Source organism: Enterococcus sp. C63 (genome assembly GCF_040887215.1).
Classification (GTDB): Bacteria; Bacillota; Bacilli; order Lactobacillales; family Enterococcaceae; genus Enterococcus_B; species Enterococcus_B hirae.
In genome coordinates this window covers 288,356-403,698 of record NZ_JBFOFI010000002.1, presented here as the reverse complement: position 1 = coordinate 403,698, position 115,343 = coordinate 288,356, and the positions used below count along the sequence as shown (strand labels likewise).

The 115,343-nt window shown below is 36.9% G+C and carries 112 protein-coding genes, 1 tRNA gene, 2 pseudogenes and 1 other annotated feature (2 of these 116 running past the window's edge); of the genes and pseudogenes, 30 read left to right on the top strand and 85 right to left on the bottom strand.

The annotated features are described in order from the left end of the window. Positions 1–68, top strand: partial view of a magnesium transporter CorA family protein gene (locus AB3H90_RS04505; RefSeq protein WP_010719786.1) — the 3' end only. Its footprint begins 889 nt before the window's first position; only the last 68 of its 957 coding nucleotides appear in the window; the start codon falls outside the window, past its left edge; it ends in the stop codon at positions 66–68. Positions 69–137: 69 nt separating this feature from the next. Then, complete coding sequence (locus AB3H90_RS04500) at positions 138–254, top strand: DUF4044 domain-containing protein (protein ID WP_010719787.1); 117 nt, start codon at positions 138–140, stop codon at positions 252–254. A gap of 222 nt (positions 255–476) precedes the next feature. Here AB3H90_RS04500 and recN read toward each other — a convergent pair whose 3' ends face one another. The 21 genes from recN to rplU form a co-directional block, all read right to left on the bottom strand. Then, a complete protein-coding gene (recN, locus tag AB3H90_RS04495; protein ID WP_010719788.1) occupies positions 477–2,156 on the bottom strand; it encodes a DNA repair protein RecN in 1,680 nt (559 codons plus the stop codon). Between the two features lie 17 nt (positions 2,157–2,173). Then, positions 2,174–2,623: an arginine repressor gene (gene argR, locus AB3H90_RS04490; protein ID WP_010719789.1), complete on the bottom strand. Its 450-nt coding sequence runs from the start codon at positions 2,621–2,623 to the stop codon at positions 2,174–2,176. Positions 2,624–2,722: 99 nt separating this feature from the next. Continuing rightward, positions 2,723–3,541 (bottom strand): TlyA family RNA methyltransferase, encoded by an 819-nt coding sequence (locus tag AB3H90_RS04485; protein WP_010738204.1) that lies wholly within the window; start codon positions 3,539–3,541, stop codon positions 2,723–2,725. A gap of 14 nt (positions 3,542–3,555) precedes the next feature. After that, the gene (locus AB3H90_RS04480; protein WP_368016267.1) at positions 3,556–4,440 is read right to left on the bottom strand and encodes a polyprenyl synthetase family protein; all 885 of its coding nucleotides are present in this window, start codon (positions 4,438–4,440) and stop codon (positions 3,556–3,558) included. Further along, positions 4,440–4,664, bottom strand: a complete 225-nt coding sequence (locus AB3H90_RS04475) for an exodeoxyribonuclease VII small subunit (protein WP_010719792.1) — start codon at positions 4,662–4,664, stop codon at positions 4,440–4,442. Before AB3H90_RS04475 ends, AB3H90_RS04480 begins: the two co-directional genes overlap by 1 nt. Positions 4,665–4,669: 5 nt before the next feature. Beyond that, on the bottom strand, positions 4,670–6,010 hold the full coding sequence (gene xseA, locus AB3H90_RS04470; protein WP_034698802.1) for an exodeoxyribonuclease VII large subunit: 1,341 nt from the start codon (positions 6,008–6,010) through the stop codon (positions 4,670–4,672). Next, complete coding sequence (locus AB3H90_RS04465; protein WP_063626747.1) at positions 6,011–6,856, bottom strand: bifunctional methylenetetrahydrofolate dehydrogenase/methenyltetrahydrofolate cyclohydrolase; 846 nt, start codon at positions 6,854–6,856, stop codon at positions 6,011–6,013. Between the two features lie 94 nt (positions 6,857–6,950). Next, the gene (gene nusB, locus AB3H90_RS04460) at positions 6,951–7,400 is read right to left on the bottom strand and encodes a transcription antitermination factor NusB (protein WP_010719795.1); all 450 of its coding nucleotides are present in this window, start codon (positions 7,398–7,400) and stop codon (positions 6,951–6,953) included. Then, positions 7,393–7,818 carry an Asp23/Gls24 family envelope stress response protein gene (locus tag AB3H90_RS04455; protein WP_010719796.1) on the bottom strand — a complete coding sequence of 142 codons (426 nt, stop codon included), beginning with the start codon at positions 7,816–7,818 and terminating at the stop codon, positions 7,393–7,395. The genes nusB and AB3H90_RS04455 overlap by 8 nt, the downstream gene beginning before the upstream one ends. Before the next feature lie 235 nt (positions 7,819–8,053). Next, on the bottom strand, positions 8,054–9,118 hold the full coding sequence (locus AB3H90_RS04450; RefSeq protein WP_010719797.1) for a Xaa-Pro peptidase family protein: 1,065 nt from the start codon (positions 9,116–9,118) through the stop codon (positions 8,054–8,056). Positions 9,119–9,307: 189 nt separating this feature from the next. After that, positions 9,308–9,553: a GlsB/YeaQ/YmgE family stress response membrane protein gene (locus tag AB3H90_RS04445; protein ID WP_010719798.1), complete on the bottom strand. Its 246-nt coding sequence runs from the start codon at positions 9,551–9,553 to the stop codon at positions 9,308–9,310. A gap of 172 nt (positions 9,554–9,725) precedes the next feature. Next, positions 9,726–10,100 carry a DUF956 family protein gene (locus tag AB3H90_RS04440; RefSeq protein WP_010719799.1) on the bottom strand — a complete coding sequence of 125 codons (375 nt, stop codon included), beginning with the start codon at positions 10,098–10,100 and terminating at the stop codon, positions 9,726–9,728. A 116-nt stretch (positions 10,101–10,216) separates the two neighbouring features. After that, complete coding sequence (locus AB3H90_RS04435; RefSeq protein ID WP_010738207.1) at positions 10,217–11,131, bottom strand: PTS system mannose/fructose/sorbose family transporter subunit IID; 915 nt, start codon at positions 11,129–11,131, stop codon at positions 10,217–10,219. 21 nt (positions 11,132–11,152) lie between these two features. Continuing rightward, positions 11,153–11,956: a PTS mannose/fructose/sorbose transporter subunit IIC gene (locus AB3H90_RS04430; RefSeq protein WP_010719801.1), complete on the bottom strand. Its 804-nt coding sequence runs from the start codon at positions 11,954–11,956 to the stop codon at positions 11,153–11,155. 32 nt (positions 11,957–11,988) lie between these two features. After that, positions 11,989–12,978 carry a mannose/fructose/sorbose PTS transporter subunit IIA gene (locus tag AB3H90_RS04425; protein WP_010719802.1) on the bottom strand — a complete coding sequence of 330 codons (990 nt, stop codon included), beginning with the start codon at positions 12,976–12,978 and terminating at the stop codon, positions 11,989–11,991. A gap of 98 nt (positions 12,979–13,076) precedes the next feature. After that, on the bottom strand, positions 13,077–13,568 hold the full coding sequence (locus AB3H90_RS04420; protein ID WP_010719803.1) for a mannose/fructose/sorbose PTS transporter subunit IIB: 492 nt from the start codon (positions 13,566–13,568) through the stop codon (positions 13,077–13,079). 208 nt (positions 13,569–13,776) lie between these two features. Continuing rightward, on the bottom strand, positions 13,777–16,590 hold the full coding sequence (locus tag AB3H90_RS04415) for a sigma 54-interacting transcriptional regulator (protein WP_368016266.1): 2,814 nt from the start codon (positions 16,588–16,590) through the stop codon (positions 13,777–13,779). A 440-nt stretch (positions 16,591–17,030) separates the two neighbouring features. After that, complete coding sequence (locus tag AB3H90_RS04410; RefSeq protein ID WP_368016265.1) at positions 17,031–18,140, bottom strand: acyltransferase family protein; 1,110 nt, start codon at positions 18,138–18,140, stop codon at positions 17,031–17,033. Between the two features lie 304 nt (positions 18,141–18,444). Beyond that, positions 18,445–18,738, bottom strand: coding sequence for a 50S ribosomal protein L27 (rpmA, locus tag AB3H90_RS04405; RefSeq protein WP_010719806.1), 294 nt, complete (start codon positions 18,736–18,738; stop codon positions 18,445–18,447). A gap of 12 nt (positions 18,739–18,750) precedes the next feature. Then, complete coding sequence (locus tag AB3H90_RS04400) at positions 18,751–19,095, bottom strand: ribosomal-processing cysteine protease Prp (protein ID WP_010719807.1); 345 nt, start codon at positions 19,093–19,095, stop codon at positions 18,751–18,753. Positions 19,096–19,123: 28 nt separating this feature from the next. Further along, positions 19,124–19,432: a 50S ribosomal protein L21 gene (rplU, locus tag AB3H90_RS04395; RefSeq protein WP_010719808.1), complete on the bottom strand. Its 309-nt coding sequence runs from the start codon at positions 19,430–19,432 to the stop codon at positions 19,124–19,126. A 19-nt stretch (positions 19,433–19,451) separates the two neighbouring features. Beyond that, positions 19,452–19,527 (bottom strand) — a sequence feature (ribosomal protein L21 leader region). A gap of 141 nt (positions 19,528–19,668) precedes the next feature. Here rplU and AB3H90_RS04390 point away from each other — a divergent pair. Further along, positions 19,669–20,322, top strand: coding sequence for a uracil-DNA glycosylase (locus AB3H90_RS04390; protein WP_368016264.1), 654 nt, complete (start codon positions 19,669–19,671; stop codon positions 20,320–20,322). A 144-nt stretch (positions 20,323–20,466) separates the two neighbouring features. On the opposite strand, the gene AB3H90_RS04385 is transcribed toward AB3H90_RS04390, so the two are convergent. From AB3H90_RS04385 to AB3H90_RS04365, 5 genes are all read right to left on the bottom strand, one after another. Further along, a complete protein-coding gene (locus AB3H90_RS04385; RefSeq protein ID WP_034698791.1) occupies positions 20,467–22,086 on the bottom strand; it encodes a SulP family inorganic anion transporter in 1,620 nt (539 codons plus the stop codon). Between the two features lie 132 nt (positions 22,087–22,218). Continuing rightward, complete coding sequence (locus AB3H90_RS04380; protein WP_063626739.1) at positions 22,219–22,578, bottom strand: DUF1304 domain-containing protein; 360 nt, start codon at positions 22,576–22,578, stop codon at positions 22,219–22,221. Positions 22,579–22,976: 398 nt separating this feature from the next. Beyond that, a tRNA-Arg gene (locus AB3H90_RS04375) sits at positions 22,977–23,050 on the bottom strand. A 159-nt stretch (positions 23,051–23,209) separates the two neighbouring features. Then, positions 23,210–23,896 (bottom strand): O-methyltransferase, encoded by a 687-nt coding sequence (locus AB3H90_RS04370; protein WP_034698785.1) that lies wholly within the window; start codon positions 23,894–23,896, stop codon positions 23,210–23,212. Positions 23,897–23,966: 70 nt separating this feature from the next. Then, positions 23,967–24,506 (bottom strand): signal peptidase I, encoded by a 540-nt coding sequence (locus AB3H90_RS04365; RefSeq protein WP_368016263.1) that lies wholly within the window; start codon positions 24,504–24,506, stop codon positions 23,967–23,969. Positions 24,507–24,723: 217 nt separating this feature from the next. Between AB3H90_RS04365 and AB3H90_RS04360 the strand changes: the two genes are divergently transcribed. Next, on the top strand, positions 24,724–26,574 hold the full coding sequence (locus tag AB3H90_RS04360) for a GHKL domain-containing protein (protein ID WP_368016262.1): 1,851 nt from the start codon (positions 24,724–24,726) through the stop codon (positions 26,572–26,574). Between the two features lie 145 nt (positions 26,575–26,719). On the opposite strand, the gene AB3H90_RS04355 is transcribed toward AB3H90_RS04360, so the two are convergent. The 11 genes from AB3H90_RS04355 to AB3H90_RS04305 form a co-directional block, all read right to left on the bottom strand. Continuing rightward, positions 26,720–27,724, bottom strand: coding sequence for a lipoate--protein ligase (locus AB3H90_RS04355; protein WP_010719815.1), 1,005 nt, complete (start codon positions 27,722–27,724; stop codon positions 26,720–26,722). Between the two features lie 10 nt (positions 27,725–27,734). Then, positions 27,735–28,475 (bottom strand): MBL fold metallo-hydrolase, encoded by a 741-nt coding sequence (locus tag AB3H90_RS04350; protein ID WP_231480085.1) that lies wholly within the window; start codon positions 28,473–28,475, stop codon positions 27,735–27,737. A 65-nt stretch (positions 28,476–28,540) separates the two neighbouring features. Then, positions 28,541–29,338: a DUF975 family protein gene (locus AB3H90_RS04345; RefSeq protein WP_010719817.1), complete on the bottom strand. Its 798-nt coding sequence runs from the start codon at positions 29,336–29,338 to the stop codon at positions 28,541–28,543. Beyond that, positions 29,338–30,420, bottom strand: a complete 1,083-nt coding sequence (locus AB3H90_RS04340; RefSeq protein ID WP_010719818.1) for a M42 family metallopeptidase — start codon at positions 30,418–30,420, stop codon at positions 29,338–29,340. Before AB3H90_RS04340 ends, AB3H90_RS04345 begins: the two co-directional genes overlap by 1 nt. A 238-nt stretch (positions 30,421–30,658) precedes the next feature. Further along, positions 30,659–31,930, bottom strand: coding sequence for a D-alanyl-lipoteichoic acid biosynthesis protein DltD (gene dltD / locus AB3H90_RS04335; RefSeq protein WP_368016261.1), 1,272 nt, complete (start codon positions 31,928–31,930; stop codon positions 30,659–30,661). A 2-nt stretch (positions 31,931–31,932) separates the two neighbouring features. Further along, positions 31,933–32,166 carry a D-alanine--poly(phosphoribitol) ligase subunit DltC gene (gene dltC, locus AB3H90_RS04330; protein WP_010719820.1) on the bottom strand — a complete coding sequence of 78 codons (234 nt, stop codon included), beginning with the start codon at positions 32,164–32,166 and terminating at the stop codon, positions 31,933–31,935. Positions 32,167–32,235: 69 nt separating this feature from the next. Next, on the bottom strand, positions 32,236–33,441 hold the full coding sequence (dltB, locus tag AB3H90_RS04325) for a D-alanyl-lipoteichoic acid biosynthesis protein DltB (protein WP_010719821.1): 1,206 nt from the start codon (positions 33,439–33,441) through the stop codon (positions 32,236–32,238). Further along, the gene (gene dltA, locus AB3H90_RS04320) at positions 33,438–34,955 is read right to left on the bottom strand and encodes a D-alanine--poly(phosphoribitol) ligase subunit DltA (RefSeq protein ID WP_368016260.1); all 1,518 of its coding nucleotides are present in this window, start codon (positions 34,953–34,955) and stop codon (positions 33,438–33,440) included. The genes dltB and dltA overlap by 4 nt, the downstream gene beginning before the upstream one ends. 10 nt (positions 34,956–34,965) lie before the next feature. Continuing rightward, positions 34,966–35,115: a teichoic acid D-Ala incorporation-associated protein DltX gene (locus AB3H90_RS04315; RefSeq protein ID WP_014834217.1), complete on the bottom strand. Its 150-nt coding sequence runs from the start codon at positions 35,113–35,115 to the stop codon at positions 34,966–34,968. Positions 35,116–35,404: 289 nt separating this feature from the next. Then, on the bottom strand, positions 35,405–37,468 hold the full coding sequence (locus tag AB3H90_RS04310) for an ABC transporter permease (protein WP_096709314.1): 2,064 nt from the start codon (positions 37,466–37,468) through the stop codon (positions 35,405–35,407). Continuing rightward, positions 37,458–38,225: an ABC transporter ATP-binding protein gene (locus AB3H90_RS04305; protein WP_034698771.1), complete on the bottom strand. Its 768-nt coding sequence runs from the start codon at positions 38,223–38,225 to the stop codon at positions 37,458–37,460. Before AB3H90_RS04305 ends, AB3H90_RS04310 begins: the two co-directional genes overlap by 11 nt. A 369-nt stretch (positions 38,226–38,594) precedes the next feature. Here AB3H90_RS04305 and nrdD point away from each other — a divergent pair, with 369 nt between their 5' ends. After that, positions 38,595–40,784 carry an anaerobic ribonucleoside-triphosphate reductase gene (nrdD, locus tag AB3H90_RS04300; RefSeq protein ID WP_010719825.1) on the top strand — a complete coding sequence of 730 codons (2,190 nt, stop codon included), beginning with the start codon at positions 38,595–38,597 and terminating at the stop codon, positions 40,782–40,784. 246 nt (positions 40,785–41,030) lie between these two features. Continuing rightward, positions 41,031–41,633 carry an anaerobic ribonucleoside-triphosphate reductase activating protein gene (gene nrdG / locus AB3H90_RS04295; RefSeq protein WP_010719826.1) on the top strand — a complete coding sequence of 201 codons (603 nt, stop codon included), beginning with the start codon at positions 41,031–41,033 and terminating at the stop codon, positions 41,631–41,633. A gap of 73 nt (positions 41,634–41,706) precedes the next feature. Here the strand turns inward: nrdG and dinB are convergent, their stop codons facing one another. Continuing rightward, a complete protein-coding gene (dinB, locus tag AB3H90_RS04290) occupies positions 41,707–42,813 on the bottom strand; it encodes a DNA polymerase IV (RefSeq protein WP_368016259.1) in 1,107 nt (368 codons plus the stop codon). A gap of 194 nt (positions 42,814–43,007) precedes the next feature. Continuing rightward, positions 43,008–43,664, bottom strand: coding sequence for a redox-sensing transcriptional repressor Rex (locus AB3H90_RS04285; RefSeq protein ID WP_010719828.1), 657 nt, complete (start codon positions 43,662–43,664; stop codon positions 43,008–43,010). A 222-nt stretch (positions 43,665–43,886) separates the two neighbouring features. On the opposite strand from AB3H90_RS04285, the gene AB3H90_RS04280 reads away from it, so the two are divergent. After that, positions 43,887–45,824: an ABC-F family ATP-binding cassette domain-containing protein gene (locus AB3H90_RS04280; protein WP_034698765.1), complete on the top strand. Its 1,938-nt coding sequence runs from the start codon at positions 43,887–43,889 to the stop codon at positions 45,822–45,824. A gap of 118 nt (positions 45,825–45,942) precedes the next feature. On the opposite strand, the gene AB3H90_RS04275 is transcribed toward AB3H90_RS04280, so the two are convergent. The 3 genes from AB3H90_RS04275 to AB3H90_RS04265 form a co-directional block, all read right to left on the bottom strand. Next, positions 45,943–46,710 carry a hypothetical protein gene (locus AB3H90_RS04275; protein ID WP_368016258.1) on the bottom strand — a complete coding sequence of 256 codons (768 nt, stop codon included), beginning with the start codon at positions 46,708–46,710 and terminating at the stop codon, positions 45,943–45,945. Between the two features lie 554 nt (positions 46,711–47,264). Further along, the gene (locus AB3H90_RS04270; protein WP_010738281.1) at positions 47,265–47,924 is read right to left on the bottom strand and encodes an ABC transporter ATP-binding protein; all 660 of its coding nucleotides are present in this window, start codon (positions 47,922–47,924) and stop codon (positions 47,265–47,267) included. A gap of 18 nt (positions 47,925–47,942) precedes the next feature. Then, positions 47,943–49,445, bottom strand: a complete 1,503-nt coding sequence (locus tag AB3H90_RS04265; RefSeq protein WP_368016257.1) for an ABC transporter permease — start codon at positions 49,443–49,445, stop codon at positions 47,943–47,945. A 141-nt stretch (positions 49,446–49,586) separates the two neighbouring features. Here AB3H90_RS04265 and AB3H90_RS04260 point away from each other — a divergent pair, with 141 nt between their 5' ends. Together AB3H90_RS04260 and AB3H90_RS04255 are read left to right on the top strand one after the other, a co-directional pair. Then, positions 49,587–50,261 (top strand): response regulator transcription factor, encoded by a 675-nt coding sequence (locus tag AB3H90_RS04260; RefSeq protein ID WP_096709316.1) that lies wholly within the window; start codon positions 49,587–49,589, stop codon positions 50,259–50,261. Between the two features lie 4 nt (positions 50,262–50,265). After that, a complete protein-coding gene (locus AB3H90_RS04255) occupies positions 50,266–51,582 on the top strand; it encodes a sensor histidine kinase (RefSeq protein ID WP_368016256.1) in 1,317 nt (438 codons plus the stop codon). A gap of 373 nt (positions 51,583–51,955) precedes the next feature. Here AB3H90_RS04255 and AB3H90_RS04250 read toward each other — a convergent pair whose 3' ends face one another. Further along, on the bottom strand, positions 51,956–53,752 hold the full coding sequence (locus AB3H90_RS04250; RefSeq protein ID WP_368016255.1) for an ABC transporter ATP-binding protein: 1,797 nt from the start codon (positions 53,750–53,752) through the stop codon (positions 51,956–51,958). Continuing rightward, positions 53,752–54,384 (bottom strand): MarR family winged helix-turn-helix transcriptional regulator, encoded by a 633-nt coding sequence (locus AB3H90_RS04245; RefSeq protein ID WP_368016254.1) that lies wholly within the window; start codon positions 54,382–54,384, stop codon positions 53,752–53,754. The genes AB3H90_RS04250 and AB3H90_RS04245 overlap by 1 nt, the downstream gene beginning before the upstream one ends. Positions 54,385–54,754: 370 nt before the next feature. Here AB3H90_RS04245 and AB3H90_RS04240 point away from each other — a divergent pair, with 370 nt between their 5' ends. The 3 genes from AB3H90_RS04240 to AB3H90_RS04230 all read left to right on the top strand — a co-directional run bounded on the left by AB3H90_RS04240 (position 54,755) and on the right by AB3H90_RS04230 (position 55,964). Then, positions 54,755–54,859, top strand: coding sequence for a putative holin-like toxin (locus tag AB3H90_RS04240; RefSeq protein WP_014834224.1), 105 nt, complete (start codon positions 54,755–54,757; stop codon positions 54,857–54,859). 306 nt (positions 54,860–55,165) lie between these two features. Further along, positions 55,166–55,270 carry a putative holin-like toxin gene (locus tag AB3H90_RS04235; protein ID WP_368016252.1) on the top strand — a complete coding sequence of 35 codons (105 nt, stop codon included), beginning with the start codon at positions 55,166–55,168 and terminating at the stop codon, positions 55,268–55,270. Positions 55,271–55,706: 436 nt separating this feature from the next. Further along, the gene (locus tag AB3H90_RS04230; RefSeq protein WP_010738287.1) at positions 55,707–55,964 is read left to right on the top strand and encodes a hypothetical protein; all 258 of its coding nucleotides are present in this window, start codon (positions 55,707–55,709) and stop codon (positions 55,962–55,964) included. Positions 55,965–56,042: 78 nt separating this feature from the next. On the opposite strand, the gene AB3H90_RS04225 is transcribed toward AB3H90_RS04230, so the two are convergent. The 7 genes from AB3H90_RS04225 to AB3H90_RS04195 form a co-directional block, all read right to left on the bottom strand. Further along, positions 56,043–56,318 (bottom strand): hypothetical protein, encoded by a 276-nt coding sequence (locus AB3H90_RS04225; RefSeq protein WP_368016251.1) that lies wholly within the window; start codon positions 56,316–56,318, stop codon positions 56,043–56,045. Next, positions 56,315–56,665, bottom strand: a complete 351-nt coding sequence (locus AB3H90_RS04220) for a type II toxin-antitoxin system RelE/ParE family toxin (RefSeq protein WP_010738289.1) — start codon at positions 56,663–56,665, stop codon at positions 56,315–56,317. The genes AB3H90_RS04225 and AB3H90_RS04220 overlap by 4 nt, the downstream gene beginning before the upstream one ends. Positions 56,666–57,063: 398 nt before the next feature. Further along, a complete protein-coding gene (locus tag AB3H90_RS04215; protein ID WP_010719840.1) occupies positions 57,064–58,143 on the bottom strand; it encodes a PotD/PotF family extracellular solute-binding protein in 1,080 nt (359 codons plus the stop codon). Next, positions 58,140–58,967 (bottom strand): ABC transporter permease, encoded by an 828-nt coding sequence (locus AB3H90_RS04210; protein ID WP_010719841.1) that lies wholly within the window; start codon positions 58,965–58,967, stop codon positions 58,140–58,142. The genes AB3H90_RS04215 and AB3H90_RS04210 overlap by 4 nt, the downstream gene beginning before the upstream one ends. Beyond that, complete coding sequence (locus AB3H90_RS04205; RefSeq protein WP_010719842.1) at positions 58,967–59,773, bottom strand: ABC transporter permease; 807 nt, start codon at positions 59,771–59,773, stop codon at positions 58,967–58,969. Before AB3H90_RS04205 ends, AB3H90_RS04210 begins: the two co-directional genes overlap by 1 nt. Positions 59,774–59,786: 13 nt before the next feature. Beyond that, positions 59,787–60,872, bottom strand: coding sequence for an ABC transporter ATP-binding protein (locus AB3H90_RS04200; RefSeq protein WP_010719843.1), 1,086 nt, complete (start codon positions 60,870–60,872; stop codon positions 59,787–59,789). A gap of 17 nt (positions 60,873–60,889) precedes the next feature. Beyond that, the gene (locus tag AB3H90_RS04195; RefSeq protein WP_010719844.1) at positions 60,890–61,432 is read right to left on the bottom strand and encodes a helix-turn-helix domain-containing protein; all 543 of its coding nucleotides are present in this window, start codon (positions 61,430–61,432) and stop codon (positions 60,890–60,892) included. A gap of 240 nt (positions 61,433–61,672) precedes the next feature. Here AB3H90_RS04195 and AB3H90_RS04190 point away from each other — a divergent pair, with 240 nt between their 5' ends. The 6 genes from AB3H90_RS04190 (at position 61,673) to AB3H90_RS04165 (ending at position 66,968) form a co-directional block, all read left to right on the top strand. Next, positions 61,673–62,662 carry an acryloyl-CoA reductase gene (locus tag AB3H90_RS04190; RefSeq protein ID WP_368016250.1) on the top strand — a complete coding sequence of 330 codons (990 nt, stop codon included), beginning with the start codon at positions 61,673–61,675 and terminating at the stop codon, positions 62,660–62,662. Continuing rightward, on the top strand, positions 62,659–63,405 hold the full coding sequence (locus AB3H90_RS04185; protein WP_161637781.1) for a phosphopantothenate--cysteine ligase: 747 nt from the start codon (positions 62,659–62,661) through the stop codon (positions 63,403–63,405). The genes AB3H90_RS04190 and AB3H90_RS04185 overlap by 4 nt, the downstream gene beginning before the upstream one ends. Before the next feature lie 85 nt (positions 63,406–63,490). Then, on the top strand, positions 63,491–64,042 hold the full coding sequence (gene coaC, locus AB3H90_RS04180) for a phosphopantothenoylcysteine decarboxylase (RefSeq protein ID WP_368016248.1): 552 nt from the start codon (positions 63,491–63,493) through the stop codon (positions 64,040–64,042). A 16-nt stretch (positions 64,043–64,058) separates the two neighbouring features. Further along, positions 64,059–64,691 carry an ECF transporter S component gene (locus AB3H90_RS04175; RefSeq protein ID WP_010719848.1) on the top strand — a complete coding sequence of 211 codons (633 nt, stop codon included), beginning with the start codon at positions 64,059–64,061 and terminating at the stop codon, positions 64,689–64,691. Positions 64,692–65,333: 642 nt separating this feature from the next. Continuing rightward, complete coding sequence (locus tag AB3H90_RS04170; protein ID WP_368016247.1) at positions 65,334–65,981, top strand: NAD(P)H-binding protein; 648 nt, start codon at positions 65,334–65,336, stop codon at positions 65,979–65,981. A 3-nt stretch (positions 65,982–65,984) separates the two neighbouring features. Further along, the gene (locus tag AB3H90_RS04165; protein ID WP_010738295.1) at positions 65,985–66,968 is read left to right on the top strand and encodes an NAD(P)H-quinone oxidoreductase; all 984 of its coding nucleotides are present in this window, start codon (positions 65,985–65,987) and stop codon (positions 66,966–66,968) included. 101 nt (positions 66,969–67,069) lie between these two features. Here AB3H90_RS04165 and AB3H90_RS04160 read toward each other — a convergent pair whose 3' ends face one another. Both AB3H90_RS04160 and AB3H90_RS04155 read right to left on the bottom strand, forming a co-directional pair. After that, entirely contained in the window at positions 67,070–67,603 is a 534-nt protein-coding gene (locus AB3H90_RS04160; protein WP_368016246.1) for an isoprenylcysteine carboxyl methyltransferase family protein, read from the bottom strand. A gap of 211 nt (positions 67,604–67,814) precedes the next feature. After that, positions 67,815–69,326: a flavocytochrome c gene (locus AB3H90_RS04155; protein ID WP_368016245.1), complete on the bottom strand. Its 1,512-nt coding sequence runs from the start codon at positions 69,324–69,326 to the stop codon at positions 67,815–67,817. A gap of 237 nt (positions 69,327–69,563) precedes the next feature. On the opposite strand from AB3H90_RS04155, the gene AB3H90_RS04150 reads away from it, so the two are divergent. Then, entirely contained in the window at positions 69,564–70,403 is an 840-nt protein-coding gene (locus AB3H90_RS04150) for a hypothetical protein (protein WP_081127862.1), read from the top strand. A 220-nt stretch (positions 70,404–70,623) separates the two neighbouring features. Here AB3H90_RS04150 and AB3H90_RS04145 read toward each other — a convergent pair whose 3' ends face one another. From AB3H90_RS04145 to AB3H90_RS04130, 4 genes are all read right to left on the bottom strand, one after another. Continuing rightward, a complete protein-coding gene (locus AB3H90_RS04145; RefSeq protein WP_010738298.1) occupies positions 70,624–70,929 on the bottom strand; it encodes a bacteriocin immunity protein in 306 nt (101 codons plus the stop codon). Positions 70,930–71,210: 281 nt separating this feature from the next. Further along, positions 71,211–71,795, bottom strand: a complete 585-nt coding sequence (locus tag AB3H90_RS04140) for an N-acetyltransferase (protein WP_010719856.1) — start codon at positions 71,793–71,795, stop codon at positions 71,211–71,213. A 107-nt stretch (positions 71,796–71,902) separates the two neighbouring features. Then, the gene (murB, locus tag AB3H90_RS04135) at positions 71,903–72,823 is read right to left on the bottom strand and encodes a UDP-N-acetylmuramate dehydrogenase (RefSeq protein ID WP_010719857.1); all 921 of its coding nucleotides are present in this window, start codon (positions 72,821–72,823) and stop codon (positions 71,903–71,905) included. 71 nt (positions 72,824–72,894) lie between these two features. Then, positions 72,895–73,815, bottom strand: a complete 921-nt coding sequence (locus AB3H90_RS04130) for a Gfo/Idh/MocA family protein (protein WP_368016244.1) — start codon at positions 73,813–73,815, stop codon at positions 72,895–72,897. A gap of 114 nt (positions 73,816–73,929) precedes the next feature. Here AB3H90_RS04130 and AB3H90_RS04125 point away from each other — a divergent pair, with 114 nt between their 5' ends. The 3 genes from AB3H90_RS04125 (at position 73,930) to AB3H90_RS04115 (ending at position 76,701) form a co-directional block, all read left to right on the top strand. After that, complete coding sequence (locus AB3H90_RS04125; RefSeq protein ID WP_010738301.1) at positions 73,930–74,682, top strand: exodeoxyribonuclease III; 753 nt, start codon at positions 73,930–73,932, stop codon at positions 74,680–74,682. Between the two features lie 191 nt (positions 74,683–74,873). Continuing rightward, the gene (locus tag AB3H90_RS04120) at positions 74,874–75,407 is read left to right on the top strand and encodes a 3'-5' exonuclease (RefSeq protein WP_010719861.1); all 534 of its coding nucleotides are present in this window, start codon (positions 74,874–74,876) and stop codon (positions 75,405–75,407) included. A 208-nt stretch (positions 75,408–75,615) separates the two neighbouring features. Then, complete coding sequence (locus AB3H90_RS04115) at positions 75,616–76,701, top strand: hypothetical protein (RefSeq protein WP_368016243.1); 1,086 nt, start codon at positions 75,616–75,618, stop codon at positions 76,699–76,701. A gap of 97 nt (positions 76,702–76,798) precedes the next feature. On the opposite strand, the gene AB3H90_RS04110 is transcribed toward AB3H90_RS04115, so the two are convergent. From AB3H90_RS04110 to AB3H90_RS04095, 4 genes are all read right to left on the bottom strand, one after another. Further along, complete coding sequence (locus AB3H90_RS04110; RefSeq protein WP_368016242.1) at positions 76,799–77,323, bottom strand: N-acetyltransferase family protein; 525 nt, start codon at positions 77,321–77,323, stop codon at positions 76,799–76,801. Next, a complete protein-coding gene (gene tsaE, locus AB3H90_RS04105; protein ID WP_010738304.1) occupies positions 77,316–77,789 on the bottom strand; it encodes a tRNA (adenosine(37)-N6)-threonylcarbamoyltransferase complex ATPase subunit type 1 TsaE in 474 nt (157 codons plus the stop codon). Before tsaE ends, AB3H90_RS04110 begins: the two co-directional genes overlap by 8 nt. 403 nt (positions 77,790–78,192) lie before the next feature. Beyond that, positions 78,193–79,173 carry a phosphate acetyltransferase gene (pta, locus tag AB3H90_RS04100; RefSeq protein WP_010719866.1) on the bottom strand — a complete coding sequence of 327 codons (981 nt, stop codon included), beginning with the start codon at positions 79,171–79,173 and terminating at the stop codon, positions 78,193–78,195. A 152-nt stretch (positions 79,174–79,325) separates the two neighbouring features. Beyond that, positions 79,326–80,006, bottom strand: a complete 681-nt coding sequence (locus AB3H90_RS04095) for a uracil-DNA glycosylase (RefSeq protein ID WP_368016241.1) — start codon at positions 80,004–80,006, stop codon at positions 79,326–79,328. A gap of 124 nt (positions 80,007–80,130) precedes the next feature. Here AB3H90_RS04095 and AB3H90_RS04090 point away from each other — a divergent pair, with 124 nt between their 5' ends. Continuing rightward, positions 80,131–81,000, top strand: a complete 870-nt coding sequence (locus tag AB3H90_RS04090; RefSeq protein WP_368016240.1) for a Cof-type HAD-IIB family hydrolase — start codon at positions 80,131–80,133, stop codon at positions 80,998–81,000. Between the two features lie 23 nt (positions 81,001–81,023). Then, a complete protein-coding gene (locus AB3H90_RS04085; protein WP_368016239.1) occupies positions 81,024–81,539 on the top strand; it encodes an LURP-one-related/scramblase family protein in 516 nt (171 codons plus the stop codon). Between the two features lie 165 nt (positions 81,540–81,704). Here AB3H90_RS04085 and AB3H90_RS04080 read toward each other — a convergent pair whose 3' ends face one another. The 5 genes from AB3H90_RS04080 to AB3H90_RS04060 form a co-directional block, all read right to left on the bottom strand. After that, the gene (locus tag AB3H90_RS04080) at positions 81,705–83,807 is read right to left on the bottom strand and encodes a collagen-binding domain-containing protein (RefSeq protein ID WP_368016238.1); all 2,103 of its coding nucleotides are present in this window, start codon (positions 83,805–83,807) and stop codon (positions 81,705–81,707) included. Positions 83,808–84,092: 285 nt separating this feature from the next. After that, positions 84,093–84,656: a GNAT family N-acetyltransferase gene (locus tag AB3H90_RS04075; protein ID WP_010719873.1), complete on the bottom strand. Its 564-nt coding sequence runs from the start codon at positions 84,654–84,656 to the stop codon at positions 84,093–84,095. 52 nt (positions 84,657–84,708) lie between these two features. Then, positions 84,709–84,888, bottom strand: a complete 180-nt coding sequence (locus tag AB3H90_RS04070) for a hypothetical protein (protein WP_010738307.1) — start codon at positions 84,886–84,888, stop codon at positions 84,709–84,711. Positions 84,889–84,965: 77 nt separating this feature from the next. Continuing rightward, complete coding sequence (locus tag AB3H90_RS04065; RefSeq protein WP_368016236.1) at positions 84,966–85,484, bottom strand: hypothetical protein; 519 nt, start codon at positions 85,482–85,484, stop codon at positions 84,966–84,968. Positions 85,485–85,576: 92 nt separating this feature from the next. Next, positions 85,577–85,957, bottom strand: coding sequence for a VOC family protein (locus tag AB3H90_RS04060; RefSeq protein ID WP_010719876.1), 381 nt, complete (start codon positions 85,955–85,957; stop codon positions 85,577–85,579). A gap of 285 nt (positions 85,958–86,242) precedes the next feature. Between AB3H90_RS04060 and pnuC the strand changes: the two genes are divergently transcribed. Beyond that, on the top strand, positions 86,243–87,001 hold the full coding sequence (pnuC, locus tag AB3H90_RS04055) for a nicotinamide riboside transporter PnuC (protein ID WP_010738309.1): 759 nt from the start codon (positions 86,243–86,245) through the stop codon (positions 86,999–87,001). 153 nt (positions 87,002–87,154) lie between these two features. Here the strand turns inward: pnuC and AB3H90_RS04050 are convergent, their stop codons facing one another. The 4 genes and pseudogenes from AB3H90_RS04050 to AB3H90_RS04035 all read right to left on the bottom strand — a co-directional run bounded on the left by AB3H90_RS04050 (position 87,155) and on the right by AB3H90_RS04035 (position 90,872). Beyond that, positions 87,155–88,450: a hypothetical protein gene (locus AB3H90_RS04050; RefSeq protein ID WP_368016235.1), complete on the bottom strand. Its 1,296-nt coding sequence runs from the start codon at positions 88,448–88,450 to the stop codon at positions 87,155–87,157. A 90-nt stretch (positions 88,451–88,540) separates the two neighbouring features. Further along, positions 88,541–89,185 (bottom strand): pyroglutamyl-peptidase I, encoded by a 645-nt coding sequence (gene pcp, locus AB3H90_RS04045; RefSeq protein WP_010738311.1) that lies wholly within the window; start codon positions 89,183–89,185, stop codon positions 88,541–88,543. A 55-nt stretch (positions 89,186–89,240) separates the two neighbouring features. Further along, positions 89,241–90,184 (bottom strand): annotated as a pseudogene (locus AB3H90_RS04040) (DUF979 domain-containing protein). A gap of 1 nt (position 90,185) precedes the next feature. Then, positions 90,186–90,872 carry a DUF969 domain-containing protein gene (locus AB3H90_RS04035; RefSeq protein WP_010719881.1) on the bottom strand — a complete coding sequence of 229 codons (687 nt, stop codon included), beginning with the start codon at positions 90,870–90,872 and terminating at the stop codon, positions 90,186–90,188. 460 nt (positions 90,873–91,332) lie between these two features. Here AB3H90_RS04035 and AB3H90_RS04030 point away from each other — a divergent pair, with 460 nt between their 5' ends. Continuing rightward, positions 91,333–91,653 carry a multidrug efflux SMR transporter gene (locus AB3H90_RS04030; RefSeq protein ID WP_010719882.1) on the top strand — a complete coding sequence of 107 codons (321 nt, stop codon included), beginning with the start codon at positions 91,333–91,335 and terminating at the stop codon, positions 91,651–91,653. Positions 91,654–91,815: 162 nt separating this feature from the next. On the opposite strand, the gene AB3H90_RS04025 is transcribed toward AB3H90_RS04030, so the two are convergent. Then, the gene (locus AB3H90_RS04025) at positions 91,816–93,240 is read right to left on the bottom strand and encodes a basic amino acid/polyamine antiporter (protein WP_368016234.1); all 1,425 of its coding nucleotides are present in this window, start codon (positions 93,238–93,240) and stop codon (positions 91,816–91,818) included. A 208-nt stretch (positions 93,241–93,448) separates the two neighbouring features. Between AB3H90_RS04025 and nrdI the strand changes: the two genes are divergently transcribed. Together nrdI and AB3H90_RS04015 are read left to right on the top strand one after the other, a co-directional pair. Then, the gene (gene nrdI / locus AB3H90_RS04020; protein WP_010719884.1) at positions 93,449–93,898 is read left to right on the top strand and encodes a class Ib ribonucleoside-diphosphate reductase assembly flavoprotein NrdI; all 450 of its coding nucleotides are present in this window, start codon (positions 93,449–93,451) and stop codon (positions 93,896–93,898) included. 628 nt (positions 93,899–94,526) lie between these two features. Next, a complete protein-coding gene (locus AB3H90_RS04015; RefSeq protein ID WP_368016233.1) occupies positions 94,527–94,928 on the top strand; it encodes a hypothetical protein in 402 nt (133 codons plus the stop codon). A 295-nt stretch (positions 94,929–95,223) separates the two neighbouring features. On the opposite strand, the gene AB3H90_RS04010 is transcribed toward AB3H90_RS04015, so the two are convergent. The 12 genes and pseudogenes from AB3H90_RS04010 to AB3H90_RS03955 all read right to left on the bottom strand — a co-directional run bounded on the left by AB3H90_RS04010 (position 95,224) and on the right by AB3H90_RS03955 (position 110,933). Continuing rightward, a complete protein-coding gene (locus AB3H90_RS04010) occupies positions 95,224–97,212 on the bottom strand; it encodes a glucose PTS transporter subunit IIA (RefSeq protein ID WP_368016232.1) in 1,989 nt (662 codons plus the stop codon). Between the two features lie 13 nt (positions 97,213–97,225). Continuing rightward, complete coding sequence (murQ, locus tag AB3H90_RS04005) at positions 97,226–98,122, bottom strand: N-acetylmuramic acid 6-phosphate etherase (protein WP_010738315.1); 897 nt, start codon at positions 98,120–98,122, stop codon at positions 97,226–97,228. Continuing rightward, entirely contained in the window at positions 98,109–99,185 is a 1,077-nt protein-coding gene (locus tag AB3H90_RS04000) for a DUF871 domain-containing protein (protein ID WP_010719888.1), read from the bottom strand. Before AB3H90_RS04000 ends, murQ begins: the two co-directional genes overlap by 14 nt. A 440-nt stretch (positions 99,186–99,625) precedes the next feature. After that, positions 99,626–100,183 (bottom strand): histidine phosphatase family protein, encoded by a 558-nt coding sequence (locus AB3H90_RS03995; RefSeq protein WP_368016231.1) that lies wholly within the window; start codon positions 100,181–100,183, stop codon positions 99,626–99,628. 86 nt (positions 100,184–100,269) lie between these two features. Beyond that, positions 100,270–101,766 carry an Lsa family ABC-F type ribosomal protection protein gene (locus tag AB3H90_RS03990; protein WP_368016230.1) on the bottom strand — a complete coding sequence of 499 codons (1,497 nt, stop codon included), beginning with the start codon at positions 101,764–101,766 and terminating at the stop codon, positions 100,270–100,272. 349 nt (positions 101,767–102,115) lie between these two features. Further along, complete coding sequence (locus AB3H90_RS03985; RefSeq protein WP_368016229.1) at positions 102,116–103,237, bottom strand: glycerate kinase; 1,122 nt, start codon at positions 103,235–103,237, stop codon at positions 102,116–102,118. Positions 103,238–103,450: 213 nt separating this feature from the next. Continuing rightward, positions 103,451–104,898: pseudogene (locus AB3H90_RS03980) on the bottom strand (hypothetical protein). 262 nt (positions 104,899–105,160) lie between these two features. Next, the gene (gene glsA, locus AB3H90_RS03975; protein ID WP_034699759.1) at positions 105,161–106,087 is read right to left on the bottom strand and encodes a glutaminase A; all 927 of its coding nucleotides are present in this window, start codon (positions 106,085–106,087) and stop codon (positions 105,161–105,163) included. A gap of 22 nt (positions 106,088–106,109) precedes the next feature. Next, positions 106,110–107,540, bottom strand: coding sequence for an amino acid permease (locus tag AB3H90_RS03970; protein ID WP_010719895.1), 1,431 nt, complete (start codon positions 107,538–107,540; stop codon positions 106,110–106,112). Positions 107,541–107,569: 29 nt separating this feature from the next. Continuing rightward, positions 107,570–108,778, bottom strand: coding sequence for an ammonium transporter (locus AB3H90_RS03965; protein ID WP_228196990.1), 1,209 nt, complete (start codon positions 108,776–108,778; stop codon positions 107,570–107,572). A 403-nt stretch (positions 108,779–109,181) separates the two neighbouring features. Then, a complete protein-coding gene (locus AB3H90_RS03960; RefSeq protein ID WP_053765862.1) occupies positions 109,182–109,775 on the bottom strand; it encodes a YitT family protein in 594 nt (197 codons plus the stop codon). A gap of 270 nt (positions 109,776–110,045) precedes the next feature. After that, positions 110,046–110,933 carry an oligosaccharide biosynthesis protein Alg14 gene (locus tag AB3H90_RS03955; protein ID WP_368016228.1) on the bottom strand — a complete coding sequence of 296 codons (888 nt, stop codon included), beginning with the start codon at positions 110,931–110,933 and terminating at the stop codon, positions 110,046–110,048. A gap of 348 nt (positions 110,934–111,281) precedes the next feature. On the opposite strand from AB3H90_RS03955, the gene AB3H90_RS03950 reads away from it, so the two are divergent. Both AB3H90_RS03950 and AB3H90_RS03945 read left to right on the top strand, forming a co-directional pair. Further along, complete coding sequence (locus tag AB3H90_RS03950) at positions 111,282–112,619, top strand: amino acid permease (protein ID WP_010719900.1); 1,338 nt, start codon at positions 111,282–111,284, stop codon at positions 112,617–112,619. Between the two features lie 131 nt (positions 112,620–112,750). Continuing rightward, a complete protein-coding gene (locus AB3H90_RS03945) occupies positions 112,751–113,194 on the top strand; it encodes a DUF305 domain-containing protein (RefSeq protein ID WP_368016227.1) in 444 nt (147 codons plus the stop codon). A 71-nt stretch (positions 113,195–113,265) separates the two neighbouring features. Here the strand turns inward: AB3H90_RS03945 and nhaC are convergent, their stop codons facing one another. Together nhaC and AB3H90_RS03935 are read right to left on the bottom strand one after the other, a co-directional pair. Further along, complete coding sequence (nhaC, locus tag AB3H90_RS03940) at positions 113,266–114,678, bottom strand: Na+/H+ antiporter NhaC (protein ID WP_088774922.1); 1,413 nt, start codon at positions 114,676–114,678, stop codon at positions 113,266–113,268. Positions 114,679–115,050: 372 nt separating this feature from the next. Beyond that, positions 115,051–115,343 carry the final stretch of a M20 family metallopeptidase gene (locus AB3H90_RS03935; RefSeq protein WP_368016226.1) on the bottom strand. It continues 943 nt past the right edge of the window, so the window shows 293 of its 1,236 coding nt (coding positions 944–1,236); its start codon lies beyond the right edge, outside the window; its stop codon occupies positions 115,051–115,053.

Here is a 115,343-nt window from a genome sequence, read left to right as displayed (position 1 = left end):
TTATTCTACTGATGATTTTTATCAGTATCGCTACTGCTTATTATTTAAAAAAGGGAAAGTTTTTGTAACCGTCCCCTTGTGAAGAAAAGTAAAAGGAGTTAAACTAAAGACAACTAAAAAATTTCGAGGTAAAAATTATGCGCGAGAATAAACAAACAAGTACTTTTTCAAAAATCACTAAATTCGTTGTTTGGACCATGTTGATTTTAACGATTGGTTCAGTTGTCTTGACTGCAGTTATGAGTGTCATGTAAGAATGGCTTAAAAACCAATAAGTCCCGCACTTCCTAAAAAGAAGTGCGGGACTTGTTTTTTACCCTGCTAGGAAAGAATGTTCGCTTGCTAATGGTTCGTTTTTTATAAGAAAGCCAAGTGTCGTTTTAGTTGCTGCCATACAAGTAGCATCTCTGAGTCAAATAACTGTTCATTCTAAGATATCCTCTTCTCTTAGACTGCTCAGGCTTCTACCTATTTTTCTATTTACTTGCTAAGCGTAATAATTCTTTGGCATGCTCGACTGTTAGTGGGGTAATTTCACTTCCTGCTAACATTCGGGCAATTTCGGTCTCTCGTTGTGTGGGTTGTAGTTCGGTAACCGATGTTTGGGTACGTCCATCAATGACTTCTTTTTGAATATAGTATTGAAAATCGGCAACTGCAGCGACTTGCGGTAGATGGGTGATACACAAAACTTGTGAGTGACATGAGATCTGTGAGATCTTATCTGCAATCGCTTGGGCAACTCGGCCGCTTACTCCTGTATCCACTTCATCAAAAATGATACTAGTCACACCTTGTTCTGAAGAAAAAATAGTTTTTAACGCCAACAACATACGTGATAGTTCCCCACCCGAGGCAACTTTTACTAATGGCTTCAATGGTTCTCCAGGATTTGTGGTTATGTAAAATTCCACTTGGTCCAATCCATTAGCATCTAATTGTCCATTTTTTTCAGATGAAAAACGGACTTCAAACTCCGTGTTTTCCATATATAGACTTTTTAATTCCGTTAAGATTGATTTTTCTAGTTCTTTAGCGATTTTTTTTCTTGTTTTATGCAGTGCTAATGCTTGTTCTTGCAAGAACGTTTCTTTTTTAGTTAATTCCAGTTGCATTTTTTCTAGTTGACCTTCTGAGAAATCAGAAGAATCCAGTTCTTTAGTGATTTCTTCGTAATAATCAAGGATTGCTTCCACTGACTCCCCATATTTGCGTTTCAACTGACGAATCAATTCAAGCCGTTGATTGACTTCTTCTAATCGGTTTTCATCCAATTCCAGCAGATCGATTTGGCGACTCATGTCACCAATGGCATCTTGAAGTAAATAATAAGCACTTTGAACATTCTCAACGATTGCTTCATATTCATTATCTAGATGAGCAATGCTTTGTAGTTCAGAAACAGCTAAACCAACGTTATCCACACTACTGGGTTCTCCCGCACTCAATGCACTATAACCACTAGCAAAACTATCCACGATCTTTTGATAATTGCTTAATTTTTCTCTTTCCTCGCTTAACTGTTCCTCTTCGCCAACTTGTAAATCAGCTGCTGCGATTTCTTCTTGTTGAAAATGAAGCATGTCGATCCGTTGAACAAATGATTTTTCATTTTGTTGGACTTTCCGCATTTTTCGTTCGAGCTCACGATAGATAGCATACTCTTTTTGATATTTTTTCTTTTGTTGTTGAAAAGTACGATCACCAAAACGATCCAATAAATTTAAATGGGCTTCTGGTTGTAATAGCTCCTGGTGTTCATTTTGTCCTTGAATATCAACTAGATAACTTCCGATCCTTCTAAGGTTTGCCAGCGTAACAATATGTCCATTGACTCGGCAGACATTTTTACCCGTTAATGCCATATCACGACGAACAATCAAGTTATCACCATCTGATTCGATGCCCAGTTCTTCCATCAATTCAGTAAATCCTTCTTGACTTGGCCATTCAAACAACCCTTCTAAGATACACTTATCGGCTCCTTGTCGAATATAATCACTGGAGCCTCTACCACCAGCCAGTAATCCAAGGGCATCAATGATAATCGATTTACCTGCCCCGGTCTCGCCAGTTAGAGCTGTCATTCCTTTATGGAAAGACAAATGCAATTCCGGAATAATCGCAAAATTAGTAATACTGATCTCTTGTAACAAGGCAACCACTCCTCAACTCAAAGGTAATGTAAAAAATCCATTTTCAATGCAACTGCATCTTCTTCTGTTCGTGTGATCATCAACACATTATCGTCATCATTAATGATGGAAAACAATTCTTTTTTATATCGTTTATCAATTAAATTAGCCGCAGCAGAAGCGTTGCCTGGTAAAGTTTTTAAAATGACAAATTTTTCCATTTGATCAACAGCCACAAATGCATCTTTCAATAACTTTTCTAATTTCGTACTAACGTCTTCAGTAGTTTCTGCAGGAAGACTATAGCGATAACCTCCATCAGCTGCAGGAACTTTGATGAGTTTGAGTTCTTTGATATCTCTGGAAATCGTTGCCTGCGTCACTGAAATCCCTTTGTTTTTCAGGATCTCCACAAATTCTTCTTGTTTTCTGATATCATTTTCATTTAGTAGCCGGGTAATCAAACGATGCCGATCTTTTTTTCGCATACGTTCTTCGCTCCTTTACGTATTCTTCCTTACTATGATAGCTTATTTCAAACGCTTAATAAAGAAGAATCCGCTGTCTTCTTTATTGCTTGCCCGTCATTATTTGTGGTTAAACTGGTTGTGGGCTTCTTGGACGATCTTTTCAGGTGCCACATCTGGAGATAACGTTCCTTGATCAGAAACTTTTTTCAAATGGGCTAAAAATTCAATGTTCCCCTCTCCACCGGTTATTGGCGAATAACTTAAATCTAATACATCATACCCATGCATCGCAGCAAAGTGTAAAATATCCTCAATCACTTGTACATGTGTTTGAGGGTCACGAACGATCCCATTCTTGCCAACTGCTTCTTTCCCCGCTTCAAATTGTGGTTTGATCAAAGCAATCACTTCGCCACCGTCAACTAAAATTTCGTGTAATGGCACTAACATCAAACGTAAAGAAATGAATGATACATCGATGACGGCAATCTCTGGGGTTCCTTCTTGAAAATCTTCTGGTTTGGCATAACGAAAATTCGCTCTTTCCATTACTACAACTCGTTCATCTTGTCTGATTTTCCAAGCTAATTGATTATACCCAACATCCAGAGCATAACTCATTTTTGCACCATTTTGTAAAGCCGCATCGGTAAAACCACCCGTTGATGCTCCAATATCCAATAATATTTTACCTTCTACAGATAAATCAAAGACCTTTAGCGCCTTTTCTAATTTCAATCCTCCACGAGAAACATAAGGTAATTTTTTGCCTTTGATCTGTAATTCACTACTTACAGGGATTTTTTCCCCTGGCTTATCGAAACGTTCATTTTTTTCGTTATAGATCAAACCAGCCATAACTGAACGTTTGGCTTGCTCTCTCGTTTCAAACAAGCCTTGTTTGACTGCTAAAACGTCTACGCGTTCTTTTTCCATTTTTTTCTCCATTTCTATACACTGAATTGCTGAACTAATTGACGTAAAAGTTGTCCATCGAATGAATATACCGTTTGTTCTAACTGATCAATCATTCGATTCGCCGCATCAATCTCATTTTCAAGTGCGCTTTTTGTTTCTTCGATACCTAATAAACCTGGATAAGTCGTTTTTTCCATTTTAGCATCTTTACCAGCTGTTTTACCTAATACTTCAGTCGTGCTAACCACATCGAGCAGATCATCACGAATTTGAAAAGCAAGGCCTAGATGACTGGCTAATTTTTGTAGGCTAGCTAAAACTTCCTCCGATTGGTTTGCTAAAACTCCTCCCGCTAATAAAGCGTAGTGCATCAAGCGACCAGTTTTTCTTTCGTGGATAAACATTAATTCCTCTAATGTTAATTGTTTTGTTTCTCCCTCGATATCCGCTGCTTGACCAGCAACCATCCCTTGGGTTCCCGCATTGATTGCTAATTGTTGCAGCAGTAAAAGTTTTGGTGAGTTTGCTAAATGAGCCATACTGATTAGTTGAAAGGCACCTGTCAATAACCCATCTCCTGCTAAAATAGCCAGTGCTTCCCCGTAGACTTTATGGTTTGTTGGTTTCCCGCGGCGTAGATCATCATTGTCCATTGCCGGAAGATCATCGTGAATCAACGAATACGTGTGGATCATTTCCAAAGCAGCTGCTACTTGATAAGTTGTTGTATTGATCGATTCGCCAAACGCAGCTACTGTACTAAGTAAAAGCAAAGGACGAATCCGTTTGCCTCCAGCACGAATGGAATAAAGCATACTTTCTTTCAACTGTTCATCAGAAGTGTAGTCATTTAGAAAAGAAACAATTTCTTCTTCTACAGAAGATAGATGGATCGTTGAAAAATCAGCCAACTTCATTATGCTTCCTCATTTCCTTCAAAAGTAACTTCTTCATTTGCCTCTGACATCATTTTCGTCAAGGTTTTTTCAGCTTTAGTTAAAGTATCTTGGCAATGCTTACTTAATTCCATTCCTCGTTTAAAAGCATCTAAAGCAGATTCTAAAGGTACATCACCTTGTTCTAATTCCATGACAATTTTTTCTAATTCTTGTAATGATTCCTCAAATGTCGGATTTTCCATATTGATCATTCTCCTTCTTCTACTTCTTGTACCGTAGCATTCACTTGTCCGTCTTGGTAATGGATCGTGATCGTATCCTCAGGCTTCATCTCTGTCACACTTTTCACGACACGACCTTCGATTGTTGTGTAATTGTATCCTCGCCCCATGATTTTCAACGGACTAAGCAAATCTAATGATTGAATCGCTTGTTGGAAACGTTGCTGCTGGCTCTGCATATATTGTTCCATTTTTTCAGCTAACCGCTTCTCTAAGTAGTCTGTTTCTTGCTTGGCAGATTTCACTCGATAAGTCGGTGCAACTTGTGCCAACTGATGGTTCAAACGAACCGTTTGTTTTTCTTTCAAATGATAAATTTGTTGTGTCGCTTGGAACAAGCGCTGTTTGAACTGATCAAGCTTAATTGTTTGTCCTTCATACAAACGTTCCGGTTGACGGAAAACATATGATTGTTTTGCTCGTTCAAAACGTTCTTGTTTGCGTTGAATTTGACGCAAAAAGGCCTGTTCAAGCCTTGCTTGCCGTTCTTTCAGCTTCAACAATACTTCAGATAAAACAGGAACAGCTAATTCAGCTGCCGCCGTCGGTGTGGCTGCTCGTACATCTGCTGCTAAATCAGCAATAGTAGTATCCGTCTCATGCCCAACTGAAGAAATCACAGGTGTTCGTGCCTCAAAAATGGCACGTGCTACTCTTTCTTCATTAAATGGCCACAAGTCTTCAATCGATCCGCCGCCACGTCCAATGATCATCGTGTCGAAATCTCCCAGTTCTTCAACACGACGGATATTTTCAACGATATTGTCAGCTGCTTGATTTCCTTGCACCACCGTTGGGAATAGGACGAGTTGGGCGATGGGGTAACGCCTTTTGACAGTTGTGATGATATCTCGGATAACTGCACCGCTTGGACTGGTCAAAACTGCAATTCTTTTTGGAAAACGTGGAAGAGCTTGCTTATGTTCCGGCTTAAAAAGACCTTCTTTTCGCAATTTTTCTTTTCGTTCTTCTAATTCTTGATATAGCGCTCCTACACCATCAGGTTCCATGTGTTCGACGTAAATCTGATAAGAACCAGAAGCTTCATAAAGAGAAATCCGTCCGACAACTAATACTTTCATCCCTTCTTTAGGTTGAAAACGTAATTTTTGAAATGCACCTTTGAACATGATTGCTGAGATTTTCGCATGGTCATCTTTTAAACTAAAATATTGATGTGCATTTGCTCTCAAACGAAAATTCGAGATTTCACCTGTTAAATAGACCCTTTCAAGATAAGGGTCTACATCAAATTTCCTTTTTAAATACTTGGTTAATGTGGTTACTGTTAAATATTCTTGTGTCATCTACTCACCTGCTTCAGCAGCCAGCACGGTTTGATACATCAGCATCGTAATCGTCATAGGTCCTACTCCTTTAGGCACTGGAGTGATATAGCTTGCTAAAGGTTCTACTTCATCAAATTTTACATCACCGATCAATTTCCCATGCTCATCACGATTCATACCAACATCGATCACCACTGCGCCTGGTTTGATAAATTCCTTAGTAACAAAATGGCCTCGCCCAATCGCTACGACTAAAATATCAGCTTCTTTTGCAAGTTCAGCAAGGTTAGCCGTTTTTGAATGAGCAATCGTTACTGTAGCATCTGCCATCAATAATAATTGTGCCATTGGTTTCCCTACAATATTGCTACGTCCGATCACCAGCGCCCGTTTCCCTGCCAAATCGATATCATAAGCTGCGAACATTTTCATGATGCCATATGGCGTACAAGGAATCTTATCCGGGTTACCAGCTAATAATCGTCCTAAATTCATTGGATGAAAACCATCTACATCTTTTTTAGGATCAATTGCTAATAAGACTTTTTCTTCATCAATGTGTTTTGGCAATGGCAACTGAACAAGAATCCCGTGAAAATTTGGGTCTTGATTATATTTTTCGATTTCAGCTAACAACGTTTCTTCAGAGATCGTGCTTGGGTAACGTTCAACTTTTGAATGGATCCCGATTGATTTTGCGGAACGTTCTTTATTACGTACATAAACCTGACTGGCTGGATTTTCTCCTACTAATAAAACGACCAATCCGGGGGAGATCGATTTTGTTTTTAATTCGCTCACTTTTATCGCAATCTCTGCTTGCATTTTTTCAGCTAGTTCTTTTCCATTAATCAATTCTGCCATACGATCACTCCCAGATTTTTTTGTGCTTTCATTCTACCATAGATAAACAAGCTTTTAGAACCCGTTTCCTTGTTTTCATAGAAAAAAGCTGGGACTATGCCCCAGCTTCAATCTCTTTTAAAACATTAGATAATACACCGTTGACAAACTTACGTGATTGATCATCACTAAAAGTTTTGGCTAATTCAATGGCTTCATTCAATGCGACTGCGGATGGTACATCTTCAATGTACTTCATTTCAAAGATGGCGATACGCAAGATGATCAAATCCATCTTAGAGATACGATTGATGCGCCAGTTTCCTTTGAGGTGCTTCTCAATGGTTTGGTCTAATTCGCCTTTTTTCGCACACACACCGCCAACCAATGTATCTAAATAAACAGGAACAAACTCTGACTCCTCTTCATTGATCATTTCTTTGTGATCCAACTCAATTGCATGGAAAATTGCGTCTTCTTTGGTCAAATCAGCATTAAAATCTAATGGAAATAATGCTTGTAAAGCCATTTCACGAATTTCGTGTCTTGATAATTCTTTATTCATTTTCTTCCTCTTCGTCTTCAAAAAGTTCTTCAATTGCTGGTTGTTCTAGTTTTTCCGGTACGACTGCTACCACATGAACATTGACTTCTGCTAAAGCAATGTCTGTCATGAAAAGAACTTGCTGATTCACGCGTTCTTGCATTTCCATCGCTACTCTGGGAACAGAAACCCCATATTCTAAATAGCAATAAAGATCTACTTTTAACCCATCTTCATCATTTACTAAATAGACACCTTTACCATGCGCTGCACGCCCTAATAATTCCGTTACGTTGCTGGCAAATGTTCCACGCATCCCATAAACGCCTTCTACTTTTGAAGCAGCGATACCAATAATCACTTCAATGACTTCTGGCGCAATGACAATTTCACCAAGCTCTTGAGTCGCATTCAAAACTAAATTTTTGTCCTCTGCCATTTTATCTATTCCTCCTTTTGCCTCTACACAGATTGTTGCCTACGAATGAACCGTTCTTTCACTTATTCTTCATTCGAAACGTATAAAGGTAAACTGTTCACTTGCCTATTTGAGAGTCTTTTTCTCAAACAAATTACGCTTTGTTTTCAAAGCTTGCTGTCTTCTATAGTGTATCATTAAATCAAGTGATTTTCTATAACAAAGTCTGAGTGAATGATGCTTTAGGCTACGCTCATCATAAAATAATCAACTCTTTTGGTGAATGCGTCAACACGCGATTTCCATCAGAAGTAATCAATAAATCATCTTCGATTCTAACGCCACCGATACCTGGTAAGTAAATGCCTGGTTCGTCGGTAATAATATTTCCTGGAACAAATTGTTTCTCAGCTCGAACTGAAACATTGGGTCCTTCATGGATCTCTAAGCCAATTCCATGTCCTGTTGAGTGTCCAAAAGCTTCGCCATAACCATGTTTCGTAATGTAATCTCTAGCTACAGCATCTAGTTGCTTACCGGTAACTCCTGGTTTAGCTACTTCCAGAACTGCTAGTTGGGCTTCAAGAACGATTTGATAAATTTCTTTTAATTGTTCTCCTGGGTCACCAATCGCAAATGTTCGTGTCATATCAGAAACATAACCTTCATAGTAGCATCCAAAATCTATTGTGATCAAATCGCCTTGTTCAATGATTTTTTTGCTAGCAACTCCATGTGGCATAGCTGAGCGTAAACCACTAGCAACGATTGTTTCAAAAGAAACACCTGACGCTCCAAGTGAACGCATATAAAAATCTAATTGGTTGGCAACTTCGATCTCTGTCATTCCCGGTTGAATCATCTTGAGAATATGGTCATATGCCAAATCTGCAATACTACAAGCTTTTTCAATAATCGCAATTTCTTCTTCGTCTTTGATTTCTCGAAGTTCTTCAATCATGCCCGAAATAGGAATCAGTTGCGCATCAATGATCTCTTCTAATACCGAATATTCTAAGAAGGAAACAGTTGTTTCTTCAAAACCAAGTTCACGTAGTCCTTCTTTTTGAACTAAGTCAGCTACTTCTTCAAAAATCGGTCCTACATTTTTGATGATCTCAAATCCTTGAGCTTGAGCTGCTGCTTGCTCGGTATAACGAAAGTCAGTAATAAAAAAGGCTTTTTCCAATGTGATGACCGCTAAGCCTGTCGTACCAGTAAAATTAGTCAAATAACGAAGATTGTATGGACTAGTGATCAAAAATGAATCTAAATTTTCTTCTTGCATCTTTTTACGCAATTTTTCTACTCGTAGCATCATAAATGAAATTCCTTCTTTCTTTGCTCTCTTTTTTCTATTATAGCAAATTTTCTTTCTGACACAGCAGATAAAACAAATTTTCTTAATAAACTTAGTAAAACAAAAATAGTTAAGACAAATCAGTTTCAGATCTGCCTTAACTATTTACTTCTATCTGCAAAACTATTGGCTAAGCGTTAATCTATTTGATTATGATCGTTTCCCAAAAAAGAATGAAACAACTGCCACTAAAATAACTGCGCCTAAAATTGATGGAATAAGTGCCATACCAGCTGCATGTGGTCCCCAGTTACCAAAAATTGCTTGACCGATACTTGAACCAATCAATCCAGCAATGATATTTGTGATACAACCCATAGAATTTCCTTTACTGGTAATTGCTCCAGCAATGGCTCCGATGACTGCACCAACAATTAAAGTCCAAATCCAACCCATACTAATAACCTCCTTCTTTACAGTTTCATTCTAGCATAGGAAAATTATTAGGAGCAAATGATTGAACCAGCGTTGAAGCTGACCTAGATAATGACACCGCACACAAAAGAAAAAGCGAAACACAAAACAAAACACGAATGACATGCTGCGAAGAGCATCCATTCGTGTTTTTCTACTTGCGTTTGAAGATACTTTTGACACCACGTTTCACTACATCAAAAAAGCTCAAGGATTGAACCATACGACTAGGATCTACGTATTTTCTGATAGCGCGAAGTACTTTTTTGGGTTCTTTAGAAGAAAATGTATATGTACCATTTTTCTTTGTTTGAATGGCATAGCGCGGAATCCATTTTCCTTTGAACATAACGGATGCGATGACGTAATCAATCTCTTCCCAAGGGATTTGAACAAATTTCCGAGTGTCTCTTGCATGATAAAATTCGAATCCTCGGTCTCCAATCATGATTTTCCCATAATCAGTCAAACCAGTAAACGCAGTGGCATCAATTACCAAATCAACTTTTGTATTGATTGATTGAACCATTTAATCACTCCTATTATTTTATCTATCTAGTATACTATCGTTTCAATGTTGAAATCTCAAGCAGCATCCACTTTTTGATAAAAAAAGCTCGGGGCTACGCCCGAGCTAGATTCTTATTATAAAAGACCAACAACATGGCCAACTACACCGACAACGAATAGACCTAAGATAATGACAATTGGAGAAACTTTTTTCTTCAATAACCACATGCATAGTAATGTCAATGCTAAAGCAGCTAACCCTGGGATCAATTGATCTAAGTTATCTTGTAAAGTTGTTACTTTTTCAGGACTAAGTGCTAGACCACTGTTTACTTGTTCAAAAGCACTCTTGATTCCTTCGCCACCAGCAGGTAATTTATCCCACTCAATGTAAGCACCTTTATCTAACTTAACAGTTGATACAACTGGCAAGAATTTAATCGATACCCACCGCTGTACTAAGGCGGCTAATACGAACATCCCTAAGATAGATGCACCTTTTGTTACGTCTTGCAATAATCCACCAGATAAATCATCTGTGATTTTAGAACCAGCTTTGTAACCAAATTCTTGTGTATACCACATGAATGACCAACGAATAATGTTCCAACCTAAGAAGAAGATGATTGGTCCAAGAATATTACCACCCATTGCTAGAGAAGCACCAAGAGCTCCTAACATCGGACGAACAGTAAACCAGAATACTGGGTCACCAACACCAGCAAGAGGTCCCATCATACCAACTTTAACCCCTTGGATCGCTACATCGTCAACAGGAGCGCCATTTGCGCGTTCTTCTTCTAATGCTAGCGTAACACCCAAGATAGGTGAAGCAATATATGGATGTGTGTTGAAAAATTCTAAGTGACGTTTAAGAGCTGCTGTGCGCTCTTCTTTCGTTTTGTATAATTTTTTGATTGCTGGGATCATTGAGAAAGCCCAACCACCATTTTGCATACGTTCATAGTTCCATGAACCTTGAATGAAGGTAGAACGCCATGCAACAGCTAAACGATCTCTTTTAGATAAAGTAATTTTTTCTTCTGCCATTTTTATTTTCCTCCTTCAAGATTAATAGTCATTCAAAATGTCGCCTAGAGGGTCACCTGAGTTGCTTCCTCCGCCACCATTTGAAGAGCCTCCCATTTTAGAAAGGTTCAAGTAGATAAGAGCTAAAGCAACACCTAAAGCACCTAGGGCAATCAATGTTAATTGAGTAATTGCAGCTACAACAAAACCGATAACGAAGAATGGCCATACTTCTTTAGTTGCCATCATGTTGATTACTAATGCGTAACCTACAGCAACAACCATTCCCCCACCAATAGCCATACCGTCTGTTAACCATGCAGGCATTGATTCTAAGAAAGATTGAACAGTTTGAGCTGGGATGAATAATAATGCTCCAGCAGGAATTGCAATACGGATACCTTGTAAACATACTGCAATGATGTGCCACATTTCAACTTTGCGGATGTTACCTTCTTCAGCAGCAGCATCCATCAAGTGAACGATAGGAACAGCGATTGTACGTACGATCATTGTTAAGAACAAACCAGCAACAGCAAGTGGTACTGCGATAGCAATAGCTGATGGAACGCCTCGAACACCTTGACCACCTAATACTAAAATAATTGCAGATGCAACTGATGCCAATGCAGCATCTGGTGCTACAGCAGCTCCGATATTTGCCCAGCCAAGAGCGATCATTTGAAGAGTACCACCTAATACGATACCTGCTTCAAGGTTACCTGTTACTAAACCTATTAATGTACATGCCACTAGAGGTTGATGAAATTGGAATTCATCCAGAATCCCTTCCATCCCTGCTAGAAAGGCAACGAATACGACTAAAATCATTGAAATAATAGACATGATAAGCCTCCTATAAATATTAGTTTTTTGAATTATGCTTTAGATAATTCAGACTTAGCTTTTTTAAGAATTTCGTCCATATTGTCGCGAGAGTCATTTGGTACTTTACGTACATCAAATTTAACTCCTTTGCTTTCTAGTTTTTCAAATGCCTCTACGTCTTCAGGGCCCATTGATAAAACTTTACTTACGACAACTTTCCCAACTGAGTGGGCCATTGAACCTACGTTTAATTCTTGGATGTCAACGCCGCCTTCAACAGCTGTCAACACGTCTTCAGGATTTTCAAACAATAGCAAAGCTTTTGTATTCCCAAATCTTGGATCCTTAGCAACTTCGATCATTTTAGAAATTGGGATAACGTTTGCTTTAACCCCTGGAGGAGCAGCTTGTTCGATCAATTTCTTACGTAAATCATCTTTTGATACAGCATCTGAAACAACGATGATCCGATTTGGTTGAACAGCTTTTGTCCATGCAGTAGCAACTTGACCATGTAATAAACGTGAGTCAACACGTGCTAAAACATATTTAATCTTACCGTCGCCAACTACTGTTCCTTCAGGTAATGCACCTTTAGGTTGTCCATCAGAAACTTCTGCTTTTGGTGCTTCTTGTGGTTCAAGCTCTTCTGGCTTCACTTTCACACCATCTTTTGCTGTTTCAATGATATGTGCTGCAATTTCTTGAGCAGATTCCATTGAAAAACGTGACGCATAAGCTTCGATCAACATAGGCAAGTTCAAACCACTAACAATTGCCCATTTGTCTTTGTGTTCTTCAAACAATGTGTTTGATTGATTGAACGGTGTTCCGCCCCATAAATCAACTAAGAACAATACTTCGTCTTGATTATCAAAAGAAGCAACAGCCTCTTCTAATTTGGCTCTCAAGTCATCTGGACCTTCGCTTGGTTTTAAAATGACTGCTTTGACGTTTTCTTGTTCGCCAAAAATCATTGAACCTGATTGCAAGATACCTTCAGCAAATTGTCCATGACTTGCAAGGATAATCCCTACCATATTTATACCTCCTACTTCTTTTTGTTGTAACAAATCAAATATTAAAATAATTGCTAACCATTACAACAGATGAATTTGACCATTTTCCAACAACAATATTATGCCTTTTTGGCTTTTGCTAGTAATTCCATCAAAAGGATCTTTCTATCTGCGGGTACTTTGCGAATTTCTAATTCTACACCTTGCTGATTCAAGAATTGGAACGATGCAATATCTTTATGGTCGACTGACACAAAATTTGTAATCATCGTCTTCCCCTCAGAAAAACTCATCCCACCGATATTCAATGAATCCAACTGTACACCACTTAAGACAATTTTCTCAACGTCTTGAGGATTAGTGAATAAAAGCATCACTTTCGTCGTTGCTAGTAAACCGCTTTGATAAACTTGAATCATTTTTTTCACCGTGATCACATTTGCGATGATTCCCGGTGGAGCAGCTTCTTTTAAAAGAAACTTTCTCAATTTATCTTGGGCTACTAAATCACTAATAACAATGATGCGTTCCACGCCGGTCAATTTTGACCAGACCGTTGCAACTTGTCCATGGATCAAACGATCATCTATACGCGCTAACCGAATATCCATCAGCAAATCTCCTTTTGTTAAACTACTTCACAGAAACCCCTCTCATTTTCTGTGTGTATAACCATCTATTGGCACATTTATATAAAAGCAAGAACCGTGCCAACTTTTTATCGATACACTAAAGGGTTTTAAGGCGTTTCGAAGCAATACACAAAAAAGATACACTAATAACAGTGTATCTTTTTTGTGTATTTTTCATTTAGTGTATTCATTTTTTTGCCAATTCATTACGAATCAGCTTTAATGAATAATAAACTTCAGATGAAGGTGTTTCAAATCTGATGGTCTTTTCCAACGGGGATAACAATTGTTGGATAGACGAAAACAAAGGATCTTCCATCGCTTTTTCCAGTTCGTCTGATTCAACATTCAATGGCTCGTTTAATAAAATCCGTTCAATCATCCCCACTGTGTGTAAAACTAAATTGATTTTAAAACTATATCCATGATTCTCAATCGATAGCTTCTCAGACACTTGATCACTAAAATTCCATAAAGGATCAATCAATTTGGTTCCATTGATAAATGTAAAATTTTGTTCAATAAATTTCACACAAGTCTGTTTTGCAGTTTCTTCACTCAATGGCACTTCTTCTGTTTCATCTAATTCTGCCTCAAGTAATAATTGATCTAAAATCAACTCGATATTTTGATCGATAAACCGCTCCAATGGAATAAATGGCGCAGCAATCTGCGGATCTGTAATTCCAGTAGTCGCAATGACTTGGTAATTTTTGATTAATTTAGGCAATTCTTGTTCCAATTCTAAAACAGAGAGTGCCAAAACAGTCAACTCGACATCTTGCCGTTTACTTATAGAACGTTCGATCAATTCTTTGATTCGTTGTGCGGTTCCTTCACCAGATGCACAAATAGCTAAGATGGCTTTTTTTCTGAGTGCGGTCGGTTCAGGTGTTTTTTCCATCGAAATTTCTGCATAACCACGGAAATTTTTCAAGGAATCGTATAACATATCTAAATCCGTACCTAACACAGAAACTTTGCGAACCGTCTCTAATACCAAAGAGGTCGTCACCATGTCAACTGTCCGCACAGGAATTCCTGTATCTCGCTGAATCTGAGAATTAAATGAAGCAAGCGACCCCATATCCACTAATAAGATCGTTCCACTGCCTTCATCCACCTCTTGCACCATTCGTTCAATCCGACTAAGCGCCGTTTTAGGATCCATATCCAATGGCATATCGACCGCTCGTACATTGTCTGCATCTAATAATTGTTGGACCACTTGAACCATGCTGCTTGCTGTACTATTACCATGTGCTGCCACGACTACCCCAATACGACCGCTTGCTTGATTTGCCCTTAGCGACACAAGCAAGACAGTGAGATAGTAATCTTCGCTATCTGGAATCGTTACTTGGAAATACTCCTCAATATACTTTCTAACTTCTTTCGCTACTTCATATTCCACCGGAAAATCAATTGCCATTTCACGTATATTATCATTCGTATGGCGCTCTTCACCGATATTGATTCTTTTTAAAAAAGAACTGATATGCAGACTCATTGCGTAGATAAAATTTTGCTGAAACTCATATGGCAAAGCATTTTTTACCATTATATATATTTGATTGGTGACTTCGATGATTTTAGGATCAACAAACTCAGCTAGTTTATTATCGGCATTGAACGAGAATCCATGATCCTTGTAAAAAGATTTCAAATGGATGTTGATATCCGTTGAAATAAAATGATTGATGGCTTCTTGATCTAATCCGTCAGACTTTAATAGTGCTGCTTTGTCCCCAATAATGTCATAAAGGTTATAGGGTAGTTCATAAGAATCAGATTGAATCTTCATGATTGTGTCGTTAGGGTACACCGTAATTTTAGGCTCCAATAGCTTCGATAGTTCGGACATCGCTACTCGATTACTTGCTAATTGGATCAATCCACTTCTAATCCCTTCCGTCAAATCATCGATCGTAATCGAGATTTCAGGAGAATTGATATGATTTAAAAAACCACGAGCGCAAATCAATTGGATATTCGATTTTAACTGACCGATGTTCCCATAGGTTACACTACCGATCAACGCTTTAACAACATCTTCAGTTAGCGAAATTTGCCGTTGGATACGGTTGGCTTCATGGGCGATCATAATTTTAACTAGGTCGATTTTTTCATTTGCAGGGCGTTTTTCAAAAGATGGCAACTTGATATTGATCGGTATTCTTCGAACAAAGGTCTCTAATAGAGAAGAACCAGGGTCCTCAGTTGTTGCACCCACGATCCGAACATTTGCTTCATGAGATTTTGTTGTTTCTCCTAATCGACTATAGGTACCATGATCCATGAAGTAAAAGATCATTTCTTGCCCTTCAGGTGGTAACCGGTGAATTTCATCTAGGAACAACATTCCTCCATCTGCTTGGTCAATGATTCCGGTTTTTTCCTCTTCTGCTCCAGTAAAAGCACCTTTGACATACCCAAACAAGTGACTCATCAATAATTCCGGGTTATTAGCGTAGTCGGCACAGTTAAAGACGATCAACTCGTTGTCTTCGCTAATGACGTGATTGGCTTTGGCAAAATGAAACATCGCATGTGCAAAGTAGGTTTTCCCCGATCCAGTTGGTCCAGTGATCAAACAATTCAGACCTCTCGGCGGATATAAAATGGCGGCTTTCGCTTGCTCAACCGAGTTTTTCATACTCCCATTTGCGCCAATGATCTTAGCAAAAATATCTTTCGTATCAATCTGAATCCTTGCTTTTTCTACTGGTACTCTTTCTTCTTTATAGCTTATGACATGTTTGGCGGTCGGTTGTTCATAGGCAACATTTTTTTGATATATGTAACGTACAGGTCGTCCATCGGTTTTCAACAATTTCCCTTCACGTACCAACTGATTCAAATCTTTACTACTATTGGTCCGTTGGATTCCTAAAACCTCAGCTATCTCTTTCGTTGTGACCCCTTGATCATATTCAATCGGTTTTAGATGAGCCGTTTTTTCTTTGACATACGTATAAATTCGATCAATGCGCTTCGCCATTTGGTTTCGCCCCTTTTTCATTAACTGGCTTCAAAACATAATACTATAAATTTAATTCCATTTCGTCAACTATTTACAGTAAATATCTCTTATTAAAAGAAGTATTGACTGGATCAGCTACTCTTTGCCTCATTAGAATTATCCAAAAACGCCCCCTTCAACTTAAAGCTTTTCTTTAAAATGATCGGATCGAAGTGCTTGCGCCGATAAACCATTTTATCTATTGTAATGAAACACAGAAAAAAAGCTCTCCTCTTAATCAACAAGAGAGAACTTTTTTCATTGAGTTTAGTTCATTGTTTATTCAATTTATTCTGTTTATTGAGTGCTCGGATAAACAATCACTTCCAATCCAATATTTTCTAGTGAACTTTTATTAACTCCGATCGTATAACCGAAACACTTGTCTTCTATAATAATACGCTCATCATACCATCTAATTATTCTTCATTTTTACTATCAAGTATGGTCAAAGTACGGTCATAAAAAAAGCTTTTAAAATACCCATTTCCTTTTACCAAATTATCTGTTTTTTCAGGAACATTAAAATAGAGAATTTTGTTTAACGGCTTATGAACCCACTCCATTCTGCACAAAAAGAAAATACATATAGTTACTATTAGAATCGTAATACTCTGCGGTACACCAAAACTTTTAATAAACAAATCCAAATGAAGTTTATCATTCACTATTCTGACGATAGGTATATGCAACATATATATGATCAAGGATAATTCTCCAAAACTCGTAATAAACAGTCGTTTATTACTTATCAAAGCAACCAAACTACTGATTATAAGGAAGACTGCAATATAGTAAATAAATCGGAAAAAACCACCATAAAGACCTACTAATTCGCTTACATTCGCATAAGCATTTCTACCGGTCAAAAATCCCATCGTCAGTGAGGTGCCATATAACTTAAAATAAACGACAAAAAAACTTCCTGACAAAAGGAACAACGCGCACAACTTGATTTTAAAATTGTTTAGATAATTTGACATTTTTTGATAATCAATTAAGTATCCAGCATAAAAAAATGGAAAGAAAGTTAAGATTCTTGAAGAACATAGAAAATCTCCCAAATTTGCATCATATCCTGCCAAACAACCAATTACAACAGCTATGCCTAGCACCCAGTATTTGTCATATCCATCAATAACCATGCTGATTAATTGAAAAGCAAAAATAGCAAAACAATACCATGGCAGTCCGCTTTCTGTTAAAAAGGAAAAGCTTAAAGAACCTGAAGAGAGAAAAGTGCTAATCAAAAATATAATTTTTAAAATGAAAAACCATTTGAGATATCTAAAACTTTTACGGAAATCCTTGTTACGAATTGTATTCTTGCTGAATAGATCAGAAACAAAGATGAATGCTGGCATATGAAACATATATATCCAATAGTTAATTTTCATTAACAAGTCGCTCTTTTGATTCGCCCGATCAATTAAATGACCTACTACAACCAGGAAAATTAATAAAGCCTTTAAATTGTCCCATTTGTACAAACGCTTTGAAACGTTATTTAAATTCATTTTTTCATTCATCACTCCTTTTTTAATCCCAGTATACAATACCACATTCACAAATAGTAGTGATTTTTTTCACTCATATATTGTTATACTTCAAACGGGAAACGTTTTTTATTTTTTTAACCGATCATTTAGAATGACGTTCGTTTTTTAATATGTAATTTCCATTTTAACTAATGATAAGCACAGGATTTTGAATAAAAAAGTAAAGAATGGTATTGATTTTTATGTTTAAGCACCTTTTTTGTCAACCGTTTTCATTAAAAGTCATAAAAAAAGCTCTATCCTTTACGTAATAAGGGATAGAGCTAACTGTTCATTAAGCTTCTTGAGCTACTGGATAAACAGACACTTGTTTTTTGTCGCGGCCTTTACGTTCGAAACGTACTACTCCGTCAACTTTAGCAAATAAAGTGTCGTCTCCACCAATACCCACGTTCACACCTGGATAAATTTTTGTACCGCGTTGACGGTAAAGAATTGATCCACCTGTAACTGTTTGTCCGTCAGCGCGTTTAGCACCTAGACGTTTTGATTCTGAGTCGCGTCCGTTAGATGTAGAACCGCCACCTTTTTTGTGGGCAAAGAATTGTAGATTCATTGATAACAACATGGTCTGCACCTCCTATTTATCATTAATTGTTTTAATTTGGATATATTCTGAATTTTCAGCTTCTATCGATTGTAATCCCAACAAGAGATTTTCTAATAGAATCTCGGCAATATTGTTTTGCTCTTGTGTCAATCCTGAAGTGACTTCGGTATATAAATAACCGCCCTCTTCTTCATTCATTTCGACAATCGGTTCAAAACCAGCTAATGAGGCAATCCCATTGACAGTACTGATCGCTAATGCAGAAACTCCTGCACAGACGATATCACTCCCATAAGGACCAGCATCAGCATGCCCTGTCAAAGTAAATGAAACGATTTGACCAGCGTCATTACGTTTAAATGTTCCTTTGATCATTATTCAGGCCTTCTTTCTCAAGCGCTAATTAAGCGTTGATCGCGTCGATAACCACTTTTGTGTATGGTTGACGGTGACCTTGTTTACGGTGTGAATGTTTTTTAGGTTTGTATTTGAAAGTAACGACTTTCTTTTGTTTGCCGTGTTTTTCAACAGTACCTTCAACAGTTGCACCAGAAATAATTGGAGCGCCTACTTTTGTAGTTTCGCCACCTACTAAGATAACTTCGTCAAAAACAACTTTTTCACCTGCTTCAACGTCAAGTTTTTCAACGTAGATTGCTTGTCCAACTTCAACTTTTACTTGTTTACCACCAGTTTTAATAATTGCGTACATGCTATAAAGCACCTCCTTATAATAGACTTAGACTCGCCATCCAGAGTGACAGTTACCTGTACTTACAAACTCGTTCTGTGCGGTTGTAGCTGTGGAGTCCACAATTACAACAGTACTAGATTACCAGAAACTAGCGCATTCGTCAACTCTAGATTCTAGAACTTTTCTTAAGTCAATCAATCGCAATTTTCACTTTTGCTAATTATAATGTTAGTGAAGACGAAGGAGGTAAACGAATGATCTATCCTGATGAATTGTTTCAAGAAGCAACGATTCGTATGCAAGGTCGTGCGGTAGAAGGTTTCGTTGCTGGTCAAGGCCCACTCCACCCAAAACTCATGCTGGTAGGTGAAGCTCCTGGCAAAACAGAAATCGATAATCATATTCCTTTTAGCGGACAAGCAGGCAAAGAACTAATGCAAACTCTTGCTCTAGCTGGTTTGACAAGAGAAGATGTTTATATTACTAGTGCGGTCAGAAGTCGACCTTATCGGACAGTCCAACGACTCAATAAACGAACTCAGCAAGCAGAAACTGTTTATCCGAATCGGACACCAACGAAAGCGGAAGTATTCGCTCATGCGCCGATCCTAGATTATGAAATCGAACATGTCGAGCCCCATTTGATTGCTACATTAGGCAATATCGGTTTGCAACGGTTATTAGGTTCTGCTTATACGATCTCTAAAAATCATGGTCAGCTTTATACTGGGCCTATTTTAAAACTGAATCAACAAAAAGATGCTTACGAGTGGAGTGATAAAAGCTACCAGATCCTCCCGCTTTTCCATCCTGCAGCTATTTTTTACAATCGAACATTAGCTGACGTGATCCGCAAAGACTGGCTTACCTTAGCAAACTATCTCGAGAAAGATCCTAGCAATCAATAGCCACAGCTTCCATAGTAAAAAATCCCGAAACAGAAAAAAGCTGTTTCGGGATTTTTGAATTTTTATAGCTTATTTTGATTAAACACTGCAAAAAACACTTTGTTTACCCTGCTTCTCAAAAACATTTCTCCTGCTCATGACTGATTACGTATATTGTTCATGCAGCGCTGAGAGTGCATGCGCTACTGTTTGGTGTTGCTCAAAGCCAGCTTTTTGCCATAAATGCTGTAGTTGTTTTTCTACTTCTGGTTGTAGCGAGGTGTAAATAATCGTTTGTTCTCGCATTTCAGCTTTTTCTTGAAACTCATCAAAAACAGCCCGGGCAGTTAAATCAATACTTGGAACGCCACGCATAGAAAAAATGATCCCCTCTTTTTGATTTAGATCAGCTAATGTATTTTTTAATTTTTCAGCAGACATAAAAAAGAGTGGTCCGCTAATATAGACAACTGTCCAATTATCTAATTTTTTCGTTTCTGGCAAATCCATTCGTTCCCAATCGATTGTTTCAACCGAGATCGTGATTGCCGCACTTTTGATCACAAAGAAAATACAGCCACCGATAATGCCGATGACGATCGCAATACTTAAGTCAAAAATCACGGTACATCCCATAGTAATCAAAAATAATAAGATGCCAGACCAATATCTCTTAGTGAACAAGACGTTGATCGTTTCCCATTCATTCATGCGCCAAGCAGTAACAATCAACACTCCTGCCAAAGCTGGCATAGGAATGTTTGACATAATTGGTGCAAAAATAATCATAGATAAAAACAAAACCAAAGCATGAATGATACCAGCTAAACGAGTCTGTGCCCCTGATTTAATTGCCACACTTGTTCGGGCAATCGCAGCTGTCGCTGGAATGCCTCCAAAAAATGGTAAAACTAGATTTCCGATTCCTTGCGCAACAAGTTCTTGGTTACTGTCCAATGGTTTGTTTGCCATTCGTCCAGCAGAAGCACCACAGAGCAAACTTTCTACCATACCAAGCAAGGCAATGCTAATCGCTGGCACCATCACTTCTTTTAAAGAATCAAGATGAAAGGCTGCAAACGTTAAGCGATCGCTACTGATCAACGTCTGTGGAATTTTTCCCACGGTTGCTATCGGCAAGTGAAACAAGAACATCGCAACCGTTGCAAGAATAATTGCCATCAAAGAACTTGGTATAGTTTGAGCCCATTTTTTGGGGTAGATAATCATTCCGATGATCACTAATAATCCCATAATAAAGGAGGAAAAATTTATCGAAAAGCCAAAGGTCTGATAGCTGAGAAACTTCTCAATCACATTTGCACCTTCTGAATGGACACCAAACAAGTTATCCACTTGACCCAAGGCAATGATAATAGCAATTCCCGAAGTAAATCCAGTAATCACTGGAGCTGGAATAAAAGAGGTCAATGTTCCTAATCTAAAAATGCCTGCCACTAGCAATAATAGTCCTGCTAAAAATGTCGCCAGTAACACCCCAGACATCCCTTGAGTAGCTGCAATCGACATCAAGATCGCAGCCATTGCGCCTGTTGGTCCTGAAATTTGATAAAAACCACCTGACAAGCCACCAATAATAAGTCCAGCAATAACCGCTGTAATTAATCCTGCCGCAGCATTTGCACCACTGGACACGCCAAACGCCAACGCTAAAGGTAAAGCTACTGCAGCTACAGTAATACCAGCTAATAAATCTTTTTGGAATTTTTGACGATCATATCCGTCAAATTCTTCATTTAGTAAAAAAATATACTTTTTGAACAACCTAGAGACTCCTTTTTTATAAAAATTTTACGAAACACGCAACTACTAGAATAGCATATTTTTCTAACTCATGTCAGCTTTTTCACAAAGTTACAGGCGTTTTCATGAAAATTTTTATAAAATAAGATTAACTCAAATCAAAAGAGTCAGTAATCCAATGATTGCCAGACCACCTTGTTTCAAAATAATTAGTTTGTCACTAGTGATACTACCGTAAGCTGCGACCAATACAATATAAATCAATAACAAACTTGCCATTTCTTTTGGTGCAGACGAAATATAAGTGGCATACAATAAACCAATACCTAACAATCCATTATAAACACCTTGATTCTTAAATAACGTTTGTACCGACGAATTACTTAATTCTTTTTGACTCATTTTAAATACTCTGCCAGTTGCTTTAGAAGTTGTAGCAAAGGTTTCTAAATACATGATATAAAAAAATTCAATTGCAACTAATGTAATGATAATTTGTGAAATAATCGACATATTTTCTCCTCCTATTCATTTCTGCCTATCGGCTTAGAATAAGTATAGCCGAACCGTTCAAAAATAAAAAAACAAACACACTTGTAGCGATTATATTATAAGAACCTTGGCCCCCCTGATATCAAACATCATCCACCTATAGAGGATGGACTGATTTCTGCTTAAACGAAGTTAAAATACACGAATGTATGAATTTGTAGAGTAAAAATTTTACCTACTCCTTTTACTTAGAAAAACATCCAATATATTCTTTTTTAACACATACCTAGTAAGTAGAAAATCCTACCTGATTAGACTGCGTATCATAAGAATACTTGCTACGTACCCATTTGGTCCAACTACCAGAACAAAGAAAAACCGGTAGAAACTTTCGTTTCTACCGGTTTTGGTTTTTTTTACGTCACAGGAGGGATTCGAACCCCCGACCGTCCGCTTAGAAGGCGGATGCTCTATCCAGCTGAGCTACTATGACAGCTTTTTCGGAACAAAAATAATTATATAGAATCATTTTGGTTCTGTCAATATGAAATGGTTATTTTATCAATAAAAAAGATTGCTCAATAGAAAGCGTTCCTCTTTTACCTAGTGTCCGACAAAAAGCAAGCTTTTTGTCGTAACAAGGTAAATACTCTTAAGGTAGATGAATTTGCTCTTTTTCTTTAGTTATCAAGATCACACCATCACCTAGCGGCACTAATGTGGAAGTCAAGTCTGGATGGGTCATGACGACCTGTAAAAATTCATTTAATTTACGATGAATGGCACGTTTGCCTCTAGGAATCTCTTCATCAGGCAATAAAATCGTTCCGCCTTGAAAAATATCATCAACCATCAATACGCCACCTTTTTTTAGCAGACGTAAACATTCTGGTAAAAACTCAATATATTTCGATTTGGCACTGTCCATAAAAATAAAATCATAAGGCCCAGTTAGTTCTGGTAAAATATCAGCCGCTTGTCCTTCTAGTAAAGTAACTTTTTCGGTTAAGCCAAGTCTTTCATAAGTTGCCTTGGCCTTTTTGATCATAACATCAAAACGATCGATCGTCGTGACGTGACCTTTTTCACTGATTAATTGAGCCATCAAACTAGAAGAAAAACCAATAGCTGCACCAATTTCTAAAACATTCTTTGGTTTTAATTGCCCTAATAAAAACTGCATGAATACGACTGTTTCATGGGGAATGATCGGTACTTCCGCTAAATGGGCTTCTTCTTCAATCAAACCAAGCTCTCCAGACAGTTTTTTCTGTTTTGTCCGCATAAAATCAACTAACTCTTCTTTTACTACCGGACGATGCATCATTTCATTACGCATAATCTGCCTCCTCTTCCAAATTATTATACGAAGAACCTGACAAATCCACAAGTTGCAAACAAATTTACACTCACTTTCCTTTTCGTTGGCTATGAGTAAAAAACCGATTGAAACTTTTCTTTTTTTCAAATTCATCTAGCATATTCCAAGCTGTAATACCGGTCAAACAAAAGGCGATGGTAAAAAATAGCCAGCGCATCCAAGTAAATGCTGACTTTGATAAAAGAATGCCAATATAGGGAATCTGAAAAATGGGCGTTCCAATGATGTATCTTCTCCCCACTACACCGGATTCGGTCTGCTTAGAACTATCTGCTTTAGTATAAAAGTCTTGATGGTCTTTTTCCACTGCGATCACTCGTCGGGTGGTTATTTGCTCTCCTGAGTTCTCATAGTACGTAATCACGTCACCAACCAACAATTCTTCTGGTTTCTTCGGACGTACATAGATCAAACTTCCTTGGCTATAGTAAGGACTCATACCACGATCTTCAATAATATGGGTTGATAGACCAGCTATTTTAGGAAGTAAAATAATGCTCAAAATGATCGCTAAAATAACAATCAGTGTAATTGAACTAATATAGGTTATTTTTTTATAAAATGGCACTAGTTTCCACTCCCTTTACTCATTTCTTATTTCCCATCATATAATAACGATTTAATTTTATCAATTTTAACTCTATTTCTTCTACAACGAATTGAAAGAATTTTAAAAAAAATCTAAAAAATAACTCTGGTTATCTAGCTTTATGCAGGTTTATGATTGACTAGAAAACAAAAAACGTTTACCCTAAAAAAAATGTTACTTTTAGAAAGGACACATTATGAACTTTTTTAATAACATTGAATATTTTAAAAAAGCGAACTCATTAAAGATAAAATGGTTTTTCACTATTCTATTATCAACGTTATTTTTAATGATAACAGTATATTTCTTTTATTATATTTTTACTCCTTCTGATAGTGGAAAGGTCAAAGAAATAAAAAATTCATGGGAATTTTACTTAAAAAATGAACCTGATTTTCGTTTTGATAGTCATTATATTAGTTACCTTCCAACAGTTGAAAGAAATGAAACTTTTGTGATGGAAACTATATTAAAAGAAGAGATGGACGATTCGAACTTAGTGATTCGGGGAAACAACCAATGGATAAAAGTTTATTTAAATGATCAACTTTTATATGATCGAACAAATGAACAAGACCAACTTCATCCTGGTTTATCTTTGGCAGTTATTGATCTGCCTACACATTATGCTGGTGAACACTTAAAAATCGAAGTTACTTCACCATATGAAAACTATTCGGGTATTCCACCAAAAGTTTATGTTGGAAATACGGGACCAATCATCAGCTTTATTTTTTCCCAATCTGTTCCTCAAGTAGTTACCATGATCATTGCCATCTTTTTAGGAATTGGGATATTGGTGTACGCCATTTTTAAGCTTTACAAAAAAAAGAAACTAGATATTTCACTGATCATTCTCAGTTGTTTTGCGTTAGTTTTAGGGTTTGAATCAATCTCTGAAGATATATTAAGCGGCATCCTTTTTGAACCAATCGTCCATTCGATTTTATCTGATACATTTACTATTTTAACTTCAGTATTTCTGGTATTGTATTATTTATCCCGAATGAAACATTATCAAAAAATATATGGTCTCTTTTGTTTTCTGCAAGTCTCCATCCAAATAGGTGTCCTTATTTATTCATTGATGACAGTAGGAGAATTAACTGAACTAATGCCCATTGTTAATGCGGTTAGTGTAATCAGTACATTAGTTACTTCGCTTGTCTGTGTTGGGGAAGCCTATCGGAATAATCGTTTTTTCATTGCTTGTACACCGTGGATTGTGCTGATTGCCATTTTCCATTGTATGCTTTATATCCAACCATCATTAGGTATTTATAATGCAAATATTAATTGGTCTACTATTCTATTTATGATAATTCTGATTATTATCATTTGTTATAATATTATCGAGTACATCATCAGCTTTGATAAGCATCAGCGAACTGTTAATTTCTTGAAAACAAAATCGGATTTACTTGAACAACATTATGATCAGCTACGTGATCACATTCAAGAAATCAGTACATTAAGAACTGAGTTTATCCAAACTATGGAAAACTTAGAACATTTGGTCAAGGAAGAAGAAACCGATGAAGTACAAAATTATGTGCAAACTATCTTAACTAATGCTCGAAATTTTGAATTTATTTTCTCTTACTCCTCTCACCAACTCACTAATCTTATTTTAGCTCGTTATCAAGAGATTGCATCAAAGCGAAATATCAAGGTGAAGTTTCAAGCCGAACTACCAGAAGTATTGACCGTCAATGATGATGACTTGACCCAAATACTGATTCATGTCTTAGAACATTCTTTTAGAGAAACACATGCCATTGAAGATCCAACACATCGAAAAATTTATTTATCGATGCAGGAAAAAGAAAATCAACTATTGATTCGTTGTGAACATAGCGCAAACTATGAAACAAATCTCTTTTCACAAGGAATTACCGAAAACTTTGCTGAACAAGAACAGTTTGATTTAAAAATAATCCAAGATGTGGCGGAACGTTATGCAGGAACGTTGACTCAGGAAAAAGATAGTCAGGTTGATCGTTTAATCATCCAATTGACTAAAACAAATCCCAAGAAAAGCGTATAATGTCTTTGGCGGATTGGAAAATTGATTCATTGAATGAAGGTTTGAGCGGACAAAATAATATTCGTTCTCTTTCTCAAAAAAAGATAAAAAACAGGGAACACCAATCATTGGTGTTCCCTGTTTTTGACTAATGACTAACATTCGATCAATATAAAAGAGCAAGAAAATCTTCAGCTTCGATCGCACCAAAATACTTTTTGATATCAATCGTTTTTACTACATCACTTAAAACTGATTTATCATATCTTTGTCCAATCAGTTTTTCTTCGACGTCCTTTATCTCTCCTAACCCAAAGAAGTCACCAAATATTTTCACATCATCAATCAAACCATGTGACACATTCAGATGGACTTCGATCGAACCAATCGGATACCGCTTTTGTCTCGAAAAGTTAAAATCAGGTGATTTCCCATAATTCCAATCCCAATTACGATAATAGCGATCAGAGATTTCGTTGATTTTGATCCAGTCTTTGTCTGTTAGCTGATACGTATTAACCTCTGCCAGCGTTGCTACTCCGAATATTTTTAATAGAATTTCATCACGAAATTCTTCTGTTAACATTTCTTGTTTTTCTTTAGGTAAAAATGGTTTGATATTGGTCACACGAGAACGAATCGATTTGATCCCTTTGGACTCGATTTTATCTTTTTTTACTTTTAACGCATTGACCACTTCATTGATGTCAGAATCAAACATGATAGTTCCATGGGCAAACATTCGACCATTCGTTGCATACATCGCATTACCAGAAAATTTCATACCATCAATCACTAAATCATTTCGGCCTTTTAATTCTGCTCCAGATACCCCTAATTCGTGAAGAGCTTGAATAATTGGCTTAGTAACTTTAGCAAAATCACGGAAAGAATCGCCATCATCAGGCATGATAAAACTAAAGTTTAAATTTCCAAAGTCGTGATAGACGGCTCCACCGCCACTTAAACGACGAACGACATGGATGCCCTGTTGTTCAACGTAATCTCGATTGATTTCTTCGATCGTGTTTTGATTACGCCCAATAATGATAGATGGTTCATTGATATAAAACAATAAAATCGGTTCATCAACAGGCATTTCTTGGAGTAAAAATTGTTCAATTGCTAGATTGATACGTGGATCATGCTTGTCATTCGGTACAAAAATCATTGTCTTCCTCCTAGATATCAAATACTTTATCGACTTTTGCTAGTGCTACTTCTACTGTATCACCCGCAGCTTGTTGCGCTTCGTTCTGTAATTGTGTAAGATCCCCAAATTGAGGTAAATGGGTCAATACTAGCTTTTTGACTTTTGCTGCTTTCGCAAGTTCCCCCGCTTCTTTTGACGTAAAGTGCGCTTTGTGTCGTTCATTACCAGCAAACAGATAAGTATCTGCTAGAAATAAGTCTACATTTTCAGCAAATTCTACAAAACTTTCCAAATAGCCGGAATCACCTGTAAAAACAAAGACTTTGCCAGTCGCTTCTTCGACGATCCGCATGGCATAGCACACCACTGGATGGATGGTTTCCATAAACGTGATTAAAAAAGGACCTACTTTCAATTCTTCTGCCTCAAAATAGCCACGTCCTTCTGACACGTTCGGCATTGTTAACTCATCAAAATGAAAAGTATCTTTAGTATGACCATAGATTGGCAAGATAGCTCCTGGTTCTTTTTCAGGATGTAGTTGCCAATAATATTGCAATACACCTAGATCAGCGATGTGATCATGATGGTAATGGCTCAAGATAACCGCATCAAGTTCTAACGGTTCAAGATGCTCTTGTAATTTTATCAAGGTGGCGCTACCAGCATCGATCAGTAGGTTAAAGCCAGCTGACTGCAATAAATAGCTAGTCGTTCCTTGATTTTTATATGGATAGGCGCCTAAGCAACCTAATACAGTTAATTTCATGATCGTTCTCCTTTCAGAATCAATGTAATAGAATCCTGTTTTTTCTGTGAAACCTCTCTCATGTTTTATGAAAAATAAGTAGCTGGGGGTTCTTTTTCAAGTCTTGCTTGCTCGTAAAAACCTGCAATGGTCACATTGACATAGGCGATAACCCACAATAAACCAAAGAACAAGGCTAGGGCTCCAACAAGGTACCACCCGATAAATGAAAGTTGTAATAGGATATAAGTACCTAAACGATCTTTTAATAAATACCACGCGTATTGCAAACACTGGATGATTGAAAGTTCTGGGTAATCAAATTTAGTCCAAGCCGCAAATTGAAACAATCCGCCCACAATACTCATCAACAAAAGAGAAACAAAGGTCATGAGCAGGGTGGTCAAAACGTAACTAATGTCCAAAGCATTCCCTGATAACACATCTGTTGAAATTGTGTTTGAATTAAATAGTAATTGTGTATAAGTATTGACACCACCAATCAAAAAACCTGGTAATAAAACAAGGGCATTAATGATCCAATTGATCACAACATTGATCAAATTAATCACTAAAATAGGTCCAAAATATTTTTTTTGAAAGACGGCAAACAATAAATTACTTTTTGCTCTGCCGCCACGAACGACTACCAGCGCAATGTAATATAAGGCATATGAAAAAGCAAATAAAAGGAAATTCTCTAGTAAAAAGCTAACTATTTGTTGTTGCGTGCTATCTACGAAAAAAAATCCCTCAAAAAACATTTGGATCAAACCCGCAACAAACATCGAAAGAAAGACTAGCCAAGCATTGATTCCCCATTGTTGCGCAAGGCTAGCTCGAGCTTTTTTGCGATAATCTGAAAGTGATAACTTTGTTTCCATTAATCATAACTCCTAATCTTTTCAACTGTTTTGTGGTCTAATCGCTTCACTAATTCCGTCACTAATTTCACAGTATTCAAATAATCATCTTCATGGATCACTGAAGTATGTGAATGCAAATACCGCACCGGAACAGTAATCGCCACAGACGGTACCCCATCTCTTGTCAAATGCATCTGTCCTGCGTCTGTCCCACCACCAGTAATGACGGTGTATTGGAATGGTATATCCATTTCTTCCGCCACATCAATCACAAAATTCAACAGTTTTTTATGTGGAATCATTGAAGCATCAAAAATCAAGATTTGTGGACCTTTACCCAAAATCGAATCCGCTTCTTTTGGCGTCATCCCCGGTGTATCTCCAGCTGTTCCTGTATCTAAAGCAAAGGCGATATCTGGATTCACTAAGTGTGTACTTGTGCGTGCCCCTCTAAGGCCAACTTCTTCTTGCACATCGCTCCCTGCGAATAAAACATTGGGATGTCCTTCTTTTGCTAAATTCTCAAGAACTCGTAATGAAACAGCTGTACCGATGCGATTGTCCCAAGCCTTAGCTAGTAAAAATTTACCGCCATTCAACCGTTTATACTCAATATATGGGGTTACCATATCGCCAGGGCGAATACCCCATTCTTTTGCTTCTTTATCGCTTGTCGCTCCAATATCAATAAACATATCCTTGATATCATACGGTTTATTTCTTACTTGTGGGGTTAAAACATGTGGCGGTTTCGAACCAATCACGCCATGGATCACTTTCCCAGCTTGTGTTTTGATTTCCACTTGTTGGGCTAACATCACTTGTCCCCACCAACCACCTAATGTTTGAAATTCCAAAAAACCTTTATCAGTGATCTTAGTCACCATAAATCCCACTTCATCCATATGACCGGAAATAAAAATCTTAGGTCCACCACCAGAACCATGTTTGGCGATAATACTACCTAAACCATCATAAAAAATATCTTCCGCAAAGTCTTTTGCATACTTTTTATAGACTTGTCTCACTTCTTCTTCATTGCCTGGTACTCCTTTGGCTGAAGTCAGATCAATCAATAACTGTTCTTCTTTTTTATCCAAAACGTCTCCCTCATTTCTCGTATTGATAGCTAGATTATACCATTTATTAGGTGTGCTTTTCAGCAGAACGATTTTTTCAGTTAAAAAAAAGCCAGGATTCCTCGAAAGTTTACCGAATAACTTTCAATAATCCTGGCTTTTTTGCATAATGCATACGATAGCAATCGCTATTTTCTCTTAAATGGACTGACAGCAGTAAACGAGCGTTTCTTTTATGCACTTCGTGTTCGAAACTCCATTACTGTTGGTTTTCTTTTAAATCATTTGGTGAATGTTTTTGCCAGTCTTTACTATAAAATGATGGATCCAATTGATAGTGACTTGGTTGTTGTTGGTTTTCTAAAAACGGTCTAATCCGTTGATCTGCTGCTAGCCACCCTTTCCAACCTAAATGAATGGTGTCTTCCATGAAATAAGGTTGATCAGCCATTTTTGTAAAATCTGCGATCCGATCAAAGCCTTGACTCTGCAATTGAAATTTGATTTTCTTTGCAAATCCTTGAAGCATTTCTTGAGATAACCCAGTATAATCACTCCATTTTTGATTCACAGGTGGAATGATGAATAATGCTTCTGCCTGTTCTTGGGCTAATTGCTGTAGGACTAATTGAAAATCTGAAAATTCAGGTGAAAAACGATAATCCCAATTTTTTTGAGAATTTTTCAGCTCTTTTAAGTGGTGACGAATGCGCTCTTTATAAAAATCATTTTTTAACTCAAAAGAATTGTCGCTTGTACTTTTTCTCCCAATATTTTCCGCTAGGTTTGCCAGAACTTTTTCTTGATAATTAGCAGGCAACGGCTTCATTGCCTGATCAATTTTGTCTTGTTTACTTTTCAGACCAATATTGCTGAACATTTCATCTTCTCTTTTTAAAATATTCCAGTTCAAGCGCAATTGATTTCGTTTTTCGTCAGAAGGAAGTTGACCTTTTTTGATCATTTGTAACATTTCCGTCAATTTTTCATCTTTTTTAACGATAGAAAAATGTAAAAGTCTTCTAGCTAAATAACGGTCAGCAGGAGTGATTTTTTTCAACGAGAACAGCCAGTCAAGGGTTTGTAACTGTGAATAATACGTATCAAAATAATCTTTTTTTACGCCATCTTTGACAAACCATTGTGGAGAAATGATAAAAACGATTTTCTTATTTTTCAAATCATCTCCTGCAGAGCGCATCATCATATACTGACTTAATGATTGTGTCCCAGGTGCCCCTAATAAGAAGGGACGATAATCACGATGGTATTTCTCCGCCAAGACGGATGGGTGAAACGGACTGATCCGACTGAGTTCACTTGAACCAAAAAAAGGAACATATTTTTTTTCAGCTAAGGCTTCGTTTTTGATGGTATCTCCTTTTAACACATTTTCGGACATGGATGTAGAAGCTTTTTTTATGACTGTTGGGTCGGTTAGATCCACACGATACGAAGAAGTGAAAAAAACTGCTATCAATCCAAAAGCTAAAAGGATTGGACCGAAAATAGCAAATAATTTCTTTTTCATTCTCATCCCTTCAATTCTTGTACTTGTGCAATGATTTTATTCGGTGTGCCCCACTGTTCACGATCAAATTCAGAAACAGGGACTTGAACATCTAATTGTCCATCTAATTCGACTAATAATTGAACAGAAGCAAGTGAATCCAACAATCCTTCACCAAACAAATCAAGCTCTCGATTTTCTCTTATTTCATCTGTTCCTGTAATGTCTTCTAAAATAGTTAAAATTTGTTCTTCCATAATATAATCTCTCCTTAAATAATCATAATGTAAAATAAATCATTTTTAAGTCTTAGATAATCATCTGCTTTACTTAAACAATAGTTGGTCTAAAAAGCCCGAAAATATCAATAAACTAAAACAAACTGCTTGGAAAGTCATAAAGACAGCAAAAGCGTGAGTAAACCAATTGGATGGTAGTTGTTTTTTATGTTTTTTCTTGAATCGTAGCCAAACGTCGGTTAAGCAAATCAAAGTAGCATGATACAACCCATACACGATGTAATACCAAGTTAGACCATGCCAGATTCCCATCAATAGGAATAATGCATAATAACCAATATTCGAGGTTACAATTTTACTTTTGAACCATTTTTTCTTCATCAAGAAAAACATCAAGCGCATATAAACATAATCTCGAAACCAAAATGATAACGTCATGTGCCAACGATTCCAAAATTCTTTGATATTCCAAGACAAGAATGGTTTGTTAAAGTTGATTGGTGTTTGGTACCCCATCAAGTAACTCGTTCCCACCGCAAACAAACTATAGCCTGCAAAGTCAAAAAACAGATATAAACTATACACATAGGTATATCCTACTAATGACCAAGAAAAACCACCATGTTGCAAGGCAGCTTTGGAAACGATTGGTAACAACACTTGACCCAAATAATAGCCAATAATAAATTTGTATAAAAAACCTAGAAAAATATTTTGGATACCTTTTTCTAATAATGTCAGATATTTCTCAGTTGCAGGCGGCTGACATTGATCCTTTTCAAATCTTCTATAGCGATCGATTGGTCCAGATGAAATCGTTGGAAAAAAGAGTAAAAATTGAATATAACGAAAAGGCTGATAGTTCTTGATCAATCCATCCCTAATTTCCATGATCATCTGAACAGATTTAAAGGTTAGATAGGAGATCCCTAGAAAAGCTAGAAAAGATTCTTTCCCATGGGCAAAAAACGGTGTGACTTTTGTTAAAAATAATGGGAAAATCGCTAGGATCACCGCTAAGTAAAACCAAATACCTTGATTTTTCTTTTGACGGTAAACGAAGTAAGCCCAAACTAATAATGTCTGCCAAACAACATATGCAATCAAGGCTACACCTTGTTGCCAATAGACACCACCAAAACTGATGAATAAGAAAAGCAAGGTGATGAGTGTTTGATAAATTGGCAGTCTTTTCCCTCGAATCAACAATGATAGCACGATCGGTACTAAACCGATGATTAACAGCAGAAAATAATAAGGTTCTGCGTACGGGATCATATGTGGAAAGGTCATTGAGGATTCACCTCAGCTATTAATTTTTTCCGATCGATTTTCCCGTTCACCGTTTGTGGTAAAAGATCAATGTAATTGATTTTTTGAGGGACCATGTAATCCATGACCGAATGTGCCAATTTTTCCTTAATTGATTTAGAGAGTTTAAAACTTGGTTCTGACGAATTTTTTTCTAATACAATAAAAGCAACTAGTTGTTGAACTTTGGTTCCTTGGTATTTTGGAACAACTATCGCTTGTTTAATCCGTTCATCTAACAAAAGCCCGTGTTCGATATCTCCTAATTCGATACGATACCCATGAAGTTTTATCTGTTGATCCATTCGTCCCTCATAGAACAAAAGACCTTCCTCATTAAGAAACCCAGCATCGCCAGTATGATAACTTTGTTGATCCTGTTTCTTGAAAAAAGCAGCTTTGGTTTTTTCTGGATTATTCAGATACCCCTTGGAGACACTAGGACCCAAGATAATAATTTCGCCTGTTTGATTGACCGGTTGCACTTTTTGATCATTCACAATCTGAACCTCGGTATCTTCTTTGATATAACCAATCGGTAAACGTTCATAGCGATCTAAAATACCTTGAGTGATTTGGATACTTGAAATAGCAACCGTGGCTTCCGTTGGTCCATACGTGTTATAAATACGGGCTTCAGGGAATCGTTTTAATAATTCTTGCGCTGTTTTTTTGGTTAATTCTTCCCCACAGAACAAGAAAGTGGCTAGATCTGGTACATGTTCCGCATCAAAAGTGGGTTCCATCAAACAGATATCGATAAATGAAGGAGTTGACACCCAGACATCTAATTTCAACTTTGCTAAAGTAGAAAATAATTGTCTAAAGTCTTGAATAACCGCTTTTTCTAAGGGTTTTAACATTCCTCCTGTCACAAGTGCTGGATAAATCGAAAAAACAGATAAGTCAAACGAAAATGGTGCTTGTGCTAAGAAACGTAGACCCTGTTCAAGATGAAATTCCTGGATCGTCCAACGAACAAAGCTCAATAAGTTATCATGACTGATTTGCACACCCTTGGGCTCACCTGTAGTACCAGAGGTAAAAATAATGTAATAATTTTCGTCACCTTTAACTGGATGTGTTGCTTCGTATTGACTCTCTTTTTTCGTGATCGTTGCTAATTCTTCCCGAGAAATCACTGGGATACCATCTGTTTCCATCTGCCAGTCACCGACACTAATGATCAAAGCTGGTTTTGCTACTCGAAGAATTGATTCAATTCGCTCATTCGGCGTATGTTCTTCAATCGGAAGATAGGCATGGCCAGCTTTGATGACACCAAGAAAAGAAACGATCATTTCAAACTCTAGATTTCCAAAAACCACGATTGGTCCCTGTTTCTGTAGATTTCTGTCTAAATAAGCTGCTAAAGCATCGGACTTTCTTTTTAGCTCCCCATAGGTATGCTCTGTGGTTTCTGTCTGATAAACGACCCGATCTGGTTCCGTTTGACCAAAAAAATCAATTGATTCAACGATTGTTTGAATATCCATCGTCTTCCTCCTAAAATTCATTATAGATAAAAGATCCGCCTTGGACATTTTTATAATGGTACAAATAAATCAACATAAAAATAATTGCACTATACAATAATGTTCGTACCACAAACGTGCCCCAGTACCTAAATTGAGGATTATTCCACCAATTTTTCAATTTAATTTCCCTCCTAATCGAATCTCAAAATAATTTTACCCATTCTTTTTAAAAAACAACATTTGTTTTCCTAACAGTAATCGCTTTTCTGCTAACAATTTTGTCACAATTTAGATTAACTACAAAAAGACGGTTATTATAATATAAGCATCACCTCAAATAAATAAAGATTTTTTTTAAAAAAAGCTAAAAAGACTTAAACGATCTATGTAACCAATCGTTTAAGTCTTTCTTCATTCAAATTAAAAAAACAGAGTACTACCTTTTGCTCATTTAAATATAGCTTGATTTACTCCTCAATAATCCTGCAATATAAGACACTTGTGATGTAATAAAACAAGATATAGATCAAGACAAGTGAGCCACAAATCAGATATGCTAACCCATAATTTGCTGTATCGACATATTGAGTAAATACTTCAATGGCAAAAAAGGTATGCATACTCCCCAAAATAATTGGTGGGAAAAACATGATCGCATTTTGCCCAAAGATGACTCGCTTCACTTTTTTTCGAGAAATCCCTAATTTCGTTAATAATTGATAATTCTCTCGTTCTTCTTCTGCTTCTGCTAATTGACGAACCATCAGCATGCTTCCAGTCGTGACAATAACAATTATTCCAATAAAGATCGAAACATACGCCATTAAACCAATTCCTTGTTCAACTGTTCGTTTAAATGGGAAACGTGCAGAAAAGTTAAGACGTGAATCTTCATTATTGTATTCATCAGAAGATTGATCTGAAGCTGCTTTTTCTTGGTGCGATTCATTTTTATGAATCGTTCCAGTTATAGCCTCTCCTTTGATTTCATAATCATAATAAATGATGTTCTCATAACTTGTAGGAATCTCTTTGGAAATACGTTCAATGATTTTTTCCTGATCTCCCCCTTGCACATTCCAATTGACCACTTGATAGTTTAGTCCAGATGCTTTAGCAAAATAATCATCACTGACAACGAGTGTCGGACCGAAATACCTCAACGAACCATCTCCTAAAAAATTAGGTAAGGTTGCTTGAATATCTAAAGTTTGATCGGGCAAGTAGAATGTTGAATCATACATTGAAAAATTTCTAAAGATATTTTTCATACTATCTAATACCACAGTGCTGTTATCCGATGTTAAATCAATTTTAGGCATTTTAGGATTGAATTGTCGAAAGGCATGATATTCTTTTTCTGGAATCAAATTTACCAATTGAAATACTTTTTCCTCAGAAATCCCGTCTAACTTATCATTATAGTAACTTCCAATCACTTTGTAATTGATCGTCATTTCTTTTGTGATCGTTTGCCCTTCACTTGCAAGAAGCGGTCGCAGCTTGTCGGCTGTTGCCTTATCCATTTGATAAGATACCGGTGAGACCATCTCCACATTTCGAGACATGATGACAGTCGCACTCATCATTGCGCCAATCATCGTTAAAGCTAGAGCCATGATCAGTGTGATCAACGAATTGATCCGCCAGCTTTTCAGCAGATGGATCTGCGTATTGCCGATCAGCAAGAAGTTGATCCCTCGATACTTAATTCGAGAACGACTCACCAAATCAATTAACACACGTAGGGAAAAACAAAAGAACAGATATGTCCCGATCACACAAAACAGCAGGATCAGAACAAATAATAAGAAAGGAAAGCGAAGATCTTGCGTAAAAATAAAAAGTTTAGCAGCAAATTCCCGATAGTGGACCGCAAAGAAATAACCACTAGAGATCAGCAATAAACCCAATGTTCCTAAAAAACGATGGCGTGTCCGAACTCTTAACTTGCTACTTTCCAAATGATCGTATTCGCCAAAATTTCGAATCGTCGGATAGCGCCAGATTTTCCATAATGAATACAAAGAAACAACAGATAAAATCAAAAAAAACAACAGGAAGGTTTCAAAAATCGATGGCACGGAAATGAAGAAAAGACTCGTGATTTGCAAGTTCATCATGCGAATCAAGATCATAGAAAATAATTTTGAGAAAATGATTCCTAAAATAATCCCTGCTGTACAGGCGAATAATCCAATAGCCATTGTTTCCAATACATAGATCAGTGAGATTTGGGTTTTCTTCACACCAAACAACTGATAGATCCCAATCTCTCTTTGTCTGCGGTTAAAGAAAAAACGATTTGCACTAATAACAAAAAAAAGTAATACGATTAAGATAATCCAACTACCCATACCAAAAAAAACATTGAATAAAGAATCTTGCTGTGTCCTTCGGTTCAATAATTGATCATAAGAAATCGTACTAAAAGAATAGTAGATCATCGTTGATAACGTTAGACTAAAAAAGTAAACGAGATACCCTCTTGACTGTCGCAGAAAACTTTTCGCAGCCAACTTATAAAGCATTGAGTTTTCCACCTCCCCCAATGGTCGCCTGCATATCAATCACCCGTTCAAAAAATTCGTTTCTTGAACCTCTGCGAACTACTTCAGAGAAAATCACCCCATCTTTGATAAATAAAATCCGATCACAATAACTGGCTGTATACGGATCATGTGTTACTAATAAGATAGTTGATTTTTCTACTCGGTTCATCGTTGTTAAATAATTTAGTAACTCGGTGGCTGATTTCGAGTCCAGAGACCCGGTTGGCTCATCAGCAAAAATGACTTGTGGTTGAATAACTAATGCTCTAGCAGCCGCAATCCGTTGTCTCTGACCAACTGATAATTCATCTGGATAACGTTTTAAGATTTCTTCGATCCCTAATAATTGAGCAACATGCAACACACTTTTTTCCATCTCTTCTTTCGAGATTCGTTCCACCGCTAATGGTAGTAAGATATTGTCCTTCGCATTCAATGTATCGATCAAATTAAATTCTTGAAAAATAAATCCTAATTTTTTGCGACGGAAGTCACTCAATTCATTATTTTTCATTTTAGTGATCTCATTTCCTTGGATCAACACACTTCCCATCGTTGGTAGATTGATCGTCGAAAGAATATTCATCAAAGTCGTCTTTCCAGCACCACTCGGACCCATGATGCCAACAAATTCTCCTTTTTCTACTGTAAAAGAGATATTATCAAGTACTTTTACCGGCGAAAGCTTATTTCCATAGCTTTTACTTACATGTTTTACCTCGATCATTTTATCCATGGCTTTCCTCCTTGGGTTTTGCTTACTCGCCACACTGACACACTTACCAGCATATTAGCATATTCTTTGGTTTTTTTCTCTGATCTTTACAGCATTTGAGCATTTCTTTTTAGATTTTTATCATTTCACAGACATAACTTTTTTTAAAAAATTTTTATTCATCTATTTTATTCACGAAAGCGATATATTCAAAATAAAAATCCTATAAACTTACGTTTTCACTTTTTTTCACAAAGAAATATATACAACATATAGTATAGTTGTTCGTTTATACACCTATTTGCATACTATATATAGCTAGTATTTAGTTGCTCCTTCGTGGATTTTGTTTTATGATAGACAAGAAGAATTTAGCAGGAGTTGAATAAAATGAGTGTACAAATTGAAGAAAAAGTAACAGATCCCCTTCATTCAGAAGTATCAAACATAACAATCATTAAACGAGATGGTCGACGTGTCGAATTTGATGAAACAAAAATCAATGAGGCTTTAGTCAAAGCTGAAAAGAAAATTCATGGCTCATTGTCTCCACTTACTTATGAAAAAATTCAAACGATCGTGGATTTAGTCGTTCAAGAAATCAAACGACGCTTTACCGACAACGTTAAAATATATGAGATCCAAAATATCGTTGAACACATTCTTTTAGAAAAAAACGAATATGAATTAGCAGAAGAATATATCAATTACCGCACAAAACGTGATTTTGCCAGAAGCAAAGCGACAGATATCAATTTTTCGATCAAAAAATTGATCAATAAAGACCAAACAGTTGTCAATGAGAATGCAAATAAAGATAGTAATGTCTTCAATACTCAAAGAGATTTAACCGCTGGTATCGTTGGAAAATCCATCGGTTTGAAAATGTTGCCCCCACATATCGCAAATGCGCATCAAAAAGGCGACATCCATTACCATGATTTAGATTATCATCCATACACACCAATGACAAACTGTTGTTTGATCGATTTCAAAGGAATGTTGAACAACGGATTCAAAATTGGAAATGCTGAAGTGGAATCACCAAAATCAATTCAAACTGCTACTGCTCAAATTTCACAGATCATTGCAAATGTAGCTTCCAGTCAATATGGTGGTTGTTCTGCTGACCGAACAGATGAATTACTTGCTCCTTTCGCTGAACTGAATTATCAAAAACATTTAGCGGATGCAGAAGAATGGATCGAAACACCTGAACGTCGAGTAGAGTATGCGAAATCAAAAACCAAAAAAGATATTTTTGATGCGATGCAAAGTCTAGAATATGAAATCAATACTCTTTTTACTTCAAATGGTCAAACACCATTTACTTCTCTTGGCTTTGGTTTAGGAAAAAACTGGTTTGAGCGAGAAATTCAAAAAGCAATCTTACAAAATCGGATCAATGGCTTAGGTAGCGAAAAGCGGACAGCTATCTTCCCTAAATTGATTTTCACATTAAAAGATGGCATAAACTTGAACCCAACTGATCCTAATTATGACATTAAACAATTAGCTTTGGAATGTGCAACTAAGCGGATGTATCCTGATATTTTAAACTACGACAAAATCGTTGAATTAACCGGTAGTTTCAAAGTACCTATGGGTTGTCGTTCATTTTTACAAGGTTGGAAAGATGAAAATGGCCAAGAAGTGAACGTTGGTCGAATGAATCTTGGTGTGGTCACACTAAACTTACCTCGTATTGCCATCGAAGCGAAAGGCGATCAGGAAAAATTCTGGCAAATCCTCTCTGAGCGCTTAGCCATCATGAAAGATGCTTTAGTTTATCGTGTCGATCGTTGTAAAGAAGCAATCCCTGCTAACGCACCAATCTTATATATGTATGGTGCATTCGGTAAACGTCTCTCAAAAACAGATGCTGTCGATGAATTATTCAAAAATCGTCGTGCAACGGTTTCTTTAGGTTATATCGGTCTTTACGAAGTGGCTTCTGCTTTTTATGGTGGGGAATGGGAAAACAATCCCGAAGCAAAAGATTTTACCCTTGATATCGTGAAGGAATTAAAAGCCAAAGCAGATGCTTGGGGTGACGAATATGGATATCATTTCAGCGTTTACTCTACACCTAGTGAGAGCTTAACTGATCGTTTCTGCCGTTTAGATACAGAAAAATTTGGCGAAGTCGAAAACATCACTGATAAAGAATATTACACGAATAGTTTCCATTATGACGTTCGTAAAAACCCAACTCCGTTTGAAAAACTAGATTTTGAAAAAGATTATCCGAAGTATTGTTCTGGTGGTTTTATCCATTACTGTGAGTACCCAATGCTTCAACAAAACCCAAAAGCATTAGAAGCCGTTTGGGATTATGCTTACGATAAAGTTGGCTATTTAGGAACGAATACACCAATTGATCATTGCTACAAATGTGGCTTTGAAGGTGACTTCAAACCAACCGAACGTGGCTTTGAATGTCCCGAATGCGGCAACCATGATCCAAAAACTTGTGACGTCGTTAAAAGAACCTGTGGCTATTTAGGTAACCCACAAGCACGTCCAATGGTTCACGGTCGTCACAAGGAGATCTCTTCACGTGTCAAACATATGAAGTAATCTTTCTCTACTATTTCGTTCTAATTTACTCTAAGAAAAAAGATAGAGCGATCAGTTATTCCTTAGAAAACAATCCCCTTTCACAGCGTGACTACGATAAATCGAACGGTGTGTGAACCGTGACCGTTCGATTTATTTGCATTTTTTTGAGGCTAGTCCATTATCTTTTCTGAGACTGCTTGCTGTGAAACTGGTTTGAGTTTTAAGTAAATTTTTCATACTTTGATGTTAGAAAGAAGTTTTTTTATGCGAAATCCTAAACCTAAAGAATGGCTGGCACAAGATTACAGCCAAAATTACATTGCTGATTACAAACCATTTAACTTTGTGGATGGCGAAGGCGTAAGAAATAGTCTTTATGTGAGTGGCTGCTTATTTGCTTGTGAAGGATGTTTCAATAAAGCAGCGCAAAACTTCCGCTATGGTAAACCTTTCACACCAGAGCTGGAAGAACAAATCATTACCGATCTCCGCCATGATTACGTTCAAGGACTGACCCTTTTAGGCGGGGAACCTTTTCTAAACACGGACGTCTGTCTCCAAGTCGTTGAGCGTATCCGACAAGAATTTGGTCAGACCAAAGATATCTGGTCGTGGACCGGTTATACTTTTGACGAACTACTTCAAGACTCCGAAGACAAGTTAGCTCTTTTAGCAAAAATCGATATCTTAGTTGATGGACGTTTTGAACTAAGTAAAAAGGATTTAAAACTACAGTTTCGCGGTAGTAGTAATCAACGCATCATCGATGTCAAAAAATCGCTAGCCGAAAATAGAGTAGTAATTTGGGAAAAATGCAGCGATGCTACAGAATCGTATGAACAAATCAAAAAACAGGAGTTCATTTAGGTCCTCCCACTCCTTATTGAATAAAAAACAGTAGAAACGTATGTTGATTTCCAACACGTTTTCTACTGTTTTTTCATTCCCACAAAGGTAACACAATATTCTCATAAGTCATGGGAGCTAAATTCGTTAACGTGATCCCCAAGAGACGTATGCCTTGTTCAATCCCTAAAATTTCTTCCCAAATCAAACTTGCTTGATAAAAGAGCGCTTCTTTCTTATAGATATACTCAGGTAAAGTGACTCTTTTCGTGACTGTCGTATAATCCGTATATCTCACTTTTAACACTACGGTTTTTCCATGTTTCTGGACTCTTTTCAACGACTCTTCGACTTTCTCAGCTAATTGTCGTAATTGTGCTAATACCGCTTCTTCCGTTTGTAGTGGCTGACCATAAGTATGCTCTTTTCCTACAGATTTTCTTTCTCTTGTCACATTGACTGGTGCATCATGGACACCTCTTACTTTTCGATAAAGCGAATAGCCCATCTTTCCAAATTGTTGGATCAACATCATCTCTGTACAATTATAAAGATCTTCTCCAGTGAAAATACCAAGTTCATGCATCTTAGGGACGGTTTTTTTTCCTACCCCATGAAATTTATCAATAGGTAATGCCTTTAGGAACGTCAATGCGTCTTGAGGTGCAACGATAGTAATGCCTTTAGGTTTTTGAAAATCTGAGGCTAATTTCGCTAAAAACTTATTATAGCTCACACCTGCCGAGCAGGTCAGTTTTACCTCTTCCCAAATGTCTCTTTGGATCAAACGAGCAATTTTGATTGCTGATTTACAATTGCGTTTATTGTTCGTCACATCAAGATAGGCTTCATCAATACTGACAGGCTCAACGATATCCGTATATCGGTAAAAAATCTCACGAACAGTTTGTGAGATCTCACTGTATTTTTGATGGTCGCCTGGTTTAAAAATGGCTTGCGGACATAATTCATATGCTTTTTGCGCACTCATCGCTGAATGGATGCCATACTTTCTTGCTTCATAATTCGCTGTAGTAACCACTCCTCGACCACCAGTGTCACTCGGATGTCTGGCAATAACTAAGGGTTTCCCTCTAAATTCTGGATGATCCCGTTCTTCGACAGAGGCAAAAAAAGCATCCATATCGATATGAATGATTTTTCTAGATGTATCATTATGTAAAGGAAACTGTAATTCCATCTCACTCACCCCTATCATGATTATATAGGAACTTTTGTTCGGTGACAAGAAGATGGTTACCACCGAACGGACCACAAAAAAGAGCCGAAATTTCACAAAAACTGAGACATCAATTTCGGAAATCACGACTTCTAAAATGATCATTCATCACTTGAGACTGTTTAGTAAACCAACCAGGTCATCTGAATCATTCGTTACTCAGTTTCTTCAGTCGCTTGCAAGGATGCATCAGAATGAAGAAAATAAATCAACGTTTGTAATTCATTCGTTAAGTCAACATTTTGAATCAACACGTCTGCTGGCGCATTTAATCGAGCAGAAGTAAAATTCAAGATACCTTTAATGCCCGCTTCAGTCAACCGATTAACTACTTCTTGTGCTCGCTCAGCTGGTATCGTCAATATTGCTACTTCGATTTGTTGGATCTTGATTTGCTCAAACATATCTTCCATAGGGTAAACGGGAATCCCATCCACGATCCGTCCAACAATTGCTTCGTTGACATCAAATGCACAACTTACACGGATACTGTTACTTTGATGGAATTTATATTTTAAAAGGGCACTTCCCAAATTACCGACACCGATCAACGCCACATTAGTCAATTGATCATCATTCAATGTTTTTGCGAAAAAATGCATGAGGTCTTCAACATCGTAGCCATAGCCTCGTTTTCCTAATTCTCCAAAATATGAAAAATCACGGCGAATCGTTGCACTGTCAACTTGAACAGCCTCACTTAATTCAGTTGATGATACTTTTTTCTTACCAGCATTATTTAAGATTCGTAAATAACGGTAATACAAAGGTAGCCGTTTGGCTGTTGCCTTTGGAATAACATGATCTTTCACTTAATTACCTCCACTTTTACTTTAAGTTTACTTTGATTTATCCATCATATCAGTATATATAGGAAAAAATCAATTTGATTGCTTGGATATTGTGAAATTTTATTCTTTATTCATTTTTTTATCATTTCTTTGAACCTCGCAGTATCAAGGAATTTATGGTAGACTACTAGTTGAAAAAGAGATTTATTCTTAGAGAATTCACAAAGTAGAAAAGAGGATTCCATGATATTATTACAAGCCAATCAAATTGCTCGTCACTTCGGTGCAGAGATCTTATTTGAGAATATCCATTTAGAAATCAGCACAGGGGCTCGGATCGCATTAGTCGGCCGTAACGGAGCAGGAAAATCAACACTTTTGAAAATCCTTGCTGGAATCGAACGCCCCGATGAAGGAACAATTGCTAAAAATAAAGCTGCTACTTTAGGCTATCTGGCACAAGATACTGGGTTAGATTCAGCAGAAACAGTCTGGAATGAAATGCTTAAATCATTCGAAACAATCCGTCAAATGGAAAATCGAATGCGCGAACTTGAAATCTTGATCAGTGAAGGAACACCTGATACACCTTCCTATGAATCACTTTTGAAAGAATACGATAAATTACAACACGATTTTTCAGATAGAAACGGTTATGGCTACGAAAATGAAATACGCTCTGTTTTACATGGCTTTAAATTTGATCCGTCTTTTTATGATCAAAAAATCAATGAATTGTCTGGCGGACAACGCACTCGCTTAGCGTTAGCAAGAATGTTGCTCCAACATCCAGATATCTTGATCTTAGACGAACCAACCAACCATTTAGATATTGAGACTCTCTCTTGGTTAGAAGGCTACCTGCAAAGTTATACTGGTGCCTTACTGATCGTCTCCCATGACCGATATTTCTTAGATAAAGTCGCAACAGAAGTTTACGAATTAAGTCGAAAAAAAATGCGCCACTATAAAGGGAATTATTCGAAGTATCTTGACATGAAAGCTGAACAATTAGCAACTGAATGGAAAGCTTATGAAAAACAACAAACTGAGATCCATAAATTGGAAGATTTTGTCGCGCGCAACTTGGTACGCGCTTCTACGACGAAAAGAGCCCAAAGTCGCAGAAAAGTCCTTGAGAAAATGGATCGGATTGACCGTCCTCAAGGAGACGAAAAACAAGCTCACTTCCTTTTCAATGTAGCAAAGCCATCAGGAAATGTCGTATTACAAATTGAAGATGCTGCGATTGGTTATCATAATGAAGTTTTGTCTGAACCGATCAATCTTGATATTCGGCGTCAAGAAGCCATTGCACTGGTCGGTCCCAATGGTATTGGTAAATCCACGCTTTTAAAATCGATCATCCATCAGTTGCCTTTTATCCGTGGAAAAGAACATTTAGGAACCAATGTGACGATCGGCTATTACGATCAAGGTCAAGCGGACTTACACACTAACAAAACTATTTTAGCTGAATTATGGGATGAACATCCAACGACTCCCGAAAAAGAAATTCGTAGCGTTTTGGGTGCCTTTCTATTTTCTGGTGAAGATGTAGAAAAGACCATCCCCTTGCTAAGCGGTGGTGAAAAAGCCCGAGTCGCCCTTGCAAAACTCGCAATGAATCAAGAAAACTTTTTGATTTTAGACGAACCAACCAACCACCTGGACATTGATAATAAAGAAGTATTAGAAAATGCCTTGATTGATTATGATGGTACTTTGTTATTTGTCTCTCATGACCGTTATTTCATCAATCGGATTGCCACAAAAGTCATCGAATTATCGGAAAACGGTAGTAAAGTTTATTTAGGTGACTATGATTATTATTTGGAAAAGAAACAAGAAGAAGCGGAGATAGCAGAGCTGTTAGCTGAAAAAACACCAGAAGAAGAGCATATTTCTACGAACAAGAAAACCTATTTCCAAAGTAAAGAGCAACAAAAGCTGATACGTAGTTTACAACGTAAAATCACTCAAATTGAAGAAGAATTAGCTATTTTAGATGAACAGATCGAGTCACTAGAACAACAAATGGTGTCCCCAGAGAATTTGGATGACCATCTCAAATTAAATGAATTGAATCAAACACTCGAAGCAACTCGCCAATCTCAAGAAACGAAACTTTCTGAATGGGAAGATTTGAGTATTGAGCTTGAAGAATATGAAAATGAATAAAAACAGATAAATAAATATTCATTTCTGCACTAGAAACGCTCTCAAAACAGTACCCGCTGTTTCGAGGGCGTTTTGTTTGTCACAGAATGCACTGTCAACATAATATCAGAATACTTGTTTATTCCCTAACTGGATTTTCTTGAACTTTTGCCTTACTATGCTGTGCCTTATCTGTGCTTACCCTACCTAACTTCACTTTCTCGTTTACATGTTCCATCGTCTGACACTCATTCATTTGAGCTTTTTTGTTTCTCTGACTCTCTATCTGATTCTTCCACTCATTCAATACTAAATCAGTAATCTCCTTTTTTTCTTGAAAATCAAGTACCACTTTATTTCTTTGACAGCCTTCAGGATGTATCCGCCCGAACATTTCTTGATAAGCTTTTTGATTTAACCGATAACTAGGAATTTCCCCTTTCAAACATCGCGTTAAAATTTCACTGTTTATCTTTATCTCCATCGCTAGTTCTTCTTTGATTTGCTTTAAATTCCCCTTCTTGTACCTATTATCCAGTTCAAATTCCTGTAACTTTTTTGTTTTTAGTTGTAGCCAGATATTTAAATAATCTGTTAAATAAATCTTTTCTTGACTATGGACTTGTATTTCTTTACGAAATGCTTCGGTATGAGACTCATAACTGGTATTCCCTCTATTTATTTCTTTTTCTTTTTTTTCTCGGTCATACAAGCGGATTAAGGATTCCTTTGGCGAATAACGTTCATTCGTTTCATGCATTTTTTCATTTAGCTTAAATAGTGTTTCATTGACTTCTTTATCTTGATTATTTGAAGCTCGATTATTTGAATTTCGATTGTTTGAAGCTCGATTATTTGAATTTCGATTGTTTGAAAATTTTTTTCTAAGCCATTGATAAAACCCCATCATAAACACTCCTATCTATCGTTCTTTTACAAGAATTATATCTGTTATCCTTTTTATTAATAGGTCACTTTATTCCTTTCAACCTAAAAAAAACGACCATTACTAAAAAAAAACCGCAGGGGTTAGCTGCGGCTCAGGAGTTTATTTTTACTTGAGGAGTAAAAATGAAAAAAGCATGATAGGGTTTGTGCTTGGTCTATTTATAGAATAGTGAAAATTTTTGAACAATCCGCTATAATTCTTTGGCTTTTTTTTGAATAAATCTATAAGAAATTGACACAACTCATCCAAAAAAACGGATTGGATTCCCTACAATATGAAGTGATTCAGCTTTTTAATACTTAGGTAATTTGAACCGTATCAACTGCATAGTCACTCTTGATACTTGGAACGACGAAAATCAATTTTCTGTCGCGAATGTCTCGTTTGATACTGTGCCGTTTATACCAATCCCTTTAAACAAACGGTCATTCCAATAAAAATGTTGCCTTCCTTCATGCTGTTTTCATTCACTTCCTCTTCATTCGTACTAGCTACACCGAAATTCTGTTTGTTTAAGACACTTGATTGAATTCTTGATTTTTCAGTTCATACACCACATCGCAGCCTTTAGCGACATCCTGTTCGTGGGTGACTAAAATAATACATTTCTTTTGCTCATGGGCAATCTCTTGGAAAAGTTTAACGATCTCGCTGGAAGTTGCTTCATCCAAGTTTCCAGTCGGTTCATCCGCAACGATTAGATCGTGTTCACAGCATAGGGCTCTAGTGATTGCTACTCGTTGCTGCTGTCCACCAGATAACATCGTAACTTTTTTATCTGCTAAATCCTTAGTGATTCCAACTTTTTCTAAGTTCGCTAAGGCGTAGGCTTTTTTATCTGTCTGTTGGCTTTGAGCAATCTCCATCGCTGTTACCACATTGTCTACTGCCGATAAATACGGCAGTAGATTATAGGCTTGGAACACAATTGATACATCTTTACGACGATATTCCCGCAATCCAATTTTTTTCAACGATTTGTCGTCATAGAGAATTTCTCCGCTTTTTGGTGTATCTAATCCTGCGATCAGGGATAAAAAAGTCGTTTTCCCTGAACCGCTCGTACCTAAAATTGCATACATTTTGCCTTTTTCAAAAGTTAAATTAACGTTTTCGAATAATCGTCGGTTGTCTTCATACCAGTAGCCTAAATCTTTTGTTGATAGTGTCATTAAAAATTCCTCCATTAATTAGGAAATCAATATTTTCTTCGGATTCAGTCGTAGAATTCCTGCTGATGAAAGGACAATTGAGAATAAACTAATCCCCAGCCCAATTCCTGCAAGACTTAAAATCTCGGTTGGCTGCATTGAAATATTTAGTTCTTGAATTTCTTTTGATTGTGTAAATGGATTGCTTCCCATTTGACCACCACTAGGACCACCGTTTCCGCCACCAGGTGCTTGTCCTTGGTTACCTTGATTTGGACCGCCGTTTCCTGCAGTATTCGCTTCTTGTCCATCTGCATTTTGCGAAGTTGTTTGCTGACTCAACAACTGATTGCCGACTGCATTGCCAACAACATTTCCGCTAGCTGCAGCGATCCCTAAAGCGAAGATCATGCAGACAAAAATCTCAACGAAAAATTGTGAAATAACTTTGACCCGTGATTCACCTAATGAAAGTAATACACCGATCTCATATTTACGTTCACGAATCGACAGCATAATAATCAATGTCAAAATAATGACTCCGGCTACTGCTACTAAAATCACGATATTCTTCGCAAAGCTTGATACATTATTCAATGGTTGAAGCATTTGCTGATACATTTGATCATTGGTTTCTAAGCTGAATGTATCCGTATCGATCAATTTATTCGCTGCTTCTACAAAGCTGTCCATGTCTTTGGGATCATCTAAGTTATAAACTGCCGAATCGATCGTTTTTCCTTCCGATCCAGTTAAGGTGTTAACCAGTGTAGAAGAAGAAAAAATCGTGTTCGCTGGATTCATAAAGTTGAAGCGAGCACTCATACTGTTGCCAGAATCACTTGTTTTGTAAATACCTTTAATAGTAACTTCAACATCTTTATCATCGGTATCTTTAATCTTAAATTTGTCCCCGACACTTAGATCGTTTGCTTCCGCTAAACTTTGCTCGATCAGTACATTATTCGTCCCTTCATCATCCGAAGTGATTGCCTTTCCTTCAACTAGGCTAGCTGTTCCTGATGAAAAATCACTGTAAGAATTACTTTCGGAAACACCTTTAATTTGGAAATCCCCTTGACTCATCCCACCAGGTGCTTTCTGTCCACCAAATCCAACAGCTTGTTCATCCGAAGATTCCTCTTCACTGTCACTATCACTCGAGATCGGTGTAATCCCTGTGCCTTTATCCGCTGAAGTACTTGCTTCAAATGAATACGATTTAACATTCGCTAATTCTGCGATTTTTTTTGCATCACTCAAGTTGACGGGTGTCTGTTCAAAGCTACCTGGATCTGGACGACTGCTTTCATCATCTGAATCTGAATTTGATTGCTGTTTGAACATTGCCTCTCGGTTCGTTGATAAGGTGACGGTCGCCCCGACACTTTTTTTCGCATTCGTGGTCGCCAGTTCAGCGCCGCTGCGGATCGTTAACCCTGCTAATACAAAAATTAATATGGCGGAAAAGACGGTGATCATAATGATGCTGCGTCCTTTTTTGGCCCAAAGGCTTTGAATCGCCCGTTTGATATAATTCATTTTGGTTCCTCCTTCATTTGTCTGTTTATAGAATAGGCAAATTGGCTTAACCGAAGCTTAAACGAGATAAAAAAGTTTTTAAGGTTGTTTTAGGAAAGCGTGGTAAACTGAGTAAGTAATAGATGATAAAGGAGAAAATCAATGATAAACCTTTTAATAGTAGAAGATGAAGCGACACTTTCAGATAATATAAAAGAAATCTTGTCGGATTTAGGTGAGATCACACAGATCTATGATGGGGAAGAAGGCTTATTTGAAGCAGAAACTGGTGTTTATGATCTAATATTGCTGGACCTGATGCTGCCAGGGAAAAACGGCTACGAAATCTTAGCAGAATTACGAAAAAAAAATATCCAAACCCCTGTGCTGATTCTAACTGCCAAAGATGGCCTAGAAGACAAAATCAATGGATTTCAAAAAGGTGCAGACGATTATTTGACGAAACCTTTTTATCGTGAAGAACTGATTATGCGGGTAAAAGCGTTATTGAAGCGTTCGTTAGGATTGTTTTCTGAGAATCAAATCGTCTATAAAAATATTACCTGCAACCTTGCGACGAAAGAAGTAACCATAGACGATGAGATCCTATCAATTCAAGGAAAAGAATTTGATCTCTTGGTTTATTTCATCCAAAATAAGGGCGTGATTTTAACAAAGGAGCAAATCTTCGATCGGATTTGGGGATTTGATTCCGATACGACCATTACAGTTGTAGAAGTATATATGAGTCACTTAAGAAAACATTTGAAGCCGTCAGGTGCAGATCAGCTCTTTAAAACACTGAGAAATGTCGGCTACATCTTACAAAAGGATTAATGCTATGAATACCGAAATATCAAGAAAACAACGATTAAAATTTTTCTTCTTAAATGTAGCCGCTTTTGCAAGTATCTTCCTATTATTAGGATTTATAACTCTACAACTGCTGCAAAGCTCGGCCTACCGCCAAACAGACCTGTCACTAACTCAAATGGCGGAAAATGAACATCTTATACAGATGGAAATCAACCGGTACCAACAAAGCAATCCCTTTCTGGCACAAATGCCGGGCGATCAGCTGAGAGAGAATGGACCAGAAGGCAATAATCAGTTCAATACTCAGATCATTTTATGGTCAAAAGAAGGAACGATTCTCAACAAAGACACGATTGGTGGACGGTTCACTGAACTGGAAAATTTAACCTTAGATAAGAAAAATCTCGATTCTGTTCAAGCATTAAGTTTAAAAAATGCAGGCTATTCTAGCCAAAAACTTTCCTTTCATTCGTATACAATCAAAGCAGATAAAGGAGGAGACATCGCCTATATTCAATTTTTAGCCAATACCAATCAAATCGCAGACTCCATGAAAACCTTCAAGACAACACTGATTATCTGTATGGTCGTTTTTTGGCTGATTTCGATTGGAATAAGCTTTTACATTTCAAAAATGAATATGCAACCCATCATGCTCTCATGGCGCAAACAACAGGAATTTGTTGAAAATGCCTCTCACGAATTACGCACGCCACTAGCAATCATTCAAAACAGCCTGCAGCAATTGTTCACCCGTCCCAATCACACCATCTTGGAAGAGTCTGAACCAATTGCCCAAGCCCTGAATGAAACACGGCGAATGAAAAGCTTGACTGAAGACCTGCTAACCTTGGCACGCAGTGATTCCAATCAGTTGCTTCTGCAGAAAGAATCAGTTAATCCCAAAGACTTTATTCGTCAATTAGCCCAGCCCTTCCAGGAAATCGCAGAAATAAACGATCAATATTTTGTCTTGGAAAACTTTGCCGATCAACCAGTGATAGTCGACGAAAAACGTATCCACCAAGTTCTAGTTATTCTGCTGGACAATGCGCTAAAATACACAGAAGCTAAAGAAAAAATCGTCCTGCAATCTGAAATCTCCAACGATAATTGGCTGATTGAAGTCAAAAACAACGGGCCATCTATCAGCGATGAAGACAAAAGACGAATTTTTGAACGCTTCTACCGCGAAGACCGCTCTCGTTCTAAAGAAACTGGTGGCTATGGTCTTGGTCTCGCAATTGCCAAACAAATCATCACTCAGCATAAAGGCAAACTGTCCGTAAGGGACTGGGAACCTAGAGGAGTCGTTTTTCAAATACAATTGCCAATGAAATAGATGACAAAACGACTAAATTGTGATCAGATGATAGATTTTTATACCTGTATATAATTCCTTCTCTTTTGTTTCTATACTTTGTGTGACTGAGCCAAAACTTGTCTCAGTCTCTTCTAGTATCTCTAAAAACGAATAAACGGTGAAAAAAAGACACCTTGAATTCCTTTAGAATTAGTTTAACGAACCAATTCATAGGAGGATTCAAGATGTCTGATACTCAGTTTATCAAACATATCCTAAACATTCTAAACCTGATTATCTATTTCGCGGAAAATTGTTTAACCAAATAAAAAGAACAGAAAAAAGTATTTCTTCTTTCTCTTAGATTCTTCGCATTCTTTCAGTAAGATAAAAGGATTCAGCTTTTTAACACTTAGGCAATTTGCAATGTATCAACTTTAAATTGTTCGTCTACGTATTTGGCATAGGTTTTGTGTTTTTGAACAAGCTCAGCGTGTTTTCCTGAACCGGTTACTTTTCCTTTTTCGATAAAGTAGATTTTATCAGCATCCACGATCGTTGATAGACGATGTGCGATCACTAATGTTGTCCGACCTTTCATCAGATTTGTCAAGGCTTGTTGGACTTTTGCTTCTGATTCAGAATCAAGACTTGCTGTTGCTTCATCCAACATCAAGACCTTTGGATCTCTTAAGAACGCTCGAGCGATTGCCAGTCGTTGCCGTTGGCCTCCAGAAATTTTCGTACCACGTTCGCCCACTTCTGTATCTAAACCATTGGGCATCTCTTCCACAAATTGACGTGCATAGGCTAATTCTAACACTTCCCAAAGCTGCTCATCTGTGTAAGTATCCGCTAATCCATAAGTTAAATTATAACGGATCGTTCCTGCCATAATAGCAGAATCTTGGGAAACATAGCCAATTTGACTACGATAATTGGACAACTTGATCTTTTGGATCTCCGTTGTGCCAAATTTGATCGTACCTGCTGTTGGCTCATAAAAACGTTCTAATAAACTGAATGTAGTCGATTTCCCTCCACCAGAAGGACCCGCAAAAGCAATGATCTCGTTAGGTTTAGCTTCAAAAGACACATTCGTTAAAATCGGTTCCTCAGGTGCATCACTATAAGCAAAGTCCACGTTAGAAACACACAATGTTTTGTTCGATAAATCCACTTCTTCACCAGATTCAAAGTCTTCAGGTACTTCATTCAATAATTCTTGTACACGGCGTGTCGAACCAGCAGCTTTTGCCATTTCAGAAAACAATGTGGCAATCGTTGGCATCTCGCCGATCAGATTGAAGAGATACATGAGAAAACTCATCAATACCCCGATCGTCATCGCTCCAATCGCAATACGATGCATTCCATAAGCTAACAAACCAAAGACCATGCTCATAAAAACCATCATCATGATCGGTTGCATTGCAGCATCAAAGACTGCTTCTTTTTTACCAACGCGAAACAAACGATCGACTTCATTTGCTGCTCGTTCTTGTGCTTGTTGTTCGGCATTCGACGTTTTTACTAAACGAATTTCTGACAACGTTTCTGTTGCGATTCCATTGAAATGACTCATAGCATCCTGACGGATATGACTGATCTTTGAACCAAAGGTCATCACAGGAATCATCAATAGGATAACGACGGGAACAGCAATAACCATGGCTAGCGACATATGCCAGTCCATTCGGATCATCATATAAACAGTCCCGATTACGGTAATGATGCTCGCAATCGTTTGTGGAAATGTCACAGCCAACAGCTGTTTTACCTGGGACGTATCATTCGTTACTCGGCTGGACATCTCACCCGCCTTCACTGAATCAAAATAGGTGACTTTCAGTATCGTTAATTTATTCCATAAACGTTTTCGCATATTTTGAATGACGTTTTCGCCAAAAATTCCTAAAACCGTCCCACCAATCGCTGAAATTACAGCTGAAAAAACGAACATCCCCACGACTCTTCCTAATAAAGCATAATCGATCCCCTCTTGAAAATGATTAACTAAATTAGCAGCCAATTTAGGAACATAAACTTGCACAGCTGATGAACCTGCTAATAAGATCATCCCAATCGCCAGTAAGGGATAGCGCGGTTTTGTTTGTTTGATTAAACTAAGAAATTCTTTCAAAGAAAATCTTGTATTCGTTTGTTTCATCGAGATACTAACGGGTCTTCCGCCTCCACCTTGTGCCATTATTTTCTACGCCCTTTCTTCCATCCTTCAAAACCACCGTAATGTCTATCAAATCGTCCATCGAAGGCATCTCGATCAAAACCACCTCGACCAAAACCACCGAACCCACTGCGATCCATCATCTGTTCACGTGCTCTGCCAAAATGCGCACTCATCTTATTGAATCGTTCCCAGCGTTGATCATCGCCGAAAACTTCAGCTAATTTTTCTTGAAATTCAGGACGATTGATATTTTCATTCATTCGTTCAAGATAGGTATTCAATTGTGCTAACTCTTCTTCTGCAAAACCTTTAAATAAGACATCTTTTAACGTTGTACTGATTGAACCACGCTCTTGCAGACTTTCTCGACCTTTATTAGTAATCTTGACCAAAGTCACTCGGGAATCCGTTGCTGATTTTTCCCGCATGACCGCCCCAGCCTCTTCTAATTTTTTGATGATTTGTGTCACACTAGACGGTTTAATATCTAGCACTTCAGCTAATCGTCCTGCCGTCACATCGTCCTCAGCCACTAAAATTTTTAATGTTTCAAAAGCATTGTCTGTCTTTTCTTCCACTTGATAGGCAAAAATCAAAAACGGTTGATGCGCAATTTCTAACAGATTTTCTAAGATTTCATGATGATTCATAAGATGACCTCCAAAATATTTACTTAGTTTATATCGATATCAACAAAATAAATGATAAACTATTTATTTTGTTTGTCAACAACTAAACTAATTAAATAGTTAAAAAAATAGTTAACCAAAAAAAATCTAAAATTGACTAACACTTGATAAGTGAGTTGGTTTGTTTTTTTCAATACGCATTATCCCTTCTATTTTTTTATTTTCAAACAAAAAAATAGACTCAGTTCTTTTTGGATTTTCAAGAAAATAACTAAGTCGATATGCTATAATCCTTTATGACAGTAAAGTTTAATGACGGTGGCTTTCCATTCTGAAAGCGAGGTGGTGCTTATGCACATAATCCCACACTTTAGAGAAAGGAGATGCCTTTTTGTCCGCATATGAGACAATTCAAACCATTCTTGGGTTTGGTATGTTTACCATTTCTTTGATTGGCTTGGTTGTATCTATGCTTAAACATGACAAAAAGAAATAGCCGTCACTTTAGCGAGCAGACTGGCTATTTCTTTTTGAAATACTATTAAATTCGCCACCGTCTTTAGCGGTGCTGTCAAAAGGGAACTGTTGACGCAGTTCCTTTTTTCATGTTTATTATAGCATACCTCTATTCTTCTATTCAATAAAAAACAAAAGAACGATTGTTTTTTTAAAGCAATGATCCCTGAGTCAATAGGCTACGATCCTTTGTGACAGTAAAGTTTAATAACGGTGGCTTTCTTTTCTGAAAGCGAGGTGGTGCTTATGCACATAATCTCACACTTTAGAGAAAGGAGATGCCTTTTTGTCCGCATACGAGACAATTCAAATCATTCTTGGGTTTGGTATGTTTACCATTTCTTTGATTGGCTTGGCTGTATCTATGCTTAAACATGACAAAAAGAAATAGCCGTCACTTTAGCGAGAAGACTTGCTATTTCTTTTTGAAATACCATTGAATTCGCCACCGTCTTTAGCGGTGCTGTCAAAAGGGAACTGTTGACGCAGTTCCTTTTTGCACGATTATTATAGCATGCCTCTATTCTTCTATTCAATGTTAATTTCTAGCATTTTGATTAAAATTGACTTCTATCAATTCATATAAACACCAAAAATTCTGATATAAAGGCATTTTTGAGTAAATAGCTCACTAGCAAATCCTAACTGATCACAGTAGTACGATAGTCAAAGAGGATATTTTTAACTAATTTGATTTATCGTATAGTGTGATAGATGGAACTAGTTCTACTTACTTATGCAATAAAACATATCTAAAGAGTTTTATTTGAAAAAAATATATTGACATTTTATACTTGAATTATCAAATAAAAAGGACGTGAAGATAAATGTCAAATTTAGAACATAAAGAAGAAAAAACTTTAGACAAAATTATTGCTACGGTTAATAAACTGGATAAAGAATTAGACGAACTTGATACATTATCTGAAAATCCAGAAAAAAAACATAACCTAAAAAAATGGTTAGTTGAACGAAAAGCGATTCATGAAATTAAAAAAATCCTTCATGAAGCTGGTAAATATGAGAAATATGATGAAAAAGAACTTGATAAAGAATTTAAAGAAATTAATGATTTATTACAATAATTGATTTATACGACTCATTTTGAGTCGTTTTTTATTTATAATAAAGCATTCCTTTCAAGAAGATAAAACAAATGAGAGTCATTGTTTAAGTTTAGTTTGTATATAAAGTCTATAGCTATTTTTAAATTCAATATCTGCTATTTTCATTACTTTTTTCATTGCTTCATCTGAAGAGCCAAAATGGTACCTATTCTTTTCGAATCCATCTTCAACTATAGTGTATTGATCTTGGTCATAACAAATAAATACATAGCGATCTTTTTTGAATGTAAGAATTTTTAAAGCGAAACAGTTCTTTGACTTAAATGTTTTTTTCAAACATTGTTTTAATTGCTTTTTATAAATCATGTTCATTTTACAGCACTTCTACTTTCTTCATCGACTAGCCATTGATTTTTGTTGAATCGATTAACCAACTTATTTACTTCCTTATCAAATAAAAATTTTTTCAACGTTCGACTAATATAAAAAACTTGCACCTTTTTGCCATCTATTCTAAAAGCAATTCGAAAATCTTCCTTTCCTAAATGGATTTTCATTTCATAAATAGAGTATTTTGCAGATGAATGGACAGGTTTGATGCGATAAAAATTATGTGTCAAATACTCATTCACTTTATATACGATTATTTCTTGATATTTTTTTGATTGATTCTCAGAAAATACATCGGAAAATTCCTTGCTGAACTCTACAGAGTACATAACTATACCTTCTTTGTTAGATGATTTATGTAAAGGATAGAATACAAATACAATAGAATGTCTCATACATCACAATATAATTATAGTTGATAAAAAAACCTATTTCTATTCATATTCATTATATCAACTATAAAAAATAGCCACCAAAAGGCGACTGAAAAATAGGCTTTTATTTGTAAGTTACCTTACAGGCATTAGACTAATCCAACCAATGCCTATCAAAAACATATCATACTTGTTGCATCACTATTTCGTCTATTTACTCTGGTAGAAAAGATAAAATAACACAAAAAAAGCGCCTAAAAAGACGCTTTTAGTAGAAAATTGGAAAACTGAGTATTAGAAAGTATGTGAAATAGACTATTTTAAGCTTGATTTTCTCCCAATTTCACTAAGTTTTACCAGCTTTTCCGATACATCTTGAACTCTAAGAACAAGTCGTTATAGATTCCTAAAAATTTAGGTCCAAGGTCTTCATAAACTTCTAGATGAGAGATGGTTTCATCAGAGGGATAGAATTGTTCATCTTGGGAAATTTCTTTTGGTAAAAGAGCTTTCGCTTTTTTGTTAGGTGTTGAGTAGCCAATGTATTCAGCATTTTGGGCAGCATTTTCTGGTTTCAACATAAAGTTGATGAAATCATACGCGCCTTCTTTGTTCTTGGCTGTTTTCGGCATCACAATATTATCAAACCATAAATTCGAACCTTCTGAAGGGATCACATAATGAAGATGTTCATTTTCAGACATCATATCTGCTGCTTCTCCAGAAAAAGTTACTGCGACGGATGCTTCTTCATTGATCATATACATTTTGATTTCATCAGCTACGATCGCTTTGACATTAGGGGTTAGTTTGTTCAGTTTATCTGCAGCTGCATTCAATTGATCCATCTCTTTGCTGTTCAACGAATAGCCCAAACTGTTCAACGATAGCCCCATCACTTCTCTGGCACCATCGATCAACATCAAACTATCTCTTAATTTCGGTTTCCAAAGATCATTCCAGTGCTGGATTTCCTCTTTATTGAAAACTTTATCATTATATACGATCCCCAAAGTTCCCCAAAAGTATGGAATCGAATAGGTGTTTTGGGGATCAAAGTCTAAATCCAAAAAACGCTCATCAATGTTCGCTAATCCTTTGATCTTAGAATGGTCTAAAGGAAGCACTAATTTTTCTTTGATCATCTTTTGGATCATGTATTCACTAGGAATGGCTATATCATAATTTGTGCCACCTTGTTGGATCTTAGTAAACATGGCTTCATTGGAATCAAACGTTTCATAATTGACCTTATACCCATATTCTTTTTCAAATTTTGTGATCAAGCTAGGATCAACGTAATCGCCCCAATTATAGATCGTAACGATTTTTGCTCCACTCATTCCACTTGCTTGTTCTAATTGCCGTACACCAAAGAGCAAGATCAAGATGATCACAACGATACCCACAAACAGTGATTGTAATTTTTTCATCTTAAGCGTGCGACCTCCTCACGTCCTCGGCGATTTTTCCTCAGTTTTTTGGAACGATTTTCTTTACTAATGAAATAATAACCGATCACTAAAACCATCGAAAATAGGAACACTAATGCACTTAACGCATTGATTTCTAAACTGATTCCTTGACGAGCACGAGAATAGATTTCTACTGACAACGTAGTGAATCCATTCCCTGTCACGAAAAAGGTCACCGCAAAATCGTCTAATGAATAAGTAAATGCCATAAAGTAGCCTGCAATGATGCCAGGAGACAAGAAAGGTAAAATAATATTTTTTACGACTTGAAAATTATTTGCACCTAGATCTCTAGCGGCATCAACCATCGAATCATTCATTTCTTGTAATTTAGGTAATACCATCAATACAACGATTGGGATACTAAAGGCAATATGAGAAAGCAAAACACTTTGGAAACCTAATCCAAAGCCTAAAAAAGTAAAGAAAATCAAGAAACTGGCACCAATAATTACATCTGGTGAAACTAATAAAATATTATTCATACTTAGTAATGTCGTTCTTGCTTGACGTTTTTTAGTATAGTAAATCCCCATTGCCCCAAACGTTCCGATAATCGTTGCGATCAGTGCCGATAAAAAGGCTAACATAAAGGTGTTCAATACAATAATGATCAATCGTGTATCTTCAAAAACTGCCTGATAATGATCCCAAGTAAAACCGGTAAAGTTGTTCATGGTACCACCGTCATTAAAGGAGTAGAAAATCAAATAAAAGATAGGCAAATATAATAGTAGAAAAACAATAAAGAGGTAAAGGTAAGACCACTTAAATTTTTTCATCATGCGCGGCCTCCCTTCTTCTTCTCACCCGTCAGCAACATCACAATAAACATTGCAATAATCAAAATAACTCCGATCGTCGAACCCATCCCCCAATTTTGAGTCACGAGAAAATGTTGTTCAATTGCTGTTCCTAAAGTGATCACACGATTTCCACCAATCAGTCGTGTCAACATGAACAATGACAGTGAAGGAATAAACACTGCTTGAATCCCACTTTTTACACCATTCAATGACAATGGGAATACTACTCGGCGAAATGTTTCAAAATTATTAGCTCCTAGATCACGGCTAGCACTGATCAATGACGGATTCATTTCTTCCAATGCATTGAATATCGGCATAATCATAAATGGAATCTCGATATAAGTTGCCACAAATAAAAAACTAAAATCGGTAAACAAAATTTGTCTTGGAGCAATCCCTAAAAATTCAAAAAATTGATTCACACTTCCATGGATACTAAAAATACCAATAAACGCATAAGCTTTTAGTAATAAATTCACCCATGTTGGTAAGATGATCAGCATCAACCACAGCTGTTTATGTTTTAATTTAGTTAAAAAATAAGCAGTCGGATAGCTGATGATTAATGTAAAAAAGGTGATCAAAAAGGCATACCAAACAGAATTTAACGCCATGAAAAGATTCGTTCTAGACGTCAAAAAAGTAGCATAATTATTTAAAGTAAAGTGTCCATTCATATCAAAAAAAGATTGGTAAATGATCATCAAAACTGGTGCGATCACGAATAGACCAAGCCAGAGTACATAAGGAACAGAGTAGATTCTACGCATTGCTTTCATTGACTATTCCTCCTTACTCTTCATAACTATCAAGTCGTGCATCAAATTCTTCTTCTGATTCATTAAAACGCATGACATGGATATCTTCTGGATCAAAGGCTAGACCAACTTTGCTACCCTCTTTTGCTTTTTTCGTTGAATGAACCGTCCATTCATTTTGTTGCTCATCGTAACAGACAATTTCATAGTGGACCCCACGAAACAGCTGCGTGTCAACAGTCACAACCAGTTTTCCCTTATCAGGGGTAGTAATCGTTAAATCTTCAGGGCGCAAGACGACTTCAACTGGTTCATTGGGACGCATTCCACCATCAACACATTCAAATCGTTTGCCAACAAACTCTACAAGATTATCGTCGATCATCACACCATCAACGATATTGCTTTCACCCACAAAATCAGCCACAAAATGATTGATCGGTTCATCGTAGATATCGACAGGTGTTCCACTCTGCACGATTTTCCCCTTATTCATCACAAAGATTTCATCGCTCATTGCTAAAGCTTCTTCTTGGTCATGTGTCACAAAAATAAATGTAATTCCCAAACGTTGTTGCAACTCTCTTAATTCATACTGCATATCCGTTCGCAACTTTAGATCCAGCGCAGATAGAGGTTCGTCTAACAACAATACTTTAGGTTCATTAACGATAGCTCGCGCGATAGCCACACGTTGTCTTTGTCCACCAGACATTTCGCTAATTTCTCGATTTTCGTACCCAGGAAGTTGCACCATGCGAAGTGCATCTTTGACTTTTTTCTCAATATCGACTTTATTCATTTTTTTGATTTTCAATCCAAAAGCGACATTGTCGAATACATTCATATGAGGAAATAAGGCGTAATCTTGGAAAACCGTATTTACTTGCCGTTTATTAGCTGGCACATCATTTAATCGTTTTCCCTCAAAATACATTTCGCCTTCAGTAGCATCTGTGAAACCAGCAATAATTCGTAAAATCGTTGTTTTTCCACAACCCGAAGGACCTAATAAGGTATAAAATTTCCCTTGTTCGATCTCAAAACTCACTTTTTTCAAAATCGTTTCATCATCATAGCGTTTGACCACCTGATCAAATGAAATAATTGGTTTTCCCACTTTTTAACCCCCTAAAATTACAAGTACGATTCAGTAGCGACAATCAATGCCCTCGTACGTTTTGATTGATGATTTTTCAATTGGTGGTGCTTTGTTGCTTGGTAATAGATCGATTGACCCGCTTTGGCGATATATCGCTCTTCACCTAAGCTTAACTCTAATTCCCCCTCTAACACAAAAATAAACGTTTCTGATAAAGAAGGTTCAAATAATTTATACTCTCCTGCTTCATTGAATGTCAGTAAAACAGGTTCCATTTCTTTTTCATTCGAATCAGAGACCAACCATTCAAGTTGATAACCATTTTCTTCATCTAAATAAACGGTATGATCTTCTTTAGAATAAACAACTTGTAGATTCACTGTTTCTTGATGAAAAAATTCTTCAGGGGAAACACCTAATACTTCAAGAATCGAAAAAAATGTTTCCATGGATGGCGAACTCAAGTCACGTTCTAATTGAGAGATATAGCCTTTTGATAAATCCGTACGTTCACCTAATTCTTCTTGTGTCAAATTTTTCTGGATACGTAAATTTCTTAACTTCTCACCTATTTCCATCTCATTCCTCCTCCATGAAGTTTTCTAATAGTAAACATCAAGTTTACTCTCACTCGTACTAGTATACAAATTTTGATTAAAAAAACAACCCTTTTTATTTTAAATTTCAAGAAAAACATCTTTTTTATTTGAAAGAATAAGTTTCACTTTTTTTAGTCACTAATCATCAGCGAATCACCATAAAATAGATTGATTTATGGTATGATAAAAGAAAAATTTTGAGAGGAGTTCTGTTTTTACATGAATAAATTTAAAGCGTTTCAAGTAAATAATGTTCCGCATTTTCATACTTCGATCATTGACCAGGAAATGCCTCTTTTATCAGCGAACGAAGTGTTGGTCAAAGTTGCTTATTCTGATGTTAACTATAAAGATGCACTAGCTAGTAGTGAATCTGGTGGTGTCATCCGCTCTTATCCTATGACACCTGGGATTGATCTTTCAGGAACCGTTGTCGAAAGTCGAGATGAACGTTTCAAAACAGATGATTCTGTTCTCCTAACTGGTTATGGCTTGGGCGTCACTCAACCTGGAGGCTATAGCCAGTACCAGAAAGTTTCTGGTGATTGGTTGATCCCACTTCCGAAAACCTTGTCACTTCGTCAGGCAATGGTATTAGGAACTGCTGGCTTTACTGCACTTTTATGTGTGAACGCCCTCATAACAAAAGGGATGAAGACGAGTGACCGTATTGTTGTAACCGGAGCATCTGGCGGAGTAGGCAGTACCGCTGTAGCAATTTTAAAAAAAATGGGTTTTACTTCGATCATCGCTCTTTCACGCAAAAAAGAATCGGTGGAATGGCTGAAAAAATTAGGGGCGAATGAAGTCCTATCCCCAAATGAATTTCTTCCTGAAAAGACAAAACCTTTAGGAAAGCAACAAATCGATTATGTCATTGATACGGTTGGTGGGGACTTATTGACCCAACTCCTTCCTTTGATCGCCTATGATGGTGCTGCGGCATTATGTGGAAATGCTGGAGGAATCAAATTGACCACTACTGTATTACCGTTTATTTTGCGCAATATCCAGTTGCTCGGTATCGATTCAGTCAATGTTCCGCATGAAAAACGTTTCTCTTTATGGCAACAATTAGCTGATCTTGCTATTGCTGATGATCTTTTCGTTAAAGAAATCGCCTTGGAGGAATTGCCCGAAGTGATTCAACGATTGTTAGCTGGGCAACATCAGGGAAGAACACTAGTTAATGTAGGTGAAATGAAATGAAGATATTGATTACGGCTGGTGGCACAAGCGAAAAAATTGATCAAGTCCGTTCAATCACAAATCATTCGACTGGGCAGTTAGGTAAAAAGATTGCTGAAACATTGGTAACTGATTCAACAGTAACGATCGACTATGTCACGACAAACAGTGCTGTCAAGCCAACGTCACAGGACAATATTTGCTTTCATCTAATCGAGTCCACTCAAGATTTATTTGAAACTTTGGAAAGATTACTGACAAGTGACTCTTATGATGCCATCATCCATAGTATGGCAGTGAGCGATTTCACTCCTGCTTTTAGCCTATCTGAAGAACAATTGGCACAGAGCATTGACCAAACACCGCTAACGCCAGAACACCTTTCTTCATGGTTCCGAGACCATGAAATAAATCCTAATAAAGCTGAAAAAATCTCTTCTGACACAGAACACTTGTTAATTGCCTTGAAAAAAACGCCTAAGATCATCAGCTATCTAAGAAAATGGCAACCAGAAGCAACCATCATCGGCTTTAAGTTATTAGTCGATGTTTCAAAAACAGAACTTTTAGCAGTCGCCAAAAAAAGCATCATGAAGAACCAGGTAGACTACATCCTTGCGAATGATCTGACACAAATCGACGGAACAAACCATCACGGCTATCTATTAGGGGCAGACGGCACAATCAAAGAAGCACAATCCAAGGAAGAAATTGCTAAATTATTAGCATCGGTTATAATAGAACCAGTTTCCTTTAACCAATGAAACGCTGAAAAGAATTCTCTGATTTATTTCTTAAAACAAAAAAGTTAAGCTTGATTTTAGCAGGGAATGAAAGGAGTAAACAATTATGAAAAAAATTCTATTGGGGGTTACTGGCAGTATCTCTGCTTATAAAAGTGCGGATATTACCAACCAACTCGTGAAACTTGGCTACCAAGTAGACGTAATCATGACAGAAAGCAGCACTCACTTCATCACGCCACTTACGTTACAATCCTTATCAAAACGTGCCGTCCATACCGATGTCATGCAAGAAAAAGAACCTTCAGTGATTAATCACATCGAACTGGCAAAACAAGCAGACTTGTTCTTGATTGCTCCTGCTACGGCTAATATTATCGGTAAATTAGCAAATGGATTAGCAGATGATCTGCTCTCAACAGTTGCAATGGCACTCCCTGCAGATACTCCGAAGTTGATTGCTCCTGCAATGAATACAAATATGTATCAACATCCACTCAATCAAAGGAATTTAAATACGTTAAAATCAATCGGCTATCAAGAAATCGAGCCAAGAGAGTCGTTGTTGGCTTGTGGTGATTTTGGCAAAGGTGCTTTAGCTGATACCCAAATAATCATTGATCAAACGGTACAAATGATTAATGAAAGAAACGCTTAATATAAAAGGAGTCATTATGAAAAACACACGTACTTTTGCTTTGACTGCTATGTTTTTAGCAATCATGATTTTATTAGCGGTCACACCGCTTGGGTTTATTCCTATTGGTCCAATCAACGCTACGACCATGCATATCCCAGTGATCATTGCATCAATCGTTTTAGGCCCACGTTTAGGTGGCTTTCTAGGAGGGACATTCGGCTTGATTAGTATGATTCGTAGTACGGTCATTCAAACGCCTTTATCATTCGTCTTCTCCCCATTCATCCCAGTGATTGGCACAGACCACGGAAGTTTGAAAGCATTATTGATTGCTTTTATTCCAAGGATATTGATTGGTGTTGTTCCCTACTTTGTCTATAAAGGAATACTACGGCTAAGTAAAAACAAGTTTCAAGGTGTTTCTTTGTTTCTAGCAGGCTTAGCTGGTTCTTTCGTGAATACGATCCTAGTGATGAATATGATCTATTTCTTATTCCAACAAGATTATGCTCAAGTGGTCGGAAAAAGTATCCATGCGTTATATACTGCTATTTTAGCTGTTATCTTTACGAGTGGTGTTCCAGAAGGAATCATCGCTGGAATTGCTACAGTCGCTGTTGGTAGTGTCTTGCTTCGTTTGATGCATGCGACACCCCAACCTAAATAAGACAATTAGCTGATAGCGAACATGATCTTCTTTGAATCAAAACATCCATCCCAATTTTTGTTGAAATTGGTAGATGGATGTTTTTTACTTAAAAATCATCAACAGTATGAAAGCTTCTACTCCTTGGAGCAAGCCTGAATTTGTCCCACCTAAGTTCCCCATGCTGTTTATTATCCTATCCACGGCGTTCTCAGAGCTGACCTTCGGAAATAAGCCTGAATTTTTCAAAATATGTGAAGCTATTTAAAAAAATTCTTTCTTATTGTCTTCTAAGTCCTCAATGCTGTTCACAACCTTATCCACGGCGTTTTCAGAGCTGACCCTTCGGCAATAAGTCGAAAAATCTCAAAACATGAAAAGCTGTTTCGAGATTTTCCTCCTTATTGCTCCTGCGATTACTCGTCGCAGTTTCTACTTGGTGAGTGCTCAGGTCAGAACGCTCTGTTCACGACCTTATTTATAATCAGTATTCAAGCATCAGCTCCTTGAAATAAGCCTGAATTTTTCAAAATATGTGAAGCTATTTTAAAAAATTCTTTCTTATTGTTTTCGGAGCTATCGATGCTTTCATAACCTCTTTCTCGCATTTTTTTTGTTTAGTGTTATGATTGATAGTGATTATTATAAGAAAGGATGATTAAAATGAAAATTTTTGTTGTAGGTGCTAATGGCCAAATTGGTCGGCATTTAATCAAAGACCTTGCAACTACTAGACATCAAGTGACAGCAGGTGTACGCGAGGTTGCAACACAATCTTTAGTAAAAAAAGATAATGTCACTTATGTTTCTTTCGATCTGACTTGGACAATTGAAGAAATGGCAGATGCTTTTAAAGGTTGTGATCTCATTATTTTTGTTGCGGGTTCGCAAGGGAAAAACTTATTGCAGATCGACTTAGACGGTGCGATCAAGTCAATGATAGCGGCCGAATCAGCACATGTTTCTCGCTACTTTATGATTAGTGCTGTTTTTGCCGAGGATCGCAGCAAATGGCCAGATTCTATGATTGATTACTACATTACGAAACATTATGCTGATGAGTGGCTGAAACAACAAACAACTTTAGATTATGTAATCATCCAGCCAGTGTCATTGACAAATGAAGAAGTTACTACAGTCCAACTGGCAAAACCAACCGAAGCCACTGCTAAAACCGTCTCTCGTCAAACGGTAGCTGCTGTTTTGACAGCTTTAGTGGAACAACCAACTATAACTAAAACAACGCTAGTACTATCTGAAGGAACGCAGGAGATTTCAACTGCGTTGCAGCAAATAGTCGAGGAGGAATAAAAAATGCGAGCCATCACGATCAAACATCCCGGTTCTGCCGAAGTACTACAAGAGATCGATGCACCAAAACCAATAGCGGAAAAAGGACAATTACTCATAAAAGTTCACACAGCGGCAATCAATCGAACGGACATCATGCGGCGAGAAACAACGAATCAACAGACTCCTTACCCGATTCTTGGCGTAGAAGTAGCTGGAGAAGTGGTTGAAAACCGAAGTGATAACCCAGATTTTGTACCAGGTACAAGGGTATGTGGGTTAGTCAATTTAGGCGGTTATGCCGAGTACGCAGTGATGCCAGCTGACCGTGCAATTTTACTGCCCGATACATTGGATAATGTTGCAGCGGCTGGTATTGCAGAAGTTTTTCTAACAGCTTACCAAACACTCTATTGGCTAGGAAATTTACAAGAAGGTGAAACTGTTTTGATCCACGCTGGAGCGAGCGGTGTGGGAACGGCAGCCATCCAACTAGCAAAACAACTTACTAAGGCAACCGTCATCGTCACTGCTGGTTCATCAGAAAAACTAGCTTTTTGTCAAAAACTTGGTGCAGATGAACAGATCAATTACAAAACACAGGATTTTTCAACCGAAGTAGCAAGAATCACCAATGGAAAAGGTGTTGACGTGATCTTAGATTTCATCGGAGCTTCTTATTGGGAGAAAAATTTAGCTTCTATTGCTATTGATGGACGTTGGGTATTGATCGGAATGTTAGGTGGAACAATTGTACCAGAGATTGATTTAGCTACCTTGATCACCAAACGAATCCAATTAATCGGCACTTTGTTGACTCCTCGAAGTGATCAGTACAAAGCTCAATTGACTCAAGAATTTATGCAAGTAGTTGGACCTTATCTAGCTGACCAACGAGTCAAACCAATTATTGATCGTACCTTTACATTGGCGCAAGTCCAAGAAGCTCATGAATATATGGAAGCGAATAAGAATATCGGAAAGATTATTTTGACGATAACAGAATAACCAACTTTTAAATGCAAATAGCAATCAAAAAAAGCCGTAGAATCTCAAAAATAGGAGCAACTATTTTTGGATTCTACGGCTTTTTTTATTTAGCTAGTTTATTATGACTGCTTTATTTCTTTCTGTTTAATAGATGCAACTAATTGATTTTCCTTTTTTATTCGTAGATAGAGACAGAGACTATAAGGAAGAATAAAAATAATGAGTGTCACATAGGCGTGAAAAAGAAGCACGACTCCAATCAATTCAGGTAAAATATTTAAAAAATAATTGGGATGCTTGACCCGTTGGAACAACCAATGTTCAATCAATTGATGATCTGGTTCAAAGATCAATTTCACTGACCAATATTTTCCTAATAATTTAATGACCCAAAAGAGCATGATAAACGAAAATAGGATGAGACAAAATCCAATCCAGCTGACCCAATTAATTTGTGTTTTTTGAATGCTTCCCTCAAAGAAAGCAGAAAAATAAAACAGCGTATGTAAGATAGCTAACCATTTCGTAGTTGTTTTTCCATACTCAATCGCTCCTTCATGTAATAATTGGTTCGCATGCTTACTTGAAATTTTTAATACATACAATCGTACGAATGCGATTATCAAAAAGAAATAATATAATTGTTGACTCATTCGTTTCACTCGTTTCTATTTTTATTTATTATCATCTGGAACGACCTGCAAAAGTCACTTATTTTCTATCAAATAATCATTTATTCAAAGTAAAGGAGTAGAACCATGATCGCATGTTCTTCACAGTTTGATAAAAAATATAGGAGAAAACTAACTTTTGACATGCTAGTTTTCTCCTAATTGACCGTCCATTTACTTTATATTTACGTTCTTAATTTTCACTGACGAATTTTGCTGCCTGTTGTCCAGCTTGTCGTCCAAAGATAATAATTTCAGCAACCGAATTACCACCAATCCGATTGTTCCCGTGTAGCCCCCCAGTTACTTCACCAGCAGCATACAAACCAGTGATCGGTTGATTTTCTTTATTCAACACTTCTGTCTTCGTATTGATTTTCACGCCACCCATTGTGTAGTGGATACCTGGGGCAATTTTGATCGCATAGTATTTAGGTTCTGTCAGCCCATTATCCATCGCTGTCGTCCGATTAAAAGCGTCATCCTTTTGAGCATCGACTGCTTTATTCCAGGATTCAAGTGTTTGAGCCAAATTGTCTGCAGGCACATTTACTTTTTCAGCTAATTCTGCCAGATCATCTCCTGAAGTCACGTAACCCTTTTGCTCATAGAAATCAATTGCTTTTGCTCGATCTCTTACTCCTTGATCAAAAATCAAATAAGCAGATTTTTCCGGTAAAGCTGTAATAGCTGCGGAAACTTTGTCTCTTGTATCTAATTCATTCACAAATCGTTGTCCTTCTTGGTTGACTAAAATAGCCCCCTCACCTCGAACAGCTTCACCAATCAAGACGCCTTCATCTTGTTGGACTGTTGGATGTATCTGGATTTTATCCATGTCAACCGTTTGACCACCTAATTTTTCAATCATCGTGATTCCATCACCAGTTGAGCCTACTTGGTTAGTAGTGACATAGCCTGCTAAATCAGGACGGTATTTTTCAATCACTTCTTGATTGGCACCATACCCGCCAGTTGTCACTACAATTGCGTTCCCTTTGATTTCCTTTGGCTCTTCGCCTTGGACTTGTACAGTCACCTCATTGACTTTACCACTATTTTCTTTGATATCAGTTACATCTGTATTCACAAAAATAGGAATTTTACGTTCATGTACATTTTTTAACAATCCGTCAACTAAGTAACCACCAATAGCTGAGCCATCTGAAGGACGGTGGGTTCTTTTTTCACTCATTCCCCCAGTAATTGTTAAATTATCCAATTTGATTCCATTTTGATCCAACCAATCAATCGCAGCGGCTGAATGATCAACGAAGTAGTGGAGTAATTCTTGATCATTGGTGCCACCTCCGCCTTTTAATGTTTCTTCGTAGAACGCTTCATTGGAGTCATTGATTCCGTCAGCTTGTTGGAATTTAGTGGCTGATGCATTCATTCCACTTGAAGATTTTAAGGTATTCCCACCTGCTACTGGCATTTTTTCAAAGATGACTGGGTTCAATCCAGCATCTTTTGCTTCAATCGCTGCTGTCATCCCTGCTCCACCTGCACCAACAATGATAATATCATAAGAATCTTTCATTTCAGCTGGGTTGGTATACATTTGTTCCGATGCACCTGAAGATACCTCTGTTTTTTCAGATGATTTCGTGCTTGTCGTCGTTTTTTCTTTTGAATCTGCACTACAAGCTCCCATTGTTAAAACTGATGTAATAACCACCAAACTTTTTAGCACTTTTTTCATTCTTTTCCTCCTAAATTTTAGTACTCCTTTATTTTAAGTGAAAAAATTCACAATTCCAACTATTTTTTTATTCTTTTTATCAATAAACAATGACTTTTTCATCTAGCATCTCTAGATAACTACTTTTGCTATTTTTTGTTGGCTGTTTTCTTATTCATTTAGGCGTTTTGGTACAAATAATTTTGGTTTGCGCTTTTACCCTAGTATAATCTTTACTATAGATAAAGGAGTTATTTTATGAACTATCTGAAAATGTTTTTTATGAATGGTACCAAAACCGCTGGAAGAATTACCCATGCGTTTTATATTCTTCTACGGGTCATCGTTGCAGTAATGTTAGTCGATCAAATTTTTCAGCAAAATATGGGGAATACTTTTCTCTTATTGCTAACTCTAGTTTTATTTGAAATTCCTTATCTTCTAGAAAAAATGTTAAAGATCGAAATCCCGAATATGTTAGAAATCATTATTATTTCATTCATTTTTAGTTCAACTGTTTTAGGAGAATTAAGTGACTTCTACGGGTATTTCTCAATGTGGGATACTATCTTACATGCTTTAACTGGTTTTTTAGCTGGTGGGGTTGGTTTTTCACTTGTCTACTTACTGAACAAAAACACGAAAACAATGAATCTAACACCATTATTGTTAGCTATCGTTTCATTTTGTTTTTCAATGACAGTCGGTGTGATGTGGGAATTTGTTGAATTTTCAGCTGATCATATATTTCAACTGGACATGCAAAAAGATAGCCTTGTCCAACAAATCAATAGTGTGGAGTTAAGTAAAGATGGCAATACTGTCCACTCGATCCCTAATATCGAGCAAACCATCGTGGAATATAAAGATTCAGCTGGAAATACAGAAAAATATGTGATTTCTGGTGGTTATCTTGACATAGGGATTATTGACACGATGAAAGACCTATTCGTCAATTTTATTGGAGCCTTGACGTTTAGTATCTTTGGATATCTTTATAGTCAGAATGATTATCGGAAGTTTACTTTTATCCGTAACTTCATCCCCAGAAAAAAGAGAGAATCACGAACTGAAAGAAGAAAAGCATCTTCGAAATAAACAAAATTTTATCGTCAATTATTCTTTATGTGATCCTATCGATAACTTTAGAAACCAGTATAAGAAAAATAGTCTACTATTAAAAGCCTGGGACAAGAACGTCCTAGGCTTTTTTGATGGGTATAAAAACAAATAAAGTGTGTTCAGGAATTGTACTACTTACACTTATTAAAGAGATCAGATAAACCAGCTAGAAGTGGTTCCACGCTTCAGGGGATATTTATTGAAAAAATGGTCCAAAAGCGATAGGCGTCGAAGCTAATCCTCGACCTAATTCTTGTTCAAATCGCCCTATCGTAGAAATTTTTAAATAAAAAGCTGCGACTGGTGGTGTCAATTGACTCTTGATCGCTAAAGGGCGTAGTTGATATTCCAGATCTTTCATTACTCTTGGAAAATATTCTTGTTTTTCTAGTTTGTTTTTAGCCTCGATTAATGATACTCTTTCCCTTTCTTTGACTTCTTTATTAAGAATCAAGTCGTATAATTCCACTATAATTTGATTGATTTCTTCTGTTTTCTTCATGATATCGCTCCCTTTAATATCATTTGGCACATCTTTCTCAAAGCTTTAATAAATATTAAATGTATTATAGTCTAGATTTACCTCTTCAGGTCGTTCATTTCCTAAATAACTGTTTTCCATTCATAATTGTATCCTATAGTTATATATACATTCTTACATTTCAGCCTAAACCTATTTGAAATGAAACCAGTAGGTCGGAAAAAAGAAAGCCGAAATAACCATGATCACAGAAAATAGCTGATTCTACTTTCCATTATCACGGTTATTCCACAAAAAGAATGTTAGTCTTTTTTAGCTTTTATATTCAATTTTTCCAAAGTGTCCATTGCTAAGGGATACTCGCTATTGGGACGTCCATCAAAATTCTCAGCGATAATCGTAAACCCTAGCTTTTGGTATAGTTGAATGGCAGGATGACTCCAAGTTTGCGTATGCAGATACACTGGTCCATGAGATGCCAGCTTTTGGAAAATACGCAATACTTCGATCGTTAATGCTTTGGCAATCCCTTTTCCTTGATGCCTCGGATCTACTGCCAGCCAATGAAAAAGCGGATAGCTTCCATCCTTCCGTTTTTTGAACCAAGCGGTACAAGTCGCGATTTTTTCACCTGTATCAGTTACAACGAAAAGCATTCGTTGCTGAAGTTCTTCTTGATAAGGTAAAAAAGCTCTCTGAAAGTAAGCAAGTGCTTCTGTTTCTGTTGCGAACTCTCCGACTGATTGTTCGATTCTTGCCCATTCGGTTTCATCGCCTAGACGGTAGTACTCAAAATGATACCCAGTCGCTAAAGATTGCGTAGGGAGACTGTCACTTAATGGACGAGTCATCCAAATCTCGGCATAAGGAACATGTTTATCTAGCATGAGCTAACTTCCTTTCTAAACAGAATAGCTCTTTCTATCTGTTTTATCACAAAAATTTGAACATCTCACTGTAGTCATTGATGGCTAGTTCATTCAACTAGCAATGGTTACATGCTTGCATCCACTGTTTTTGCTTCGCCAATGATCCGTACTTCTGTTTCCAAAGACACATCAAATTTTTCTTTGATCACTTCTTGGATATGCGCGATCAATTCTGTATAATCCGTAGCGGTCGCATGATCAATATTGACAATAAAGCCAGCATGTTTTTCAGAGATTTGAGCGCCACCCCATTTTAAGCCTTGTAATCCAGCTTCTTGGATCAATTGACCAGTAAAATGCCCCACAGGACGTTTGAATACACTCCCACAAGAAGGATATTCCAATGGTTGTTTCGATTGACGTAATTCAGTCAGCTCGTCCATCCGCCCTTTGATTACTTCATGCTCTCCTGCAGTTAATTGGAAACGTGCTTCTAAAACGACTGCATCCATTTCTTGGATTTTACTATGTCGATAAGAAAACGCCATTTCTTCGTTGGTTAGAGTTTTCAACGTACCATCTGCTAATAAAACATCCACTTCTGCTAATACGTCTTTGATTTCACCGCCATAGGCACCTGCATTCATATAAACAGCGCCTCCGATACTTCCAGGAATGCCACAAGCAAACTCAAACCCGGTTAAAGAAGTATCTAACGCCGCATAGGTCGTATCGATCAATTTTGCTCCAGCTTCAGCTGTGACCATCGTCCCAGAAACTCGGATTTGTTTCATCTCAGTCAACATGATCACCATGCCACGAATCCCACCATCTTGAACAATCAAATTACTGGCATTACCTAAAACCATCCAAGGTACATCATGGGTTCGGCAATAATCCACTACTTCTTTTACTTCATTTTGTGTTTTTGGGAAAACGAGAACATCCGCTGGACCGCCCGTTTTGGTAAACGTGTAATTCATCAATGGTTCATCAAACAATAGATTGAGTGCTGGTAAATTTTTAACTAAGTCTTCTTTATTCACTGAGGATTTTCCTTTCTATATCAAACATCCCCATTATTCTATCACGCTTAAAACAAACTTGCCAGTTTCCCTCACATTTGTTGTCTTGTATGTTTGCGTAGCATTTCTTCACAAAGTGCATGACTTTGCATGATCTCTTGTTGCTTCAATCCTTCCATTGAAGGTTTTTCTTTGCTAATCTCTGCGAAAAATGTTTGAACCATTGGCTCAAAACCGCGTTTGACTAACGTACTTTCCCAATCGCCAAATTTTTCTATTTCGATACCAGATGCTCGTTGGATCGTCATATCCGTTAATTCCGCCACTTCATAAGTACCACTTTTACTAGTGATCTGATAGTTCTCGCTATTTGCTCCACTTAAAAGATCCATTGTTAAAATTGCTGTTTGATGGGCTGCTTCCAATTGTAAAACCGCAAATTCCAAAAATTCTTTTGTTTCACGAATCTGATATTTCGTACGCAAGATCGGTTCGTCCAAAAGATATACCGCCGTATCAACAAGATGTAAAAACAAATCATAGATCACAAATTCCGTTGTTTCCTGAGCGGCAATTCGATTTTTTTGTAACTGGATTAGCCGCTTCTCGGGGACTTGTTTCAAACGTTCGACCATTGGAGCAAAACGTCGATTGAATCCAACCATTAAGACAACTTGATTTTTATCTGCCAGTTCTTGTAATTCGTTGATTTCATTAAGGTCAACACTGAGTGGTTTATCGATATACACATGCACCTGATTTTCAAGACATTTTTTGGCTAATTCATAATGTACCTTTGTGGCTGCATGAATCATACAAGCCTTGATATCCTGAGACAGTAGTTCATCAATTGATTCATATAGATGGTCAAATCCATACATTTCATGGATTCGTTTTTTCGTTTCTTTGTTTCTAGTCGCAAAGTAGAAATCAATCTTTCCTTGATTTTTTGCATAAGTAGGTAAATACGCTTTTTCTGCAATATTACCCACACCAATCACACCAATTCGCATGTTCGTTCCTCCAATCCATTCATTACTCTTATCTTACACTATTTTTTAGTAAAATAAGGTACAATAGAACCACAAATGCTAATCTAAGATCCAAAAGAAAGGATGCGTATTTAATTGAAATTTATCTCCTGGAATGTGAATGGCCTACGTGCAATCGTCAATAAAAATTTTTTAGACGTCTTTCATGAATTAGATGCCGACTTTTTCTGTCTTCAAGAAACCAAACTACAAGCCGGTCAAATCGAATTAGACTTACCTGGCTATCATCAATATTGGAATTATGCAGAAAGAAAAGGCTATTCAGGCACAGCGATCTTTGCCAAAGAACCCGCACTAAATGTCTCTTATGGAATGGGCATTGATTTACATGATCAAGAAGGACGTTTGATCACACTTGAATACCCTGAATTCTTTCTAGTTACTTGTTATACACCTAATTCCCAAAATGAATTAAAACGCTTGGACTACCGTTTACAATGGGAAGAAGCCTTTTACCATTACTTAGAAGAACTAAAAAAACAAAAACCAGTCATTGTGTGTGGCGACTTAAACGTTGCCCACCAGGAAATTGATTTGAAAAATTGGAAAACCAATCAAAAAAATGCTGGCTTTACAATGGAAGAACGAACTGCCTTCTCACACTTGTTAGCAAATGGCTTTATTGATACCTTCCGCTATTTCTATCCTGAACAAACTGGTATTTATTCTTGGTGGAGTTATCGTTTCAATGCTAGAAAAAACAACGCAGGTTGGCGTATCGACTATTTCTTAACTAGTGACGAGTTGAAGCCACGCTTGATAGATGCAAAAATCCATACCTCGATTATGGGAAGCGATCATTGTCCCGTAGAACTAGACTTGAAATAATCTCATTGTTAGCCATCGTCATCCTAGGCAGGGCTGAATATTTTTATTAAAAAGAATGAAGAAAGATCAGCAAAGATGCTTCTTTTTTGAGCGTGGTCTTTCTTCATTTGATTGATTTTTTTTACATATCCATCACTTTCTTTTCTTCACTTTTTATGTTAGTGTTTATTTTTTAAGGAGGTTTTATGCACATGAATTTTGTTGCAATGGACTTTGAAACAGCCAACCATCAATCCCACAGTGCTTGTTCATTAGCATTGGTTATGGTCCAAAATAGCCAAATTGTTGATGAATATTACACACTCATCCAGCCAGAAACACCTTTTTTCTGGAGAAATGTTCAAATTCACGGTATTCATCAAGAAGATGTTCGTACCGCACCCAAATTTCCTGAAGTTTGGCAAACGATTCAACATTATTTCCAAAAAAACCGCTTAGTCGTCGCTCATAACGCAGCTTTTGATACGAAAGTTCTAGCTGGTTGTTTAGATTATTACAATTTGCTCCAACCTCATTATTTATCTTTATGTACGGTAAAAACCAGTCGTCGTTTATTTCCAGAGATGCCAAATCATCGATTGAATACTGTCTGTGAAAATTTAAATATCACTTTAGCGAATCACCATGATGCATTAGAAGACAGTCGTGCCTGTGCAGAGATTTTACTTTATCAAGAAAAACACTTTGGAACAGATCCTTTGAAAAAATTAGTTACCCTAAAATGAGCTACTAAAAAACAGGTAGACAAAAAATCCATGGTTGCTTTTTACAGGTAACCATGGATTTTTTGATCGCCTTTTCTAACCTTTTCAAGAACCTTTATCCCCGTCATTCCAACTACTCACCAATTTTTTCTGATTATTTGAAAAGATGTCCTCGATACAACGGTAAGATATGAGACACTATACTCAATAAAAGTGAAAGGAGTATCATATGCCATACGTTAATGAGTTACACCGTCTCTGTGACATCTGGGCACTTACCTTAGGCTTGAAAGATAATGTTAATTGGATATCAAGTGATGATAAAACCAATTATCCTTTATTACTTTCGATTTATATTGAAACATTGAAACAAGATCACGATAATTTTTTTATTGAAGCAACAAAAAAAGAGAAGTTCATCCAGTCCCTTGAACGAAGTAAGCAATTTTACACATTTGAACATGGTGAAGAACTATCAAATGTCCTTCAAACTATGAGGGATGATGACCCTACAGATTTCATGCTTCTCCCAATTCACTATCTTTTAAAAAAACCGAAGATCGATCTCAACATGGGAGTAATAGATGGATTTCGCGCTTCTGGATTATTGATTTATAAAGCCCCTACTGGTTATAAAGCAGTAATAGTTGATAAAATGAGACCTATTGATGGACTTCCTGTCTCCTACGTCTTGATTCCGCCAGAAAATTTATCCTCTCTTTGCGAAAAACTACTTCTAAACAATCAAGTTAAAAAGTACACAAAAGCAGAATTACCAACTATCAAAAAAAGAGAAATATTAGAGACAATCATTGATCACTCTATATCTAAAAAACTACTTCCTCTTAATGTATATACTGGCTATCAAAAAGTAGCTAATGATACTACCCTTGCAATAAAAGCACCTATCAAAACAGCATTATTTCACTGTCAATACGATATATTTAAATTGAGGGATCCATACTATGAAAAAATCACTTGGAAAAATGTTAGTTCTAATTCTAATTCTAATTCCAATCCCACTATAACCGCTCGTAAATCTTTGTTAGCTACTATAAAAAAATTCAGTGGCGTCTCAAATTGTTTTGATCATTTATTTTCATGGTATTTAACAAAAAAGCAAAGAAAAGTCAACTATGACTATACCGTTGACTTTAACAAAGATCCCTTTATCTACCAAATTTTTACGGGAGAAATCAATGATCAATCATATTTCTATCAAAAAAAGCAACAGTGCATTACAGCTTCAAAGCACATCCAAAAATCTACTGTTTTTCGAAAAATAGAAATAAAAAATGCTAACCCTGTCCGATAAAGTACTAACGGGTCAAATAAACAAATGATTCAGAAAATCTATGTTGCACTCTTTAGATTTAGGAGGAATGAACTGACTATTCCTCCTAAATCTAAGATCAGTCAATCAATAAAGACATCCTATAGACATCCAAAAAGTCCTCATCATCTGTTCGGGCCCCTCTTTTCATAAGCGCTTCGATTTCAAAACCCATTTTTTGATACAAGTGAACCGCTCGTTCATTTCGAGTTTGCACATCTAGTTCTAGTCTAAAAAGTACACCATTTTCTTTCACCCAAATCAATACTTCTTCAAGCAACATCGTTCCTAATCCCAAACCCCAATAGTCCTTTAAGATGCTGATCCCAACCTCTCCCACATGAGAGATGCGGTATTGTTCGCCTGCTTTAACAGAAACAACCCCGATGATTTTTTGACCCATACAAGCTAAGAGTAAAAGATTATTGTTGCTGTCTTGTAGATATTCGATGGATAAAGCTAAGGCTTCAGGTGTTAGCTCCATTCCTTGTTCATCCATAACTAAAAAATCAGTTTCTTCCTCTACTTGTTGCATCATTGCTAATAATTCACTGGCATCATTTGGCTGAGCTTCTCGAATGGTCAATGAGATCTCTTCACTCATTGTTTTGTCTCCATTGTTCCACGATCCGCTGTTTGAAAGCTTCACTTTGCTCTCCATATGCTTGCAATTTCACATATCTATATTCTAAATCTGTATCACTTTTTTCTAAAATCAGTTCCAAATAGTCTTCTGGTAAGGCTTCTTCTAAAAGATTCCCCCATTCAATGACAGATAGACCCTCTCCTTCAAAATACTCATCTAAACCAAGATCCGCACCACTAGCTGCCACACGATAAATATCCATATGATAAAGTGGCAATCTACCTTGATCATATTCCCGAATAATTGTATAAGTGGGGCTCTTGATCATTTGTTCGATTCCTAATCCGCGAGCAATCCCTTTGGTCAGCGTTGTTTTTCCGGCTCCTAAGTCACCAGTTAATACTAAATTATCCCCAGGCAGTGCCACTTCACCGATGACTTTTGCCAATTCTTCTGTCTTATCTAAACCACTTAATTCAATCATTCTAACTTACTCCTTCATCTAGCCTTTTGTGACAGTATATCGTGGATGGAAAATTTTTTAAAGCAAAAAAAAGGGACTGGGACAAAAGTTGTCTCAGTCTCTTCTAGTATCTCTAAAAACAAATAAACGGTGAGACAAAAGTAGCATCTTCGGAAATAAGCCGAAATTTACCAAAAATTTGAGAAGCAATTTTCGGAAATTCCTTCTTATTTCTTGATGCTGAACACTTTTGTCTCAACCTCTTTTTCATATGTGTCAAAATGAATAAATGATTTTTCAATCATCAGCTCCTTGCAATAAGTCTAAATTTTTCAAAACATGAGAAGTGTTTCAAAAAATCAGCGCTTATACGCTCGGAGCTGATCGCTTCTTTCATGAACTCTTATTCATTGAGTCTTAGATCTTAATCTAATAATGTTTGGGCTGCAGTAATGATCGCTAATTTATACACATCTTCTTCGTTTGCTCCACGAGATAAATCAGAAACTGGTTTATTCAATCCTTGTAAGATCGGTCCGATCGCTTCAAAGTTACCAAAACGTTGAGCAATTTTGTAACCAATGTTTCCAGATTGCAATTCTGGGAAAACAAAGACAGTTGCTTGTCCAGCTACATCAGAATCAGGTGCTTTTAGTTGAGCCACTGAAGGAACATAAGAAGCATCAAATTGTAATTCGCCATCAATTACATATTGAGGCGCTAATTTTTTAGCAATTTTAGTTGCTTCGACCACTTTATCCACTTCTGGTGCTTTCGCAGATCCTTTAGTTGAAAAACTCATTAATGCTACTTTAGGATCAATATCGAATAATTCAGCAGTCTTTGCTGATTCTACAGCGATTTCTGCTAATTCTTGGGCATTGGGATTGACATTGATAGCACAATCTGAAAAGACATATTTTTCTTGGTCACGTCCACGTACCATGATCATCGCACCACTTGTTCGGCTGACGCCTGGTTTTGTTTTGATGATTTGTAACGCTGGACGAACAGTATCTCCAGTTGAGTGAATCGCACCAGAAACCATCCCGTCAGCAATTCCCATATATGTCAACATCGTACCAAAGTAATTGACATCTTTTAAGATGCTTTCTGCTTGTTCCTTGGATGCCTTTCCATTACGACGTTCCACAAAAGCTTCAACCATTTCATCCCATTTATCATAACGATTTGGATCAATGATCGTAAAACTTGAAGTTTTAATTCCACGAGCATGAGCAGCAGCTGTGATTTCTTCTTCGCTACCAATCAAAATAGGTTCCACTAATTCTTCCGCTTTCAAACGAGCTGCTGCACCTAAAATTCTTGCATCAGTTGCTTCAGGAAAAACGATTTTAATGCTGCGACGTACAATTTTGAATCTCAAACTATCAAACAATTCCACAAGATGACCTCCAGATATTTTCTATGTATCCATCATACACTATTCCTAAAAAAAAGAACAGTTTATTTTATCTGTATCAGTCAAAAAACCATTAGTAATGAAGTCTTTCACATAACATACAATCTGACGTATAACAGGAAAACGCTGTCTTACTACACCGTTTCAGGTAATTGCCAATCGATCGGTGTTTCCCCTAATGCCATCAGTGCATCATTGGTCTTAGAAAAAGGTTTAGAGCCTAGGAATCCTCGATGAGCTGATAATGGACTAGGATGAGCAGATGTTAAAATGATATGCCGGCTTTTATCAATCATTTTCATTTTTTCTTGAGCTGGTTTCCCCCATAAAATAAAAACGATTGGTTTTTCTCGTTCGTTTAATTTTTCAATGATTTTATCCGTCAATATTTCCCAACCTTTGCCACGATGTGAGTAAGCTTGACCTTCTCGGACCGTTAGTACCGTATTTAATAGCAAAACGCCTTGCTTAGCCCAAGAAACTAAATTGCCATGTTTGACCGGCGAAATACCTAAATCACTTTGCAATTCTTTATAGATATTGTTTAATGATGGTGGAATTTTAACCCCTGGTTGCACAGAAAAAGATAAGCCATGTGCTTGATTGACACCATGGTAAGGGTCTTGACCTAAAATCACAACCTTTACTTCTTCGTAAGGAGTCAATTCCAACGCTTCATAAATATGATACATATCTGGATGAATTTTCTGAGTCGTATATTCTTTTTTTAAAAAGTTTCTTAATTTTTGGTAGTATTCTTTTTCAAACTCATCTGTTAAAATCGTTTGCCAACTGTTATGAATGATTTCTTTCAATCGTTCCACCTCCAACAATCAGGATAACTCACAAATTCTTTCTTAACAAGGGGCAATCTTCGCACGCAGTGTCATCTGGATATGGTAAACTAAGAAGAAGAGAAAGAAAGGAACGATGAGAGTTATGATCAAATTAATCACATCAGATATGGACGGTACTTTATTAGATGCCCATATGAGTATATCACCCGAAAATGCCGAAGCGATCCGCTTTGCCAATGATGCAGGGATTGAATTTATGGTTGCGACTGGTCGCAATTATCAAGAAGCACGTGCGGCTTTAGATGAAGTTGGCATTGATTGTGCCATGATTACGCTAAATGGTGCGCAAGTTTTCGACAAAACAGGAAACTCCTTGTTCACTGTTCCAATACCGACTCTAAAAACTGCAACTGTCTTAGATATCCTTGATCAAAATGAGATTTATTATGAAGTATCGACCAATCGAGGGCTTTATTCTGAAAGCCAAGCCAAAAGAATTGAAAGCTTTGCCTCAATGATCGGTAGTCATCTCCCCCATTTAACATATAAAATGGCGATTGCGATGGCTTCAGCCAACCTTGAACTTTTGCATATCAATTATGTCGATAGTATTCGTGACTTGCTCCAAGACGAAACATTAGAGGTATTAAAAGTGATTTGTTTCCATACGGAAGGTCCGCGAGTATTGGGTCCAGTTGGAAAAGAAATCAGTGAACTTGGTGACTTAGCTGTTACTTCGTCTGGTCAAAACAATATCGAGGTCAATCACAAAAATGCCCAAAAAGGAATTGCTGTGGCTCATGTCGCACATGACCGAGGAATCGAATTAGACGATGTCATGGCGATTGGGGATAATTTTAATGACGTTAGTATGTTACAAGTGGCTGGTGTTAGTTTTGCGATGGGAAATGCTGAAATCGAAGTCAAAGATTACGCAAAATTTGTCACTGATACTAACCTGGAGTCTGGGGTCGGCAAGGCAATCTTACGGGCAATTTCCGAAAATCTATAATTTTCGAGAAAAGAGGGAGAAAGATGTCAGAATTTTTCATTCAAGAAAAGCATCTCAGTCGTGTCACGAGGACTGTTGTTAAAAATGAATCTGGTAAATCCATCTTCTTAATGGTTGGTCGTTGGGGAACAAAAGGAGATGCTTTGTCTCTTTATACAATGAACGGAAATCTTGTGGCACATATTAAACAAACGAGTCTAACTTTCGGAACCCGTTTTGAACTTTATAAGGATTTTAAAAAAGTAGGAACGATGCAAAAAATCTTTAACTGGCCCGGGGATTTTTACTATGTACGTCGTCTTCATTGGACAGTTCAAGGAGATATCTATAACCATCAATATCAAATCCATCATTTTAATCAACGAATCATGAAAATGGATAAAGCAACGCTTTTTTCTGGAGATTATTATGTACTTGATATTCCAATGGAAGAAAATGCGCCTATCTGTATCTGTATCGCAGCTGTATTAGACTACTGGTTATATCGTAAAAACCATGACAAAGATACACCTCTTTCTTACCGATTAGACACAAATTAACTTGCTCCTTCTTATAATCAGAATAACTTCAAGAAAAAATAAGCCATCCTCTAGGAAACAAGACCCGCTAGTCAGAGCAAACGAACTTAGCAGATACGCTTCATGTAGGAAGGCTTATTTTTAGTTGGCTCAGTCAAACACTTGATGAGCCTTTATTTATTCTTCTTATTTATGCTTCTTTCTTCTCATAAATCCCACAATAACAACTAACACAATAATCATTCCACCAACAATTGCTAACCATTTATTGGAAGCACTATTTGTTTTTGGCAAAACTTGCGAATCTTGATCTTGAAAATCCATTGACCGCGATTCATCGGTTACGTTAGTTGTTTCATTTGTGGAACTGTTAAACTCATTTCTATCTAAATCAGTACCCTTCCCTTGTTGTGGGATGGTGCTATTCATTCCATTTGATTGATTAGTTTTATCATTATTATTAGGATACACCTGATTGGTATCCTCTCCGCTCATACTTGGATCAATATGAAATGGAGTTGGCGTGTCAGTATCACTATTACCATTTGTTGGGTTGCTACTGCTGTCACTGCTTGTTGTGTCCGTACTGCTATCACTGCTTGTCGTATCCGTACTGCTATCACTGCTTGTCGTATCCGTACTGCTATCACTGCTTGTCGTATCCGTACTGCTATCACTGCTTGTCGTATCCGTACTGCTGTCACTGCTTGTCGTATCGGTATCACTGTCACCACTTGTTGGGTTAGTGCTACTGTCACTGCTTGTCGTGTCCGTACTGCTGTCACTGCTTGTCGTATCCGTACTACTATCACTGCTTGTCGTATCCGTACTGCTATCACTGCTTGTGGTATCGGTACTACTATCACTGCTTGTCGTATCCGTACTGCTATCACTGCTTGTGGTATCGGTACTGCTGTCACTGCTTGTCGTATCCGTACTGCTATCACTGCTTGTAGTATCGGTACTGCTGTCACTGCTTGTCGTATCGGTATCACTGTCACCACTTGTTGGGTTAGTGCTACTGTCACTGCTTGTCGTATCGGTACTGCTGTCACTGCTTGTCGTGTCCGTACTGCTGTCACTGCTTGTCGTATCCGTACTACTATCACTGCTTGTCGTATCCGTACTGCTATCACTGCTTGTGGTATCGGTACTGCTATCACTACTTGTCGTATCCGTACTGCTATCACTGCTTGTGGTATCGGTACTGCTATCACTGCTTGTTGTGTCGGTACTGCTGTCACTGCTTGTCGTGTCCGTACTGCTATCGCTTGATCCAGAATTATCTGGATTATCAGCAAGGAAAATTTCGTTAGGGTCCCAACGATTGGTTGCTGCATTTAGCGTAACATTTTTTCCGATGATTGTTCCATCCATATTTTGATTGGCTGTGACATCTGCTCGTGGCGCAATAATGGTACCTTGAAAAGGTGCATTTATCGCCAAGTTCGTTACATTACTTGGGAAATTCCATGAAATATTTGCGTCAGAAAAATCTTCCGTTTCATGATTTGCTCGATTATTGTAATGAATTTGTGACTGGATCGTGAAATCAGCTGGTGCATTGATGACATTCATAACCAAAATTTTATTTTCAGAATTTACAATATTCAGTGGTGTATTCAATGATAACACTGAAGCATCCACATTGATGATTACAACATCTGAACTTCCCATTCCTGTTACATCAATCGTTCGATTATTCATATCAGGAAAATCACTTGAAAGATAGGTTTTAGCAGGAGTAATCGACATCAAACTTTCCGAAGCTCCTTCTAATTTTGCAAATTCCGTGTCAAAATCAATATAAGTATTCCCAGGGCGATCTTGATAAAGTTCTGAAGCAGATAAATGGTCGATCCTTGAGCCATTCACCACTGCCCGATCATTTTCGATCCCTGTACTAATTGAAGAACCTACAACAAATTTATTTACTCGGTTACTATCTCCCGAAGTAAAGGATGAGCCAATCAAAGAATCAGTTGCTTGAACATAGTTAATTTCTAGTTGGAGGTCACCTGTGATGATATCTGTCCCAAAATTATTGTTTGCATCTAGCTCTTTTGTTGCAACATTACCATTTGTATGCGCGTTTATCGTCGTTTTTTCTTTTGCGAATATATGGAATTGAGAAGCAATCCCTAATATTCCATAATCACCAGTTAAATCATCATAGATGCTACCAGAATCTTGAGGCGTATAAGTTTCCGCTATTGCAGGTAGAGCAACAAAGAGATTTAAAAATAATAGCATAACACCAAATATATTCCCAATTTTACTTCTTAACATTTCAACGGTCCTTTCCTGTCTCCAAGCCCAGTGACGAGCGATAGAGCATATTTTAATACTTAAAAAAGACCCGTCATTACAGAATAATTGAAAATAAATGAAAAATATTTTCATAAAAAAGAGATTATAACAACTATCATTTAATATATACAACTGACATTTATGAAAACAAAACAAAAAAAGAGTGAAAAACCTTGTTTTCACTCAACATTTTATCAAATAATAGTTACAACAATTTAAATGTCTTTATTAAAAAATAATAAGTTTGATTTAATTAAGAAACCATTAAATTTCCTTTTGCATGTGATCATAAAGATGATCACTGATTTTCCTTTTACCTACTACTTTAAATCCGTGACGTTCATACAATCTTTTGGCGTTAGGATTCTGTTCATCTACACTTAAACCAATAACATTTCGCCCAGTTTTTTTAGCTAATTTAGGTAAAGCTTCAAGTAAGTGTGAACCTATTCCTTGTCCTCTAAAAGCTTCCGAAACGGAAATGGAATCCAAATACCATTCTTTAGGAAATGTTTCTTGATCTACAAATAATTGTTCCTTATCTGTAATTCCATGTTTTTCTAAAATTACTTCTAAGGGTTTATCGATAAATGGCTCTTCTTCATCTGTGTAGCCAAATGCTACACCAGCTATTTTGCCATCAATTTCTTCAACAATTCCTCTTGTATAACTGTAACGATAATCGGGATCCATAATGGCTTCTTCTAAGATTTCAATTGTTTTTTCTTTCCCATACTTTTGTAAAAAAGGTAATTCCATATCATTTAAAATAACTAAAATAAGCGGAGCAATCTCTTGAGCATCCTCTTTTTTTGCAAAACGAATCATTTCATTCTCTCCTTTTTTTCATTCTATCACTGAAAAATAAAGATCAAAAGAGTTATTTTAAATAATCCTCGATTTTTTGGGTAACAAAATAACCATGTGAAACGATGCGAGCAGCTTCTGTCCGGCAATAAGGACAAACGATCGGCATTTCTTTATCAACATGTTCAACTACATTGTTGACTTCTTCATAAGTAAACTTTTTCCCGCAATTTGGGCATTTCATCTTTTCCATAGCAATGACTTCCTTTCTTTTTTACACATTTAGCTTACTCTTATATTGTAAAAAAGAAAAATGATAGCTATTGATTTTTAGGCACGAATCAACAAAACAGATTCTTCATTATCCTCTGCTAATTTGATCTCATAGTATAATTTGTCGCTTTTCATTAGCAAAACCCAACTTCTTACTTTAGCATTGCGCTTTCCACTTTGTTTAACAGCTTCTTTCATTGCCTTTTGAGGAGATTTGCTTGAGTCGATCTTTTTGATGTCAAAGAATGGTTGGTTTTCGGCTAATTTACTCGAACGAACAGCTGGCTTTCCGGTTGTAGGATTGACAACAAGCGTTTGTTCAGAATCTACGAAAAGATATTGAAAGGTATTGTTTGTTTGTTGTTGGACATCCTCTTTTGGTACAAACTGAACCATCTGAACTTTTGTTTTATTTGTTTCTTTTTTAAAGATTCCCACTGCTTTTTTCAGTGAGATTTGATATTCTTGTTCACTAATATCATCATAACGAAACGTAGCAGTCAATAATCCTAACGAAGCCGTTAGCCCAATAAGTATGAGAATAGCTGACCCAAATAAAATTTTTTTCATCTTCATCAGTGTCTCCCTTTTCCTTTTTTTACTAGCATATCAAGATTTTTTATTAAAAAAAATCGAATGACAGAAAGAAAAAGTGACAATTTTGTTACTTATTCATGTAATTCTAACGGCAAGCCATCTGGATCAAAGAAAAAAGTCATTTTTTTCCCAGTAAATGTATCGATTCGAATTGGCTCAGTTTCGATCCCTTTTAAACGAAGCTCTTCAATGACAGATTCAATCTGTTCCACTTTAAAAGCCAGATGTCTTAATCCACATGCTTCTGGATAACTTGGACGTTTAGGCGCATTAGCTACCCCGAATATTTCTAATTCAGCTGTTCCAAGCTTTAAATCTAATTTATAATCTTCTCTTTCCGCACGATAATTTTCACGGATTACTTCAAAGCCTAACTTATCAACGTAAAATTCCCGTGATTTTTGATAGTCAGATACAATAATTGCGACATGATGGATAGCAGATAAATTCATTTTTTTACTCCTTTAATCTTTTATTCTTTTTCATATTTTAACATTTTCTTTGGTCAAAAGTTTTTTATAAAGAAAAAAATGGAAAGTTCACCTACGTCGGTTGACTTCCCATTCTTTCATCAATTCAATGTAAAGTTTTCATGTTTCCAGAAAACAAAGCAAAAAGTATCATAACACATATTATTTTAAATTGAAAGACTAGAAATATTTTTTGAAAGTAATACAATAGGTTGTGTTAACAAATCGAACACATACTATATTTAGTGTTTAAAGGAGCTTTTATCAATGATAAATTATTTTCGCTTTTTAGCACACCAACTCAAAGGTTGGCCTCAACAAAATTACTATCTTTTCTTTTTTAGTCTTGGGTGTCAGATTATGACCCTTGTGAATAGCCCTATTACTTGGTTAGCGGTGATCACTTTTATCGGTACTACACTTGGTGTCTTGTGTATCTTATCAATCAATGCAGCGAAATCTGTTAATGGTATTTTAGGAATTTTATCAGCTATTTGTTTCATCATCGTTGGTTTTTCTGCTAAAAATTACTTGAGTATCGGCGAACAAATCGCCTATATGATCACCTTAGATATCCCTGTTTTATTAAGTAAAGAATGGAATCATAACATGGCAGCAAAAATCCGTAAGTTCAATGGAAAAACATGGTTAGTCGCAATTTTTGCTACGATCCTGGTTTATGCTATTTCAGGTTTCTTGATTGGGCGCTTAACAGACGATCCACGTCCTTGGATCGATGCTATTGCCTTTTCAATCAGTTTGACAGCTGGTGTGATCAGTTTCTTGCGTTACAATAACCAATATTATTGGTGGTTGGCTTCTGGATTAGCACAGATGGTTCTGTGGTACATCTCATTTAGACATGGTTCAGCTAGTTTAGCTATGTTTGTCAATAGTTCCGTTTACCTATTGAATGATGTCTTGGCTTTCACAGTTTCTCCTTGGTATAACCAAAAAGAACGTGAACGAATGCTAAAAATGGAAAAAGAATATGATCAAGAGCATGAAAAGAGTGTGCTGATTTAAGGCCGTGCCATGATCATTTTGATCTGAATATAATCGACAGTCTTCTGGTAAAGCATGTTTCGATGTTCCCTTTTTCTTGGTACTTATCTAAATAAGCTAGCTGCCGCCAACAATTGATTGGTGGTAGCTAGCTTATTTTTACCCTATCGACTTTCACAATAGTCTTTTTAATAATTGCTTAGTTTTTGAACTTTCTGTTTGCAAAACTTTTTCTAATTGTTGGAAATATTGTAACGCATGTTGTTGTTCTTTCGATAAGGAATAGTCATTTTCATTTAGTTCTGTTAAAATGGTCATCACTTTTTTCGTTTTCAACTCAACAGCAATTTTATCCCATACTTCCTCGGTGACTACCTTTTTCTGTGACACATTTTCGTTGGCTATCACTGTTTGCTTCATTTCTTTTTCTTTTCGTAAGACCTTCAAGAAACCATTTCTCATGACTCTAGGAATACTATCAAAGAAGCCTTCTGTGAAACCATAACGACAATATTGCTGCCAGATGAAAAGATACACCTCGGATTGGATAAATCGCTGATTGCGTGCATATTCGGTCATTTTACTCTGTTGTTCTGGAGTTTGTTGGCGTCCAGTTGCTCTTAATTGCTGGATGAATGTTTCAAAGAAGGTCAATGATAGTTGTTCACCCCCGTCAACAGCGATCAACGCCCAGTCTTTTTGCAAAAAAGTTCGGTAATTCGTTAAAAAAGTCTCGACATCTTTCACTAATTCTTCTGAAAAATCTTCAAATAGTTCTTTCTTCCCACGAATTTTTTTAGGGGTTCCCTCTAATTGCGTTGCAATACGTGAGATCTCTTGTTTCAGCGCTTGATAATCAGCAAGATAAATTGGCATATCTGCTTCACGAAAATCCACAACCCTGGCAACTAGTTTTTGATCAGGCAAATAGGGATTTTTTAATTTTCGATTTTGGTAGAGCATAAAACAATATTCTTGCCATAAATCTTCTGGAAACGCCACGTTTTGCTGTTTCAGCCACAATAATTCGTCTAGTGCTAAATCGACTTTAGTCATCCCTTGATTGATAGATGTTGCGATTTGCGGGCTTACGTGTAAATGTTCAGCAAAGTGATTGATCCCTAAAGAAAGGCTCTTACCGGTCTTTGGTGAATGAACGATATATTGCACTTTTAATTCACGACCGCATTCGCAATATAATTTTTGTTGTCGCCGTTTGGTACGAAAAAAAGGATTGATTTTAAAATCGGAAAAAACCCAATCAGTCGCTGCTAAATAATTTTCTTCTATAAATTGGGAATTGATCAAGTAGCGTCGATGTTGATCAACTAATTGACGTTGTTTCGTCGTCAGCTTTTCATAGATTTCCCAACGCTGATTACTTGTATACTGTTTTGATATCTTAATTGGATAGACTTGATTGATTTCTTTGGGATACCATTCTTTAAATACCTTTTGCCAGTCGTTCATTACTTATGTTTCCTTTCAAAAAAAGAATCGACTGGTCTGATTCGACCAGTCGACACAATGATTTGTTTTTCACTACATTATTTGTAAAAATTAGTGAGTTGTTCCTGCATTGCCAGCAATGTCATGATCATTTGTTACGGCTGCTTCTACTGCATAAGTCAAAGAAGCGGCAATATCATCTAATGACATTGATGGTGTGCCTACTGGACGATCAATCACTTGATCAGGTGAAAATGGCACATGGATAAATCCGCCACGAATCGTCGGGAATTTTGTCTCAATCAAGTGAAGCAAACGATACATGATGTCGTTGCAAACAAAGGTACCAGCTGTATACGAAATGTAAGCAGGTAATCCATGTTCATGGACATTTTTTGTCATTGCTTTAATCGGTAAAGAAGTGAAATAAGCAGCTGGTCCATCTGGTTCTAACGCTGTATCAAAAGGTTGGTTTCCTTCGTTGTCAGCAATTCTAGCTTCTGCTAAATTGATTGCTACTCGTTCGAATGAAACAGCTGAACGTCCACCAGCTTGTCCAACACAGATGACGATTTCCGGTTGATGTTCTTCGATTGCTTTTTCCACAACTTGGCTGCTTTTAGCAAAAACCGTTGGGACTTCCACTTTGATAATTTGTGCTCCAGCAATTTCATCAGGCATTTTTTTCACTGCTTCATAAGCAGGATTCACTTTATCTCCACCAAATGGATCAAAACCAGTTACTAGTACTTTCATTTTACATTCCTCCATTATTCTCAATATAAACTAACTATTATTATAGAGTTTTTTCTTATTTAAATAAAATCATATAAACGATTTGGAACACTAACATGAAGATCGCTACGAATAATTGGTTCTTGATTACGCCGTATTTGTCTTTCATCTCTAACATTGCCACAGGCACGACATTGAAGTTTGCAGCCATCGGTGTTAACAAGGTTCCACAGAACCCACAGGTCAGAGCAACCATTCCCACTAGTGCTGGATTTGCGCCGTGACTGAATACAAAGGTGCACCGATCCCTACAGTCATTACCGTAATCGCTGCAAAGGCGTTCCCCATAATCACCGTGAAGATAACCATACCCAATGCATAGATTATAATACCGACATTCACATTACCTTCGGGAACGATTTGCCCGACTGCATTAGAAATAACTGTCCCTACTCCTGCACTTGTAAAAACCGCTCCTAATGATGCCAAGAGCATTGGTAACATACTTAAAGGTCCTACTGTTCCTAGCATATCCGCAGCATCATCTAAGAAAGTAGTTGGTCGATTGTCTCGTGAGAAGAACATCATGATCACCATTGCGGCAAAAACACCGACACCAACACCAACTAATGCGCCAAGCTTAGTAAAGAGTGCGAACAAGATTGCAAAGATCCCAATACTCAATGCCGGAATAAAGATTTTCATTCCTAATTTATCAGACATTTTTTCCATGTATTGTTTAGAAGGTAAGCGACTTTCTCCTTTGCTGACTTTCTTTGCAATCGCTGGAACTGTCATGGCAAAAATCAAAAGACCGTTGACGATCGCAGGTAACCATCTTCCACCAGCAATTACGATTCCTAATACTGTCCAGAAAAAAGCAGAACCGTATCGATGAGGATTCGTTTTATCGTTAATATTTCTGATTCCTGTATAAATCAGAACTAACCCCATGATGATATATAATATTTCTAATAATTTATCCCCTAATAAAATTTCAGGATCTGTAAAAAAGCTCATATTATTGCCCCTTTCCTGAATAATATTTTTTCGCTAATTTCTTTTCTCTTAAGTAGAAATAAATACTTGCAACAATCAGTGCAACGACAGCAACTGGTACTTCAACCAAAGCAAGTTGTCCTAGTGTCACTTCATAACCCAGACCTTTTAAAGTCGATTGAACTAACAACGCACCTGCTCCACCAACGAATAATACTTGACCAAAGAACCAACAAATATTTTCCATCGCAGAAGACATGCCTTTTAATTCTTCCTCATGTTGTGGATCAATTTCCAGGCCTTTTGATTCGACTGTTCCTAAAGCCATTGGCATGATGATTGGGCGAACAAAACCGGCAACTCCACCAAAGCTGACATTGAACGCTGCAAAGATCATACGGAAGACCCCATAGATATCAATGATCATCCCAGCTGATACTTTCTTAAAGCGCTTAATAAGCGAAGCTGCTGATTCTTTCAAACCATTACGTTCCAGTGTACCTGTTGCCAACATAATAATGATAAAAATAGCCATTCCTCGATTATTGACAAAACTTGTTCCTAAAGTTTCTAACATTCCTTCAATTCCTAAACCGCCTGTCAATGCGGTGACAATCAGTGCGACCATTACGATCAAAATTGAATCTAATTTTAGTGCAAAACCGATAATGACGATCAAGACACCTAAAAGACTAAGATAGTTCTCCATTTGACTTCCTCCTTAAAATTACAAGATATTTTTTTATTATAAATCAAAAAGCCATGAAAATATAGATAAAATCCAATTATCTCATTGTATTTTTTTAAAATTCAGTCAATTCAATAAAAAAATTAGAAAAATCACTTACGGTTGAAACAACTCGTTTACAGTTCAAATTTTTTGAGATCTTATTTTTGTTAACTAACAAATGAACAAAAACGTGCTTCATTATCTAAAATAACACTTTAGCGTAGGTGTTTTCCTCCAAAAAACGACTTCTAAATCGAATGGCCGATTCAAATTGGTTCACGTTTTAGCTTATCACTACCCTTATTTTTTATTCTGTGTTATCCTTTCAATTAACAAAATAATGACACAACTATCGCCGGGTAGTATTAAGAGGATAAGCATTCCATTAGGTCTTTGGAGGAATGCTACTCCTCTTTTTTGTGTAAATGGAGTGATTAATATGGCATGGTTTGAATTAATCTTAGCGGGAATCTTGGAAGTTTTTTGGTCTACGATGATGAAATGGAGTGATGGTTTTTCTAAATTGAATTATTCTTTCTACACAGTCATTGGCATGATCGCCAGCTTTTATCTCTTATCAAAGGCGATCAAACAGTTACCAATGAGTTTATCCTATCCTATTTGGACCGGAATCGGTGCCGTTGGTTCAGTGATCATTGGTGTCGTCTTGTTTCATGATAAACTGACATTAGCCACTTGGTTTTTCGTTGGCTTATTATTGATTAGTCTGGTCGGAATCAAAATAACGAGTGGACATTGATCCTACATTATCAGGAATGGTTGATCAGACCAAAACAATAGTAGGTGCATGAACACATCAAAAAAAGCCAGATAACCGGTTTTGCTAACGATTCTTTTATTAGAATCATGAATTACCGTTTATTTGGCTTTTTTAATGACTTAATTTAACATATTTGTGTATTTAAACATGTAAAACGCCTGTAGCAAATAGAATCATTGCTGTTAGTCCGATCATTGTGACACCGACTAATAAAAATTTATCTAAGTGAAGATGAGGGATTGGCTCATTTTGTTCTTTCCGGGCTCTTAAATAAAAGAAGATCCCAGGTAAGAAGAGTACTAACACTAACATCACTTCATTGAAAGCAACCACGAGCATTGCCCAGACTTGAAATGCACTGGCTAAAAAGCCGATAAAGAATTGCCCCCATTCTTTTCTTTGATAAGATAGTTTCATCTGATAAAGACCTAAGAATAACCAAGTAAAGAATATCGCTGCTGTCCCAAGTGTGTAAGCAAAATTATACGCACTATCCGTGAACAATAAAGAAAGTAAGAAAACATTAGTACAAATCGTCGTTAAGACAATAGCATATGTTGGCGCACCTTTTTTATTGACTTGACCCCAGCGTTTCGGTAATAAGTTAGCATCTGCCATATTCCTCATGGTTTCAATCGGTAAAATCGTCCAAGATAACCAGACACCGACAAGCGAAATGATCAAACCACCGTTGATCAAGATTGCTCCCCATTTTCCTACCATCATTTCAAACACATAGCCCATCGCTGGCTGTGTTTGGATTCCTTGCAATTCTTTCATTGACATTGTCCCATAAGGTAACATCGAAACTAAAACATAAATGATGATTAAACCAAAAATACCAAGGATCGTTGCTTTCCCTACATATGATTTTTTCTTTGCACGAGAACCAACCACAGAAGCTCCTTCGATCCCAACAAACACCCATAACATCACCATGATACAGCTCAATATCTGACTAGAAAATGGCACGGGCTGGCCATTCGCACTCAATATGATATCACTAGAAAAATTATCGATAAATTGTTGCAGTGAAAAGGTACTGATTGCTACAACAATAAATAAAAATAGTGGGACAAGTTTACAGATCGTTACAATAGCGTTCACATAACTTGCATTTTCGACCCCACGATTGACTAGCCAAGCATATCCCCATAAAAACAAAGTGCTCATAACGATCGAAGCGATATTCTGACCTCCGTCGAATACTGGGAAAAAGTAACCTAAAGCACTCATTAGCAACGTAGCAAAGGCTACGTTCCCCAACCAACAAGTAAGCCAATAACCCCAACCACTGATAAATCCAGCAAAACGTCCGAAACCAGCTTCTGCATAGCTGAAAATACCACCTTCCAGCTCTGGACGTTTTTTATTGATATTATTGATTGATAACGAGAGCATCAACATAGCTGTTCCAACTAGCACCCAACTAAAAATAGCTGGGGCACCAGCCGATCCGGAGATGTCCGTCATAATACCAAATACGCCACCTCCTATCGCTGACCCAATCACTAAGGCCGCTAGTGGAAACAACCCTATTCCTTTGTTCTGTTGCTCTGTATCCATTTTAAGCATCCTCCAAAATAAACCGCTTTTACCAAAAGTATAACAAATCTTCACCTGTTTTACTTTATTCATAAAAATTCTAATAGAAATATAATTGTAACTATTTTTTTCTAATTATACAAGAATCTTGCATATTCATTTAGGGAAAACCTTTTCCAAAAATTGATAAAAAAATGCTATACTGGAGACAAGAATTGGAGGAAATGTAATGAACATTCTATATATATCGATCTCTGGAAACACACGAGCTTTCGCTAAAAAACTTGCTGAATATGCTGCGAACCAACATGAGTTAAATCCTCAATTACCAGAAATCACGCTAAAAGAAATTCATGAAAATAGTGACTTTCAACAAGAGAGTGAACCTTTCTTCACTTTTGTACCCACTTACTTAGATGGAGGAAATGGGTTAGATAACGGTGATACAGAAATTTTAACAGAAACCATGCGTGAATATCTGGAATACGAAGACAATCATACGCTTTGTCTGGGTGTCGTAGGGAGTGGAAACAAAAATTTTAATAATCAATATTGCTTAACCGCTAAACAATACGCCAGCCAATTTGGCTTCCCTTTCCTCGCCGACTATGAATTACGGGGAACCCCAGCAGATGTTGAGCGAGTATATCAAAAGTTAGTCGAAACAGCTAACCAATAATTTCTAAAAAATTCGATCAAAACATAGATTAGAGAGGAAACTTACCAACTAAGTTTCCTCTCTATTTTTCTTTTTTAGGCTTTATACTCATTCAGTAATCCGCTTATCGAATATCCTTCATCCATCACTTGCGATTATTGTACATTACAATAGAAGTAAACTGTGCCACCTCCAACACTGTGATTTATTGTGTGAACTTGTTAGGAAGCTCTGGCTAAGATAAAACACTCGTCATCCACATGATGCCCCATTCATAGACTTCCGTTATAAAAAGTTATCGTATCAGATTCTAATTCTATTTCAATGGATCTCCCCTTCATTTAGATTACTTTTGTCAGAAAAATTTGTTATCAAAAACTTAAACATAGACAGTTCGAAAGAGAATCACTAGTCAAAATGGAAGAAATAAAATTTTCCATACTCTTTTTAAAGCTATTCAGTTCAAATAATCTTAATATAACCAAGCATACTGCAAACGTTAACTTAACAGAACAAAAAGGAAAAGGTATAATAAAAATAGAAATATCCAGATTTTTTATATGTTATTTTATATTTTTTTGACACTAGATTATAAACAAGGTGGTGAAAAAACATTAAAAAAAAGAAATTTCTTGTTGTGTTATTTTCAATGTTTTATTTATTATTTTTAGGTGCTTGCAAGCAAAAGAATGATCCTGTGGTTTCTTTAGAAGAAGTCGATAAAGCAGTGATTTTTGTTAAAGATGACGAAGGAAAAGAAAAAAGTTGGAAAGCTACAGACCCCAATTTTTTAAAAACATTAATAGGAAACCTTAATGTTCTGTTTAATAAATCGGATCAACATGCTCAACGTTATGATATGAAACTGACATCAAAGCAAAAAAGATTCAACTATCAAATAAAATTTTATAAAAACAATAATGTTGTACAAGAGATTCAGATTTCAAAAGTAAATAAGGTAACTATAGACAAAGAGGAATTCATGATTGAAAAAGAGAAAGAAAACGAACTAGATAGTTTGAAAAATCATTTATTACTTGTTTCTAAATAGATAGGCGATGTTGGGACAATCATCTACCAAAAATGAAATAAGCCTGATTTTACTTTTAGTACATACCATCAAAATCGGGCTTATTTTACTATTCTAGCCACTTTGTCTTCGTGTATTTCTTCTAATTTCTCCAATTGAACTTTTAGCTTGGTTCACCAGTGATTTATCGTCTTAAATGAATCAAACTGTTTCTCTTACAATTATTTTTCCCTCTTATTAATCATAGAAAAGAGCCTGAGACCGCACTTGGTCCCAGGCTCGAATTTTCTCTATTCTTTATCTGTTTTTACTTCGTTCAATTTTTTGTAGCTTCAACAGTCATGACCTTCGCTTTGGCTTTTGTCTCACCTGTTTTTTCTAAAACGAAATTTTTTACTTTCTCCATATTGGTAATTAAAACCATCATCGAAGTTTCTTTACCGGCAGCTTTGATTGCTGCTAAATCGACTTGAGCAATAAGTGTATCGGGTGTCACCAGCTGACCTTCTGTTACCTTCACCTCAAATGGTGCACCACCAAGGTCAACTGTATTGATCCCCATGTGAAGTAACACTTCTAATCCGTTAGCGGTTGTGATACCAATCGCATGTTTAGTGGGGAACACTGAGCTGATCGTTCCACTTACTGGTGAATAGATCTGCCCATTGATTGGCTCAACAAAGTAACCTTCTCCCATCATTTTTTGAGCAAATACAGGATCACTTGCCTTTTCAAGTGATTCAACTACTCCATCAGCTACAGCAGCTAATGAAATTTCACTTGTGCTGACTGCTCCTGTATTTTCCGTCATTGGTGTCATTTCAGTTATTGTTTCTTCAGCTAATTCTTCTTTCTCCAATTGCTCTTTAGGAATACCAAAGAAGAATGTTGCTAGGAAACCACCTGCATAAGCAGCGAGTAACCCTAAGACATACCCTAACCATTTTCCATCTGAAATCAATGGGATCAAAGCAGCACCAGAAGGCCCGATCGCAATAGCACCTACATTTCCAATCATCCCAACAACAGCACCACCAATACCACCACCGATACAAGCGGTAATGAACGGACGTCCTAACGGCAGTGTCACACCGTAGATCAATGGTTCACCGATTCCTAAGATTCCTACGGGTAACGCACCTTTGATCATTTCAGTCAATTCTTTATCTTTTTTACAACGAACCCACAATGCTAATGCTGCTCCGACTTGTCCGGCACCAGCCATCGCCAAAATAGGTAATAATAGTGTTTTTCCTGTTTCATCAATCATTTGGACATGGATTGGTGTTAAGATTTGATGCAATCCGAACATAACCATCGGTAAGAATAGTGTCCCCAAGACAAATCCTGAAAAGGCCCCACCTACACCTAATACCCAGTTGATTCCGCCAACCATTCCATCTGAGATGAAACCAGCGAGTGGCATGATGAAGAAAATTTCGACTAAGCCAATAGCAATCAATGATAATGTAGGGGTAACAATAATATCAATGGAATCTGGTACAACTTTATGCAATTTCTTTTCAACGATTGCTAATAACCAGACAGCAAAAATAACTCCTAAAATCCCACCTTGACCTGCAGCTAACGCTTCACCAGTGAATAAGTTTTTAAGTGGCGCTTCTGGATTCATGCCTGTTAATAAGACTACCGCACCGATAACACCACCAAGAGTTGGTGTTGCACCAAAAACTTGAGCTGCATTGATCCCTGTATAAATGACTAAGAAACTGAACATACCATTTTTTAGAATGTTCATGATATCAATGTATTGTTGCCAAGTTGCTGCATCTAATGTACCCGCTGTCACTAAGTTTGCTAGTACCGCAGCAATCCCTGCCACGATCCCAGTACCGACAAATGCTGGAATCATAGGGACGAAAATGTTCGAAATATCTTTCAAGATTGATTTGATTTTTGATGGTTTTTGTTTATTTTTTTGAGCAGCTTTCATCGCTTGCGCTCTCTCATTTACCAAATCTTTTCCTGAGGCTGACGACTTATCAGAAGCTCTATTTCCTGAAGAAATCTGTTCTCCTAATTTTACACCTGCTTGATCTACCATCGTTTGTGCTACTTTGTTCACTTTACCAGGACCGATGATCACTTGCAGTTGTTCGTCCTCAACAACGCCTAATACACCAGGTATCGCTTTCAATTTTGCAACATCGACAAGCTCATCATTAATGATCTTCATTCGAACACGGGTCATGCAGTGGACAATGCTTTCGACATTGCCCATTCCGCCTACACCAGCATAGATCCGCGTTGCTAATTCTTCTAAAGTCAATTCATTTTTAGCCATTGGTTCTTCCCCCTCATAAGGTTCCTTTTACAAAGCCGTTTGCTTCAACTAATTTTTCTTCTGCTGTCGCTTTATCACTATTGGTTAAAATCATCACGATCGCTAATTTCACATTTTTATCTGCTTCATTAAAATACTTCTCAGCGGTTTGATAGTCAACCTCTGTTGCTTGCATAATGATTCGTTTTGAACGCTCAATCAATTTTTCGTTGGTCGGTTTCACATCGACCATCAAGTTATTGAACACTTTGCCAATCCCGATCATACTAATTGTTGAGATCATATTCAAAATCAATTTTTGTGCTGTACCAGATTTTAGGCGAGTTGAACCGGTTAGAAACTCAGGTCCTGCATCAACTTCGATCGGATAATCGGCATGTTGACTGATTTCAGCATTTTTATTACAAGAAATTGTAGCAGTAGTCGCTCCGATTGTACGAGCATAATCTAAACCGCCAATCACATACGGTGTACGACCACTTGCGGCAATCCCGATGACCATATCATTTTCAGTTAATCCTAAGTTTACTAAATCTTCTTTCCCTAACTCTAAAGAGTCTTCTGCTCCTTCAACCGCAACTGTCATGGCTGCTTCACCACCAGCAATCAAGCCAATGACCATCTCAGGTTCTACACCAAATGTTGGTACACACTCTGCAGCATCTAGCACACCTAAACGGCCACTTGTACCGGCACCCATGTAGATCAATCGACCACCTTGTTGGAAAGATTTAATCGTCTGTTGGATCACTGGTTCGATGCTAGCCAATTCTTTTGAAACGGCTTCGGCAACTTTATGATCTTCTTGGTTCATTAGCTGAACTGCTTGGGTAACACTCATTTCATCAAGTCCAAATGTTTGTTGATTTCGTCGCTCTGTTGTTAGGTTTTCTAAATTAATTTGCTTCATTTGTTTTTCCTTCTCTTCTGATTATTTTAAAATTTACCCCTGCACGGATTTGCTCAAGTAGCGGTAACTCGGCTTCGCTTATTTGAGCGACCCGATTCACTTTTTCATCTGCTGGTAAATCCTTTTTAGTAATTTGAATCTCCCCCATGTAACGAAGATATCGTTCATTATCTAAAGTAATCGTTCCTTTTGCTCGTTCTTTCGTATCACGAGGAGGAATTTGAGGGATGTTTCTAAACCGTGCATCCGCACTGCGGATAACATCTCTTGCCTCATCTTGCCGATTCATATGGTTTCCTAAAATATACTCGTAAAACTGGGCATCAATTACTTCAGCATGTAGTAAAATTGTTTGTTCTCTTTGATACATGGCAAATTGTTCTTGAACTTCTTCTGAAAGTCCGCCATCACCGATATAAATCAAATCTGTATCGCATGACATCAAATCTAGCGCAGCAGCTAAAGGATGGACATGTCGATGACTTTCTAAAGTAGGTAAACCTTGATATAACGGACCACGTAAGGCTTCGTCGCCTGCCACAAAACCTTGGATTGTAAAGCCTTGTTCTTTTAGCCAATGATTTTTTTCTTGATACCATTTCCGATCTAATCCAGTTTCGGGACGCGGATAGTAATTATGCCATGCTTCAAGTTGAGAAAAATCTGCATTAGCGACTTGTAATTCTGTGACATCTTGTGGAGTGATCGTGCTGGCGTTTAAACTGATTTTGATTTGATGGCTCCAATTCGCAATTTGTTCATTTGAAAGATGATAATCCATTCGTAACCCAGTAACGCCAATCTTTTTTAATGGCTCTAAATCTGCCATCGAAAACCCAGCATGTTTTAAAGCATCTCCAGAAATATCTACCATTAGATCCAATTGATTTTCTTTGGCACATTCGCCTAGTTCTGTTAACCGTTTTTTATATAAACTAGCATCATCTTCAGGAATATGCATAGAAGTAAATATCCCATCAAACCCATTCTTTGCCATCTTTTGGATATAAGCTTTTTTTTCTATCGTTAAAGCTTCATTCATAAAGATCGAAAAACCAAACATCTGTCTCCCCCTCACGCGATGTATCCGTATTCATTTCTATGAACAGAGTATACCTCTTGTGAAATAAAATTTCAACATTTTTATAAAAATAAATTAATTTTATTTCTAAAAGCGTTTTCGTTGATTGATAATGATAGGCGATTTCAAAGATTAATGGCTAATTATATAACTAAAGAAAGAACGACACACCGACTAAAAAGTGTTTCATGCGCTGAATGACAGAACAAAAATACGCATCAATCATTGGTTCATTCTGACCTCTATTTGATTTTATACAACTCATCAGTCCTTATTGACAAAAAGCCACGTAAATAAACGGAAGAATGACAAAAATAGCAAAAACTATTTTTGGATTCTTCCGCTTATCGGTTTCAGAAATCAACTATTTTTTTGATTCATGATACGAATGTTTGACTCCGCTGCTACCCGCCAAAAATGAGTTAAGACTTTATGGTGTTCAGCTCATGTTTACTGGGAAAAGTAACTAATTCCGTATTTTCAACAAAAAAATCAAAGAATGTCTCATTTGGCATAGGATGGAAATAAGCGTTCATGATACGAATCAACGCATTATGACAAACTAATAGATAGACATTCTCTTCATCAGCAAGACATTCTTCGATCAATGGAACAACTCGAGCATAAACATCTAACACTGATTCACCATTTGGAAAACGCACCGCAAATTCTTGTCGTGCTTCTTGAAAGATTGTTTCATGACTTGGCATCCCGTCGTATTCCCCAAAATCCATTTCGATTAATCGTTCATCTACTTTCATTGGCAAGTGAAGTTTATCGGCAACGGCTTGCGCTGTATCTTTTGCACGTTGTAAAGGGGAATGGATAATCTTCGTGACTGGGATTTGTAATTCTGAAACTTTTTCAGCCAATTTCTCCGCTTGTTTTTGCCCTTTTTCTGTTAATGGGGCATCCGCTCTCCCGCAGACCCGTTCTGCTGCATTCCAAGTTGTCTCGCCATGTCTAGTTACATATAACATTATTCAACGCTCCTTTGTTTGTTCTGGCTCGATTGTAACATAACTAATGAGCAAAACAAGTTTCACTACTTATTGATGACAATGAGTTATTTGAGTGAAATGAGTCGATCAGCTATTTTATTTAAGAAGACTTGGTCATGATCCACAACCAACATTGCAGGTTTAAACGATAAAATCAGTTGCTCCAACTGGACTTGATTGAAGACATCTAAATAGTTCAACGGTTCATCCCAAATATATAATTCCGCTTCTTGAGAAAGCGACTTGGCTAGTTCAACTTTTTTGCGTTGCCCCATACTCATCTGTTCAATTCGGTTATGAAAGACTTCTCTTTCCATCCCTAACTTGCGGAGATTATTTAAAAATGTTTGATAATCAACTTTTTGTTTTTCTGCAAATTCACTGAGCGTACCGCGATTATCTTCATAATTCTGACGCACGTAACTGATCGTTAGTTGATTAGGCTTATGGATCGTACCTGCAGTTATTCCATCAAAATCGTCTAAAAGATAATGGATGATCGTAGATTTCCCTATACCGTTTGCCCCTGTCAACGCCACACATTCGTTTTGGTCAATCGTAAAATTAACGGGCGAAAAAAGCAGCTGTTGATACCCCAGTTGTAAATTCTCCACAGTCAGCAATCGTTTATGATGTGTTTTTTTGACATTCATTGTCAAAGGCTCTACATATTCGATATCCTTCAATAATTTTTCTTTTTCCCCGATTTGCGTTTCCATCCGATTCACGATTGCTTTTGAGCGTTTCATCGTTCGAGCGGCATCCGCACCAATTGCACCACGATTCACTCTACGATTTTCAGTATCGATAAACCCAACGCTTTTTTTCGTCTTATCTCCCTCACGAGAGCGGGACCACTCTGCTTTTTCTGCTGCAGTTTTCTTCAAGCGCGTGACTTCTTTTTTGATTTTTTCATTTTGGGCAATCTCAAACTCATTTTTTAACTGCTTTTGCTCTTCATATACTGAAATGTTCCCCTGATACAGTTCTAATTGGCTTTTTTCAATTGCTAATACATGATCGACCACTTCATCGATAAATCCGCGATCATGGCTGATCACGATAAATCCTTGATTTTTTTTCTGCAAGTAATTAGCTACTTGTTTTCTTCCGACTAAATCCAAATGATTCGTCGGCTCATCGATCAAAGGAAAATGCTGATCATCAACAAAAAGCAGTGCTAAGAGTACTTTTGTTTTTTCACCACCAGACAGTGTGTGAAATGGTCGCCACAAAATCTCTGGGTCAGTTTCCATTAATTGTAGTTCTCTTTCGATTTCCCAAAGTTCGACATCAGCTATCTCATTCAACGCATCATAAGTAAATTGTGCTTCTTCTCCAATTTCTTGAGGGAAATAGTTAAATTCTTGCTGATGGATAATCTGTCCTTGATAAGGTAGTTTATCTTGTAAAATGTTCAATAATGTCGTTTTTCCACGTCCATTCCGACCGATCAATCCTAATTTCCAAGTGGTATCAAAATTCAATGTAGCTTGATCAAATAAGGGTAGCACTTGATTGTCATAACCAAAAGTTAAATTTTTAATTTCTATCTTCGACATTTATATCCTCCTATAAAAAAGACCAGTCCTATTTTCAGAACTGGTCGCCAAAGAAGGGATACAAAAAGAGACCCCACCAATGAAAACTCGCCAATTCTGAAAATCTGCCTGCTATTTTTTATTGAGTAAGTGTTTTTCACATTAAATTCTGCGTGAGCAAGCTTCAACGGGCAATCGTTAGACCGTTTCTCTTCACTCAAACATCGTGATTAATGTAATTTATGCACTTTTCTCATTAATAAAATAGCCTTAATGCAGCTTTCAATCATTGACTTAGTTTTTCAATGGCAAGATCCCTCACTTCGTTTTATTTGTCATTAGGTTAACATAATTATTTTTAAACTGTCAACTAAGATAAATCATCTTCCACTAATCGGCTGAGATTATGTGTCATAATCGCTACTTTTTCGAGGGTTTCTTGACGATCTAAGGCTTTTTTCAATTCAATCGGTCCTAGCTGGATACTAAAAACACTTGGCAGAAATTCATCTAATCGTCCAAGATTTTTTTCGCGACTGCCACATAACGCAATAACTTTTTTCCCATGTTTCTTTGCCAGTTTAGCTACACCATATGGTACTTTCCCATTGATCGTCTGCTGATCGATTCGTCCCTCACCTGTGATCACGAGATCTGCTTGTTTGATGGCTTCTTCTAAACTAATCAGTTGAGCAACAAGTGAAAAACCAGAAACCATTTTACCACCGACAAGCAATAACGCTCCACCGATTCCACCAGCAGCCCCACTTCCAGAAACAGCATTTAAATCAATATTAGTCGTTTGTTTTATCTGTTCGGTTAAATTCGTTGCCTGTTTGTCAAGAAATGCTAAAGTTGTTTTTGTACCACCTTTTTGCTTACCGTAAATTTGAGCTGCTCCTTGTGGGCCACTGTAAAAACTTGTCACATCAGCAGCAACTAGCAATTGAACCTTTTTGAATTTTTCACGGCTTTTGCCCCACTCGATTCGTTTCGTCGTCAGCAGTGGATTTCCCTCTGTAGCCCCAACTAACTTGGCTCCCAGCGACTGCAACAGACCTAAGCCACCATCTGAACAGCCACTCCCACCTAATGTGACAATCACCTGATCAACCTCTTGTGTCAAAGCATCTTTCAAAAGTTCTCCCAAGCCAAAGCTAGAAGCTGATCGAATCGTTTGATCAGTTGGCTCCTTTAATAAATCAAGACCGATTACTTCAGTTGATTCAATCACTGCCAGGCGTTTTCCCGCATAAACCGTGAGTAAATATCTGCAACTCACTTTTCGAAAAAGCAGATCTACCCCTTCGATTACCCGCCATTGACCACCTAAAGCATGATAGATTGCCTCTGCTGTTCCTTCTCCTCCATCAGCAATCGGGCGATTGATTTTTTCTCCTTTTTTTGAAAACCAGCCGTTCAAAGCTGCTTGATTTAATTCAAACGATGAGGCACTTCCTTTAAATGAATCAATGGCTGCTAAGATCGTCATTGTCGTTCCTCCTCTGTACGTTGCTCTCATTACTAGTAAGACATGTTTCTCTTTTTTTGACAACCAATACAAGTTGAAAATTTGCAAAAAACAATACTCGGATTGAACTTAGAAACCATTGATGTTGTTTTCTAAAAACAGAAAAGTGACGTTCAAGAATTCACTTCCTTCTTGAACGCCCACTTTCGATTATTGCTATTTGATTCTTGCTGTTTATAAGTGCTTTTTATTTGAAACAACCGACCATGTGGTATTAAGATGCTCATATTTCCTGTTCAAAGAAATTGGTATCACCCTCGTGTGTTCAGTGTCGAATCCACATTGATATACAGTATAATCACAATACACGATTCTGTGCGTAAAATACAAGCATTCATCTGGTAATTCTTCTAACGAATGATAAATCATTGGATTCAGTTCAGTATATTCATTCATTTCGGACATGAGTAGTTCACGATAAAAAATTTGCTTTACAACACTAGGAGCCACAATGAAAATTTCAGTAGGTTGTTCTTCTTTTTCGTCTGTAATCAAGGTCATACTTTTAACAAATTTTCTAATCAAGTTGTGATTCCATCTTACTTTTGGATAGTATGCTTCCTTCCAATCATTGAGAATAACTATGATATCCTCATACAGTTTTTTTCTGCAGTAGTTAATAAATAGATTTGATCAGGGAGAAATACTTGACCATCTGCCCAGATCGTACGAATAAACTGTAAAAATGATTTTTTTAAAATAAAATCATTTTTACAATTTTTGTCAATTCTAGTTACAATTTTTTCGATTAGCTCATGGAGACAAGGCGTGTTTTCAATGAAACTGGTATAAACAACTTCAAAATCTTTTTTCAATAATTCCATATTTTCGTTCGTATAATTTCGTGTGTTAAATAACGAAAAAATATAATACACGTCTTCTTCTTGTATATCTAAATATTCTTTTTGTTCAGCTAATCCTTGGCTAACAATATGAAATAAAGGCTTTTTTTCAGCTGACTTTTTATCTTCTTCATCAAAATAAAGAGGGTATTCTTTACGTCCAATCGCTATTTCAATTCCTCGAACAATCAAAAATCTATCTTCCTCAGAATATCTTCGTTTGAAAAAATGTGTTTCGACAAAATCAATCAATTGGTGACAAGCATCTATTACTTGATGATTTTTATTTTCATACCCTTCCCAATTAATGTATCTCACTAAGGAAAGTAAAAGATTTCGCACGTCAAATTCAGGAATGATAATTTGTTTATTTCTTAAATAGGAATTAGCTTTAAAGAAATCTAAGACTGTCTTTTTGATCGTATAAACTTTACTTAAAGAGATAAACTCAAGATCTGATAATTCCGTACTAGTGAATTGCCCTCTAAAATAATAACTTAAAAATTTTAAAAAATACGATTGTCCATATAAAAACTGTGTTAATTCTGATAATTCAATACCATGTTTAAATATGACTCTATAGATATGCTTTTCTCGCTTAATGTCTTCGATACAATATTCTAAACATTCGGTGATACTTTCAAGATCGTGTAACACAGTAGGCATTGTCACACCTAACATTTTGGCAATATATTCGATATCTATTTCTTGAAATTCAAATAATTGCTCACAAAGATAGACTTTTCTCGAAATATTCCGCTCAATGTAATTTTCCAACATGCCTTTTTCGCTCCTCTAATTTATATATATACTTATTTAAACATATTACTTAAAACCCATTTTTTTTATTTCCTTAAAAGGAAAACGTTTACAAAAACAAAATAAAAAAGTCTGAGCTGGGAAAAAGCTTCTTCCCAGCCCGAACAAACCAATCATTAACTATAAATAAATGACAGTGAAGCATTTTTTGCATCGAGTAAAAAAGATTCAACTAAGGAGGAATCTGTCTTTCATCATTCTGCTTAATACTTTCTCGCTAATTTTAGTCAAAGATATCAACATCGAGTTTTTCGACAACATCTTTTAAAAGTTGGATTCCAGCTGCGCTATTACCAAAAGCATCTAATGCTGGGCTGAAAACACCCATGCCATAATAATTAGGAACAGCTACCATTAGGCCCCCACCGACACCACTTTTAGCTGGAACACCGACATGAACAGAAAATTCCCCTGATTCATCGTACAATCCTGCAGTTGTCATAATTGATTTGACAATCGTTGCGCTTTCTTCTGTAATGATTTGTTGTCCACTCCAAGGAGCAATACCTTTATTCGCTAAGACAGCGCCTAACTTGGCAATCCCTTTAGCAGTCACATTTACTGAACATTGTTTAAAATACACATCGAGGATTTCTGATACATCTCCGTCGATCATTTGATTACCTTTCATGTAATAAGCCAAGGAGCGATTAATATCCCCAGTTCTTGATTCAGAACGATAGATTTCTTCGTTCAATGTAATTTGAGGATCATCACAAATTTCTTTCATAAAAGCTAAAATACGATTGAATTTGTCCTCTGGATCTTTTCCGGCAATCAAAGAAGTGGTTGCAATCGCACCAGCATTCACAAATGGATTCATTGGATGATGACGATGATTGAGTTCCATATTCAAAATCGAGTTAAAAGCAAAACCTGTTGGTTCTGTATTGATCGTTTGAAAGACTTTATCGATGCCATTATCTTGGATGGCTAATAATAATACGGGTACTTTTGACATGCTTTCAATCGCAAAACGAACTTGCGAATCACCCGCTTCGATTAATTGATTTTTCTTCAAATCATAAATTGCCATTCCTAATTGTTCCGGATTTACTTGCGCAAGCGCTGGGATATAATCTGCTACATGTCCTGTTTGATAGTAGTGGAAATTTTTCCCAATCAATTGTTCTAATTCTTTGACATCCATTTTAATAACCAGCTTTCAATTTTTATTTATTATTTGCATGTTGAAATTTATGACGATATGCATAAATCGTAAAAGGAATAACTGCAACAATGAGATATGAAATGACTAAAATCGTTTCATAGATTCCATGTTGGCCTGCAGCAATACTTGAAGGTGGTACAAAAGAAATACAAAAAGCAAATAGTGAAGTCAATAATCCTAAACAAGCGACAATGGTTTTGACAACTTTTCCACCTGGCACTTGATAAGCCCGTTCTAATGAATCATCTTTGTAAACTAATTTTAAATAGCCAATAAAAAACATAAAATACAGCATCAAATAGATAACTACTGTTAGTGACATAGCTGCAAGGAAGGATAAATTATTTCCGCCACCACTTAATGTAAAGACAGTTGCCCAAATGGATGCAACGATCCCATTAGCAATCATTAAGTTTGCCGGTACACCATAAGCATTTTCTTTCGCAAAATGTGCGGGTAATAAACCTTCTTCGGCAGCCACATGCAAGGCTTTAGATGGTGAAGTGACCCATGATGCAATTTCTCCAATAACCCCTAAGCACACTAAGATAGCAAGAATTTTTGCAATCCAAGCAAGACTGGGATCAATGTGTCGCAATAAAAATTCAAGAGATTGAATAACCCCTGTATTGAGTGATAATCCTTGTTGAGGAACAGTTGTTGCCACTGTCAATCCACCAAACGTATCCAAAATAATCGCTAATATAACTAATACGAACATCGCTAGTGGATAATTCTTTTTAGGATTTTCCATTTCATTTGCATGACTAGCAGAGGTTTCTACCCCCATATACGCTAAAATAAATGAAACAAAAACGACTAATGTTGGTAATTTTGAGAAATCAGGTATCAATGTTTTCATTGATAGTGTCGTTTGTAAGGGTGCGCCAGAAGCCACATAGTGGATACCTAATCCGAATAGAACTAGTGCTGGTAACAAGATCCCTGCAATAAACCCGATCCGAGCAATCAATGAAGTATATTTTGTCCCTCTTAATTGAGACAATAAAATAGCCCAAAAAATAATTAAAAGAATCGCTAATTTCAAAAACTTATTATTTTGAATCGCAGAGATTCCTGTTGCATAAGATAATGCTCCTGTCAGGAAATACAGCATCGTTAAGTAACCAACTGTGATTTCAAACCATTGGAAAAAGATAGCAGCAAATCCAAATCTTTTACCTAGCGTGCGACTTACCCAAGTGTAGACACCGCCTTTTTCCCAGCCTTTAACAGTTGCCATTTCAGCCGCGCATAATGCTACCGGAATAAACCATAACAAACCGCCTAACAACAGGAAGAAAACCAAACTAAAGCCCGATGTCGCAAATGTTGGGTACTCATAAAGTGAAACAACCATTGAGATCGTCATGGCTAAAAAGCCAAAAAATGTTAATTTCTTCGCAGGAATTTTCGCTTTGCTTTCTTGCATGAAACTTCCTCTTTTCTACTATATTTAATTTATTTATTTTCAAAAAACGTGAAATCTAATCCTTCTTCTTGTTCTTCTTTCGTCGTCGTGATGATCGTTAGACACATGATGCTCTTTAAGATACCTGCTGTGAGCGCATAAGCGTATAAGGCAACTAGACAAACACCGATGATTTGAACACCTAATAGGAACCAGCTGTGTGAATCAGAGAGCAAATGAGCATTTGTAGCAAAAAGCCCAATTAAGATGGTTCCAGTAAAACCACCCATGCCATGTACACCCCATACATCAAGTGCATCATCCCAATTTTTCTTCTTACGAAATGCAACAGCATACTGACAAACAATTCCGGCAATGATTCCGATTATGATGGCACTTCTTGGATTAATATAGCCTGCACACGGTGTAACTGTTGCAAGTCCAGCGACAGAACCAGTTAAAATGTCGACAAAATCAAAACCATTCCCTCTGATTTTCGCTAAGATCAACCACGTCATCATCGCAAATGCCAACGCAACAAAAGTTGAACCAAAAGCATTGACCGCTTGGTAATCTGCTCGGAGTGCCCCTCCAGCATTAAATCCAAACCAGCCAAACCAAAGAAGACCTGTTCCAATAGCTGCTGCCATCAAACTACTATGTCCTGATCGTTTAGAAGCAGGAATCTTTCTTTGTCCAAGTGTCAAAATACATGCCAACGAGCCGAAACCTGCAGTTGTATGGATGACAGCACCACCAGCAAAATCTCGGAAGCCTAATTGTGCTAAAAATCCGCCTCCCCATATCCAGTGACAAACAGGGAAATAAATCAGAAGATTCCAAAAAATCAAAAGCAAAACATAACCTTTAAGATTCAATCTTCCAGCAAAGGCCCCCGTCATCAATGGAACGGTGATTACGATGAACATCAATTGATATAAAAAGAACATCAAAAAAGGAATCGTTGCTCCATGTAATAAATTAGGTGCGTTAGAGACATGCTTCATTAAAAAAAAGTCAGCTGGATTACCAATTAGTCCACCGATATCTCTACCGAAAGCTAATCCAAAACCACCAAATATCCACATCAAAGTTGTTATTCCTACTGAAAGAAACGACTGTGCCATAATGGTTGTTATGTTATTTTTCCGTGCCAGCCCGCCATAAAAAAATGCCAAGCCAGGAGTCATCAAGCAAACCATTGCGGTACATAAAATCATAAATGCTGTATCACCTGTATTGATAGGTAAATGATTCATTCGTTTTCACCTCTTTTCTATGGTTTGAGTATAAGAAATTTTAACATCTGTTTTTTGTTTATCTTTTTGCGTTTTGTATCGTCAAATCCGAAATAAACTAAAATATTGGTCTAATTACTTCTTAAAAGTCTTACCTTATTTAATATGTATCCGTTTTTTTAATCACTTTATCTAGCTGTCTGATGGATTTCCAGAGAAAATTCGCACAAAAATAATGCTGTTTTTTGTTTTTTTATTTTGTTATCGTTCAACTTTTTGAACAAAAATAAACTTTCTCTTTATTTTTTTCATTAAACTGAATCATTAGTAAACAAAACAAAAAAGAGTCTGGATATCAATCCGACTCTTTCTATGTAATAGATATATAAATGGTGTTCGATTCGCACAAAATTGCTTCACACGTTTAAATTCTATTCAATTGCTTTAGTGTTAATCCAAAGATTGGTCCAATCGCTAGTACACATAGAAGTGTTCCGATACCAATAGGGGCACCTAATAATACGCCTACAACTACCATTAGTGCATCTAAACCGATCCGAATAAAAGTTAAACTGAATCCCGTAAATTTATAAAGCAATTGAGTCAGTGCTTCTAGTGCGGCAGATCCTTTATTTGAAGAAACATATAATCCCGCTCCAACCCCAAATAAAATAGGAGCTAAAAGAACTGCCATGATCGAATAGCCAGTCATGTTAACTGAAAGTTTATTTAGCCATGGTTCAATCTGTCCAATCAGTAATCCCAATCCAAAACCATTAATTAAACTACCGATCCCTAATTCTTTTCGATTGAAGATAGCAACGATTCCTAACACTACTGCATTAAACAACAAACTAGCTACCCAAAAGGGAATATCGATCAACGTCAACATTCCTAATAAAAAAACACTGATCGTATCTGCGCCTTTATGTGCAGTGATCAATAATGTGATCGCTAATGCAATCATACTGGTTCCTAAAATCACTTGTATTATTTTTTTTCGTTCTAATCTATTCATTTTTCCTCCATCAAACCAAAAGATCCGCTTGTTGAACAATCAGATATTAAACAAATGACGATACATTTATCATATCTGATACGCCAACTAAACCTATGGAGCCTATTTTACTATTAAACAGGAAGAAATAACTATCAACTATTACGGCTACCACTGAAATAATTAACGTAAAAGGAAGCGATTTATCTGGTATAATGAGAAAAGGTTTACATCGTTAAAAGAACGACTGTTTTTCTAAAAAATTTTTCCAGCTTTTTCACCCATACATTCTTAATCTTCTTTATGATACTCATATTTTTCAAAGTCTACTTTATCTAGCCATAAGAACCTTTGAGCCCAATTATTGACATCAAAAAAGTTTAAAATGTTCGGATCAACTGGCTGAAAAGGTGAATGCAGGAATTCCGGCAATTCATCCAAATTTCGTTCCTGAAGTAAAAAGATATTTTGAGGATTATAAAAATAGTAGCTTTTAATTGCTTCATTGTCAGTCACTAACTTTTTCTCAAAAAAACTAGATTCAAAAGTTCGTAAAGTGACTCCTTTTTGTCCTGCTCTCATGAGTTCTAAAATTCCTTGTGATTGTGCGGTCAATGCTAAATAATCTGCGTAAGAAAGATAATTCGCCTGCTCATTTCCTCGTGAAGGTAAAATATAATAATTGGTTGTAAGTCCACGCTGTTCAAATTCCTTGCGATAGCTCTCTGCTAGCTCCTTACGACCATTATCAGTGGCACCAAAAAACAAATCAGAAGTGACTTTCACCTGAGGAATCTTCATCTTTTTAGAATAAAATGAACTATTGTGGCGTAATCCAAGTTTTTGCGCCTCTATCCGGTCAAAATGGTATATTTCATCGACGGCCGATTCGTTTTGTGCTTGTTGAAGCATTCGAAAGTGTTCCTCTTCTTTCAAATGATTCCAAAAGTATAAAACGATTTTAGCTGTTGTATAAGGGCGGATCTTCGCAGCTATTTCCGTTTCGAATCCATAATCTAAAAAAACGATCAATTCATATTCTTTCAATTTGGGGTGAAAAAAATTAAAATACACTGGATCTAATAAATCTTTTCCCGAAATGACATCTAATGAATCAATCGAGGGTAAAAAATACAACGCTTTATCTTTTGCAACCAATAAGATAGGCAATTTTGACATTCTGGTTTCCTCACTTTCCTATGACCATTATGGTTCATTTGATTAATTCAATAGTAACATGAAAATTAGTGATTTTTTGCTATCATAATTTCTTCCCTTAGGAAAAGACAAACAAAACGCTCTCTTATTAGGGTTTGCTCCTACTATCAAGTTTTACGCTTACATAGGAAATTTATGACAAACATATGATGTTTTCATTAAAGTAGAAATTTTTATTTACAGAATTGTTGAAATTGTCAGATAATTTGCTATGATATAAAAAGTTATTTTTCTACTTAATATAGTTATCAATCATTTGACTGCGATTGTTTCGTCGTCAATAGTTTAGTCTTAGAAAAGGGGTTGCTTATGGAGAAAACTGAAACAAACAAACTAAAAAAACAACTAAGTTCCAGACACATCACGATGCTAGCACTGGGGGGTGCTATTGGTGCGGGACTATTTAAAGGAAGTGGCGAAGCTATTGGGATTGCCGGTCCTGGTGTCTTGATTGCTTTTTTGATTGGTGGGGCTGTTTTATTCATCGTAATGAATGGTCTTGGTAAATTAGTTTTAGATGACGGGGATACCCAGCATGGATTATCGGGGCTTGTTCGACCTTTTTTAGGTGCCCATTCTGCTGACTTTATCGACTGGGTTTACTATTCATTATGGACGATCAATATTATTGCCGAAGCTGTAGCGGCAGCATCCTTCTTACAATTATGGTTTCCAACGATTCCACCTTGGACCTTTGTCTTAATTCTAGCCGTGTTGACAACGTTGATTAATTTATATTCTGTGCGGTTATTTGCTGAAACTGAGTATTGGTTGGCATTTGCTAAAATCAGCGTAATCATATTGTTGATTATCTTCGGGATATACCTGGTAGGTCATCAAATGTTTGACATTGGGGTCTTTCCTACACTAAACAGTATTACGGATCATGGTGGCTTTGCCCCTCATGGTATGAAAGGAATCGTCAACTCGCTACTCGTAGTTATATATTCTTATGGTGGTTCAGAATTGATTGCGATCACAGTAAGTGAAGCCGACAATCCCAAAAAAGCGATTCCTAAGGCAATTCGTGGAGTAATGGGACGAATCATTTCATTTTATATCATTCCATTGTTCTTGTTGTTAATCATTTTCCCTTGGGATACCTTGGCAAACTCATCTGCTAGCCCATTTGTGATGGTATTTGAAAAAATGCATATTCCATTTGCCGCTGATCTTGTAAACTTTGTGATCATCTTAGCGCTCTTTTCTTCCATCAACTCAGGTGTATATGCTTCTTCACGTTTGCTGTATTTCCGTTTAAAAGACAAAAAAGGTGCAGCAAAAAAACTATCTGTTTTAAATAAACACCATGTTCCACAACGTTCCGTATTATTTTGCGCAAGTGTTTTATATTTAGGCGTTGTTCTTTCTTACTTTGTTGGTGACAAACTATTTGGCTATTTGGCTGGTTCTCTTTCCTACACTGTCTTAGTCATCTGGCTTATGATCAGTATTGCAGCCTTTATCCTTGCATTAAAGAAAGGTTCTCTTTTTGAAAAAGGGGTAAACTTATTAGCAATCGTAGTTTTAGGATTGATCTTTGTGGGAATCTTCTTCACTAATTCAATTGGTGTGACATTATTGACTGCCCTTCTTTACTTGGTAATTTTCTTTAGCTACCGCAAGAAAAATGATATCTTTGCTTAAAAGCCCTATAAATAGCTTGAGTTCCTTAAGCCAAAAACAAGCAACTAAGTTGTACCAAACAATTTAGTTGCTTGTTTTTTTGTAAGCTGAGAAGATAAAAGTTGGGGAAAAAATAAAAGGAGTGTTTTTAAATGAAAAAGTATTGGAAATTTTTATTAATGATTGGGGTATCGACCGTCATCATGTTTGGTATGATGTATTTGAATGTCTACTCGATCGATCATCTTTTCTTTAGTCGTACACGGGTGTTCATGGCAATGATGATGGGCGCTGTAATGGCGATCATCATGCTCTTATTTATGTGGAAAATGTATGAGAATAAAACATTGAACAAAATCATTTTAGGGGTAAGTGTCTTAGTATTTGCCGGTTCTTTGTTTATGGTCCGTAGTCAAACAACAGTCAGTGATGTCGCTTGGATGAAAGCCATGATCCCTCATCATTCGATTGCTATTTTAACCAGTAAACGTGCCAATTTGAAAGATCCTGAAGTCAAGAAATTAGCAAACGACATCATCGAAGCGCAAGAAAAAGAAATCGAACAAATGAAGAAGTTGATTGAAGAACAAAAATAAGTATATCGTAAAAAAAAACGCCCGAAACATTGCTGTTTTGAGCGTTTTTTTGATTCAAATATTCCGAGAGTTTATTCGTTTGTATCGATACCAAGCGTTCCATTCGGCTTTTCGTCTATTTTTTCGATCCCTAATCCAGTAAAGGCGCTAACCATTGAAAAAACTGGTGAGAGTAAACTGAAAAAGACAAATGGTAAGTATGTGAGGGTTGGAATCCCAAAGGTACTAGCTACAAAGCTGCCCGCAATTCCCCAAGGTACAAGGTAATTGATCACTGTGCCACCATCTTCTAACGTTCTACCTAGAACAGTTGGGTCAAACCCAGCTTTCTGGTAAGTTTCTTTGAACGCATTCCCAGGTAAGATAACTGATAAAAATTGTTCTCCAATAAAGAGATTGACACCAATACTTGTCATCAATGTGGTGAAAATCAATTTTGGTGTATTGGTCATTTTCTTAGAAACGACATCCATAACAGTTGAAATCAAACCGAATTCAATGAGTAATCCACCAAGTGATAATGTTAAAATGATCAAAGAAACAGTTGGCATCATACTTTCGATCCCACCACGACTAAGTAATGAATCAATTTGTTGATTGCCAGTAGTTGCAACGAATCCAGATTCAATCACTGTCGCTAAACCACTAAGAGAAGTTTGCGGATTCTGAATAAAGATCATCCCCACCGCCACAGCTATATTTAATAGAATAGTCAAGATAGCTGGTACTTTTTTCCAAGCACATAATAACATTAAGAACAAGGGAATCAACGACCAAAAAGAAATTGTAAAGTTTGCTTCCAGAATATCAGTGACTTCTCGGATAGCCGTTAGACTAGTTTCTCTATTTGTGTGTCCAAGAACCATGAACAAAAAGAAGGAAACGACAAAAGCTGGAACCGTAGACCACATCATATGTTTGATGTGCTTGAATAAATCGGCATCAACGATTGCTGCGGCTAGATTGGTTGACTCTGACAAAGGAGACATTTTATCTCCAAAAACAGCACCTGAAACAATTGATCCCACGACTAACGCTGGATTAATTCCTAATGTCGTACCAATACCGAAAAATGCGATCCCAATCGTTGACATGACAGTAAAAGCACTCCCTACTGCACTACCGACGATAGCACAAACAACAAATACAGAAGGAACAAACCACTTGACACTTATCAATTTAAAACCAATAACCATAAGTGTCGGGATAATTCCTGCTTGGATCCACACCGCAATCAGTGCGCCGACTAATATAAAGATAAAAATCGGAATGATTCCCGGTTTGATTCCATTGATAATTCCTTCATGTAACCACTCTGTTGGGTATCTTTTCACTACAGCGTAAAGCATGATCATTCCAATTGCTGCTAAGATCGTAATGTTTGGTGATAATTTTAATCCGACAACCCCAATTGCTATACTTGCCACAATCACCAATAAGACAAATACAGCTTCTTTAAAACTCGGTTTTCCTTTTTTCTTCATAATCATTCTCCTTTTTTAGTTAATCGAAGTACTAAAAAAGAATAGATATCGAATGACTCCGCCACAATTCATGGGCATTTCCCCCTCTAATCAAACAAAAAGAACTATTTTCAACTAAGGACGAATGACTCCGCGGTACCACCTTAATTAAAAACAGTTCTGTTTTTCACTTTGATTTAACTATTTAGTTTTTATTCCTTTTCATGTAATTCGACATTTCGGCTTGATCGGTTCGCAGCTACCACCGACTTTCTGAACAAAACACCTGAAACGCTACTATGTGAAAAGTTGACTTTCATGAAGTTTACCTTCTGCGAGATTTTTTGTCAATACAAAATGACTATTTTTTTCAAATCATAAATCATTATTTATTTAAAAAGTCGAACCAGTTAATTGACTTTTTTCTAAAAGTTGTTGGTGTTCTTCCTGAATCTTTGTCAATAAAGCTGGTTGTTCGAATAAATCTAAAGCGGTAGCCGCTAATAGTTCTGCTGCAATGGCGATCGATGCCAACCCTTTTTCACTTTTTGCGGCTGCTTTAAACTCTTCCGAATGTCCAGCGATATACTCATCTGAAATCGAAATAGTTGGTTGAATCGTCGGAATCACTTGACTGACATTCCCTACATCAGAGGATCCTAAGCTGGTCTTTTCTGTTACATCGA

Excerpts from the sequence above, each read along its gene's own strand:
- rplU (WP_010719808.1), bottom strand. The coding sequence starts at position 19,432 with ATGTACGCAATTATTAAAACTGGTGGTAAACAAGTAAAAGTTGAAGTT.
- AB3H90_RS04190 (WP_368016250.1), top strand. The coding sequence starts at position 61,673 with ATGAATAAATTTAAAGCGTTTCAAGTAAATAATGTTCCGCATTTTCAT.
- rpmA (WP_010719806.1), bottom strand. The coding sequence starts at position 18,738 with ATGTTGTTATCAATGAATCTACAATTCTTTGCCCACAAAAAAGGTGGC.
- AB3H90_RS03985 (WP_368016229.1), bottom strand. The coding sequence starts at position 103,237 with ATGACGATCTTAGCAGCCATTGATTCATTTAAAGGAAGTGCCTCATCG.
- AB3H90_RS04075 (WP_010719873.1), bottom strand. The coding sequence starts at position 84,656 with ATGATTCGTTTTGCAAAAAAAGAGGATGCTCAAGAGATTGCTCCGCTT.
- AB3H90_RS04025 (WP_368016234.1), bottom strand. The coding sequence starts at position 93,240 with ATGGATACAGAGCAACAGAACAAAGGAATAGGGTTGTTTCCACTAGCG.
- AB3H90_RS04060 (WP_010719876.1), bottom strand. The coding sequence starts at position 85,957 with ATGAATTTATCTGCTATCCATCATGTCGCAATTATTGTATCTGACTAT.
- AB3H90_RS03995 (WP_368016231.1), bottom strand. The coding sequence starts at position 100,183 with ATGTTATATGTAACTAGACATGGCGAGACAACTTGGAATGCAGCAGAA.
- AB3H90_RS04155 (WP_368016245.1), bottom strand. The coding sequence starts at position 69,326 with ATGAAAAAAGTGCTAAAAAGTTTGGTGGTTATTACATCAGTTTTAACA.
- AB3H90_RS04010 (WP_368016232.1), bottom strand. The coding sequence starts at position 97,212 with ATGGCTAAAAATGAATTGACTTTAGAAGAATTAGCAACGCGGATCTAT.
- AB3H90_RS04500 (WP_010719787.1), top strand. The coding sequence starts at position 138 with ATGCGCGAGAATAAACAAACAAGTACTTTTTCAAAAATCACTAAATTC.
- glsA (WP_034699759.1), bottom strand. The coding sequence starts at position 106,087 with ATGGATGTCAAAGAATTAGAACAATTGATTGGGAAAAATTTCCACTAC.
- AB3H90_RS04245 (WP_368016254.1), bottom strand. The coding sequence starts at position 54,384 with ATGAATCATCATGAAATCTTAGAAAATCTGTTAGAAATTGCGCATCAA.
- AB3H90_RS04485 (WP_010738204.1), bottom strand. The coding sequence starts at position 3,541 with ATGGAAAAAGAACGCGTAGACGTTTTAGCAGTCAAACAAGGCTTGTTT.
- AB3H90_RS04425 (WP_010719802.1), bottom strand. The coding sequence starts at position 12,978 with ATGGTAGGGATTATCCTTGCAAGTCATGGACAATTTGCTGAAGGTATC.
- pnuC (WP_010738309.1), top strand. The coding sequence starts at position 86,243 with ATGATAAATTATTTTCGCTTTTTAGCACACCAACTCAAAGGTTGGCCT.
- AB3H90_RS04185 (WP_161637781.1), top strand. The coding sequence starts at position 62,659 with ATGAAGATATTGATTACGGCTGGTGGCACAAGCGAAAAAATTGATCAA.
- AB3H90_RS04450 (WP_010719797.1), bottom strand. The coding sequence starts at position 9,118 with ATGATGCTACGAGTAGAAAAATTGCGTAAAAAGATGCAAGAAGAAAAT.
- dltA (WP_368016260.1), bottom strand. The coding sequence starts at position 34,955 with ATGGATATTCAAACAATCGTTGAATCAATTGATTTTTTTGGTCAAACG.
- AB3H90_RS03960 (WP_053765862.1), bottom strand. The coding sequence starts at position 109,775 with ATGAATAGATTAGAACGAAAAAAAATAATACAAGTGATTTTAGGAACC.
- AB3H90_RS03950 (WP_010719900.1), top strand. The coding sequence starts at position 111,282 with ATGGAGAAAACTGAAACAAACAAACTAAAAAAACAACTAAGTTCCAGA.
- AB3H90_RS04165 (WP_010738295.1), top strand. The coding sequence starts at position 65,985 with ATGCGAGCCATCACGATCAAACATCCCGGTTCTGCCGAAGTACTACAA.
- AB3H90_RS04380 (WP_063626739.1), bottom strand. The coding sequence starts at position 22,578 with ATGTCGATTATTTCACAAATTATCATTACATTAGTTGCAATTGAATTT.
- AB3H90_RS04050 (WP_368016235.1), bottom strand. The coding sequence starts at position 88,450 with ATGAACGACTGGCAAAAGGTATTTAAAGAATGGTATCCCAAAGAAATC.
- AB3H90_RS04400 (WP_010719807.1), bottom strand. The coding sequence starts at position 19,095 with ATGATCAAAGGAACATTTAAACGTAATGACGCTGGTCAAATCGTTTCA.
- AB3H90_RS04160 (WP_368016246.1), bottom strand. The coding sequence starts at position 67,603 with ATGAGTCAACAATTATATTATTTCTTTTTGATAATCGCATTCGTACGA.
- AB3H90_RS04210 (WP_010719841.1), bottom strand. The coding sequence starts at position 58,967 with ATGAAAAAATTTAAGTGGTCTTACCTTTACCTCTTTATTGTTTTTCTA.
- AB3H90_RS03945 (WP_368016227.1), top strand. The coding sequence starts at position 112,751 with ATGAAAAAGTATTGGAAATTTTTATTAATGATTGGGGTATCGACCGTC.
- nrdD (WP_010719825.1), top strand. The coding sequence starts at position 38,595 with ATGAGTGTACAAATTGAAGAAAAAGTAACAGATCCCCTTCATTCAGAA.
- AB3H90_RS04390 (WP_368016264.1), top strand. The coding sequence starts at position 19,669 with ATGATCTATCCTGATGAATTGTTTCAAGAAGCAACGATTCGTATGCAA.
- AB3H90_RS04455 (WP_010719796.1), bottom strand. The coding sequence starts at position 7,818 with ATGGCAGAGGACAAAAATTTAGTTTTGAATGCGACTCAAGAGCTTGGT.
- AB3H90_RS04275 (WP_368016258.1), bottom strand. The coding sequence starts at position 46,710 with ATGGGGTTTTATCAATGGCTTAGAAAAAAATTTTCAAACAATCGAAAT.
- nrdG (WP_010719826.1), top strand. The coding sequence starts at position 41,031 with ATGCGAAATCCTAAACCTAAAGAATGGCTGGCACAAGATTACAGCCAA.
- nrdI (WP_010719884.1), top strand. The coding sequence starts at position 93,449 with ATGAACATTCTATATATATCGATCTCTGGAAACACACGAGCTTTCGCT.
- AB3H90_RS04345 (WP_010719817.1), bottom strand. The coding sequence starts at position 29,338 with ATGGAAACAAAGTTATCACTTTCAGATTATCGCAAAAAAGCTCGAGCT.
- dinB (WP_368016259.1), bottom strand. The coding sequence starts at position 42,813 with ATGGAATTACAGTTTCCTTTACATAATGATACATCTAGAAAAATCATT.
- AB3H90_RS04280 (WP_034698765.1), top strand. The coding sequence starts at position 43,887 with ATGATATTATTACAAGCCAATCAAATTGCTCGTCACTTCGGTGCAGAG.
- pcp (WP_010738311.1), bottom strand. The coding sequence starts at position 89,185 with ATGAAAGTACTAGTAACTGGTTTTGATCCATTTGGTGGAGATAAAGTG.
- AB3H90_RS04230 (WP_010738287.1), top strand. The coding sequence starts at position 55,707 with ATGTCAAATTTAGAACATAAAGAAGAAAAAACTTTAGACAAAATTATT.
- AB3H90_RS04070 (WP_010738307.1), bottom strand. The coding sequence starts at position 84,888 with ATGGAAAAGATGAAATGCCCAAATTGCGGGAAAAAGTTTACTTATGAA.
- AB3H90_RS04250 (WP_368016255.1), bottom strand. The coding sequence starts at position 53,752 with ATGGCACAAGGTGGAGGCGGAAGACCCGTTAGTATCTCGATGAAACAA.
- AB3H90_RS04255 (WP_368016256.1), top strand. The coding sequence starts at position 50,266 with ATGAATACCGAAATATCAAGAAAACAACGATTAAAATTTTTCTTCTTA.
- coaC (WP_368016248.1), top strand. The coding sequence starts at position 63,491 with ATGAAAAAAATTCTATTGGGGGTTACTGGCAGTATCTCTGCTTATAAA.
- AB3H90_RS04480 (WP_368016267.1), bottom strand. The coding sequence starts at position 4,440 with ATGAAGTTGGCTGATTTTTCAACGATCCATCTATCTTCTGTAGAAGAA.
- AB3H90_RS04355 (WP_010719815.1), bottom strand. The coding sequence starts at position 27,724 with ATGATTTTTGTACCGAATGACAAGCATGATCCACGTATCAATCTAGCA.
- AB3H90_RS03955 (WP_368016228.1), bottom strand. The coding sequence starts at position 110,933 with ATGTCAAAATTGCCTATCTTATTGGTTGCAAAAGATAAAGCGTTGTAT.
- AB3H90_RS04085 (WP_368016239.1), top strand. The coding sequence starts at position 81,024 with ATGTCAGAATTTTTCATTCAAGAAAAGCATCTCAGTCGTGTCACGAGG.
- dltB (WP_010719821.1), bottom strand. The coding sequence starts at position 33,441 with ATGACCTTTCCACATATGATCCCGTACGCAGAACCTTATTATTTTCTG.
- AB3H90_RS04310 (WP_096709314.1), bottom strand. The coding sequence starts at position 37,468 with ATGCTTTATAAGTTGGCTGCGAAAAGTTTTCTGCGACAGTCAAGAGGG.
- AB3H90_RS04410 (WP_368016265.1), bottom strand. The coding sequence starts at position 18,140 with ATGAATGAAAAAATGAATTTAAATAACGTTTCAAAGCGTTTGTACAAA.
- AB3H90_RS04080 (WP_368016238.1), bottom strand. The coding sequence starts at position 83,807 with ATGTTAAGAAGTAAAATTGGGAATATATTTGGTGTTATGCTATTATTT.
- AB3H90_RS04130 (WP_368016244.1), bottom strand. The coding sequence starts at position 73,815 with ATGCGAATTGGTGTGATTGGTGTGGGTAATATTGCAGAAAAAGCGTAT.
- AB3H90_RS04475 (WP_010719792.1), bottom strand. The coding sequence starts at position 4,664 with ATGGAAAATCCGACATTTGAGGAATCATTACAAGAATTAGAAAAAATT.
- AB3H90_RS04445 (WP_010719798.1), bottom strand. The coding sequence starts at position 9,553 with ATGGGTTGGATTTGGACTTTAATTGTTGGTGCAGTCATCGGAGCCATT.
- dltC (WP_010719820.1), bottom strand. The coding sequence starts at position 32,166 with ATGGAAGAACAAATTTTAACTATTTTAGAAGACATTACAGGAACAGAT.
- AB3H90_RS04465 (WP_063626747.1), bottom strand. The coding sequence starts at position 6,856 with ATGGCAGAATTGATTAATGGAAAAGAACTAGCTGAAAAAATGCAAGCA.
- AB3H90_RS04350 (WP_231480085.1), bottom strand. The coding sequence starts at position 28,475 with ATGAAATTAACTGTATTAGGTTGCTTAGGCGCCTATCCATATAAAAAT.
- AB3H90_RS03970 (WP_010719895.1), bottom strand. The coding sequence starts at position 107,540 with ATGCAAGAAAGCAAAGCGAAAATTCCTGCGAAGAAATTAACATTTTTT.
- AB3H90_RS03990 (WP_368016230.1), bottom strand. The coding sequence starts at position 101,766 with ATGTCGAAGATAGAAATTAAAAATTTAACTTTTGGTTATGACAATCAA.
- xseA (WP_034698802.1), bottom strand. The coding sequence starts at position 6,010 with ATGACACAAGAATATTTAACAGTAACCACATTAACCAAGTATTTAAAA.
- AB3H90_RS04370 (WP_034698785.1), bottom strand. The coding sequence starts at position 23,896 with ATGCGTAATGAAATGATGCATCGTCCGGTAGTAAAAGAAGAGTTAGTT.
- AB3H90_RS04170 (WP_368016247.1), top strand. The coding sequence starts at position 65,334 with ATGAAAATTTTTGTTGTAGGTGCTAATGGCCAAATTGGTCGGCATTTA.
- AB3H90_RS04360 (WP_368016262.1), top strand. The coding sequence starts at position 24,724 with ATGAACTTTTTTAATAACATTGAATATTTTAAAAAAGCGAACTCATTA.
- nhaC (WP_088774922.1), bottom strand. The coding sequence starts at position 114,678 with ATGAAGAAAAAAGGAAAACCGAGTTTTAAAGAAGCTGTATTTGTCTTA.
- murQ (WP_010738315.1), bottom strand. The coding sequence starts at position 98,122 with ATGAAGCAAATTAATTTAGAAAACCTAACAACAGAGCGACGAAATCAA.
- AB3H90_RS04015 (WP_368016233.1), top strand. The coding sequence starts at position 94,527 with ATGTTTTATTTATTATTTTTAGGTGCTTGCAAGCAAAAGAATGATCCT.
- AB3H90_RS04220 (WP_010738289.1), bottom strand. The coding sequence starts at position 56,665 with ATGTACTCTGTAGAGTTCAGCAAGGAATTTTCCGATGTATTTTCTGAG.
- AB3H90_RS04270 (WP_010738281.1), bottom strand. The coding sequence starts at position 47,924 with ATGACACTATCAACAAAAGATTTAGGCTACTGGTATGAAGACAACCGA.
- AB3H90_RS04415 (WP_368016266.1), bottom strand. The coding sequence starts at position 16,590 with ATGGCGAAGCGCATTGATCGAATTTATACGTATGTCAAAGAAAAAACG.
- tsaE (WP_010738304.1), bottom strand. The coding sequence starts at position 77,789 with ATGATTGAATTAAGTGGTTTAGATAAGACAGAAGAATTGGCAAAAGTC.
- AB3H90_RS04435 (WP_010738207.1), bottom strand. The coding sequence starts at position 11,131 with ATGGCAGAAGAAAAAATTACTTTATCTAAAAGAGATCGTTTAGCTGTT.
- dltD (WP_368016261.1), bottom strand. The coding sequence starts at position 31,930 with ATGAAAAAGAAATTATTTGCTATTTTCGGTCCAATCCTTTTAGCTTTT.
- AB3H90_RS04065 (WP_368016236.1), bottom strand. The coding sequence starts at position 85,484 with ATGAAGATGAAAAAAATTTTATTTGGGTCAGCTATTCTCATACTTATT.
- AB3H90_RS04035 (WP_010719881.1), bottom strand. The coding sequence starts at position 90,872 with ATGGAGAACTATCTTAGTCTTTTAGGTGTCTTGATCGTCATTATCGGT.
- AB3H90_RS04205 (WP_010719842.1), bottom strand. The coding sequence starts at position 59,773 with ATGAAAGCAATGCGTAGAATCTACTCTGTTCCTTATGTACTCTGGCTT.
- AB3H90_RS04090 (WP_368016240.1), top strand. The coding sequence starts at position 80,131 with ATGATCAAATTAATCACATCAGATATGGACGGTACTTTATTAGATGCC.
- AB3H90_RS04420 (WP_010719803.1), bottom strand. The coding sequence starts at position 13,568 with ATGGATATTCGGTTAGCGCGTATAGATGATCGTTTGATCCATGGACAA.
- AB3H90_RS04265 (WP_368016257.1), bottom strand. The coding sequence starts at position 49,445 with ATGAATTATATCAAACGGGCGATTCAAAGCCTTTGGGCCAAAAAAGGA.
- AB3H90_RS04120 (WP_010719861.1), top strand. The coding sequence starts at position 74,874 with ATGAATTTTGTTGCAATGGACTTTGAAACAGCCAACCATCAATCCCAC.
- AB3H90_RS04260 (WP_096709316.1), top strand. The coding sequence starts at position 49,587 with ATGATAAACCTTTTAATAGTAGAAGATGAAGCGACACTTTCAGATAAT.
- AB3H90_RS04030 (WP_010719882.1), top strand. The coding sequence starts at position 91,333 with ATGGCATGGTTTGAATTAATCTTAGCGGGAATCTTGGAAGTTTTTTGG.
- AB3H90_RS04430 (WP_010719801.1), bottom strand. The coding sequence starts at position 11,956 with ATGTCTATTATTTCAATGATTTTAGTCGTATTCGTTGCCTTTCTAGCA.
- AB3H90_RS04145 (WP_010738298.1), bottom strand. The coding sequence starts at position 70,929 with ATGAAGAAAACAGAAGAAATCAATCAAATTATAGTGGAATTATACGAC.
- AB3H90_RS04110 (WP_368016242.1), bottom strand. The coding sequence starts at position 77,323 with ATGAGTGAAGAGATCTCATTGACCATTCGAGAAGCTCAGCCAAATGAT.
- AB3H90_RS04215 (WP_010719840.1), bottom strand. The coding sequence starts at position 58,143 with ATGAAAAAATTACAATCACTGTTTGTGGGTATCGTTGTGATCATCTTG.
- AB3H90_RS04175 (WP_010719848.1), top strand. The coding sequence starts at position 64,059 with ATGAAAAACACACGTACTTTTGCTTTGACTGCTATGTTTTTAGCAATC.
- AB3H90_RS04140 (WP_010719856.1), bottom strand. The coding sequence starts at position 71,795 with ATGCTAGATAAACATGTTCCTTATGCCGAGATTTGGATGACTCGTCCA.
- AB3H90_RS04000 (WP_010719888.1), bottom strand. The coding sequence starts at position 99,185 with ATGTTTGGTTTTTCGATCTTTATGAATGAAGCTTTAACGATAGAAAAA.
- AB3H90_RS04225 (WP_368016251.1), bottom strand. The coding sequence starts at position 56,318 with ATGAACATGATTTATAAAAAGCAATTAAAACAATGTTTGAAAAAAACA.
- AB3H90_RS04440 (WP_010719799.1), bottom strand. The coding sequence starts at position 10,100 with ATGGTTCAATCAATCAATACAAAAGTTGATTTGGTAATTGATGCCACT.
- AB3H90_RS04150 (WP_081127862.1), top strand. The coding sequence starts at position 69,564 with ATGAACTATCTGAAAATGTTTTTTATGAATGGTACCAAAACCGCTGGA.
- AB3H90_RS04195 (WP_010719844.1), bottom strand. The coding sequence starts at position 61,432 with ATGGAAATAGGTGAGAAGTTAAGAAATTTACGTATCCAGAAAAATTTG.
- AB3H90_RS04115 (WP_368016243.1), top strand. The coding sequence starts at position 75,616 with ATGCCATACGTTAATGAGTTACACCGTCTCTGTGACATCTGGGCACTT.
- AB3H90_RS03965 (WP_228196990.1), bottom strand. The coding sequence starts at position 108,778 with ATGAATCATTTACCTATCAATACAGGTGATACAGCATTTATGATTTTA.
- nusB (WP_010719795.1), bottom strand. The coding sequence starts at position 7,400 with ATGAATAAAGAATTATCAAGACACGAAATTCGTGAAATGGCTTTACAA.
- argR (WP_010719789.1), bottom strand. The coding sequence starts at position 2,623 with ATGCGAAAAAAAGATCGGCATCGTTTGATTACCCGGCTACTAAATGAA.
- AB3H90_RS04305 (WP_034698771.1), bottom strand. The coding sequence starts at position 38,225 with ATGGATAAAATGATCGAGGTAAAACATGTAAGTAAAAGCTATGGAAAT.